Source organism: Nocardia sp. NPDC049737 (genome assembly GCF_040674755.1).
Lineage (GTDB): Bacteria > Actinomycetota > Actinomycetes > Mycobacteriales > Mycobacteriaceae > Nocardia.
Genome location: NZ_JBFANH010000035.1, coordinates 1 through 91,122, shown reverse-complemented (window position 1 = coordinate 91,122; position 91,122 = coordinate 1). Strand labels below are relative to the sequence as shown.

General features: G+C 64.7%; 84 protein-coding genes and 3 pseudogenes. 48 read left to right on the top strand and 39 right to left on the bottom strand.

The window, feature by feature from the left end:
- The first annotated feature begins 448 nt into the window (after positions 1-448).
- Complete coding sequence (locus AB0J47_RS35650; RefSeq protein ID WP_364356659.1) at positions 449-808, top strand: SDR family NAD(P)-dependent oxidoreductase; 360 nt, start codon at positions 449-451, stop codon at positions 806-808.
- 283 nt (positions 809-1,091) lie between these two features.
- Here the strand turns inward: AB0J47_RS35650 and AB0J47_RS35645 are convergent, their stop codons facing one another.
- Positions 1,092-1,787 (bottom strand): SDR family NAD(P)-dependent oxidoreductase, encoded by a 696-nt coding sequence (locus AB0J47_RS35645; RefSeq protein WP_364356656.1) that lies wholly within the window; start codon positions 1,785-1,787, stop codon positions 1,092-1,094.
- Positions 1,788-1,892: 105 nt separating this feature from the next.
- Here AB0J47_RS35645 and AB0J47_RS35640 point away from each other — a divergent pair, with 105 nt between their 5' ends.
- Positions 1,893-2,489 (top strand): TetR/AcrR family transcriptional regulator, encoded by a 597-nt coding sequence (locus AB0J47_RS35640; RefSeq protein WP_364356653.1) that lies wholly within the window; start codon positions 1,893-1,895, stop codon positions 2,487-2,489.
- 161 nt (positions 2,490-2,650) lie between these two features.
- On the top strand, positions 2,651-3,292 hold the full coding sequence (locus tag AB0J47_RS35635) for a hypothetical protein (protein WP_364356650.1): 642 nt from the start codon (positions 2,651-2,653) through the stop codon (positions 3,290-3,292).
- 80 nt (positions 3,293-3,372) lie between these two features.
- Here AB0J47_RS35635 and AB0J47_RS35630 read toward each other — a convergent pair whose 3' ends face one another.
- The 4 genes from AB0J47_RS35630 to AB0J47_RS35615 all read right to left on the bottom strand — a co-directional run bounded on the left by AB0J47_RS35630 (position 3,373) and on the right by AB0J47_RS35615 (position 6,198).
- Positions 3,373-4,236, bottom strand: a complete 864-nt coding sequence (locus AB0J47_RS35630; RefSeq protein WP_364356647.1) for a class I SAM-dependent methyltransferase — start codon at positions 4,234-4,236, stop codon at positions 3,373-3,375.
- A 154-nt stretch (positions 4,237-4,390) separates the two neighbouring features.
- The gene (locus AB0J47_RS35625; RefSeq protein WP_364356644.1) at positions 4,391-4,549 is read right to left on the bottom strand and encodes a hypothetical protein; all 159 of its coding nucleotides are present in this window, start codon (positions 4,547-4,549) and stop codon (positions 4,391-4,393) included.
- Between the two features lie 94 nt (positions 4,550-4,643).
- Positions 4,644-5,705 (bottom strand): fused (3R)-hydroxyacyl-ACP dehydratase subunits HadA/HadB, encoded by a 1,062-nt coding sequence (locus AB0J47_RS35620; RefSeq protein ID WP_364356641.1) that lies wholly within the window; start codon positions 5,703-5,705, stop codon positions 4,644-4,646.
- Between the two features lie 145 nt (positions 5,706-5,850).
- Complete coding sequence (locus AB0J47_RS35615; protein WP_364356638.1) at positions 5,851-6,198, bottom strand: DUF3024 domain-containing protein; 348 nt, start codon at positions 6,196-6,198, stop codon at positions 5,851-5,853.
- 323 nt (positions 6,199-6,521) lie between these two features.
- On the opposite strand from AB0J47_RS35615, the gene AB0J47_RS35610 reads away from it, so the two are divergent.
- From AB0J47_RS35610 to AB0J47_RS35600, 3 genes and pseudogenes are all read left to right on the top strand, one after another.
- Positions 6,522-6,857 (top strand): carbohydrate-binding module family 14 protein, encoded by a 336-nt coding sequence (locus AB0J47_RS35610; protein ID WP_364356635.1) that lies wholly within the window; start codon positions 6,522-6,524, stop codon positions 6,855-6,857.
- 40 nt (positions 6,858-6,897) lie between these two features.
- Positions 6,898-7,005 (top strand): annotated as a pseudogene (locus AB0J47_RS35605) (ATP-dependent DNA ligase); the annotation flags it as partial.
- A gap of 1,027 nt (positions 7,006-8,032) precedes the next feature.
- Positions 8,033-9,901, top strand: a complete 1,869-nt coding sequence (locus AB0J47_RS35600) for an IPT/TIG domain-containing protein (protein WP_364356632.1) — start codon at positions 8,033-8,035, stop codon at positions 9,899-9,901.
- Positions 9,902-9,988: 87 nt separating this feature from the next.
- Here the strand turns inward: AB0J47_RS35600 and AB0J47_RS35595 are convergent.
- Together AB0J47_RS35595 and AB0J47_RS35590 are read right to left on the bottom strand one after the other, a co-directional pair.
- Positions 9,989-10,460 (bottom strand): annotated as a pseudogene (locus AB0J47_RS35595) (IS5 family transposase); the annotation flags it as partial.
- 137 nt (positions 10,461-10,597) lie between these two features.
- On the bottom strand, positions 10,598-11,008 hold the full coding sequence (locus AB0J47_RS35590; RefSeq protein ID WP_355185183.1) for a nuclear transport factor 2 family protein: 411 nt from the start codon (positions 11,006-11,008) through the stop codon (positions 10,598-10,600).
- A gap of 94 nt (positions 11,009-11,102) precedes the next feature.
- Between AB0J47_RS35590 and AB0J47_RS35585 the strand changes: the two genes are divergently transcribed.
- Both AB0J47_RS35585 and AB0J47_RS35580 read left to right on the top strand, forming a co-directional pair.
- The gene (locus tag AB0J47_RS35585; protein WP_364356628.1) at positions 11,103-11,693 is read left to right on the top strand and encodes a TetR family transcriptional regulator; all 591 of its coding nucleotides are present in this window, start codon (positions 11,103-11,105) and stop codon (positions 11,691-11,693) included.
- A gap of 575 nt (positions 11,694-12,268) precedes the next feature.
- Positions 12,269-12,781 (top strand): hypothetical protein, encoded by a 513-nt coding sequence (locus AB0J47_RS35580; RefSeq protein WP_364356625.1) that lies wholly within the window; start codon positions 12,269-12,271, stop codon positions 12,779-12,781.
- A gap of 103 nt (positions 12,782-12,884) precedes the next feature.
- On the opposite strand, the gene AB0J47_RS35575 is transcribed toward AB0J47_RS35580, so the two are convergent.
- Positions 12,885-13,256, bottom strand: coding sequence for a hypothetical protein (locus tag AB0J47_RS35575; RefSeq protein ID WP_364356622.1), 372 nt, complete (start codon positions 13,254-13,256; stop codon positions 12,885-12,887).
- Positions 13,253-13,639, bottom strand: coding sequence for a nuclear transport factor 2 family protein (locus AB0J47_RS35570; protein ID WP_364356619.1), 387 nt, complete (start codon positions 13,637-13,639; stop codon positions 13,253-13,255). Before AB0J47_RS35570 ends, AB0J47_RS35575 begins: the two co-directional genes overlap by 4 nt.
- 91 nt (positions 13,640-13,730) lie before the next feature.
- On the opposite strand from AB0J47_RS35570, the gene AB0J47_RS35565 reads away from it, so the two are divergent.
- From AB0J47_RS35565 to AB0J47_RS35500, 14 genes are all read left to right on the top strand, one after another.
- Positions 13,731-14,867 (top strand): acyl-CoA dehydrogenase family protein, encoded by a 1,137-nt coding sequence (locus AB0J47_RS35565; RefSeq protein WP_364356616.1) that lies wholly within the window; start codon positions 13,731-13,733, stop codon positions 14,865-14,867.
- Between the two features lie 94 nt (positions 14,868-14,961).
- Positions 14,962-15,750 (top strand): enoyl-CoA hydratase/isomerase family protein, encoded by a 789-nt coding sequence (locus AB0J47_RS35560; protein ID WP_364356613.1) that lies wholly within the window; start codon positions 14,962-14,964, stop codon positions 15,748-15,750.
- A 38-nt stretch (positions 15,751-15,788) separates the two neighbouring features.
- The gene (locus tag AB0J47_RS35555; protein ID WP_364356610.1) at positions 15,789-16,160 is read left to right on the top strand and encodes an OB-fold domain-containing protein; all 372 of its coding nucleotides are present in this window, start codon (positions 15,789-15,791) and stop codon (positions 16,158-16,160) included.
- On the top strand, positions 16,157-17,308 hold the full coding sequence (locus tag AB0J47_RS35550; protein WP_364356608.1) for a thiolase family protein: 1,152 nt from the start codon (positions 16,157-16,159) through the stop codon (positions 17,306-17,308). The genes AB0J47_RS35555 and AB0J47_RS35550 overlap by 4 nt, the downstream gene beginning before the upstream one ends.
- A 27-nt stretch (positions 17,309-17,335) precedes the next feature.
- On the top strand, positions 17,336-18,544 hold the full coding sequence (locus AB0J47_RS35545; protein WP_364356605.1) for an acyl-CoA dehydrogenase family protein: 1,209 nt from the start codon (positions 17,336-17,338) through the stop codon (positions 18,542-18,544).
- Complete coding sequence (locus AB0J47_RS35540) at positions 18,541-19,539, top strand: phosphotransferase family protein (protein ID WP_364356602.1); 999 nt, start codon at positions 18,541-18,543, stop codon at positions 19,537-19,539. The genes AB0J47_RS35545 and AB0J47_RS35540 overlap by 4 nt, the downstream gene beginning before the upstream one ends.
- Positions 19,540-19,569: 30 nt before the next feature.
- Complete coding sequence (locus tag AB0J47_RS35535; RefSeq protein ID WP_364356599.1) at positions 19,570-20,772, top strand: acyl-CoA dehydrogenase family protein; 1,203 nt, start codon at positions 19,570-19,572, stop codon at positions 20,770-20,772.
- The gene (locus AB0J47_RS35530) at positions 20,769-21,530 is read left to right on the top strand and encodes a glucose 1-dehydrogenase (protein WP_364356596.1); all 762 of its coding nucleotides are present in this window, start codon (positions 20,769-20,771) and stop codon (positions 21,528-21,530) included. The genes AB0J47_RS35535 and AB0J47_RS35530 overlap by 4 nt, the downstream gene beginning before the upstream one ends.
- A gap of 13 nt (positions 21,531-21,543) precedes the next feature.
- The gene (locus AB0J47_RS35525; RefSeq protein WP_364356593.1) at positions 21,544-22,320 is read left to right on the top strand and encodes an SDR family oxidoreductase; all 777 of its coding nucleotides are present in this window, start codon (positions 21,544-21,546) and stop codon (positions 22,318-22,320) included.
- The gene (locus AB0J47_RS35520; protein WP_364356590.1) at positions 22,320-23,435 is read left to right on the top strand and encodes an NAD(P)-dependent alcohol dehydrogenase; all 1,116 of its coding nucleotides are present in this window, start codon (positions 22,320-22,322) and stop codon (positions 23,433-23,435) included. Before AB0J47_RS35525 ends, AB0J47_RS35520 begins: the two co-directional genes overlap by 1 nt.
- Complete coding sequence (locus AB0J47_RS35515) at positions 23,432-24,949, top strand: class I adenylate-forming enzyme family protein (protein WP_364356587.1); 1,518 nt, start codon at positions 23,432-23,434, stop codon at positions 24,947-24,949. The genes AB0J47_RS35520 and AB0J47_RS35515 overlap by 4 nt, the downstream gene beginning before the upstream one ends.
- A 45-nt stretch (positions 24,950-24,994) precedes the next feature.
- Positions 24,995-25,618 (top strand): TetR/AcrR family transcriptional regulator, encoded by a 624-nt coding sequence (locus AB0J47_RS35510; RefSeq protein WP_364356584.1) that lies wholly within the window; start codon positions 24,995-24,997, stop codon positions 25,616-25,618.
- A gap of 68 nt (positions 25,619-25,686) precedes the next feature.
- Positions 25,687-26,022, top strand: a complete 336-nt coding sequence (locus tag AB0J47_RS35505) for an EthD family reductase (protein WP_364356581.1) — start codon at positions 25,687-25,689, stop codon at positions 26,020-26,022.
- Positions 26,019-27,038, top strand: coding sequence for an MBL fold metallo-hydrolase (locus AB0J47_RS35500; protein WP_364356578.1), 1,020 nt, complete (start codon positions 26,019-26,021; stop codon positions 27,036-27,038). The genes AB0J47_RS35505 and AB0J47_RS35500 overlap by 4 nt, the downstream gene beginning before the upstream one ends.
- A gap of 145 nt (positions 27,039-27,183) precedes the next feature.
- Here AB0J47_RS35500 and AB0J47_RS35495 read toward each other — a convergent pair whose 3' ends face one another.
- From AB0J47_RS35495 to AB0J47_RS35470, 6 genes are read right to left on the bottom strand one after another with little or no spacing between them, the layout of a single operon-like run.
- Entirely contained in the window at positions 27,184-27,948 is a 765-nt protein-coding gene (locus AB0J47_RS35495; RefSeq protein ID WP_364356575.1) for an SDR family oxidoreductase, read from the bottom strand.
- 41 nt (positions 27,949-27,989) lie between these two features.
- Complete coding sequence (locus tag AB0J47_RS35490) at positions 27,990-29,687, bottom strand: ABC transporter permease subunit (RefSeq protein ID WP_364356671.1); 1,698 nt, start codon at positions 29,685-29,687, stop codon at positions 27,990-27,992.
- Positions 29,687-30,850 carry an ABC transporter ATP-binding protein gene (locus tag AB0J47_RS35485; RefSeq protein ID WP_364356572.1) on the bottom strand — a complete coding sequence of 388 codons (1,164 nt, stop codon included), beginning with the start codon at positions 30,848-30,850 and terminating at the stop codon, positions 29,687-29,689. Before AB0J47_RS35485 ends, AB0J47_RS35490 begins: the two co-directional genes overlap by 1 nt.
- A 10-nt stretch (positions 30,851-30,860) precedes the next feature.
- Positions 30,861-31,613, bottom strand: a complete 753-nt coding sequence (locus tag AB0J47_RS35480) for an SDR family NAD(P)-dependent oxidoreductase (protein ID WP_364356569.1) — start codon at positions 31,611-31,613, stop codon at positions 30,861-30,863.
- A gap of 23 nt (positions 31,614-31,636) precedes the next feature.
- Positions 31,637-32,674, bottom strand: a complete 1,038-nt coding sequence (locus AB0J47_RS35475) for a substrate-binding domain-containing protein (protein WP_364356566.1) — start codon at positions 32,672-32,674, stop codon at positions 31,637-31,639.
- Between the two features lie 8 nt (positions 32,675-32,682).
- Positions 32,683-33,372 carry an alpha/beta hydrolase gene (locus AB0J47_RS35470; RefSeq protein WP_364356563.1) on the bottom strand — a complete coding sequence of 230 codons (690 nt, stop codon included), beginning with the start codon at positions 33,370-33,372 and terminating at the stop codon, positions 32,683-32,685.
- 86 nt (positions 33,373-33,458) lie between these two features.
- On the opposite strand from AB0J47_RS35470, the gene AB0J47_RS35465 reads away from it, so the two are divergent.
- Positions 33,459-35,417 (top strand): FAD-dependent oxidoreductase, encoded by a 1,959-nt coding sequence (locus tag AB0J47_RS35465; RefSeq protein WP_364356560.1) that lies wholly within the window; start codon positions 33,459-33,461, stop codon positions 35,415-35,417.
- Positions 35,418-35,749: 332 nt separating this feature from the next.
- On the top strand, positions 35,750-36,169 hold the full coding sequence (locus tag AB0J47_RS35460; RefSeq protein ID WP_364356557.1) for a hypothetical protein: 420 nt from the start codon (positions 35,750-35,752) through the stop codon (positions 36,167-36,169).
- 257 nt (positions 36,170-36,426) lie between these two features.
- On the opposite strand, the gene AB0J47_RS35455 is transcribed toward AB0J47_RS35460, so the two are convergent.
- Both AB0J47_RS35455 and AB0J47_RS35450 read right to left on the bottom strand, forming a co-directional pair.
- Positions 36,427-37,128: a hypothetical protein gene (locus AB0J47_RS35455; RefSeq protein ID WP_364356554.1), complete on the bottom strand. Its 702-nt coding sequence runs from the start codon at positions 37,126-37,128 to the stop codon at positions 36,427-36,429.
- A 63-nt stretch (positions 37,129-37,191) separates the two neighbouring features.
- Entirely contained in the window at positions 37,192-38,751 is a 1,560-nt protein-coding gene (locus AB0J47_RS35450; RefSeq protein ID WP_364356551.1) for an aldehyde dehydrogenase family protein, read from the bottom strand.
- Between the two features lie 196 nt (positions 38,752-38,947).
- Between AB0J47_RS35450 and AB0J47_RS35445 the strand changes: the two genes are divergently transcribed.
- Entirely contained in the window at positions 38,948-40,282 is a 1,335-nt protein-coding gene (locus AB0J47_RS35445) for an FAD-dependent oxidoreductase (protein WP_364356548.1), read from the top strand.
- 10 nt (positions 40,283-40,292) lie between these two features.
- On the opposite strand, the gene AB0J47_RS35440 is transcribed toward AB0J47_RS35445, so the two are convergent.
- The 5 genes from AB0J47_RS35440 to AB0J47_RS35420 are packed head-to-tail and all read right to left on the bottom strand — an operon-like array spanning position 40,293 to position 45,575.
- Complete coding sequence (locus tag AB0J47_RS35440; protein ID WP_364356545.1) at positions 40,293-41,309, bottom strand: phosphotransferase family protein; 1,017 nt, start codon at positions 41,307-41,309, stop codon at positions 40,293-40,295.
- Positions 41,306-42,517, bottom strand: coding sequence for an acyl-CoA dehydrogenase family protein (locus AB0J47_RS35435; protein ID WP_364356542.1), 1,212 nt, complete (start codon positions 42,515-42,517; stop codon positions 41,306-41,308). The genes AB0J47_RS35440 and AB0J47_RS35435 overlap by 4 nt, the downstream gene beginning before the upstream one ends.
- Positions 42,518-42,560: 43 nt before the next feature.
- Positions 42,561-44,090: a GMC family oxidoreductase N-terminal domain-containing protein gene (locus AB0J47_RS35430; RefSeq protein ID WP_364356539.1), complete on the bottom strand. Its 1,530-nt coding sequence runs from the start codon at positions 44,088-44,090 to the stop codon at positions 42,561-42,563.
- Between the two features lie 49 nt (positions 44,091-44,139).
- Entirely contained in the window at positions 44,140-44,331 is a 192-nt protein-coding gene (locus AB0J47_RS35425) for a ferredoxin (protein ID WP_364356536.1), read from the bottom strand.
- 2 nt (positions 44,332-44,333) lie between these two features.
- A complete protein-coding gene (locus AB0J47_RS35420) occupies positions 44,334-45,575 on the bottom strand; it encodes a cytochrome P450 (RefSeq protein WP_364356533.1) in 1,242 nt (413 codons plus the stop codon).
- A gap of 312 nt (positions 45,576-45,887) precedes the next feature.
- Here AB0J47_RS35420 and AB0J47_RS35415 point away from each other — a divergent pair, with 312 nt between their 5' ends.
- Positions 45,888-46,796, top strand: a complete 909-nt coding sequence (locus AB0J47_RS35415) for a zinc-binding dehydrogenase (RefSeq protein ID WP_364356530.1) — start codon at positions 45,888-45,890, stop codon at positions 46,794-46,796.
- A 272-nt stretch (positions 46,797-47,068) separates the two neighbouring features.
- Here AB0J47_RS35415 and AB0J47_RS35410 read toward each other — a convergent pair whose 3' ends face one another.
- Positions 47,069-47,404 carry a helix-turn-helix domain-containing protein gene (locus AB0J47_RS35410; protein ID WP_364356527.1) on the bottom strand — a complete coding sequence of 112 codons (336 nt, stop codon included), beginning with the start codon at positions 47,402-47,404 and terminating at the stop codon, positions 47,069-47,071.
- Between the two features lie 94 nt (positions 47,405-47,498).
- On the opposite strand from AB0J47_RS35410, the gene dinB reads away from it, so the two are divergent.
- On the top strand, positions 47,499-48,749 hold the full coding sequence (gene dinB, locus AB0J47_RS35405) for a DNA polymerase IV (protein WP_364356524.1): 1,251 nt from the start codon (positions 47,499-47,501) through the stop codon (positions 48,747-48,749).
- 119 nt (positions 48,750-48,868) lie between these two features.
- Positions 48,869-49,246 (top strand): PLD nuclease N-terminal domain-containing protein, encoded by a 378-nt coding sequence (locus tag AB0J47_RS35400; RefSeq protein WP_364356521.1) that lies wholly within the window; start codon positions 48,869-48,871, stop codon positions 49,244-49,246.
- Positions 49,247-49,895: 649 nt separating this feature from the next.
- Here AB0J47_RS35400 and AB0J47_RS35395 read toward each other — a convergent pair.
- From AB0J47_RS35395 to AB0J47_RS35375, 5 genes are read right to left on the bottom strand one after another with little or no spacing between them, the layout of a single operon-like run.
- The gene (locus AB0J47_RS35395; RefSeq protein WP_364356518.1) at positions 49,896-50,774 is read right to left on the bottom strand and encodes a phosphoribulokinase; all 879 of its coding nucleotides are present in this window, start codon (positions 50,772-50,774) and stop codon (positions 49,896-49,898) included.
- A 30-nt stretch (positions 50,775-50,804) separates the two neighbouring features.
- On the bottom strand, positions 50,805-51,869 hold the full coding sequence (locus tag AB0J47_RS35390; protein WP_364356515.1) for a class 1 fructose-bisphosphatase: 1,065 nt from the start codon (positions 51,867-51,869) through the stop codon (positions 50,805-50,807).
- A 15-nt stretch (positions 51,870-51,884) separates the two neighbouring features.
- Positions 51,885-52,982, bottom strand: a complete 1,098-nt coding sequence (locus tag AB0J47_RS35385) for an AAA family ATPase (RefSeq protein ID WP_364356512.1) — start codon at positions 52,980-52,982, stop codon at positions 51,885-51,887.
- Positions 52,972-53,394, bottom strand: a complete 423-nt coding sequence (locus AB0J47_RS35380) for a ribulose bisphosphate carboxylase small subunit (protein WP_364356509.1) — start codon at positions 53,392-53,394, stop codon at positions 52,972-52,974. The genes AB0J47_RS35385 and AB0J47_RS35380 overlap by 11 nt, the downstream gene beginning before the upstream one ends.
- A 17-nt stretch (positions 53,395-53,411) precedes the next feature.
- On the bottom strand, positions 53,412-54,854 hold the full coding sequence (locus AB0J47_RS35375; RefSeq protein ID WP_364356506.1) for a form I ribulose bisphosphate carboxylase large subunit: 1,443 nt from the start codon (positions 54,852-54,854) through the stop codon (positions 53,412-53,414).
- Positions 54,855-55,088: 234 nt separating this feature from the next.
- Between AB0J47_RS35375 and AB0J47_RS35370 the strand changes: the two genes are divergently transcribed.
- Positions 55,089-55,955 carry a LysR family transcriptional regulator gene (locus tag AB0J47_RS35370; protein ID WP_364356668.1) on the top strand — a complete coding sequence of 289 codons (867 nt, stop codon included), beginning with the start codon at positions 55,089-55,091 and terminating at the stop codon, positions 55,953-55,955.
- 419 nt (positions 55,956-56,374) lie between these two features.
- Entirely contained in the window at positions 56,375-57,232 is an 858-nt protein-coding gene (locus AB0J47_RS35365) for a class I SAM-dependent methyltransferase (RefSeq protein WP_364356503.1), read from the top strand.
- Positions 57,233-57,377: 145 nt separating this feature from the next.
- Here AB0J47_RS35365 and AB0J47_RS35360 read toward each other — a convergent pair whose 3' ends face one another.
- From AB0J47_RS35360 to AB0J47_RS35345, 4 genes are all read right to left on the bottom strand, one after another.
- Positions 57,378-58,904, bottom strand: a complete 1,527-nt coding sequence (locus AB0J47_RS35360) for a sulfatase (protein ID WP_364356500.1) — start codon at positions 58,902-58,904, stop codon at positions 57,378-57,380.
- Positions 58,905-59,025: 121 nt separating this feature from the next.
- Positions 59,026-60,438 carry an FHA domain-containing protein gene (locus AB0J47_RS35355; RefSeq protein ID WP_364356498.1) on the bottom strand — a complete coding sequence of 471 codons (1,413 nt, stop codon included), beginning with the start codon at positions 60,436-60,438 and terminating at the stop codon, positions 59,026-59,028.
- A complete protein-coding gene (locus AB0J47_RS35350) occupies positions 60,435-60,878 on the bottom strand; it encodes a hypothetical protein (RefSeq protein WP_364356495.1) in 444 nt (147 codons plus the stop codon). The genes AB0J47_RS35355 and AB0J47_RS35350 overlap by 4 nt, the downstream gene beginning before the upstream one ends.
- A 3-nt stretch (positions 60,879-60,881) precedes the next feature.
- Entirely contained in the window at positions 60,882-62,423 is a 1,542-nt protein-coding gene (locus tag AB0J47_RS35345; RefSeq protein WP_364356492.1) for a hypothetical protein, read from the bottom strand.
- A 260-nt stretch (positions 62,424-62,683) separates the two neighbouring features.
- Between AB0J47_RS35345 and AB0J47_RS35340 the strand changes: the two genes are divergently transcribed.
- From AB0J47_RS35340 to nuoN, 15 genes and pseudogenes are all read left to right on the top strand, one after another.
- A complete protein-coding gene (locus tag AB0J47_RS35340) occupies positions 62,684-63,019 on the top strand; it encodes a hypothetical protein (RefSeq protein ID WP_364356665.1) in 336 nt (111 codons plus the stop codon).
- A 423-nt stretch (positions 63,020-63,442) separates the two neighbouring features.
- Positions 63,443-63,823, top strand: a complete 381-nt coding sequence (locus AB0J47_RS35335) for an NADH-quinone oxidoreductase subunit A (RefSeq protein ID WP_327099351.1) — start codon at positions 63,443-63,445, stop codon at positions 63,821-63,823.
- Between the two features lie 78 nt (positions 63,824-63,901).
- Positions 63,902-64,456: an NADH-quinone oxidoreductase subunit B family protein gene (locus AB0J47_RS35330; protein WP_364356488.1), complete on the top strand. Its 555-nt coding sequence runs from the start codon at positions 63,902-63,904 to the stop codon at positions 64,454-64,456.
- Positions 64,453-65,223: an NADH-quinone oxidoreductase subunit C gene (locus AB0J47_RS35325; RefSeq protein WP_364356485.1), complete on the top strand. Its 771-nt coding sequence runs from the start codon at positions 64,453-64,455 to the stop codon at positions 65,221-65,223. The genes AB0J47_RS35330 and AB0J47_RS35325 overlap by 4 nt, the downstream gene beginning before the upstream one ends.
- Positions 65,223-66,557: an NADH-quinone oxidoreductase subunit D gene (locus AB0J47_RS35320; protein ID WP_364356482.1), complete on the top strand. Its 1,335-nt coding sequence runs from the start codon at positions 65,223-65,225 to the stop codon at positions 66,555-66,557. The genes AB0J47_RS35325 and AB0J47_RS35320 overlap by 1 nt, the downstream gene beginning before the upstream one ends.
- Complete coding sequence (nuoE, locus tag AB0J47_RS35315; protein ID WP_364356479.1) at positions 66,554-67,261, top strand: NADH-quinone oxidoreductase subunit NuoE; 708 nt, start codon at positions 66,554-66,556, stop codon at positions 67,259-67,261. The genes AB0J47_RS35320 and nuoE overlap by 4 nt, the downstream gene beginning before the upstream one ends.
- 2 nt (positions 67,262-67,263) lie before the next feature.
- Positions 67,264-68,577: an NADH-quinone oxidoreductase subunit NuoF gene (gene nuoF / locus AB0J47_RS35310; RefSeq protein ID WP_364356476.1), complete on the top strand. Its 1,314-nt coding sequence runs from the start codon at positions 67,264-67,266 to the stop codon at positions 68,575-68,577.
- Positions 68,574-71,096 carry an NADH-quinone oxidoreductase subunit G gene (locus AB0J47_RS35305; RefSeq protein WP_364356473.1) on the top strand — a complete coding sequence of 841 codons (2,523 nt, stop codon included), beginning with the start codon at positions 68,574-68,576 and terminating at the stop codon, positions 71,094-71,096. Before nuoF ends, AB0J47_RS35305 begins: the two co-directional genes overlap by 4 nt.
- A pseudogene (nuoH, locus tag AB0J47_RS35300) lies at positions 71,089-72,315 on the top strand (NADH-quinone oxidoreductase subunit NuoH); the annotation flags it as partial. The gene AB0J47_RS35305 and the pseudogene nuoH, both read left to right, overlap by 8 nt.
- A 24-nt stretch (positions 72,316-72,339) precedes the next feature.
- The gene (gene nuoI / locus AB0J47_RS35295; protein ID WP_364356662.1) at positions 72,340-72,939 is read left to right on the top strand and encodes an NADH-quinone oxidoreductase subunit NuoI; all 600 of its coding nucleotides are present in this window, start codon (positions 72,340-72,342) and stop codon (positions 72,937-72,939) included.
- Positions 72,936-73,820: an NADH-quinone oxidoreductase subunit J gene (locus tag AB0J47_RS35290; RefSeq protein WP_364356470.1), complete on the top strand. Its 885-nt coding sequence runs from the start codon at positions 72,936-72,938 to the stop codon at positions 73,818-73,820. The genes nuoI and AB0J47_RS35290 overlap by 4 nt, the downstream gene beginning before the upstream one ends.
- Positions 73,817-74,116 (top strand): NADH-quinone oxidoreductase subunit NuoK, encoded by a 300-nt coding sequence (gene nuoK / locus AB0J47_RS35285; RefSeq protein ID WP_062982135.1) that lies wholly within the window; start codon positions 73,817-73,819, stop codon positions 74,114-74,116. The genes AB0J47_RS35290 and nuoK overlap by 4 nt, the downstream gene beginning before the upstream one ends.
- 1 nt (position 74,117) lies before the next feature.
- The gene (gene nuoL, locus AB0J47_RS35280) at positions 74,118-76,004 is read left to right on the top strand and encodes an NADH-quinone oxidoreductase subunit L (RefSeq protein ID WP_364356466.1); all 1,887 of its coding nucleotides are present in this window, start codon (positions 74,118-74,120) and stop codon (positions 76,002-76,004) included.
- On the top strand, positions 76,001-77,620 hold the full coding sequence (locus AB0J47_RS35275) for an NADH-quinone oxidoreductase subunit M (RefSeq protein ID WP_364356463.1): 1,620 nt from the start codon (positions 76,001-76,003) through the stop codon (positions 77,618-77,620). The genes nuoL and AB0J47_RS35275 overlap by 4 nt, the downstream gene beginning before the upstream one ends.
- The gene (gene nuoN / locus AB0J47_RS35270; protein WP_364356460.1) at positions 77,617-79,227 is read left to right on the top strand and encodes an NADH-quinone oxidoreductase subunit NuoN; all 1,611 of its coding nucleotides are present in this window, start codon (positions 77,617-77,619) and stop codon (positions 79,225-79,227) included. Before AB0J47_RS35275 ends, nuoN begins: the two co-directional genes overlap by 4 nt.
- Positions 79,228-79,386: 159 nt before the next feature.
- On the opposite strand, the gene AB0J47_RS35265 is transcribed toward nuoN, so the two are convergent.
- Complete coding sequence (locus AB0J47_RS35265; protein WP_364356457.1) at positions 79,387-80,760, bottom strand: FAD-dependent monooxygenase; 1,374 nt, start codon at positions 80,758-80,760, stop codon at positions 79,387-79,389.
- A gap of 185 nt (positions 80,761-80,945) precedes the next feature.
- Here AB0J47_RS35265 and AB0J47_RS35260 point away from each other — a divergent pair, with 185 nt between their 5' ends.
- Positions 80,946-81,512, top strand: a complete 567-nt coding sequence (locus tag AB0J47_RS35260; RefSeq protein ID WP_364356454.1) for a TetR/AcrR family transcriptional regulator C-terminal domain-containing protein — start codon at positions 80,946-80,948, stop codon at positions 81,510-81,512.
- Between the two features lie 225 nt (positions 81,513-81,737).
- On the opposite strand, the gene AB0J47_RS35255 is transcribed toward AB0J47_RS35260, so the two are convergent.
- The gene (locus AB0J47_RS35255; RefSeq protein ID WP_364356451.1) at positions 81,738-82,568 is read right to left on the bottom strand and encodes an alpha/beta hydrolase; all 831 of its coding nucleotides are present in this window, start codon (positions 82,566-82,568) and stop codon (positions 81,738-81,740) included.
- 523 nt (positions 82,569-83,091) lie between these two features.
- Here AB0J47_RS35255 and AB0J47_RS35250 point away from each other — a divergent pair.
- Together AB0J47_RS35250 and AB0J47_RS35245 are read left to right on the top strand one after the other, a co-directional pair.
- A complete protein-coding gene (locus AB0J47_RS35250) occupies positions 83,092-83,682 on the top strand; it encodes a WHG domain-containing protein (protein WP_364356448.1) in 591 nt (196 codons plus the stop codon).
- A complete protein-coding gene (locus AB0J47_RS35245) occupies positions 83,679-84,518 on the top strand; it encodes an alpha/beta hydrolase (protein ID WP_364356445.1) in 840 nt (279 codons plus the stop codon). The genes AB0J47_RS35250 and AB0J47_RS35245 overlap by 4 nt, the downstream gene beginning before the upstream one ends.
- A 129-nt stretch (positions 84,519-84,647) precedes the next feature.
- On the opposite strand, the gene AB0J47_RS35240 is transcribed toward AB0J47_RS35245, so the two are convergent.
- The 5 genes from AB0J47_RS35240 to AB0J47_RS35220 form a co-directional block, all read right to left on the bottom strand.
- Positions 84,648-85,862 (bottom strand): DUF418 domain-containing protein, encoded by a 1,215-nt coding sequence (locus AB0J47_RS35240; protein WP_364356442.1) that lies wholly within the window; start codon positions 85,860-85,862, stop codon positions 84,648-84,650.
- Between the two features lie 102 nt (positions 85,863-85,964).
- The gene (locus tag AB0J47_RS35235; protein WP_364356439.1) at positions 85,965-86,732 is read right to left on the bottom strand and encodes a hypothetical protein; all 768 of its coding nucleotides are present in this window, start codon (positions 86,730-86,732) and stop codon (positions 85,965-85,967) included.
- A gap of 280 nt (positions 86,733-87,012) precedes the next feature.
- Positions 87,013-88,401, bottom strand: a complete 1,389-nt coding sequence (locus AB0J47_RS35230) for a three-helix bundle dimerization domain-containing protein (RefSeq protein WP_364356436.1) — start codon at positions 88,399-88,401, stop codon at positions 87,013-87,015.
- A gap of 463 nt (positions 88,402-88,864) precedes the next feature.
- Positions 88,865-90,283: a S8 family serine peptidase gene (locus AB0J47_RS35225; protein ID WP_364356433.1), complete on the bottom strand. Its 1,419-nt coding sequence runs from the start codon at positions 90,281-90,283 to the stop codon at positions 88,865-88,867.
- 69 nt (positions 90,284-90,352) lie between these two features.
- Positions 90,353-90,949: a DUF308 domain-containing protein gene (locus tag AB0J47_RS35220; protein WP_364356430.1), complete on the bottom strand. Its 597-nt coding sequence runs from the start codon at positions 90,947-90,949 to the stop codon at positions 90,353-90,355.
- Between the last annotated feature and the right edge of the window lie 173 nt (positions 90,950-91,122).

The window sequence follows — 91,122 nt, the reverse complement described above, 5'->3', positions numbered from 1 at the left end:
GCGAGCCGTGGACGTCCCGCACGCGGGGCACTGGCTCGTCGAGGAGAATCCCCAATTCGTCACCGCGGAACTCGAGCACTTCCTCGACTGACGACGCCCGGGCCGGTCCGGATGGCAACTACATCATGGTCGGAGTCGCCGCCGGGCCCGAAGGAATTCGACTGCGGAGGGCGGGTTTCCGCGCCTGCCTCGACCCCGCCGTCCAAGGCGACAACCCGCCGGTGACCGCCTGCGCGGCCCGGCGGGCGCCCGTGCGCCCCGGGACCATATCCATTGATCGCGTTTCAGCCTTTTGGGTCGAGGTCGTCGTTAACGGCATACCGATGCCGGCCACTGGCGAACCGCGCGTCGTGCACACGCCTCTCGGCACGCACGTCGCGCTCGACCTGACCGCCACTTCGGTCAGCATCCGGAACGAGGACGGGAAATGAGACTGCAAGGAAAGATTATGAGCGACAACGATATCGATCGCATGGTCGATCGCACTGTGCTGATGACGGGCGCGACGGACGGACTCGGCCGCGAACTCGCGGTGCGGCTCGGCGCAGCGGGTGCCCGGCTGATCCTGCACGGCCGCAACCCCGATCGGGCCGCAGCGGCCGAGGTGACAGCCGCGAGCGGACACGCACCGCAGATCGTCCTGGCCGACCTGTCGCGACTCGCGGAGGTGGACCGGCTGGCCGACGAGATCATCGCCCGCACTTCGCGATTGGATGTGCTCGTGAACAATGCCGGCACCGGCGGTCAGCCGGACGGGAAACGCGAACTCAGCGCCGACGGCAACGAATTAGATCCTCATGAGTACTGATCTTCGACCGGATCCAGACCGCGCCCATCTGATCCCGACGTCGGTCGCGGGCCGGCGCACCAGGGCAGGCAAGGTGTCGGCCAGGCCTGGCCCGCGCATCCGCGGTCCGGGGGCAGCAGCCCACCACCGCCGAATCCCAGATTGTGTTCGTCGCCGAATGCCCCCTATTGCCGCATGGCGCGCGTCTGAGTGGCGGCTCCTGATCGCCTGTCCGACAACGTATCTCGCATCACGGCCGGTGCTCGGCGGGTGGCTCGACAGCTCGATCAGCGCAGGTGTGGCTCTACCACGGGACGCTCTGGCCGTGCCGATCCAGGAACTGCAGGCCGGGCGCACCGGACTGCGTCTCGAGGACGTCGGCGACGGCCGGGATGCTCTCTTGCGGGGCGAGAGGCGCGTCGGGTCCGCCGAGCCGGGTCCGGTTGTGGCCGGGGTCGATGAGCAGTTTGGTGTGTCCGTCACCGGCATGGCGGGTGGCGTAACTGCGCATCAGCTGGTTGAGCGCGGCCTTGCTGGCTTTGTAGAGCTCATAGCCGCCCTCGGTGTTTCGGGAGATGCTGCCCTGGTCGGAGGACATGACCGCCACGGTTCCGCCAGGCACGACGAGCCCACGCAGGGCCTCGAGGACGCGCAACGGGCTCAGTGCGTTGGTGATCATCACCTCGGTAAACATGTCGGTGGAGACCTCGTCGATCGGCAGATTGCCGCGGTCGATGGCGGCGTTGACGAACAGTAGGTCGAGTCGGTCCCTGTCCAGGCGCTCGCGCAGCGCGGCCAACTGTTCCGAGCTGGTCATCTCCAGCGTTTCGATGTGCAGCCGCCCATTGGAGGCATCGGAATTCACTTGTAGCTCGTCGCCGTCGCGGCGCGTGGTGGCGATGACTCGCCAGCCGCGTCGAACGAGCTCACCGGCCAGGGCAAGACCCAAGCCTCTGGAGGCCCCGATGACGAGTGCTTGACGGTTGGACGTGGCGGACATTATCTGCTCCTACCTGACGAAATATTCTATAGACGCAACGTTGCGTCTAGACAATACATTACGTCGCCGTCCGGTCACGGCATCACCGACCGGTAAGGTGACCCCATGCCCGCCCCGGACTCTCCGCCCAGGACGCGCTCGGGCAACCGTCGCGACGAGGCTGCGCGGCTGGCCGTGCTGCATGCCGCGGACGATCTGCTCGTCGAGCACGGCTTCGGCGCTTTGACCATCGAGGCGATTGCGCGTCGTGCCGGCGTCGCCAAGCAAACGATCTACCGCTGGTGGCCCTCGAAGGTCGAGATCCTCCTCGACACGCTTATCGAAGACAGCGACAAGCGCCTCCCCGTCCCAACGGACAAGCCCACAGCAGAAAACATCCGCGCGTACATCCGCGGCTTCGCCCGATTCCTCACCCGCGAGCCTGCCGGCAAGGTCCTGCTCGCACTCATCGCCGAGGCGCAGCACAATCCCGGCACAGCCGAGAGCTTCCACACGCGCTATCTCGATCCACGCCGCGCTCGAGAACGCGACATGCTCGCGCACGCAATCGACGCCGCTGAGATCTCGCCCGAACTCGGCCTCGACGCCACGCTCGATGCCCTACTCGGTCCGCTCGTTTATTGCGCTCTGACCGGGGCGAGCATCCCTCGCGCTCTCACCAGCAGCCTGGTCGAGGATCTGCTGAAACCTCGCTCGAGATAAGTATCCAATCCGGACCGGACATCCGCTCATGGCTCCCCTTTTCGGCTCTTCGGCGGATTTGAACTCCCGCTGCCATCACTGCTGGTCAAGCCATTGTCGTTGTTTTTCGCGCGATTACTACTTTCGCCGCCAATTGCATCGGATTGCGAACTCGCGACGGTGTGCACATCGACCGGTTCGAGGGCGGCAATTGCGGCTTCTGCCAGAGGATTTCAGCTGCCGAGGCACTGGCGATGGTAGCCGTCTGCGGTCTGTTCATGACCGAGTGTGGCCCAACTGCCTGCGGATTCGTCCATGACTCGCATCAGATGCGAACGGTGGAGGGTGGGTGGTTCGGTGGGTTTCTCCGGTTCGGTGCCAGGTGCGGCACGGCTGCATCTGCTCGACGGGGTGTCGCTGCTGCGGCCGGAAGAACAGGTCTTTCGGGCCATGCTGGCCGGGTTCGCCAATCAGCAGCTCGCGCGGAACCTGGCCGCACGACGGTGGAAGGCCGTGAGAGCACGGGCAAGGCGTTCACCGCGTATGTGAATGTCTATCTGTGGCAATGGACTCCGGCGATGATCGACGAATGGCTCGGTGACCTGCACGTTCAACAGAACGAGTCCGATCCGAAGAAACGGGTGTTCACGAAAGCGGAGCTGCACGCCTTCTTTGCTCACTGCGACAACGAAGTCGCCCGGATCCGAGCCTTCGGCCGCAAGGGCTGGTTGCCCGCGTTTCGGGACGCCACCTTGTTCAAGACCGCCTATGCATTCGGGCTGTTCTCCGGGGCTCCGCTCACGTGCGTTCCCGCATTTCTCTGAGTTTGTGCAGTTCAGAGGCTGATGCCGGAGATGCTAGCCGTCGCGACAGATGTGGTGCGAGTCGACGTGGCGGGCAATCCTCAGCGGCTCGCGCGCAGTATGCGGATCGCGCGCAGTGCGCGGGGCGGTTCGCCTCCGAATCTTGGGGATCCGTCGAGGTAGCGAGTGACGAGGTCGGGGGCGGAGTGGTCTTCGAGGTCGGTGAAGCCGAGGGCGCGCAGCTGTGCGGCGATGTCGTCGGGCGTGAAGTAGCTGAACACGGGTTCGCCGACGCCGGCCAGCCGATCGGCACGTGCCTGCTGGTGCGCACGGTCCTCGTCGCTGTTCGCGGGCTGCAGGTAGTCGAAGACCACCTCGACCGGCTGGGCCTGACCAGCGATGTATTCGAGAGTGGCGTGGGCGGCGTTCGGAGTCAGATAGAAAACGACGCCGAGCCACACGAATACGGCCGGGTCCGTCCGTTTGAACCCGGTGGATTCCAATCCCGCTGCCAGCGTCTGGGTTTCGAAATCGACCGGCACGAAGGTCAACGTCTCAGGGCGGTCGATTCCGGCGGTAGTAAGGCGTTCGCGTTTCCACGCTTGGGTGGCGGGGTGGTCGACCTCGAAGATACGCAAGTCCGGGCGCGGATTGCGATAGGCGAAGGTGTCCAGACCGGCGCCGAGGATCACGACCTGCCGCACACCAGCGGTGATGGCGGCGGCCACGGCGTCCTCGGCAAAGCGCGCGCGTGCGGCGAAGAAGAGTCGGCGGGGCCGATCGCTGGCCCCGTCACCGAGGTGATTGGTTGTGGGCGTGCCCAATTCGGCCAGTTCCTCTGCGGTGACGCCGAGCAGACGTGCCGCCAGGGGGTCGGTGAAGATCTGTGGTCGGTCAGCGATCTGGTGATAGGCGCGGGCGTACGCGGTGATGAGCGCTGTACGGCTGGGTCCGTCGTTATCCATATTCAAGAACCTACTTGCGAATGTGGCGTGTGCTCTATGAACTCACTCACGCTCACTCCGCAAAAGAGCACGCGAACACGATCGGTAACACTGATTACGGTCGGCCCTCCTTCGGGGCGGTTGCCACGAGTCGACAGGGGCGGGCTCGAACCTGTTATCGGGGCTGGGTTGATGTGTTGAGCCGGGTCATGAGTTCGCGGTTGGTGGCACGAGCGGCGGCAAGATCGTCGTCGCGTTCGTCGAGTTGTTGCTGCAGGTCGATGTTTCGCTGTTCGAGCTGGTTGGTCTTCTTCGGCGCCATCGAAGTCGACATCGACGCCGATCTCGCCCAGCTGTGCCCCACCGGCTACCGGCCTCTACGAGTCCGCGACACCCTGTTCTGAGCACCGGACCTATTGCGGCGGAGGTTATGTGAGGCGAACATCCGCAGTGGCGAGGCCGAAAACCTTGCGTCCGGCGGACTTCGCGACTATGACGACAACAGCGGTCCTGGTTTCGGAGTCGACCGACTTGATGCGCCCAGTGAACTCAACGCTTCCAGCGGAGGCGGCTTCGATGACCGTGTAGTTCGACAGCCGGACCCCGTATCTGATCACCGCGCCCGGGTCGCCGAGCCAATCGGTGACGAATCCCGCGCCTAGGCCCATGGTGAGCATGCCGTGGGCGATCACGTCCGGAAGGTCCGCGAGTGCCGCGACCTCGTCGTGCCAGTGGATAGGGTTCGCATCCCCGGAGACCCCGGCATAATTCACCAGATCCCCGCGTGTCAGGTGCACGGTGCGAGCAGGAAGCTCGTCACCGACGGTGACGTCCTCGAATCGGAGTGCGGTGCGCGGGACACGTGTGCGCGAGACCGGGGAGGTACGTACAGCGGTCGTCGCATCCGGATCCGAGCCCAGCAGCCCATCCGCGTCCGCGGGCGCGGGCGCGACTGCGGTTCGGGCGGTCGTGTCGAGTCCGCTCATGATCACGCGTTCGATCGTGTCGCTGATGCCGGCGTCGACGTCCTCACCGGTGATGCCGACGACGGTGGTGTGCATCACCTGCACGACGTCACCGTTCTGGCCGGTGAAGGTGTTGGTGATGGTGAGCAGATCCTTGCCCGCGATGCGGCGCACCGAGGAGAGCTCGACATCGCTGACCAACCGGTCGCCGGTGAGCACCGGCTTGTACATTTCGAAGACCTGATCGGTCTGCACGAACATGTCGTAGCCGGTCATGACGGTTTCCAAGAGCCTGCGGTTGGCGAGCATCGCGGCGGTCGAGATGAACGTAGTGGGCGCGACCAACCCGGCGTACCCGAGCTCACCGGCAGCAGCTTCGCTCCAGTGCACCGGGTGGAAATCTTGTACTGCTCGCGCGTACTCGCGTATCTTCTCTCGCCCTACCTCGTAGTAGTCGGCCACGCGATAGCGATGCCCCACCAGCCCAGCCACATCGAACGCTGCTTCCACCAAGCCCTCTTCCATCCGGATTCCTTCGGCACGCGTAACCGTTATCGGCAGAACCCAATTCACGAGTGAAACCCCACCTTCTCACACGACAGAGTGACAGAGCCGAGGAAACCAAACGATCTTGGACTCAACAGGTCAACGCGTCACCGACGATAACTGATCAACCCCAGAAGATCGGGTCGCCACTGTTGTCGATGTGATCGAGCAGGTCCTGAACGTGAGGGCTCGGCTCCAAGAACCGGTAGCGGTGAAATTTGAGGTGTCGGTCCCGCCAATACAACGTCCACAACCCGGTTTTCTTCGTGTAGTGCAGGCGGGCGATCGGGAATCGTGTCCATTCCGGGCCGAAGTCCTCGTGCCATGGTGGTCGGCATTCGCAGAGCGTGACATGGCGCGGCGAGACGTCGCATTCGACCCGAATCTCGTGGCGATATTGTTCGGGAACTCTACTGGCGCAGTACTTCACGATCCGGGCGACATCGAGTTCGGGAAGTCCTGTGGTAGCCATGCCGGCCATCATGCCAACCACCCCTGATGGCCTGGTTCCGGATACCAGGTCGCCTTCCAGATGCCCGGGCTCGCTACGATCGTCCGCCGCAGGAGGTCGGCGATCGATGGAGACCATGTTCCGTATCGTTGGATTTCGGGATTACTACCGGAACCCCCACTACCCCAAGAAGACTCGTCGAAACGGCCAGAAAACTTACCGGCGTCAAGGACACTCATGGGAGGTGGTGCGGCAATCTCGATTCCGATGATGCCGGCGTGTAACGAGGTCAGTGCGCCCACTGGTACGGCCCGCTCGACCCACATCACCCGAAGGAGACGACCGTGCGATTCGCCTGTGTTCTTGCTTTGCCAGCAGCCGGGCTGCTGCTCGGTTCCACCCTCACGCTCGTTGCCGCGTCGTCTGCTCTCGCGGAGGACACCGTACTCGACATCGCCGCCTTCAACTGTCCCGAGCCCGACGGGCTCTTCCCCTATCCCGGAGACGTGACGAAGTACGTCGAATGCTCGAACAACGTTGCGACCGTGCACACGTGTCCGACCGGCCTGAACTGGAACCAGAATGGGAAGTACTGCGATTGGCCGGCCGACGCTGGCGCGGTGGCGGGCCGGTACCAATCCAGAGATTCCGCTGACCCCGGCCCGGTGAGATCGCAGTAGGCCAGACTCCGACGTAGACGGGACGATGGCGCCGACGTTCGGGTCCCTGGTCCTGGCCGCGCACGACAACGACGGTCGGCTCACCTATATCGGCAACGTCGGCACAGGCTTCAGCATGGCCGCTCGCCGTAGCCTGCGGGCCCGGCTGGTCGATTCTGGAAACTATCCGCGGTACCGGCTCCACGCCGAGGCTGCCCAATAGCAAAGGTCAGGTCGGTTCGCGCTACCGCCTGATTCCGCGCTGCTGCTCCTCGACCCCCTTGCCGTCGTGTTCGATGATCGCCCGATCGGTCGGCTCATTCTTGTCAAGCCCCCCTCATCACGCGACAAACCACACCCGCCACCACCGGTTACCAGGCAGTTGTGCTTCATGTGCCAGATGACACGGTTCTTACGGCAGCTGGTTCTTGATCGCGAATCTGGGCAGCAGTCGGTCGTGAATCTCGACATCACTTCGGGATTTTTGTGATCGCGAATTTCGACACCGTTGTGGTGGCAGGTCCTCGCTCAGACCTCGCGCCGACCACCAAGCAGGGACAGGACGCTGGACCACACATCGCCCACCCTGTGCTCGGCAGAGTCTTGCGCCTTCACCATGGCCGAGATCGCCCTCGTCATTACAGGACTGCGGCTCTGTCCGGCCGCGGACGCCGCCATCACCGACTCCTACATACTCGCCCACGCCTGAGTAACCCACCGCCGACCCCGCACAGCACGACACGCCAATCCGACATATCAACTCAGGCGATGGTCAATTTTCGCGACCGGGATCGGGAATCACCCAGCCCAACCGATGCCTAAATACGCGAACAACCAGCAACGCGATTCGCGAACAATGACACCAGAATTCGCGAACAACCAGCAACGGAAGCCGCGAACAATGACACCAGAATTCGCGAACAACCAGCAACGGAATTCGTGAACAAAGCCCAGGCATCCGAAATGGACGGTGACACCTATCGAAGCCTGGCCACAAGTTCACCCCTGGCGTCCAGTTTCCCAATGGCTACCGGCAGAACACGAGAAACGGACAACGACTGGACGAAGGTGGACCGGGGATTTATTGCCAAAGTGTCGCAACTGGAGGGTTACTGAGTATAGGCGGCGAAACAAACGGCCAGGCCCGTGCTGCTGTGGGAGAACCCTTTTCACGTTCACTGATAGAAAGCAAAAAAATGGCACCTGTCATCACCTCGCTGACACCCTCTTTCGGCCCTCCAGCGGGTTTCAACTCTGTTGTCATCACCGGCTCCGGATTCAGCAATGTCGGTCCCGTGGGTGTCCGGTTCGGCACGACGGCAACGACATTCACCATCGACTCCGATACCCAGCTCACGGCCATCGCGCCGCCTGGAACCGGCACGGTGAACGTCACCGTACAGGTACTGCTGGACGGCACGAGCAACCCACTGCCCTACACCTATGGCGTGCCTGCTCCTACCTTGACCAGCATCAGTCCGGCTTCGGGGTCGGCGGCCGGCGGAACGACGGTCGTGCTCACCGGGACGAACTTGACCGGAGCCACCGCAGTGAGTTTCGGTGGGACACCGGCAACCTCGTTCACGGTCAACTCCTCGACGCAGATCACGGCGATGACCCCAGCCCATTCAGCTGGGACAGTGGCGGTTACCGTCACCACCCCCGGCGGGACCAGCAACGGTGTCGCGTTCACCTATATCGCGGTGCCCACCCTCACCAGCATCGCTCCGACCTCAGGTCCGCCAAGCGGTGGGACAGTGGCAGTGCTGACCGGGACGGGCTTGACCGGTGCGACCGCAGTGAGTTTCGGTGGGACACCGGCGCCCCTGTTCACCGTCAACTCCGACACTCAGATCACCGTGCTCACCCCGCCCCATGTGGCTGGGACGGTGCAGGTTACCGTCACCACCCCCGGCGGGACCAGCAACGGTGTCGCGTTCACCTATATCGCGGTGCCCACCCTCACCAGCATCGCTCCGACCTCAGGTCCGCCAAGCGGTGGGACAGTGGCAGTGCTGACCGGGACGGGCTTGACCGGTGCGACCGCGGTGAGTTTCGGTGGGACACCGGCGATCCTGTTCGCGGTCAACTCCGACACTCAGATCACCGTGCTCACCCCGCCCCATGTGGCTGGGACGGTGCAGGTTACCGTCACCACCCCCGGCGGGACCAGCAACGGTGTCGCGTTCACCTATATCGCGGTGCCCACCCTCATCGCCATCGTCCCGAACACGGGTCCGCCAAGCGGTGGGACAGTGGCAGTGCTGACCGGGACGGGCTTGACCGGTGCGACCGCAGTGAGTTTCGGTGGGACACCGGCGATCCTGTTCGCGGTCAACTCCGACACCCAGATCACCGTGCTGACCCCGCCCCATGTGGCTGGGACGGTGCAGGTTACCGTCACCACCCCCGGTGGAACCAGCAACGGTGTCGCCTACACCTATGTTTCGGGTCTGTTGCCGGTCAATTTGGGCACAGCCTCGACGTTCGCGGTACTGGGCGCCACGACAGTCACCAACACCGGAGCCACGGCCATCACCGGTAACCTGGGTGTCAGCCCTGGCACCGCAGTGACCGGATTCCCGCCGGGAACGGTGACCAGCGGAGCGATCCATGCCGGGGACCTGGTCGCGGCGCAGGCACACACCGATTTACAGATCGCCTACACCGACGCGGCGGGCCGGACGCCCACCGCTCTAGTGACCACCGATCTCGCGGGACAAACCCTGACCTCCGGGGTGTACCACGCAGTTGCCGGGATCGGCCTCAACGGCACCGTCACCCTCGACGGGCAAGGCAATCCGAACGCGGTGTTCATCTTCCAGGCCGGCTCGACACTGATCACCGGGGCGGGCAGCGTCGTGAACCTCATCAACGGCGCCACCCCGAACAACGTGTTCTGGCAAGTCGGTAGCTCGGCCACACTGGGCACCAACACCAACTTCGCCGGAAACATCCTGGCCTTCACCTCGGTCACGGTGACAGGCGGCACCACCGCAAACGGGGACATCCTTGCCCTCAACGGCGCGATCACCCTGGACACCAACACCATCACTCGAAGCTGAGCCCCGATCCACTGAAAGGATTTCGACCCTGTCCGCGCGCCTTCGGCGCGCGGACAGGGTCGTATCCGGGAGCCGGAAACATCGCTCCGCGTCGTTGGTGTTGGCGGCCGAAATACCTACGGCCAGAGGGATTCCGGCACTGTCGGACACCACGTGCAGCTTCGAGCCGGCCTTGCCGCGATCGACTGGGCTCGGCCCGGTCATGTCGCCCCTTTTTTGGCTCGTACCGACGCCGCGTCGATTACCGCCCGCGACCAGTCGATCAAGCCTTGGCTGCGCAGCTCGTCCAACATTGCCCGATGCAACCGCCGCCACACCCCCGCCCGATCCAGATGGTGAACCGGCGATGGGCCGTGGGCACACTCACCCCGAACTGATCCGGCAGCATCCGCCACGCACAACCGCTGGTCAGCACGTACACCACTGCCGTGAAGACCGCCCGCTGCCCGACCGGGGCTGTACCGCCACCTTGGCGGCGAGCGGTGAACTCCGGCAACAACGACTCCACGATCTCCCACAACTCGTCCGGCACCAGCCGGACCGACAACACATCAGCCACGCTCAAACATCAACCAGTGCAACCCATCTCGTTACACAACGCGAGGCACGATCATAGGCCCGAACAGTTCGACCAGGATGCGCTCGAGGCGGCGGGATGTGCCCAGAGCGCTACCCGAAGTCCGCTTGGATTGAGGCTCAGCTTAGGTCCGGTAGGAACGCGTGGCCGACATAGTCACGAAACAACACGATTTTCCCGTCGCGGATCCGGAAGACCTGAATACAGGGCACCTTGAACGGCTGGTCGGTCGACGTGACGCGTCCGACGGAGGTCAGTTCGACGATCACGACCTCCGGATCGGCGGTCTGGTGGGTCTGGTGTACACGCAGTTCGTCGAGACGGAACCCACCGCGGTCGGCGTCGATCGCGTATGCCCGAATTGCCTCCTTGCCTGCCAGCTGGGCAGGCAATTCGCCTGCAGTGAACGGCATCTCGATCACGCCGTCCTCCGCGAACAAGTCCACGAACGCGTGCATGTCGTTGGCGAGGATCGCCTTGTTTCGCTGTTCCAAGACCTGTAGCGGGCTCTCAACACCTGGCCGGCTCATGTCAGCCACCTTTCATTCAACGTACGTTGTATCAATGATTCAACGAGCGTAGAACGAATAGGCCGCTTTGGTCAACGCCCGTAGAATGACCCGCGTGAGCAACCCCCCAGCGCCCACTTCGCGGGCCGAGCAGCGACGCAATACCGAGGCGCGGATCCTCGCCCACGCCCGCACGTTGTTCGCCGAATCCGGCTACGACCGCACCACCATCCGCGCGGTCGCCACCGCCGCGGGCGTGGATCCCGGACTCGTCATCCATTATTTCGGCAGCAAACAGCGGCTGTTCCTGAGCGCTATCGGGTCCGGAACGGCACTGCTCGCCGGGGGCAGCGCTGCGGATGTCGCCGAGCAGTTGCTCGACAGACTGCACGACTCACTGATCGAGGAACCGGTTACCTCGCTGGCCATGCTGCGGTCGATGCTCACCCACCCCGAGGCCGCCGAGGAGATCCGCACCTCCTCGCGTATCTATAAGGATCAGATCAGCGACGCCATACCTGGTGAGGAAGCCGATCTGCGCGCAGAGGTGGTCAGCGCCGCGCTGATCGGCATCGTCCTGTGCCGCCATCTCGTCAAGCTCGATCACCTCGCCGAGGCCGACCCGGACCGGGTAGTCGAGATTCTGCGCCCCGTCGTCCGCTCGATCACCAAGGCCGACATCGAAGACGCCGCCCCCGCGGACTGAACGCGCTCCAATATGCAGCGTGCCTGCACGGCATTCCTCGAGCCAGCCGATCTGGCCTGCGACATCGACGTTCCAGGTGTAACCACGTAAGACACGGTCTAAGCGCCGGATTTCTCAAACATGTTCCTCGGACCCCTTTTTGATTTCTCGATGAGCTCTGAAGTACCGAAGATCTCCCCGCATTCCACAGTCGGCCAAACAGCCGACAGCAGGAACCAGGCGTCCATTTGGGGTACCGGCGAACTACGGACACACCTCGTCCGCACACCCCCCAGCCCGGACCCGAAACTAGACTTCGGCGTGGGCGCGTCCAGGGGAAAAGCAGCTACGGACGCGTCACCCTTCTTACCGGTACCCCAAATAACGGCGGTGGGGGCGACATGGGGGCATTTCCACGCTCGGCTCAACGGGCACCGCGGCCCGAAGAATGATTGCGATGAAATCGCTATCAAGCGGTGTATCGGCCAAGTATTTGCTCTGACTTGCGATAATGTCCGATGCGAGAAGGTAGCGGGACCGATCCTATTCAGCGTCGTTCGCCTGGGAACATCCGAAAATGAACGAATGGAAGTGTGGTGAAGATAAAGAAGCTCCTGGCGACTGCGATCCTGGCCATCGCGGCCACCGGCACAACCACCGTCATGGCCAACGGTCAGGCCCGGATGGCCTCGGACGTCACCGTCGGCGTGAATGCCGGCCCCGTCGCCTACACCACCACCCTCGCCGCCGATCACACCAGCGCGCTGGTCCGGCTGGTCGCCGGCAGATTCACGCTCGGCCCCGACGCGGTCACCGTGACTGCGGCCAACGGCACCGTCGTCGGCACCATTCCGACGACGTTGCAGGCCCAGACCGGCCAGACGTTCAACCTCACGCCGACGCTGGACAACACCGGCACGGAATTGACGCTCACCCCGGCGTCGGCCCCCGCACCCGGGCTGCACCAAGCACAGGGATCCTTCGCCGTCGTCGAGCTCGGCGAGGTGATCGGTTGCGTCATCGGCATTCTCATCGGGATCTGGTTCTTCCTGGTGGGTGCCATTATCGGCTGTGCGGTCGGTGCGATCATCGGCCAGTTCATCGGCTAGGGCTTCCCCTCTGTCGGCTGGGGCTTCGCCTCCGCCAACTGAGCTGCCCGGCAGCCGGCGTCTCCTGTAGAGAACTTCCTCTCGTAGGCGTTCCGGAACGAACTCAGTGCGCAAAGGACAGTTCGGGGGTTCGAGCGATGAGAAGGCGTCGCACCTTGCCGTCGGCATCGAGCTGTGCGGTGGCGTTGAAGGAAGCTTCGAAAGCCCCGTCGCGGGTTGTCCGGCCGAGTACCAACTCGTAATCACCCACGACCGCACCGGTGTCGATGTGATGGACCAGCGTGCTCTTCTCGCGCTGCGCCAAGTAGCCGACCAATCCCTCGCGGTCTCCCACGAATTCGGCGGACTGCCCGGTACCTTTGGAGAACTGCACCGACATCGCGAAGTCGCCCGAGATCATGCCCAGCACGCGATCGGGTTCGTTCGAATCCATGTATTCGAACCACCTGGCCAGCACTGGTGGCGTTTCAATCATCGTCCGAACTCGCTATCGACATCGAAATCTGTTGGTATCAGTGCGAATTCGGTGCTGAACGCTACCTGGTAACGATCGATCAGCCCATCGGCATCGATATGCATCGCGCCGACGAAGTAACCGGTCGTCGTCACGTCGTTCTCGGTGACCGCGCCGTGCGCGAACTCCACACCATTGTCGGCGGCCACCCGCAACAGCCGGTGCTTCCGGTTCACCTTCGGCCGGTCCTCGAGGTACTCGAGCATGGCCGCGCGACCGTGTCCGAGGTTCACTCCAGCGGGCAGCAGCAACGCGAACTGGACGTCTTCGGCGAGTAGCGCCACCGCGTCGTCCAGCCGCCCGGTGTCCAAGGTGGCGTAGTAGCCCTCAATGGCCAAATTCATAAAATGAACTTAGTTCAGTATCTCCCTTCTTGTCCAGGCTGCGGCGCGATACGCTCGACCTATCAAACTGAACTCAATTTAGGTAGGTTAGATGTTCGAATCCGCGCTAGAACTGCCATGGCCCCGCACGGATCCACCTGCGTTGACACCCGGACCGGAGCAGTCGGAGCTGCGCGCGGCCATCCGTGGCCTACTCGCCAAACACAGCGGAATCGAGCAGGTGCGAACGGTTGCTTCCACCGAACTCGGCTATTCACCGCAGCTGTGGAAAACACTGGTCGACGAAATGTCGGTGACCACGCTGGCAGTCCCCGAAGGCCGCGGCGGTCTCGGCTACGGGATGGTCGAGATGGGGATCGTGCTCGAGGAATGTGGGCGCGCGCTCGCATGCGAGCCGGTGTACACCTCGGCAGTCCTCGGCGTCCACGCATTGCTCTCGGCGGACACCATCCAGGACGCGGACCTGCTCGCCGGAGTTCTCGACGGAAGCCTGCTGGCGACGGTCAGCGCCTTGTCCGCCACCACCGATCACGTACATGCGGAGTCGACGCCGACCGGGTGGCTATTGCACGGCACGGCTACCCACCTGATGAGCGGCGGAAGCGCCGATGTGGCCGTTGTTTCGGCGCAATGCCCGGACGGACGCCGCCTGTTCGCTACCCAACCGGGCGCATCGCTCGTCCGAACCGAGCGTCGCGTACTCGACCCCACGCGCCGTCGAGCCGATCTCACCTTCGATCGATGTCCAGCGATCGCGCTCACCGACGTCGATGCCGCCGAGGCGACCGGCGCGCGGCTGGGCGAGTTGGCAACGCTGGCGCTGGCATGTGAGAACACCGGCATTGTCGACCGCCTGCTCGAAATGACCGTGGAGTACGTGCAGACCCGACACCAGTTCGGACGTCCCATCGGCTCGTTCCAGGCCGTCAAGCATCGGCTTGCCGATCTGCTGGTCACTCTCGAACGCGCTCGATCGGCCTCCCGGTATGCGGCGGCTATTTATGCGCAGGACCCGGGATCGGCCTCGTTGGCCGTGGCGGTCGCCGGCGCCGTATGCACCGATGCGGCGGTGCACGCGGCGGCAGAAGCGATCCAGTTGCACGGTGGCGTCGGTTTCACCTGGGAACACTCCACCCACTCCTACTTCCGCAGGGCAATGGGAAACGAAGCGCTACAGGGTGATTCACGTACGCACAGAGCGCGAATCGCCACCCTGATCGGAATCTGAATCAGCCGACGGCGCCAGCGTTGCTGTTGACGCGGAGCGGTTGGCTAGGTAAAACTGAATTGAATCCAGTTCAAGTTCAAGGAAGAGGTTCGAGATGGTGGACACCGACCACATCGTGTTGGAGAAGGACGGTGACGTCGCACGCGTGTGGCTCAACCGCCCGCACAAGAAGAACGCCGTCACAGTCGAACTTCTGCACCGACTCGACGAAATCATCGTCGAGGTCGATAAGGACCCGGAGCTCAAGATCCTCGTGCTACGCGGCCGCGGCAATACGTTCTGTTCGGGCTTCGACCTGGACGAACTGCTCGCCAACTATGTCGGCAGCACCAACGCGATGGATGTCGCGGTGCTCTCGGCCAAGGTGTGCGACCGCCTGTACTCGATGAACACGCCATCCCTGGCGGTCCTGGAGGGTCACGTGACCGCCGGCGGATTCGAGCTGATGATCTCCTGCGACTTCGCTGTCGCATCCGAGGACGCGCTGATCGGCGACTTCCACATTCGTCGTGCGCTTTTCGGTGGCGCGGGTCCGATCTACCGGTTGCCCCGCATGATCGGTATCCGCAAGACCAAGGAACTGATGTTGACCGGAAAGCTGTTGTCCGGCAAGCAAGCCGTCGACTTCGATCTGATCAACGCTTCCGCGCCCGCGGCCGAACTCGACGACTTGGTCGCCGAGTTCATCGCACCGATCGTCGACAAGAGCCCGTTCACCATGAAGCTCACGAAGATGACCATCGACCGCGGTCTGGATGCGGACATCCAATCGCTCATGGTGATGGAGCATCTCGCGGTGGGCAATGCCCTGCAGTCCGAGGACGCACGCGAGGGCGTGAACGCATTCCTCGAGAAGCGCGAACCGAAATGGGTCGGTCGCTGAACGACGCCGCTGGCGTACGACTCGAAGAGGAGATCGACATGGGCGAGCACGCAACGTCGGTGCTGGAAGGCAGCCGGTGCACGGTCTGTGACACGGTCGCATATCCGGCAACGACCATGTGCGCACGATGCGTCCAGCCGACGGCCATCGCAATGGAGTTGAGCACGCGGGGCGTGGTGTGGGCCTACACCGTGCAACGGTTCCCGCCGAAGTCACCACCGTATATCCCTCCTGCCGACGGCTTTTCCCCATTCGCGGTGGGCTATGTCGAACTTCCGGAAGGTATTCGCATTCAAGCAATCCTGGAATGCGAGGACTTCACCGAGTTGGACCGGGCACCGGTGCACCTCGTCGGTACCGCACCGGTGCCCCGGTTCGCGGTCGTTGCACAGCAAAGAGAAGCGCAGTGACACAAACAGTTTCGATCATCGGAGCCGGGCTGTCGAAGTTCGGCAGGCAGCCCGGCATCACCGGCCGTCAGATGGCGATCAGCGCGATCGCCGCCGCGCTCGACGATGCCGGGGTGACCTGGCCCGATATCGAGGTCGCCTTCGGCGGTAGCGACGGTTCGGGACTCGCCGACACCCTCGTCGCCGAACTCGGTTTCACCGGAATACCTTTCAGCAACGTGAAGAATGGCTGCGCCACCGGTGGCAGCGCACTGTTCTCGGCGGTCAATGCGGTCCGTTCCGGAACCGCCGAAATCGCGCTGGCGGTCGGATTCGATAAACACCCGCGCGGAGCCTTCGATCCGACACCCGCCGAATGGGGACTGCCCGAGGGATACGGTTCGGCCGGGCTCATGGTCACCACGCAGTTCTTCGGCGCCAAGATCGGCCGATATATGCGCGAATACGGGATTTCCGGCACGACCTTGGCGAAGATTGCCGAAAAGGCGTATCGAAACGGCAGCCTGAACCCGAATGCCTGGCGACGTGAAGCGATCTCGGCCGACGAGATCGCCGCCGCCGATATGGTGAACGACCCGTTGACGCGATACATGTTCTGCTCTCCGGGCGAGGGCGGGGCCGCCGTCATCGTCGCCACCGAGGCCGCCATCCGGCGACTCGGCGGTCGCCCGGTCCGGTTGCGCGCGATCAGCCACCGCACCCGCCGATTCGGCTCTTTCGAAGTATTCAGCCCGGCCGTCCAAGGCGGGGGTGAACCGACCAGTGTGAGCGCCGACGCGGCCGCGGCCGCCTTCGAACAGGCCGGCATCTCCCCCGCCGATGTCGACATCGCGCAATTGCAGGACACCGAGAGCGGCGCCGAGATCATGCATATGGCCGAATGCGGCTTCTGCGAGCACGGCGAACAGGAGTCGATGATCGCGGCAGGCGACACCGAGATCGGCGGGCGGCTGCCGGTCAATACCGACGGTGGCTGCATCGCCAACGGCGAACCCATCGGCGCATCCGGTCTGCGCCAGGTGCACGAGATAGTCACCCAATTGCGTGGCGAAGCCGGGGATCGGCAGGTACCCGGAGCGCCGCAGGTCGGCTTCACGCACGTGTACGGGGCGCCCGGAATCAGCGCCTGCACCGTGCTTTCGGTGTGACATGACAACACTTTTCGAGGTGAATCAGTGACCACACAGACACTTCCCGACCTCGTCCGCTTCACCGATGAGGCCCTCGCCTGGTTGGGCGGTGTGGCAGCTCCCCGGGCGGAATCGGTCTGGGGTTCGGGTTCGGATTCGGTAGCCGTTTTCGAGAGTTGGAACGCCGAGGAGGAACGCGCGCATACCGACCGGATCCGCGAGTACGAGCGCGCCAAATTCGACGCGGGCTGGGGCGCACTGAACTGGCCCGAGACCTATGGCGGCCGCGGTCTGCCGCTGTCGTACGTCCTTGCTTTCCGGCGCGCCGAAGCGGATTTCGATGTGCCACGACGCACCGAGATGTTCTCGGTGACACAACAACTGGTCGCTCCCACTATCGAGCAGTGGGGCACCGACGAACAGCGGTCACGCTATGTCCGGGCCATGCTGCGCACGGATATCATTGCCTGCCAATTGTTCTCGGAGACCGAGGCCGGTTCCGATCTGGCCGCGGTACGGACGCGCGCCGTCCGATCCACCGATGGCACGTGGACGCTCGACGGCCACAAGGTCTGGACCTCGGGCGCGCGGGTGTCCGATATCGGCGTCGCCGTGTGCCGAACCGATACCGCGGCAGCGAAACACGCCGGGCTCACCGTCTTCCTGGTGCCGATGACCACACCCGGGTTGACCGTTCGCCCGATCCGGCAGATGACCGGTGGCAGCTCGTTCAACGAGGTCTTCCTCGATGGTGTCCGACTCGACGACAGCTACCGGCTCGGACCGGTGGGCCAGGGCTGGCCGGTAGCGCTCACCGTATTGGCCGCCGAACGCCTCGACGGCGGCAACCTCGGTCTGGCGAACGCGGATCAGGCGGTGGCGCTGGCCCAGCATCTCGGACGGGAGCTGACCGAGATCGAACGCGATAAGGTCGCCGACCTCGTGATACGCAGCTATCTACAGCGAATCGGCAATATGCGGGTGGCGGGCGCCGTCGTCGCGGGCAAGGATCCGGGACCTGAGGCCTCGATCGGGAAACTACTGGCCACCGACACAATGGCTCGCACGTCCGAGGTGGTGCGCCTGCTACTCGGGCAAGACCTCACCGTGGACTCCGGTCGCTGGGGAACCTTCGCGTGGGCCGAGCACATTCTCGGCGCGCCCGGCTATCGGATCGCCGGGGGAACCGACGAGATTCAGCACAACATCATCGCCGAGCGAGTTCTCGGACTACCGAGGGAGCCACGCCCATGAGTTCAGGTAGCGATTCCGCGGGGGGTCGGGCGACGGGTGGGCACGGCACCCTCGAACAACGCGTCCGTACCTGGTTGCAGGCGGACCTCGACGTCCTGGTCACCGCGTTCGAGCCGCTGCTCGGTGGACATTCCGGCTTGACGTACCGGGTCCGAACGACCGGCGGCGACTTCGTGGTCAAGGCAGTTCCCGAAGGACAGCAGGCCATCGGCCGACACGACATGCTGCGGCAGGCCCGGATCATGCAGGCCTTGGCGCACACGCCTGTTCCCGTACCAGTAGTCGTTGCGATCGACGACGTCGAACCCGCCTGGTTCGCCATGGAATTCGTAGCCGGGCAAGCATTGGAACCGGTACTGGACGATCCGGCCGTCGAACCCGGCTTGGCCGCGGCCCGCATGCGGCGCGCCGCGGAAATTCTGCCGCGCCTGCACGCGATAGATCCGGACACCGTGCCCGGTGTGCAAGCACCACTCACGCCAGGCGACGAGCTCGCCCGCTGGGCACGCACCCTCGGCGCGGTCCCGCCCGACCTCGTCGCCGGTGGCGACCGACTGCTCGAACTGCTCGGCCGGACTACCCCCGAACCGACCGCACCGACACTGGTACATGGTGATTACCGCCTCGGAAACATCATCTCCGACGGCGTCGAACCGGTCGCGTTGATCGATTGGGAGATCTGGAGCGCCGGTGACCCTCGGGTCGAATTGGGCTGGTTCCTCGTCTTCGCCGACGGAAGCAACTTTCCCGGCGTCGGCCGGGACGTGCCCGGGCTGCCTTCGGCGCGAGAGTTGATCGACCTCTACGTCGGCGACGGGCCCGCGCTCACCGATATGACGTGGTTCAACGCGCTGGGGCGCCTGAAGATGGCGGCGATCATGGGCCACAACCTGCGCCGCCATCGCGAAGGTCGGCACTACGACCCCGACCAGGAAAAGCTGCCGGCCACCATCAACCGCCTGATCGAGACCGGAACCGCGCTACTCGCCGGTTGATATCGACCGCACCAGTTCAGGAGCCGCACCGTGGATTTCTCCTATTCCCCCCGCACGCAGGATCTGCTCGGCAAACTCGAATCCTTCATGGACGAGTACATCTATCCGGCGGAGCAGGTGTTCGACGCCCAGATAGCGGCGAACGAGAACCCCCATGAGCAGCCGCAGGTCATGCGAGATATGCAGGTCAAGGCCCGCGAATCAGGTCTGTGGAATCTGTTCATGACCCACGACGGGCTCGGCGCCGGACTCACCAATCTGGAGTACGCGCCATTGGCCGAGGTAGTCGGTCGATCCATCATCGGCAACGAAGCCATCAACTGCTCGGCTCCCGACACCGGCAATATGGAAATTCTGGCCATGTACGGGACCGAGAAACAGCGCCAGCTTTGGCTGAAACCATTGTTGGACTGCACTATTCGCTCCGCATTCGCGATGACCGAACCCGCGGTGGCCAGCTCCGACGCCACCAACATCACCTCTACCATCGTCCGTGACGGCGACGAGTACGTCCTCAACGGCCGCAAGTGGTACACCTCCGGCATTCTCGACCCGGACTGCAAACTCATCATCTTCATGGGCAAATCGGATCCGCAGGCACCCACATATCGCCAGCAGAGCATGATTCTGGTCCCCCGTGACACCCCCGGAATCGAAGTGCTGCGCGATCTTCCGATGTTCGGCTTCCATGACCGGCTCGGCCACGGCGAAGTCCAGTTCACCGATGTCCGCGTCCCGGCCGAGAATATGCTCGGCGCCGAAGGTGACGGATTCGCCATCGCCCAGGGCCGGTTGGGACCGGGCCGGATGCACTACGCGATGCGCGCCATCGGCATGGCCGAGCGGGCGCTCGACATGATGTGCCAACGCTCCCTGGAGCGCATCGCATTCGGCGGTCCACTGGCCGATCGCGGGGTCGTACGCGAGTGGATTGCCCGCAGCCGCATCGAGATCGACCAGATCCGCCTGCTCGTCCTGAAGTCGGCCTGGCTCATCGACAACTACGGCAACGCCGCCGCTCGATCGGAAGTCGCCGCCATCAAGGTTTCGGCGATGGAGGTGGCGCACACCGTCGTCGACCGCGCGGTGCAGACCTACGGTGCGGCCGGCGTCAGTGACGACACCGTCCTGGCCCGCCTGTACGCCATCACCCGGGCGCTGCAGATCGCCGACGGTCCCAACGAAGTACACCTGCGCACCATCGCCCGCCTCGAATTGAAGAAGCACAAATGAGCACAACGGAATTGACCGGAAAGGTCGCCTTGGTCACCGGCGCCAGCCGCGGCCTCGGACTGGCGATCGCGCGCGGACTACGGGACGCGGGCTGCACGGTTATCGTGTCCAGCCGCAAACGCGACGCCTGCGAGCAGGCCGTTGCCGCACTCGGCGACGGCGAAGGGCCGGGCAGCGCGCACCCATTCGAATTGCATGTGGGCAAATGGGATTCGATCGAACCGGCCGTGGATCGGATCATCGCCGATTTCGGCGGTCTCGATATCGTCGTGAACAATGCGGGTATCGCACCGCTGGCCGACAATCTGCTGTCGGTCTCGGAAGGGTTGTGGGACAAGACCATCGAGGTCAACCTGAAGGGCCCGTTTCGCCTGATGGCGGTTGCCGGTGCCCGGATGGCCGCCGCCGGTGGCGGGTCGATCATCAATATCTCGAGTATCGGGGCCGTCCGGCCGAGTCCGCCCGAGGCGATGTACGCGGCGGCCAAGAACGGGCTCAACGCATTGACCATGGCGTTCGCTCAGGAATACGCGCCCACTGTGCGCGTCAATTGCGTGATGCCGGGCGGATTCGCGACAGATATGGCCGAGAACTGGGATGAGGAATTCGTCGGGAAGATCATCGATCGCCTGCCCGCGGGCCGGCTGGGGCGGCCGGAGGAAATCGCCGGTCTGGTCACCCATTTGGCGAGTGCCGCCGCTGGTTACACCACCGGTGCGATCATCCCGGTCGATGGCGGCCGGACCGCGGTGTACTGACATGCGAAACGACATGAGTACCACCGGAACGACACTGGACGATCTGTTCGGGTTGTCCGGCCGGGTCGCCATCGTCACCGGCGCTTCGTCCGGCCTCGGAATGGGCTTCGCGAACGCTCTCGCCGGTGCCGGGGCCACCGTGTACGCGGCGGCCCGCAGGCTCGACCGGTTGGCCGCGCTGGCCGCGGATAACCCACGGGTCGTTCCGGTTCGTTGTGATGTGACATCCGAGGAGGACCGCCGGATGTTGGTCGACCGCTGCTATGAGCAGTCCGGACGGCTCGATGTGCTGGTCAACAACGCGGGCAAGCCCGGTCCCCCGCATGCCGAAGACGAAACGGTAGCCGGGTTCGCATCGATCCTCGAGGTCAACCTGGTCGCAGGATTTCACCTCGCCAGCTATGCCGCGACGCGACTGCCCGAGGGCGCACGCGCGTCGTATATCAATATTTCTTCGGTGATCGGGCTGGTTTCGACCGCACCGATCGGCGGCGCGAGCTACGCCGCATCCAAGGCCGGGATACTCGGACTCACCAGGGAACTCGCCGGGCAGTGGGGGCGCAAAGGGATCCGGGTGAACGCGGTAGTGCCGGGCTGGTTCGACACCGAGATGACCGATGGCCTGTTCGACAACGAGAAGTCGGCCGGGTGGGTGCGCCGCAACACCATGCTCGGCCGTAGTGGCAATGCCGGTGAAGTCGACGGCGCGGTCCTGTTTCTCGCCTCCGACGCGTCGTCCTATATGACCGGGCAGACGCTCATTGTCGACGGCGGCTGGACGGCTCGCTGATGCTGGCCGTCCAACTGACCGAATGGGGTACCGAACCACAGTTGCGTGAAGTTGCGGTTCCGGAGCCGCATGGAGAAGAAATCCTGTTACAGGTCACCGCGGCGGGGCTGTGTCGCTCCGATCTGCACGTCATGGATGCCGCCGAATCGAGCTTCGACTATCCGCTGCCGCTCACTCTCGGCCATGAAGTCGCGGGCACGGTGATCGATGCCGGTCCCGGTGCGGACCGGTCCTGGCTCGGTGAAGCCGTTGTGGTCCATGGCATCTGGGGCTGTGGCCGCTGCCGCAATTGTGCGCGTGGACGGGAGAACTACTGTCTGACGCTGCGGCCTCGTCCGGACGGCAGACTGGCTGCGATCGGCAATGGCCTCGGCTATCACGGCGGTCTGGCACAGGCCATGGTTGTGCCCGCGGCCCGATTCCTTGTTCGCACAGGCGATCTCGAACCCGCCATCGCCGCTCCACTCGCGGATGCTGGGACGACCGCCTACCACGCCGTGCACCAGCACGCCGATGTCATCGACGAATCCGCGATCTGCATCGTGATCGGTGTCGGCGGGCTCGGTCACCTGGCGATTCAGATCCTTCGCCACTTCGGTGCCGGACGTGTCCTCGCCATCGACAACCGGCCGGAAACACTCCCCGCCGCATTGCGGCTGGGCAGCGATGCGGCATTTGCCGATCTCGCCGCGGCGCTTCCGGCACTCGACGGCGGCGCCGACCTGATCCTCGATTTCGTCGGCGCCTCCGGCACGATGGAGTCGGCCGCGCGAGCACTCGCGCCAGGGGGCCGACTCGCGGTCGTCGGCAGTGCGGGCGGCCGCCTGGCCGTGGGCAAACGCATCGGCCTCGCCGCCGGGTGGCAGGTGGACGCACCGTTCTGGGGTGCCCGATCGGATCTGGAGGCGGTTGTCGATATGGCTATCGGCGGGACACTCCACGTCGAGTCCACGACGTATCCCCTCACCGATGCGGTCGACATCTACCGGCGCCTTCGGGCCGGAACCGTCACCGGACGCGCGGTACTCGTGCCGCCTCTATTGACGAGCCGAGCACCGAAGCGAGTCGAAGCGAGTAGACAGATATCGAGCGTCGCGAGAGAAGTAGGGCGATGAAGACACTTGCGCACGAATTGATCGAGCGGGCACAGCGCACGCCGGAGCAGACGGCAGTTGTGGACGAATTCGGTCGCCACACCCTCGGAAAGATCGTGGCAGCGGCCCGAGCGCTGGCCGAGCGGATCGAGTCCATCGATCCGGCCCCGCCCACCGTCCTCATCCAGGCCGATAACACCTGGCACACTGTGGCGGCGGCCGTGGCGGTCGGTCTGCGTGGTGGTGTCGTCGCGGTATTCGGCGCGCATGCCACCGAATCCGAGTTCGCACTGGCTGTCGAGGATATCGCCCCGGATCTGGTGGTCGCGGCACCTGACTCGCTGCTGCGCTGGGGTGTGCGGGACGATCGCTTCCCGATTCGGGATACCGCCTTCGATGCGCGCGTATTGCGCTCGCGAACGGGCCCGTTCGATTCGGTGGACAGATGGCACGGGGGCACCGCCATCGCGATGACCTCCGGCTCGACCGGGCGTCCCAAATGTGTTGTGCAATCCGAAGAAGCCATCCGCTATGCCTGTCAGTGCACCATCGATACCGTTCGACTGGAGCCGGATGAGGCGGTGGGAGCCTTCGTGCCACTGTCTTCGGTAGCCGCCTTCTGTTTCGGCATGTACCTGCCTGCCTATCTCGGCGGCACGATGGTGTCGATCGGCAAATGGGAACCCGCCGCCGCCCTGGCGGCCATGGCGGAACACCGCGTCGCATGGACGATGCTGGTTCCGACCATGGCCTTGCAGTTGTCGGTGGCCGAGGGCTCCGAAGGCGTGTTGGCCGCCCTGCGGGCGATGACCGTCGGCGGTGGTCCGATGAACGAACGCGCACTGCGTGCGGCCGAGGAAAAACTCGGTACCACGTTCCTGCGGGTTTTCGGTATGTCCGAATGTCTCGGACACACCACACCACAACTCGACGACCCGCCCGCCATCAGGCTCGGCCGGGACGGGCGACCGTTCCGCGGTACCGTCGTACGGGCGGTCGACACCACGGGGAATGTCGTGGCCGCCGGCGAGATCGGCGATGCGCAGGTACAGGGCCCGTCCCTGTTCGTCGGTTACGCCCGAGGCGGCGTCGCGATTCCGCCGACGCTCACCGCGGACGGTTTCCTCCCGACCGGCGATCTGGTCGAGGTCGCAATCGATGGCTCGATCCGGGTGACCGGGCGCCAGAAGCAGATCATTATCCGAGGCGGCCGCAATATCGATATCAACGAACTCGAATCCGCCATCGCGAACGTGCCGGGCATCGTGCAGGTGTGCGTAGTCCCGGTACCCGATGCCATGCTCGGCGAACGAGCGGCAGCACTGGTGGTCACCGACGGCGAATCGCTGACATTGGCCACTGTCACCGATCTGCTTGCGGCGGCGGACTTTCCCAAGTCGAAGTGGCCCGAGTACCTGTTCACGGTGCAAGACCTGCCGCAGAACACCGTCGGCAAGTTGTCCCGGCCCGACGCGGCGCGGTTAGCGACACAGCTGGCCACCGCAGTTGACCCGAGTTCACCTCAGTTTTGGTAGAGTCATGTCGAATCCACACCATCGAACGCGGGGGTATAAGAGCTGATGACCGTCGACTCGGAGGTCCGCCGCGAAAGCGCACGCTCGAAGCGAAGCGGAATCCTCACCGCCGCCATCAAGCAATTCGGGAAAGTCGGTTACGAGCACACCAAATGGGCGTCGATCGCCGACGAGGTGGGTATAGGTCAGACCGCGCTGTACCACTATTTCGAGTCGAAGGCCCACTGCCTGCTGACGATCATGCGACTCGAACTGGCCGACTCGGCCGAAAGGTTCAACGCCGCGGTCGCTGATCAGGCCGACCCCGAGCAAGCATTGCGCGCCGCCATCGCCGCGGCGCTGACCGCCTCGCCGACCGATGCCCTTCAGCGCCGCATCCTGCAGAACCATATGGACTTGCTCGCCGCCCCGCGTCAGTCGGCCAAGGAAGAGGCCGAACGCCTGCGGTCGCGTGAACTCGTGCGACAGATCGAGCAGAATTGGACAGGGCTGATCTCGGACGGAATCGAGGCCGGCGTCTTCACGCCGGGCGATCCACGCATGCTCGGCCGAATGGTCCTCGGCCTGGTGATCAGCGTCTGGCGCTGGTACCGGCCGAAAGGCGACGTCACCCTCGCGCAGATCACCGAGTCGGTCACCGAAGCAGCAGTACGGATCGTGCGTAACTGAGATCCCAATTCCCACACAGTGGGATCTCTACGCTCACTGAAACTGAACAGAATTCAGTTAGGAGTCGCATGTACAACCTGATCGTCCTCGCATCGCGTCCCAGCGATTGGACCCATGAGCAGTTCATCGAATGGTGGCGGGGTGAACACGCGGAGGTGACCTACCCGCTGCCAGGCCTGCTGCGCTGGCAGCACACCGAACTCCTGGAATCCTTCGACGAGAAGTCGTCCGGTTGGGACGGTCTGTCGATTCTGAGTTTCGAATCCCGAGGGGCGCTCGACGCCGCATTGGCGAGCCCGGAATGGAAGGCCGCTGTCGAGAACGTGGGCACCATGCGGGGGCGTCGCATGATCTGGTACGGCGAGGAGAAGACAATGGTGCCGCTCGCCCCGGCGGTCGAATGAGCGCCGAATGGGCCGAACCCGGGTGTTATCCGATTGCCGAAGGGATCCACCGCATCCCGCTGCAGATGCCGCAGGACGGCCTGCGTGCGGTCAACGTGTACGTCCTGGAAACCGACGACGGCCTCGTACTCATCGACGGCGGATGGCATCGGCCCGACACCTACCAGGAGCTCTCCGACGCGCTGGCCCGAATCGGCCGGTCGGCAGCCGAAATCGACGATGTCTTCGTCACCCATATCCACCGCGATCACTACACTTTCGCCATCGAACTGCGCCGTCGGCACGGCTGTCGAGTTCATCTCGGCGCCGATGAAGCCGGCGGGCTCAACGCCATCCACCAGCTGAATAGCAATGTCCCCGACAGTTCGCTGCGGGAACTGCGACGGGCCGGCGCGGACGATATCGCACAACGAGCTCATGCGGCAGGCATCGCCGAACCGTTCGTACGCGACGATTGGGAACAGCCCGATCACTGGCTGCGCCCCGGCGCACTGCCCATCCCTGGGCTCGATCTCCGTGCGGTAGCGACTCCCGGACATACCAAGGGCCACATGATCTTTCAGGATTGCGAGAAAGGGCTGGTCTTCACCGGAGACCACGTGCTGCCCACGATCACCCCATCGATCGGATTCGAATTGGGCCCGTGGGAACTGCCATTGGATAACTTCCTCCGGTCATTGGTGCTGCTACGCGACGATGACGGGCAGAAGATGCTGCCCGCACACGGGCCCACCGGAGGCAGCGTCGGGCAACGCGCTCGTGAACTTCTCGCCCACCACGACCACCGGTTCGAGCAAATCGTCACCGTCGTCGGCGATCTTGGCCCGTGCACCGGCGTGGCAGTGGCCCGAGCATTGACATGGACGCGGCGCGACCGCGCGTTCAGCACCCTCGACGACTTCAATCAAATGGTCGCGACGTGCGAGACGATGGCGCATCTGGATGTCCTGGTCGCCCGAAATATGTTGTCCGCGAAGGATGTGGACGGCGTTATGGCCTTCCGGGTGGCCAAATGATGCGCCTGAGAGTCCGCTGGGCGGGGACGCAGGGCACGTGACGAGCCGATCCCACACAGAAAGCCCGTACCTCTGATGTGATCGAGGTACGGGCTTTCTGCGGCGCAGGGATCGCATCACTAATCGACGCCGACAGCTTCGCCGGTCAGGCGCAGGTCCAGCCGCCGTCGACATAGAGTTCGGTGCCGGTGATGAAGGTCGCGTCGTCGCCCGCCAGGAATGCGGCGGCGGCGGCGACCTCTTCGGCGCGACCGAGTCTGCCCATCGGTGTGTTCGCGACCATCGCCCGGTGTCGCTCGGTGCCCTCGTATCGTTCGAGGAGTTGTGGGGTTTCGATGAAGCCCGGGTGGATCGAGTTGACTCGCACTCCCTTTGTCGCCCAATGCAATGCGGCGTTCTTCGTCATGCTGCGCACGGCCCCCTTCGCCGCCGCGTAGGCCACGCTGTTGCCAAGGCCGCCGACGGTGCCGAGGATCGAGCAGATATTGACGATCGATCCGCCGCCGGTCCGCTCGATCAGTGCGCCCGCATGCTTCATCCCGAGCCAGGTGCCGGTCTGACTCACCTCGATCACCCGGTTGTACCGATTCAGATCTTCGTCCACCACCGATGCCAGGCTGCCGATGGCACCGTTGTTGACGACGGCATCCAAACTCGAGAAGCGTTCGGACACCGCGGACATCGCCTGCTGCCACTGCGACTCCTGGGTGATGTCCAATCCGAGAACCTGATGCCGCGCACCGTGTTCCAGGCCGCCACTCAGCTTCTCGCACGCGTCGACGTCGACGTCGGTCACCACAACCGAGGCCCCCTCCTCGGCCAGGCGGCGCACGATTTCGACGCCGATCCCCCCTGTCGCACCGGTCACCAACACAACCTTGCCATCGAGCCTCGAAACACCGAGAGTCATTGCTGTGCAGTCCTTTCGCAGTCGGAGCTGGGCTCCGACTGTCAGAGCTTGCTGAGTACGTTGCGGCCGCCGACCAGCATGGCGAGTGCGACACCGATCGTGGTCACCGCGGTCATGAGCAATGCCATCGCCGCGACCAGCGGGTAGGAACCGTTCTGCCACATATCGAACAGCAGGGTCCCCATCACCTGAGTGGTCGACGCGCGCACCAGCAGCGAGGCCGCGAATTCGTGGGTGAGCAGGATGAACATCAAGGCGACCGCGCTGAGGATGGTGGGACGCATCAACGGCAGCATGATCCGCGCGTTCGTCACGAATGGTGATGCTCCGCTGGTTGCGGACGCCTCGGTATAGGTGTTGCCGAGGGAAAGCATCGCAGTCATCTGCATTCGCGTCGCGAAGGGCAACATCAGTACGACGTAGACGAGGATGATCACTGTTCGTGTCCCGTACAGGATCAGTGGCGGCTCGGTATAGGTGAGCAAGAAACCGACGCCGAAGATCACCGCCGGGATGCCGAGCGGCAATGCCGTGATGAAATCACCGATGAGCGCCAGTATTTTGTGGCGTCGGCCGCGTACCAACAGGTTGGCCATCACATAGCCGATGGGTACACAGATCGCCACCGCGCCCAGCGATGTCAGCACACTGGTGATCACCGATTCGACAATCGCTTCCGTACCGGCCAACTCTCGGAAATTATTGAGCGTGAACAGGTTCCACGACAGCGACCCCGACCAGTACCGCGTCGAGGACACGATGATCAACCCGATCAAAGGGATGACGAGGGCGAACAACGCGTAGCCGGTGATCGTCACTACGGCCCAGGTGGCGCGGCCGGTGGATGGCGCGAATGCCTTGCCGCCGTGCGTGACGAAGCGAGTCTGGTTGCCCAGCAAAGCCTTCTGGATCAGTACCAATACCAGCCCGAAGATCACCAGTGGCGAACCGGCCGCAGCGGCCGCGGCGAAGTCCGACGGTGATTCGGAGACTCGCCGATACATTTCGGTGGTGAGCACCTTGACGCCACTGTTCTGGCCTAGCAGCAGTGGACCGGTGAACTGGCCGAGGCCGAGTAGCAACGCGATTCCGCCGCCGTAGATCAACGACGGGCGCAGCAAAGGCAGCACCACCCGGAAGAACACTCCGAGCGTGGACGACCCGCTCACCTGTGCGGCCTCGAGATGTTCCGAGCTGATGTTCTGCATGCCCGCGCTGACGAAAAGGTAGACGAACGACGTCAGCCCGAAGGCGGTGAGAATGATGATCCACGGAACGGTGTAGACATCGATCGGTCCGGTATCCGATCCGCTCCACCACGGCAACTTCCTCAGCACCAGATTCAAATAGCCGGGCCCCGGCGACAGCAGAAAGGCCCAGCCGACGACGTTGGCGACCGCGGGCATGACGATCGGCAGGATCGGGATGATCCGCAGGAAGCCGAGTCGGTCCGGCAGTCGGCTCGCCGCGAACGCCAGCACCGTGCCGAGCACCATCGCGATAACGAGCGAGCCGAGCGCCAGCGCGATGGTGGTCCCGATCGTTTCCGCGATATCGAAGCGCCCGTACTGGTTTCGATAACCTTGCGCGCCGTTTTCGAACGCCAGCGATTGCAGCCGGATCATCGGCAATACGACCAGATAGGCGAGAACTGTCAGCAAGGCCAGATATCCGAGTCTGGCTCGCACTTGCGCGGGTATCGCAAGGGACCGGGTGGCCGCAGCGGTAATCGTGGCCATCACGACTGCCCTCCCGCCCCCGCCGCGGCCAGCACCGGCACATCGGCGCCTGCGACGTCGGGCTGCGCGAATACACGCAAACTCGCCGGCGAGAAACTGACGATCATGGGATCTGCTGGGCGGCTTCGGCGCAACATGGCGCCATGGGTGGCCGCATCGACTCGTACCGCGAGCTGTTCGCCACCCGTTCGGACGGTCACGTCGAAGTGGCGGCCGCCGTATTCGTATGTCACCAACTCGGCGTGCAATGCCACATCGCCCTGCGGCACTTCGTCGATCGACGAATGCACCACGACATCGTCGGGACGTAGCCGTGCGACCGCGGACGTACCTTCGTCGGCTCGTCCGCGCACCACCGCACGCGTCAGGTCGATATCGTCGCCGGCCGAGGTGACCCAGCCACCGGGACCGCGGCGCAGTTCCAGCCGGTTTGCCATACCGATGAACGCGGCCACGTACTCCGATACCGGATGCTCGAAAACCCGCTCGGGGGAATCGTACTGTTCGATCTTGCCCGCCTTCATAATGGCGACACGGTCGCCGAGGGCGAATGCCTCGGCCTGGTCGTGAGTGACGAAAACCGCTGTGAATCCGAGGCTTCGATGCAGCTGATGGATTTGCGAGCGAACCTGATCCCGCAATCTGGCATCAAGGTTGCTCAATGGTTCGTCGAAGAGCACCAGATCGGGCCGGGCAACCAGGCCACGGGCCACCGCGACGCGCTGTTGCTGTCCACCGCTGAGCTGCGCCGGGTACCGGTCGAGCAGCTCCGTGCAATCGACCATGGCGGCGGCACTTTCGATGGCTCCGCCGGAGATCTCCTTCCGCAATTTGCGGACCTGCAGCGGATATCGGATGTTCTTGCGCACGGTCATGTGTGGCCACAGTGCGTACGACTGGAACACCATTCCGATATTCCGTTTGTGGACAGGCACATTCAGCTTCGCCTCGGCGTCGAAGACGCGCCGGTCCTTGAAGGTGATCGAACCATCCTGGGGTGTCTCCAATCCGGCGAGACAGCGCAGGGTGGTTGTCTTGCCGCAGCCACTCGGGCCGAGCAGTACGAGGAGTTCGCCTTCCTCGATCGCGAGGTCGAGCTGGTCGACGACGACATTCGATCCATAGGTCTTGGTGAGACCGGAAACTGTGAACTGCGAGCTCATCTCATGCCTTCTAGGTCTGCTTCTTGGGTGTGCGGACGCCGGCGGCGGTGCCGCCATCGACCAGCAAGTCGATCCCGGTGACATAGCTGCTGTCGTCACCGGCAAGGAACAAGATCGCCTTCGCGACCTCCATCGGGCTGCCACGTCGCTTCATGGGGATGCTCTGCACATATGCTTCGACATCGTCTGCGGCAAAGTCGGGAACCGCGGTGATCTCGGTGTCGATGCTGCCCGGGCACACCGTGTTGACACGGATACCACGATCGGCCAGTTCGAGTGCCGCGACCTTGCTCAGGGCGCGAACACCGAATTTCGACGCGCCGTAGGCCCCGAGTTCGGCGGTCGCGAGCACACCCCGCAGCGACGAGATGTTGATGATCGAGCCACCTGCGACCATCGCCGCGGCGGCCGCCCGCAGTCCGAGGAATGTGCCGACCAGATTGAGGTCGATCATCCTGCGGAACTGCTGCAGCGTGGTTTGCGTCAGTGGCGCTTTCATCGCCGCTCCGGCGCTGTTCACCAGCACCTGGAGCGGGTGTCCCGCGCGATCCATATCGGAAGTGACTGCCCGCCAATCGGATTCGGCAGTCACATCGAGTCGACGGTAGTGCGCAGTCGGACCCAGTTCGTGTGCACGGCGCTCTCCCGCCGTGTCGTCGAGGTCGGTGAGGTACACCGTCGCGCCCTTGCTCGCGAACAGTTCGGCGGTCGCTCCGCCGATTCCGCCGGACGCTCCGGTGACCAATACGTTGACTCCGCGCATCAATGCAGTACTCCCGTCCACTGTCAGCTCTGGAAAAGTTGTGACCACTCTTGGGAGTACTTCTCGATCTTCTCGGGGGTCAGATCACTGGTGTCCGGTGCAGCGATGTCCTGCGCTCGGGCTACCGCGCCGGGGGTATCGGCCAACGCCGCCGCGTATCCCCCGTTGAGCGCTGTCTGCCCTTCGCGGGTGACCATGAAATCCGCCAGTACCTGAGCGGCATTGGGATGCGGCGCCACACTCGTCACCTGGCTGTACCAGGGGGTGCCCCACGGCGACGATGGCAGAGCCCAATTGACCGGGGCCCCTGCGGCCACTTCGGTCACCAAGGGCTGAACCGAAGGCGTCACGACAATTTCACCGGAGGTCAGTGCCTGGGCGACCCCCAGAGCGCTCGGGTAGATCCGTGGCTTCAGGGCGGCGAGTTGCTTCCAGTAGTCCTCGCCATAGGTGCGCGCGTAGTACCGGTACAGATCGACGTAGGAGGCGATGCCGGACGGATTGACGATTCCGATCTTGCCCCGATAGGCGGGATTCACTATGTCCTGGGGAGATTTCAGGCCGTTCGGGACCGCACCGGTGTTCCAGCCCAGCGCGAAAACCGCCGCGCTCGTCAGGAAGAACCGGTTGCTGAGCACACTCTTGTCCGGCTGATACTCAGGAGCCTTCAGATCCGGCCCGACCAACTCGGTGGAGTACGAGCCCGATTTCGCGGCATTGGTAATCCACGCCGCATCGGTCAGCATGTGCACATCGGCGGTGCCCTTCCCGGTCTTCTTCTCGGTCTCCACCCGCGGGTTGATGTCGGCGTCGGTACCGCGCACGAAGTCCAGTTTGATCCGCGGATACTTTGCCTGGAACGCGGTCTTGAGGGCTTCGAGGTTGGCTGGCTTCTGGCTCGAGTAGAGCATCACGGCGCCCTCCCCGTTGGCCGCGGCGACCACGTCCTCCCAGTTGCCTGCGACGGGCTTCGAGGCGGACGAATTCCCGCCGCAGGCGGTCAGGCCGAATGTCGAGGCGACAATCGCGAGAGCTGCGACCGCCTTGGTCAGAGATTTCATGAGGGAATCTATTTCCTTACCTGATCGAGAAGAGCGGCCAGATCGTTCGGGATCGAGACCATCGGCATATGGCCCGATTCGAGAAATCGGGTGCTTCCACCGACGAGGTCGGCGGACCGCGATTGCAGATCCGGCGAGTAGCACGCATCTTTGGTGAGGCGAATGTAGGTTCGCGGAAGGTCGGCCGACAGGCCCGAGAGGTCTACCGTTTCCTCGAGCAATGCCGCCGAATCATCGATGATCTGATCGGCAGTCCATTCCGTCTGCTCGGGTGACATGTCGTTGCACAACATGGCAATCGCGGCAGCGCGGTCCTGGTGATAAACCCCGGCGACGATCGACTGCCGCACGGCGGCCTGGACGGCCGGATCGATCTGGTCGAGCACGCGTGTCCCGTGCGGCGGCACGACGGCGGACAGGAACACGACGTGCTGGATGCGATCGGCCAACTCCGGTAGCACCCGCGGAACCGACACTCCGGCGAACGAATGCGCGACCATCACGATGTCGGTGAGATCGGCCGCGTCCTCGACGATCGCCGCGGCACAGTCGTCCAGGGTTACTCCGCGGATGTCACGGTCGGACCGCTTTCCGCGGCCGGGCAGGTCGACGGCGACCGTCGGCCCGGTGAGCAACGGCAGCAAGCGATCCCAGCACGAGGCGGCCATACCCGCTCCGTGCACGAGTAGAAACGACATCGAACCTCCGAAACTGAACTGATCTCAGTTTGAGAATCTATCCGCAGCCACTTGTGGTGTCAATCACATGGAGACAAACTTATGAAGTGAATCCAGTTCAAGTAGATCTTGTATCCGCTGGCCAGGCATCCCGGCCGCTGCGGATCGGCGCAGTACAGCTGCGGAATCGTCTGGTCGCCACCGCGCACGGATCCGGGGTGGTCGGTGGCGGCCTGGCACAGCCCGGCGACTCGGACTACTGGCAGCGCTGCGCCGCCGGGGGTGCGGCGATGGTGATCGCGGGCGGCACAGTGGTGAGTCCGGAATCGGCGAATCGAATCGGCAATATCACCGAGGCATGGCGGCCCGAAGCGATCAGCGGGCTGCGGGCGCGCGCGACCGCGATCAGTAGCGAAGGTGCCGTTCCGGTATGCCAGCTCGTGCACCTCGGACGCGAAACACTCGGCGCCGAGATCTGGGAGCATCCGATCGCGCCGTCGAGCATCAGATCGCCGCGAGAGCCGGTGCGCGCCAGGACAATGACCGACGCCGACGTCGATCGAATGATCGCGAGTTTTGTCGCCAGTTCCCGCCATGCTGTCGAAGCGGGGTTCCCCGCGATCGAACTGCATGCGGCCCATGGCTATTTGCTGGCTCAGTTCCTTTCGCCCTCTTCCAACGTCCGGGCTGAGTCCGGCACGGTCGCGGGGCGGGTGCAGGTTCTGTACCGGCTGTACGCCGAGATCAAGGCGTCTTGTCCGGAAGTGGTGCTCGGGGTTCGCGTTTCGATCGATGGCGCGCAGGAGGCTGGTCTGGACCTGGACGGACTGTGCGAGCTGATGCCGTTGCTCGACAGGTTCGACTATGTGAATGTGACCGCAGGGGTGCGGACGACATATGTGCGCGATATGGCGACCTCCGAGCCGCCGCTGCTCACGCACGTGCGGAGGCTGCGCGCGGCATCGGCGCGGCCGTTGCTGGTGTCGCAGGCGTTTCGCTCCAGGGCGGACATCGAATCCGCGTTGGCGGCCGGAGCCGATATGATCGGGCTGGCCCGGCCGCTCATCGCCGACCCGCAACTGCCGCTGAAGTTATTGCGGGGCAATGACTCTCAGATCCGGCCGTGCGTATCCTGTAATGAGGACTGCCGCTCATTCACTCCGGTACTGCTGTGCTCGGTGAATCCGACCCTGGCCCCGCCTGGCCACGATGCCCGGCCGGCATCGCCGCTCCGGTTCGGACCGCCACCGGCAGCGTCGGGGCGAGTCGCGGTGGTGGGCGCCGGACCGGCAGGCCTGGAGGCCACGCTTCAACTCACCGCGACGCACGACGTGACGCTGTTCGAAGCGCGCGAGTGGATCGGTGGGCAGCTGGCCGTGGCGGCGCAGGCGCCGAACCGGGCGGGCTGGTCGAAGCTACTGCGGTTCTACACAGACAATCTCGGCAATGCCGATGTGCGACTCGGACGCCGCGTAACACCCCATGAACTGGGCGATTTCGATGAGATCATCATCGCGACCGGCGCCACCGAGCTACCAACGCCCGGTGCGCTGTCCTCGACAGGTCTCATCGCCGATCGGCACGCGATAACACCGGGAGATCGGGTGATCATCGCCGATGACGGCTTCGGCTCATGGCTTACCGTCGGCGCGCTGGAAGCCGCGCTGGCAGCAGGAGCCGCACAGGTGACGGTAGTGGTCCCGGGACCCGCATTCGCGGCCACCATCCCACCGGAAAGCCGGGTCCAACTGATGAAACGCCTTGCCGGGAGCCCGGTGGAGTTCACCGTCGGCGCGACCGTGACAGACATACGAACGAACAGCGCAGGCACCGTAGCGTACTGCCGACATCTCCTGTCGGGCAGGACATTCGAACTTGGGTGCGAACACGCTGTTGCCGTCGGAGAAAGAATCGCCTCAGACTGGCAGGACATAAAGCAGGCCCTTCCGCTGGCACGAGTGCAGGTAATCGGGGACGCAGTAGTGCCACGGCGCGTCTCGCACGCGGTTGCGGAGGGATACGCTGCGGCGCAGGCGATCACGGACACGGCTGTCCGATCGGGTTAGCCGTATACCTAGTTCCGCGAAGCGCACGCAGTGCAGGTCATAGACCCTCGTACCTTATCCCCCAGTACCGGGTCCTTCCTGGACGACGTTGGCGCTGACCCGACCGCCGGAACTGGTCGCTCCCATCGATGGGGTAGACAGCTGCCAGTCCTGGGAATGTATCTCGTGGGCGGTCGAGCGTCGCGATGTACCGTCTTCGTCGCCATGTCGGATGCCCTTGCTGTGCGGCGGAATCAGTCGCGTGTCGTTCACCTCTGCGCAATCGGTAGCAGCCGACGACCGTAGCGCAGCAACAATACAACTTTGGTCACATTGCCGTTGAAGCGAGGGAAATGATTGCGGTAAAAATACTTGCGTGGGGCTTGGTTGCGGGAGTTATCCACACGCTGGTGATGATGGTTGTGTACGGAAATCCGCGGGTGGCACGGATACATGCTGCTCAAGCCGTATCGAGCGTTGGCGATGGGACTCGACGACGGAGGCCGCACTATTTCACGCTCAATTTTTTGGGTACTCAAATCGAGGCGTATGTCATGACAATCGGATATGTCTGGCTACATCCTCTACTGCCATTGAACGGAATGGTCGGGGCGATGTTGCTGGCCGTGCTCTTTGCGGCCTTGCGGGTCTGCGCTCCGGTCTGGGCGCAATGGATGGAGGGTACCTACTCCAACAGCTACCTTATTGTAGAGATTTTCGCCGGGGTGCTCGGTAGCATCGTCATTGCGTTCGTGCTCTATCTCCTCACGTGAGGACTACCGCGGATCGATCTATGCCCCCGGCGGGTCGGCCGGGAATCCGCCCAATCGAGCATGCGAGCCGTTTGGTGCGATCACCGGCTAGGATTGGGCCGTCGCCGCAAGTCTGCGAGACCGCTGCGGCGACTATTCGACCCATCCGAACAGTGCCCGGCGTTGCCAGAACCGCTGTTCGACGGATTCGGCATACGCCACATGACTACCGAAACCGCCGATCGGACCGCCTGATTCGCCAGTTCCCGCAGGTCAGATCAATGACCCTGGAATGGTGAATTGATCGTGGTGAAGTACTGGATCGCCGCACCGATCGCGACCGGCGCGGTCACAAAGATCTGACCGGCCAGGGTGCCCAGCGCACCGACAGCGACGATACCGCCCAGGCAGCCGATGGCGGCCGCCGGAATGAAGGGACCGAACAAGCCGACGATGGTAGCCGCGGCGACCGTCGCACCGGCGATGCCACCGAGTACGCAGCCTGCCGCACCGCCGGCCAGGCCACCGACCAGCGTGCCGATCGTGGCACCCGCGCTGATGGTACTGGTCAGGCGGTTCCAGGCGGCCTGCTCACGGTCATACGGAGTCTTCCACGGCGCCTGATCCTCATACGGCAACGCGACCGGCTTGTAGGTCGCGTGTGCCATATCGAGCTGCGGGACCAGGGTCGCGGTGCGGTCGTTGATCTCCGCGGCGATCGGGAATTCGAAGTCATCGACACGGAACCGCAATTCGGTGCCGGCCAGGGTGGCCCCATCGGCCGCCTTGATCTTGAATACACCATCCTCGACAACCATCGCTCCCGCGCTGGTCGTGATGATCGTGGACCGGTCGGTCGCCGAAGCGGTGAAATCGACGTCACCATGCCCGGAGGTGGGCGCGGCATGGACGGTCCCAGCGCTGATGCCGAGTCCGGTGGTCACCAGCGCAGCCGTTACCGCGAACTTCTTGAATTCCATTGCTTGAATCCTCATCGGTTCTTCATGTGTCGAAACAAGTTGGCACTACTCCTGATTCTGGAATCAGGCGGTAATGCCCGGACCGCGTCCGACTGGTACGCCGGACACGACTTCTTGGGGGAGGTCGAGGCTGGGATCGATGGAGATCGTCTTCTGCAGCAGGTATTCCTGCACCGCACCGACGCCGTGCTCGCGCCCGAGTCCGGACTCTTTGTAGCCACCGAAAGGAGAGCCGAGATCCGCGGCGAATGTGTTCACTGAGAAGGTTCCCGTTCGAATTCTCCGTGCGACCTCGAAACCGTGTGCGGAGTCGGCCGTGAAGACCGATCCGGCAAGACCGTAGCGACTCTGATTGGCGATCCGGACGGCATCTTCTTCACCGTTGTGCGCGATCAAAACTGCTACCGGACCGAATATCTCGTTCTGCGCGATATCCATATCGTTCGTGACGCCGGTGACCAACGTCGGTTCGATGTACCAGCCTTCCGACAGATGCGCCGGTCGTCGCCCACCGGTGCGTATCGTCGCTCCTTGCTCGACGGCCCGGGCCAGGTGCGCTTCGATGCGCTCGAGATGCGACTTGGTGATCACCGGTCCCACCACCGTGTCGGCGTCGCGCGGATCGCCCACCTTCAGCGCCTCGAACGCGCGCGTGAACGCATCGGCGTAGAACTCGTACTGTTGCGTAGGTACCAGGAATCGGGTCTGCGCGACGCAGCTCTGGCCGGAATTGGTGGCGACACTCGCGCCGACGAGAGTAGGGACGACGATCTCGGGATCGGCATCCGACAGGACGATCGCCGCCGATTTTCCGCCGAGTTCCAGGACCACCGGCCGAATCAGTTCGCCGCACGCCGCACCGATCTTCTTGCCGACCTCGGTGGATCCGGTGAAGCTCACCATATCGACACCGGGATGTCCGACGAGATACTCGGACCCACCTGCTCGCGCCGCCACGATGTTGATTACTCCGGCAGGGAAACCGATCTCCTGCAACAGATTCCCGAGCGTGAAGATCGCCAGCGGGTTCGGCTCCGTCGCCTTCACAACGACGGTGCACCCGGCGATCAGCGCGGGACCGATCTTTTGTGCCACGGCGGGAAGAGCGAAGTTATAAGCGGGGAATACCGCGACAACGCCCACCGGCTCCTTGACGACCAGGCTCTTGCCCGCCATCGGGATGACGCCGACCGCATCCCCTGATCCCGCGAACGGGGTCAGATCGCTGACGCGCAGCTCGCTGGTCTGCAGTGACTTCGCGACTTCGGCAACGTAATTCAGGCTCATCACCGGCGCTACGGCTTGATACACCTGGGAGAGCAGATGGGCACAGCCCAATTCGTCGGTGATGAGCTCGGCGAGTTCCTCCCCGTGTGCGGCGATCGCCGCGGCAAGGCGGACGAGGTACTCACCGCGCTGCGCGGGAGTGAGTTTCGGCCAGTCGGACCCGTCGAAAGCCTCTCGGGCGGCGGCAACGGCCGCGTCGATATCTGCTTCGGTGGCCGCGGGCACCGAACCGATCGGCTTGCCGCTGGCCGGCGAAATCACCTCGAATCGGTCATCGGAGGACGTCTTTCGCCAAGATCCCCCAATAAAGAATCCAGTGAATTCGCGATCGATCACGCGAAGCTCCTCTCGAAGACAAGGTTGCTATCGTCGGCGCGCTGTCGCCGACAGAACTGAGTTGAACTCGGTTCGGGTTTCACCGTACATGCACCGTGATCCACTTCACAAGCGAATCGGCACTTGAACTGACTTCAGTTTTAGAGTTAGGGTGACCAGCACGCTGGGCAGCACCGCGACGCGTGAGGAGCATCGAATGTCAGAGGTCCACACCGACGTACTTGTCATCGGCGGCGGGATGGCCGGACTCACCGCGGCAGCCCGAGCACTGCGTCTTGGCAATTCGGTGATCGTCGTCGAAAAGGCGACCGCAGTAGGCGGATCCGCGCAATTCGCGGGATATGCCTGGACCGCTCCTTCCCACGCGATCATGGACGAGGTCAATCCTCGCGGCGATATCGAGCTGCGCCGCGCACTTGTCGACGGGTTCGGCCCTGGTATCGCTTGGCTCCGGTCGCTCGGCGTCGAATGCGCGGATGCGGTGACCGTCCTGCGCTACGGTTCCGGCCATCAATTCGACACCAACCGGTACATCGACGAATGCCGCCGCCGGATCCGCGCCGAGGGTGAGTTGCTCACCGAGACCGACACTCGAGCCCTGCTCACCGAGGACGGTTGCGTCGTCGGCGCTCATGTGCGACTTCCGAATGGCATGGAACGCGAGATTCGCTCTGGCGCAACGATACTCGCGACCGGAGGGTTCCAGGCGAATCCGGAGCTGGTCGACAAGTACATCCAGCCCGTTGCGAGCGCGATGCAGTTGCGGTCCAACCCGACCAGCGTCGGCGACGGACTTCGGCTTGCCGAGTGCGTCGGGGCCGCGACGGGCACGGAACGCTCCGGTTTCTACGGTCACCTCATTCCCGCCGGGGTAGAGTTCCGCGATCCGTCCGACTTCGTCGCGCTGTCGTTGTACTACAGCGAGCATGCCCTGCTGTTCAACCTCGACAACCGCCGGTTTACCGATGAAACCGTCGGCGATCACCTGACCACCATGGAACTGCTGGACCAACCCGAGTCCCGAGGATTGCTCGTCGCCGACGAGCGGGTCTACCGAGACTGGATCACCGGAAGTTACGTCAAGGGCGCGCAGGCGCTCGACAAGTTCGATCTGGCGCAACGCCGCGGCGGCCGTTGTGGCATCGCCGAAAGCCTCGACGACTTCGTATATCTGCCCGCCGAATGGGGCTACGACGGCGTCGACATCGCCGCGCAGATCCGGGCTGTCAACGCGGCGGGCGCATCCGCGCAGCCCCCGCGCACCTACGACGCGCGAGCGCTCGACCACGGCCCGTATTACGTCATCGAGGTGTGTCCGGCCCTGACATTTCCATTTCACGGCATTCGCATCGACCGGTACGGCCGGGTCCTTGCCACCAGCGGGGGAACCATCGATGGACTCTTCGCGGCGGGCGCCGATATCGGCGGTCTCTACGACCGCGCGTATACCGGCGGAATCGCCGCCGCTCTTGTATTCGGACTTGCCGCGGCCGACCGGGCGGCAGCCGACCGTGCCGTCCCGGCCGGCTGACCGCCGTGGTTCACCTCCGACGTAGTGCCCGTAAGCCCGCGGCCATGAACTCCGGTGTCGCCTCGGCCGCAGCGGCCGCGCCGTTCCCGGCGTCGGCACCTTGCCGAGCCCGGTGGGTGATTCCCTCACCGATGACCGCGAGCTTGAAGTTGGCGAGGGCGAGATAGAAGTTCCACTCGCCCAAGTCTCTCCCGGATGCATCGGCGTACCGCTGTGCTAGTGCATCCGCAGGAGGAAACCGCGGGCTCGTCCACGCGGCTTCGGCTCCGAGGACATGATCGAATGCCGGAGACCGGTAAACACACATGAGCGCGACATCGGTGAGTGGATCGCCGATCGTCGAGAGCTCCCAGTCCACCACGGCGCGGACGATATCCGGTCCAGCCAGGTCGAGAATGGTGTTGTCGATCCTGAAGTCGCCGTGCACAATTGCGGCACTCGACGCCTTCGGGACACGCTCTGCGAGGGCCTGAAACAGAGTCATCGCGTCACCGAGTTCGCGCGTCTTCACCCGTTCCCATTGACTTGCCCACAACGTCACTTGACGGGTGAGGAATCCGTCGGGCCGACCGAACGATTCGAGTCCGACGGCGCGATAGTCGACAGCGTGGAGTTCGACCAGCGCCGCCACCAGCGCCGAGGTGCTCATCTCCACCTGTGCGTCGGTCAGGCCGGCGAGATCGTACCGATCCCGCACCACCTGGCCCGCAACGAATTCCACGACGGTCATGGGTACGCCGAGCGCGGTGCCCGCCGCATCGAACGCCACGGTTGCGGCGATCGGCACCCGGGTGCCTTGCAAAGCGTGCGCGACGGTGTACTCGCGGGCCATATCGTGTGCGGATGGTGTCAGCCCGCTGACCGGCGGGCGACGGACCACCCACGTCGACTCGTCGTCGCAAACCTTGTAAGTCAGGTTCGAGCGGCCGCCGCTGATCGGTTCGATCACCAGCTCGCCACGTACCTCGACCCCGCTGTCCAGCAAGAACCGGTGCAGCGCTTCGGCATCCATACCCGGCAGCGTCATGCGGAATCCACACGGATCGCGCGTTTGGCCGCACCGACGCTCCGTTTGGCGATAGCCCAGCGATGGACCTCGGAGGGACCGTCGTACACCCGAAACGGTCGCACCTCACGTACCAGCCGCGCCAGCGGCAGATCCTCGGCCACGCCGAGGCCACCGCACATCTGCGCCGAGCGGTCGACGATTCGGAATATCGCCTCTGCGGCAAAGGTTTTCGCGATCGATGTTGCATTGGACGCGGCACCGCCGCGGTCGAGTTCCCAGCACGCCCGGACGAGCAGCGACCGGGTTGCCGCGATATCTATCTCGTTGTCGGCAACCATTTTCTGAATCATGCCGAGATCACCGAGTTTCGCACCGAATGCCTCGCGCCGCGCCACATGGTGTACGGCGATATCGTGGCCGCGGCGCGCGGCTCCGAGCCATCGCATGACGTGCGTCATCCGGGCCGGTCCGAGCCGAACTTGCGCATACTCGAAGCCTCTATCAACTGCACCGAGCACCGCGGAATCGGGCACCACCAGATCCTCGAAGGTGACCTCACAGTGACCACCGAGCATCGAGCGGTCCGCTGTCGGGATGTGCCGCCCGACGTGCAGCCCTGGTGTATCGGCCGCCGCCAGGAACATCGTTGCGCCGCCACGCTCCCCCGACTGACCCGACGTACGCGCCATGATGATGAAGAACCCGGCGCCGTCGGCCCCGGTGATGAACCATTTGCGTCCGTTGATGCGCCACCCGGCCGCTGTCCGCTCGGCCCGGGTCGTCAGCGCCGATGGATCCGAGCCCGCGCCCGGAGCGGGCTCGGTCATCGCGAACGCCGACCTGATCTCCCCACTCGCCAAGGGCGCAAGGTATTGCGACTTCTGCTCTGGGCTCGCGACATGCGCGAGCAGGTGGACATTTCCTTCGTCGGGCGCCGCGACGTTCAATGCCATGGGACCGAAGAGTGAATACCCGGCCTCCTCGAAGACCGGCGCCCGATCCGACATCGACAATCCCAGCCCGCCGTACTCGACCGGCGCATGCGGGGCGAACAAGCCTGCGAGCTTGGCGGCCGCCTGTAGATCCTTGCGCACGATATCGCCACCGGCGGCGGTGATATCGCCACCATGCCGGTCCTCGATCGGAACGACGACCTCGCGGGTGAACGCTCGGGTCCGTTCGACCAATGCCGCGATCTCAGCCGAGTACGCCAAGTCGATCGCCATATACCTACCTATCGCCTGATCAGTACGACACGAATTGCCTTGTCTACCTGGATATTTCTTTGATGAAGTCCGCGCACCTTTCGGCGATCATCATCGTGGTGGTGTTGGTCGGCACACCGACGATGGTCGGCATCACCGACGCGTCGGCGATGTACAGCGCATCGAGACCGTGCACCTTGCAGTCCTGTCCGACCACCGCCCACGGACTGCCCGCTTCGCCCATAGCCGCGGTGCCCACCGCATGCGCATAGGTGTTCTTGGCTTCCAGGACCGCTTGGGTGAGTTGACCGGTCGTCACCGCCGACGGGCCGGGCCACAACTCTTCGCCGACGTATTTCGCGAGCGGTCCGGACTTCATCACCTGCCGCGTGAGTTCGATGCCGCGCACCAGGCGGCGCAGATCGTCGGGGTGATGCAGGAGATTCAGCAGGATGCGCGGGTCGGTGCCGGGATCAGCGGATCTGATCTCGGTCGAACCGATCGAGTACGGCCGAACAAGACCGACCGCGACCAGAACCGAACCGGGCTCGAGGGTGAACGGGATCATGTGCAGGTCGATCTCCGCAGAACCGTCCGGCCCGGCCGCGCTGGTCGTCAGCACGACCTGCAGCGGTGGCAGGAGTTCGCCGATGGCCTCCGCATCGCCGGTATAGGTCATGTACACCAGGGGATGATCGCGGAGATTGCGCCCAACGCCTTCCAGTGGCACTTCAACCGGGATGTCCAACTGCTCGAGCACGTCCGCGGGTCCGATTCCGGATCGCATCAGGATCGACGGCGTACCGATCGATCCCGCGCACAGCACTACCAGGTCCGCGTCGATGCGTTCGCCGTCGGCGAGCACGACCGCACGTGGTCGGCCGTCCACGATCTCGAGCCGGTCGACATCGGCGCCGCCACGCACCGTGAGGTTCTTGCGACCACGGGCGGCCGCGAGATAGGTCACCGCGGTGCTCTGTCTGATTCCGTCCTGCTGGTTCATCGGGACCGGGCCGACGCCGAGCTGGCTTTCCCCATTGAGATCGTGGACGACCTGGTAGCCCAGGCTGGCGGCCGATTCGACGAAGGCCGCCATGAACGGCCGCAGACCGTCGCCTTCACTCCATCGTCTTATCGGGACAGGTCCTTCGGTGCCGTGCAGTGGACCGCCGACCGGATCGCGCTCGAGTCGCTTCAGATATGGCAGGACCTCGTCCCAGGACCATTTGTCCAAGCCGAGGCCTACCCACTGTTCGAAATCGCGCGGGGTCGGGCGCAGCGCGTTCGTGGCGTTGACCGAGGACGAGCCACCCATCACTTTGCCGCGCAGCACCGGAAGTACGCCCTGCTCGACAATGGCGAATGTCGGCGCATTGACGGAACCAGGGATGTGGTCCTCCGAGACATAGCCCCAGTCGTGTGAGGTGAACCCGAAGGTGAAGGCATCTTTCACATGCTCATGCAGGTCGTCGAGCGTCGGATAGTCCGGCCCAGCCTCGACGAGCACAACGTCATTGTCTTCGTCCTCGGACAGTCGGGCGGCCATGACACAACCGCCGGAGCCTCCGCCGACCACCACTATGCGTCTTGCCATTTTTAGGTCTCCTCGATGAGCGTGTGGGCATTCGGGTAGCGACAAGTCACTACGCGCCCAAGGTGATGGCCCCTTCGGGGCAGGTCCCGGCCGCGTCGGCCGCAGCCCCAGCCTGATCGTCGGGCACCTCGATCGGCTGATCCCGCATTGCGACAAAACCTTCGTCATCGCAGGTGAGCAAGTCCGGCGCCATCGAATAGCAGCGGCCGTGCCCGGTGCAGCTCGCGCCGTCGATCGTCATTCTCACGACTGCACCGCCCACGCCAGTGGAAGTCGGGTCAGCGTCATCATCGCGCCGCCACCGCGCTCGGTCAGCTGTTCCTCGCCCGCGATATGGAAGTCCGGGATAACCCGCAGCCACTCCTCGACCGCGATACGCAGCTCGCGCCGCGCGAGATGGGACCCGAGGCACCGGTGCGGGCCGTTCGCGAAGCCCATGTGCTGATTGCGCTGGCGATCGATGACGAACTCGTCGGCCTGGTCGTACGCCCGCGGATCTCGGTTCGCGCCGGAGACGAGCGCATAGACCATATCGCCCTGCTTCAGCTGAACACCGTGAAACTCGATGTCGCGAGTCACCTTTCGCCCGTCGCCGAAAACGATCGTGTACAAACGCAGCACCTCCTCCACCGCGGACGGGATCAGCTCCGGCTGTTCGATCAGCTGCCTGCGATGCTCGGGGTGCGTAGCGAGGTGGCGGAACAGGTAGCCGAGGGTGCCGCGGGTCGTGTCGAGCCCGGCCAGCACCAGCACCGTGAGCATGTCGAGCATCTCGGCGTCGGTGAGCGGACGATCGTCGAAGGTCGAATGCAGCAGGTGCGTGGCGAGATCGCCTTGACGAGGCACCGGATCGGCCCGTCGCTGCGCGAGGGCGGCCACCCAGTACTCGCGGATACCCTCGAGCGCCTTGCCCATCGGCTCCAAACCGGCGGGGTCGCCGCCGAACCCGCCGAAGAAGTCCTCGACCCACGGCACGAACAGGTCCGCGTCGGAAGGATCGATCCCGATCACGCTCAGGAACGCCTCGGTGGGAAAGCGCAGGGCGAACTCACCGACAAAGTTGGACCTACCCGTGGGGGCCACCTCCTCGACGAGTTTGCGGCACCGATCGCGCATCGTCTGTTCCGCCTCGTCGATCGCGTGCGGCGAGAACCACGCGTTGACGATCTTGCGGTACTTGATGTGGTCGGGCGCGTCGATCTGCGTCGGGACGAAGCGGTAGATCGGATCCGGCTCCCAAGGTGTGATCGACTCGCTCGAGAACACCTCCGGCAATTTGTAGATGTCGCGTACCGCGTCATGCCGGGTGAACACCCAGTAGCCCTGGGCGAAGGTATTGAAGAAGACCGGGCTCGTCTCGCGCAGTTCGTCCGCCAGCTCCCAATGTCGGCCGGCCGCCTGCGGGGATGCGAAGTCGCGATGCATGACTGGGCAGCCGCCCAGGTCTCGATCGGGCGCCTCGGAATGGTTTGTGGTCTGCGTCATGGCGACGTCTCCTCGGTCGGTTTCGACGCCAGCATACTGAACTGATTTCAATTTGACTAGCATACTGAAATGCCTGGATAGAGCCCTGTAGACGCGATCTTGTTGTCAACCCAGTCTCATCGAAGCGTCAGCCGACAATGCCTAGAGGCTATTAATTGACGGCTCTCTAGTGGCCAATTGGGCAGCACGGCGACACAGACGGATAGTTCCATGATGAACCCCGCCAACGGCGCGATCCTGCTCGCACGAGAAGTGTTCCGCGCGTTGCGATCCGACTATTGAGCGACGGCGGCTTGACATCCATAGACGTCCTTGGCGAACTCGTTCAACGCCGCCTACTCCAGCTCCACCTCCGCGATCGGCGTCGGTGGTCTCGACGCCCTGATCCGAAGCGGCGCGCTGGCCACGTACGGCGCCATACCCGGTCGCGTCCTCGGCAGCGAGGTCGCGGGGACCGTGACCGAGGTCGGCGAGGGCGTCGACACCGCATGGGTCGGCCGACGCGTGTGGGCGCTCACCGGTGAGAGCGGCGGCTATGCCGAACAGGCCGTCGCATCGGCCGAGACGCTCGTCCCTCTCCCGGCGGACCTGTCGGCCATCGACGCAGTGACGCTCGGCGGCTCGGCAACGGTGGCCCACTTCGGCCTGCGCCATGCCCACTTCGCTCGCGGTGAGTCGGTGCTGGTGCGCGGTGCGGCCGGTGGTATCGGGGTCATGGCGGTCCAGCTCGCGGCTCGTGGCGGCGCCGGCGCGGTGGCGGTCACGACCTCGTCGGCCGAGCGTGGCGCTCGCCTGCGCAAGCTGGGCGCAACCCACGTGCTCGACCGCGCCGGCCGGGGTGCACAGGACGCTCCCGCGGGCTACGACCTCATCCTCGACATCGTCGCCGGTGCGGATCTGCCTTCATTCTTCGCCAGGCTCGCGCCGAACGGTCGCATGGTGGCCGTCGGCGCGATGGCAGGCATGCCACCGGCGGACTTCGGCGCTGCGATGGTCGCGGCGTTCCGGAAGTCGATGTCATTCGCGACCTTCAGTGCCGACACCGTGCCCGCACCCGAGCGATGGGCCGCGACCACCGAACTGTTCGCTGCCGCAGCTCGTGGCGAGCTGGAAGCAGTTGTGCACGAGGCGCTTTCCCTGGATCAGGCTGTTGTGGCCCACCAGAAAATGGAAGCTGGCGAGGTGTTCGGCAGAATCGTGCTCATACCATCGGCGCGATAGACGACACCGCCAGCCCACGGTCTGTATGCAAATCGTCGAGGTCGAGAACCCGTTCGGCTTCGGTGACCGCGAGCCGCGGACAGGCCACGGCATCGGCACCGCGGGCGGTCTGGGTCAGATCGGCTCGAACCGTTCCACCTTCGGCGATGGCCACGGACCACGCTGCGGATACCCGTCGCCGAGCCGAGCCAGCCGCCGCCGATAGGTGCGTTCGGGAATGCCGGCCAGCCGAGCGAACCTCGAAACCGGCAGTCCCTCTGCCGCTCTCAGGGCTACGAGGTCAGCGAAGGAACCTGATCCACCAAGGTGGCGCCGTGCTGCCACACCCGCAATTGCACCGTCGCTTCCGCCAGTGCCAGCTTCAGTTGCTCGTTCTCCATCCGCAATCGCCGCTGCTCCGGCGTCCCCTGCGCCCGGGCCGGGCCGCTGGGCAACTCGTCCAGCGCCTTGATGCCGACCTCCAGGAACGCCTGCTCCCACTTGCCCACCGATGCCGTGCTCACCCCACGCCGAGCAGCCTCCGCGGCGCTCATCTCACCGGCCAGCACCGACAACACCACCCGCACCGTGTCCTCGACCGGAATCTTCAACCGCTGTGACCGCGCCACAGACCGGCGCCTTCCTGGCTCGATGTGCCCGGAGGGTGAACCGAGCAACCCTGCCAGAAAGTTTGACGCGCGAGAGGGTCGTCTATGCGAACATATGTTCGTGTCCGAGTCTGCCCGCCTGAATTCGCCGCGTCCCCGAAGGCCGCGGATCGAGGCGCGGGCCGAGGCGTCGATTTTGCATGCGGATCTCGACTCGTTCTATGCCTCGGTGGAACAGCGCGATAATCCGCGGCTGCGGGGGCGCCCGGTGATCGTCGGTGGTGGGGTTGTGCTGGCAGCCAGTTATGAGGCGAAGGCGTTCGGGGTGCGCACACCGATGAATGGTGGTGCGGCGCTGCGGCTTTGCCCGCATGCGATGGTGGTGCCGCCGCGCATGTCGGCCTATGCCGAGGCGAGTAGGGCCGTCTTCGAGATCTTCCACAACACGACCCCGGTGGTCGAGGGCATTTCGATCGATGAGGCGTTTCTCGATGTGGGTGGGCTGCGGCGGATCGCAGGCGAACCCGTCGAGATCGGACGACGGTTGCGAGATGCGGTGCGCGAGCAGGTCGGGTTGCCGATTTCGGTCGGTATCGCGCGCACGAAATTCCTGGCCAAGGTGGCAAGCGCGGTCGCCAAACCTGACGGCTTGCGCCTGGTGCCGCCGGAACTCGAACTCGCTTTCCTGCACCCGCTGCCGGTCGAACGACTGTGGGGCGTCGGTGAGGTCACCTCCCGCACCCTGCACGAACACGGCATCACCCGCATCGGACAACTCGCCGACCTCGGCGAAGCACCGTTGCGTGCCATCCTCGGACCCGCCGCTGCCCGGCACCTGTACGCACTGTCGTGGGCACGCGATCCGCGTCGCGTCGAAACCGAGGTCCGCCGCCGCTCCATCGGCGCGCAACGCGCACTCGGTCGTCGGCACCGACCGCCCGACGAGATCGAGGCCTACCTGCACGGCCTCACCGACCGACTCGGCCGTCGGCTACGCGCTGCCAGCCGGGTGACCCGAACCGTGGTGCTGCGCATGCGTTTCGACGATTTCACCCGCGCCACCCGCTCGCACACCCTGAACGAGGCGACCGATCACACCGAAACCATCCTCTACGCCGCACGCACCTTGCTCAGCACCGCGATGCCCATGATCCAGGAGCGGGGGCTCACCCTGATCGGCCTGGCATTGACCAATCTCGAGAATGCCGACGCCGTCCAGCTCACGCTGCCGTTGGAACCCCGCGCCACCAACACCCTCGATGCCACCCTCGACGACCTGCGCCGCCGCTTCGGCTCATTGGCCGTCACCCGCGCCGCCCTGATCGGCCGCGGCGAAGGCGTCTCGGTCCCACTGCTGCCGGACTGATCGCTCGAATGCGGCGTGTACCCTCCATGCAGGCCGGTTCGGCGGGGGGTGACCATCGAGCTTTCGGAAACCACGGATGAGCAGGCCATTGCTATTGCCGTGCGCCCGAGGAGATTTCGATGCCATACGCAGTATTCGGTCTGATCACGTTGGCCCTGTGGGTCTACTGCCTGGTCGACATCGTCACCTGCCCCGACGCGGGCATCCGGAACCTGCCGAAGCTCGCGTGGCTCATCGTCGTCATCCTGGTGCCGACCGTGGGCGCGCTGCTGTGGCTGTTCGCGGGCCGCCCCCTGCACGAAGGTGCCCCGCGTTCCACCACCCGCTACGCCGAATACGACCGCCCCGGCCGCTACGTCCCGCAGAACCCGGACGATGACGAAGCCTTCCTGCGCGGTCTGCGCGAACGCGCCGAATCGCAGCGCCGCGAGGCCCGCCGCCAAGAGGAACAACGTCAACGCGACATGGATCGCCGCCGCGAACAGGGCGAGTTGTAAGTCTCAGCGCTTCCGCGCGATGTGGTCAAGGGTGGCTCGTATATCTGTTCGCGGCCGTGATCCCGCGACCGCTTTTCGGTTACTTGTGTTAATGAATCGACTTCGAGAGAAAACGAGGCATAACGGAATATCGGACAGTGCATGTTTTCGAGTAAACCGTATGCTGACCGGGAAACTCTTCGGTAGCTAGAATCCTCCGACGCCGAGGTTCGGGTCGAAGGCCCCTTGTTGATGGACGCGAATGCGCGGACGATGGTCGCATAGCACGAAATGTCCGAGGCGCTCGTTCTCGCGCTACTTGTCCCGCGCCTTTTCTGGCGCAGAAGTCCACACGAGAAGAGACGATCAGATGGTTACCAGAATTGCCGGTTCCGTCGGCGCAACCGCAATCGTACTGGCCCTCGGCGTCATCGGGGCATCCACCGCATCCGCCAGTGAGACTTCCGCATCGCCGGTCGACGGCTCGATCGGGCTGTGCTTCACCATTCCTATGCCAGGATCAGCGAACTTGGTCTGGTGCCTCTGAATTACTGGCGACCCGTTCGCTCCTATTTTCGCCAGAATCCGAAGCGACCACCGCAATCGCGGTGGTCGCTTCGAGTGTCTGTCGACCTGCGACGGTCGGTGAACCACCCCCGCAGAGCGCCGATCAACGAGAACGCTTGGGGCGCTTATCCATCAGCCGCAGAATCAGCGGGGTGAAGATGAGTTGCATGGCCAGTTCCATTTTGCCGCCCGGTACCACGATGCAGTTGGGGCGGGACATGAACGAGTCGTGCAGCATGGATAGCAGATAGGGGAAGTCGATGACCTTGGGGTCGGCGAAGCGGATGACGACGAAACTTTCGTCGGCGGTGGGAATGGTTCGGGCGATGAAGGGATTCGAGGTATCGACAGTGGGGACGCGTTGAAAGTTGACGTAGGTGTGGGAGAACTGGGGGCAGATGTATTTCACATAATCGGGCATGCGGCGCAGGATCGTATCGATCACGGCCTCACTGGAATAGCCGCGTTCGGTCTTATCCCGGATCACCTTCTGGGTCCATTCGAGGTTGACGATCGGCACCACGCCGACCAGCAGATCCGCGTATTGCGCGACATTCACCGAATCGGTGACGGCGGCGCCGTGTAATCCCTCGTAAAACAGCAGATCGCTGCCCGGTGTCAGATCCTCCCACGGTGTGAAGGTGCCTGCGGGTTGACCATAGGGTTTGGCCTCCAACTCGTCGTGCAGATATTTGCGCACCGAACCGACGCCGGTCTCACCGTAATCCCGGAACAGCGTCTCGAGCTCTTTCAGCAGATTCGCCTCCTCGCCGAAATGCGAGAAGGTGCGATTGTGGCTCTGCTCCGCCTCGGCCATCGCGAGCTTCATCTCGTTACGGTCGTAGCGATGGAAGGAATCCCCCTCTACGACCACCGCATTGATGCCTTCGCGGCGGAATATCTCCTGAAAGGTCCGCGTGACACTGGTCGTGCCCGCACCGGAGGATCCGGTAATGGCGACGACGGGATGTTTGACCGACATGACACCTCCTCGATTGCCGTACAACAGAACTCAGCGCCCGGCCGGACGGAACAACGATCGCGACCCGAACAGTGAACTGTCGAAGCTGGGCCCTTCCTCGGGCTCGCTGTGATAGCGCTCGATCCGCGCGACCTCATTGCGCGAACCGAAGATCAGCGGTACTTGCTGATGCACCTGTCCCGGCACTACCTCCAGCACCCGATCACCGCCCGTCGTCGCCCAGCCGCCAGCCTGTTCGACGATGTAGGCGATCGGATTCGCGCCGTACAGCAACGACACTCGCCCCGACCGCCGAGTGTCGTATGGATACAGGTAGACCCCGCCGCGGGTCAGGATGTGGAAGGTATCCGCGACCAACGACGCGACCCAGCGCATATTGAAATCCCGCCCCCGCGGCCCGTCCACACCGTCGAGACATTCGTGGACATACCGCCGCACCGGCCGTTCCCAGAACCGCTCATTGGCGGCATTGATCGCGAATCCGGAAGTATCTTCTGGGATTCGCATCCGCGGATGGGTCAACACGAATGCCCCGATCTCCCGGTCCAGGGTGAATCCGTCGACGCCACTACCGGTGGTGAGCACCAGCATCGTCGCCGGTCCGTACAGCGTGAATCCAGCGCAGACCTGCCGCACGCCCGGCTGCAGGAAGTCAGCGGTACGCGGCGCAGTGTCATCCGCTGCCCGCAGCACACTGAAAATCGTTCCGACCGGCAGGTTTACATCGATATTCGAGGATCCGTCCAATGGATCGAAGGCCAGCAGATATTTGCCGCGCCGGTGTACATCGGGCACCGGATGGATATCGGTCATCTGTTCCGATAACAGCGCCGACAGATGCCCCGTCCATTGGGTCTCGGCCACCATGATGTCATTGGCGATGGCGTCGAGTTTGCGGTGCACAGTCGGCGGCAGGTTATCGGGTTCGGAGGCGCCCAGTGAGCCGACAATGGCGCCTCTGGTCACCTGGTTGGCGATGATTTTCGTCGCGGTCGCGACGACATTCACCAGAGCGGAGAATTCGCCGGACGATCCGGGATGCCGGTGCTCCTCCTCGATCGTGTATCGGGTGAGGGTCTTCAATCCTTCTGGCATGAGTTCTCGATCTCGTCACGCGGGGGCCCTTGCGGTCGGCCCATCCGGCTGCTGTCCTGCTGTGTCCGATTGGCGGTGCTCCCGGGGCCCTGCGTGGTCACGCAAGCCGCCGCCTCCGGGCCCGTCGCTCATGCCGCGGAATACACTGCTGCCGTACACATCTCGGTCGAGCAGTGTGATCAGGTCGGTCTTGGTGAGCGGTCGCCGCAGCTCGACCAGCCGTTTGGCCTGCCGTAACCGGCAGCGGTCCAGGGCATTGCGGACGCTGCGCGCATTGGAGAATCGGGGTCGGGACATCCGCAGTGTGAGATACTCACCGAAGGCGGCGTATCCGGGATCGTCGAAGCGGAAATTGTCCCGTGCCACCATGAGTTCGGCGATGCGCACCAACTCGTCGTGGGTGTAGTCGCTGAATTCCAGATGATGAGCTACCCGCGAGGACAATCCCGGATTGGCGGAGAAGAATTTCTCCATCCGGTCCGGATAGCCCGCGAAGATCACCACCAGGCTGGTGCGCTCGCTCTCCATCTCCTGCAGCAGGATTTCGATGACTTCCTGTCCGTAATCGCGTTCGTTCTCCGGCCGGAACAAGTAGTAGGCCTCATCGATGAACAGCACTCCCCCGGCTGCCTTGGCCAGCGCCTCCTTGGTTTTGGGTGCGGTGTGACCGATGAACTGGCCGACCAGATCGTCACGAGTTACCGTGTGCACCTTCGGTTTACGGACATAGCCGAGCGCGTGCAACATCTCGGCCATCCGCAAGGCGACGGTCGTCTTGCCGGTGCCGGGGCCGCCGGTGAAGCTCATATGCATGGTCGGCCGGGATGCCTGCAGGCCGAAGCGCTGCCTGGCCCGATCGATCAGGAGCAGCGCCGCGATCTCGCGCACCCGCCGCTTCACATTCGCCAGACCGACGAGTTCGGCGTCGAGCCTGGTCAATACGTCCGCGACGTCATTGCCGGCGATATCGGCGGACAGATCCAGCACCGCGTCCTCGGCCAGCAATTCTTCCGGCGGTGCGTCCGCGGGCACCGCCCGCACCGGCCTGCCGTCGTCCGCACCGGGCCGGTGCAATCGGAAACCACTTGCCGCGCTCGATCTTTCAGCCGCCATATCGGCTACCGGGCCGTTCGTCGGTGGCATACGAGTGCAGACCGTAGGTCTGGCGCCGGTCCGGTCCCTCCGTGCGGGTCAGCACGAATCCGGGCTCGCCGACGGGACGCTGCACCAGGAAGCTCAGTGCGGTGGTCTGCCTGCCGTAGCGGGCATCGTAGGCGAGGACCCGAATGTAGTGTCGCGGAAAGGTATTGCGGCATGCGTCGATCTCGGCGAGCACGCCGTCGGGCTCGTCGAGATCGAACAGCGGCAGCCCCCACATCTCCCAGTAGGCGTTGCGAGGGTGCGGATCATCGGTGTATTCGATGGACACCGGCCAGTTGTTGAGCAAGGCGTAACGCACTTGGGCCGCGATTTCGACGTCGGTGAGTTCGGGCAGATACGAGAAGGTTCCGTGGCGCAGATACATGTGCGGGGTCCTGTCGTTCAGCGGCTGGCCGTCGGCACGGCATCCGGCGCGTCGGTGGAGGTGTAGTCGAAGGTGACATCGCCCCAGGTCGAGAGCGCGACATCGAGCGGGCGGCACATCTCGGCGGCCTTGCGCAGTACATCCGGACCTTCTTTGAGCAGATCGCGACCCTCGTTGCGGGCCTTGACGACCACCTCCAGAGCCACCCGATTCGCCTCCGCCCCCGCGGCGATGCCGAGCGGATGGCCAATGGTGCCGCCGCCGAACTGCAAGACCACGTCATCGCCGAAAAGATCGAGCAACTGGTGCATCTGGCCCGCATGAATGCCGCCGGAGGCCACCGGCATGACACCGCCGAGGCTGGCCCAATGCTGGTCGAAGAAGATGCCGTTGCCCGGATTGGTGGGAATATGGTTCTCCCGCAACGTGTCGTAGAAGCCCCTGGTGGTCGCCGGATCGCCCTCGAGTTTGCCGACGACGGTGCCCGCGTGCAGATGATCGACGCCGATCAGCCGACACCACTTGGCCAGTACCCGGAAGCTCACGCCGTGGGTCTTCTGCCGCGTGTAGGTGGAGTGCCCGGCCCGATGCAGGTGCAGCAGAACGCCATTGCGCCGCGCCCAATGCGACATCGACTGCATGGCAGTGAATCCCACCGTCAGATCCATCATGATCACGACGCTGCCCAACTGCTTGGCGAACTCGGCGCGCTCGTACATCTCCTCCATGGTCGCCGCTGTGACATTGAGGTAATGCCCCTTGATCTCACCGGTTTCGGCCACAGCGCGGTTGACACCTTCCATGGCGAACAGATACCGGTCGCGCCAACGCATGAACGGCTGGGAGTTGATGTTCTCGTCGTCTTTGGTGAAATCCAGGCCACCCTTGCATGCCTCGTAGATCACCCGACCGTAATTCCGCGCGGACAGACCGAGTTTCGGCTTCACCGTCGCACCGAGCAGCGGCCGACCGTATTTGTTCAGGTACTCGCGCTCCATGACGGTGCCGTGCGGCGGGCCCTGGAAGGTTTTGACGTAGGCCACCGGAATCCGCATATCCTCCAGGCGCAGTGCCAGTAGCGGTTTGAAGCCGAAGACATTGCCGATGATCGAGGAGGTGAGGTTGGTGATCGAACCCTCTTCGAAGAGATCGAGATCGTAGGAGATATAGGCGAAGTACTCGCCGGGGCGGCCGGGAACCTCATCGATGTGGTAGCACTTGGCCTGGTAGCGGTCGTGTGCGGTGAGACGGTCGGTCCATACGACAGTCCATGTGGCGGTGGATGATTCCCCCGCGACGGCGGCCGCGGCCTCGATCGGATCCACGCCCTTCTGCGGGGTTACACGGAAGACGGCGAGTACATCGGTATCTTTGGGGACATAGTCCGGGGCGTAGTAGCCCATCGAAGCGTAGGAGTGGACACCCGGATCCCAGCGATTGGGTTCGGTTTCGTCGGTCATCATTGCTCCGCTCGTTTTGCGGTCATCCGCGCTCGGGACGTGTTGCGCGAGGCACCCGCGCCCGGATATCGAGCAGGACACCTCGGTTCGGGTGTTGTGCGGGATGCTGCGCCTGAGACGTGGGGTGAACGCCTACTGAGTTCAAGGATGACGGCGTTGTCGACGACAAACAATTTGATTGTTCCTCGGAATACTCAACGGATTCATTGAGTTTGATACCGTCGAATTGTGGGTATGGTGAGTGCGGCAAGGATGGAAACATTCCTGGCCGTGGCTCGGCAGGGCAGCATTCGCCGCGCCGCCACCCAGCTGCACATCACCGAGGCCGCCGTGTCAGCGGCCGTCGCGCACATCGAAAAGCAGCTCGGGGCAAAGCTCATCGCGAAGGCCGGGCGCGGTATCGCGCTCACCGAGGCCGGACGCATCTACTCCGAATACTGCCGCACCATCCTCGGCCTCATGAAAGAGGCCAATGCCGCGGTGCGCCGGGCCGAGACCGGCAAGCTGCGGATCGGTGTAGTCGCAACGGCGGGTGAGTATGTGCTGCTCGGGCCGCTGGCGTCATTCCGGAATCGCTATCCGGATATCGAACTGAGCCTGTCGGTGCACCCACGCGATGTGCTGTTCCTCGAATTGCACCACCACGAAACCGATCTCGTCATCGCGGGCCGCCCGCCACGTGACACCGGGCTGGTCATCCGCGCCCGACGGGCCAGTCAGCTCGTCGTCGTCGGCGCGCCCGGCTGCCCCGATCCACTGCACAGCACCTGGCTGCTGCGCGGTCGCGGTTCCGGCACCCGCGACGCCACTCTCAGCCTCATCGATCGCCTGGAGATCTCCCCGCCCACCCTCACCCTCGGCAGCCACGGCGCTGTCCTGGCCGCCGCTCGTGAAGGCTTGGGCGTGACCCTCATTCACAGCGACGCATTGGCCCAAGACCTGGAGACCGGTCTGCTGCAAGTACTTCCGGTCGACGGCACCCCCATGGACCGGCCATGGCATGCCGTAACGACACGCACCCCCACCCCGACTGCCCGCCTCTTTCTCGCCCATATCCTCGACCCAGCCGAAGTGGGCGCGCACGCCTTCCACCCCGGCTAGAGTGCCGCGTCCAGATGGCTTGTGCCGTTCGAACCTTGGTTCCGAGATTCCGTCGAACGCAGTCGAATGGTGGTCGCCCACGCCGCATCGACCGCCATATGCCTGCGCTCGGCGAGCCGCTGGCGCGGGCGGCGCGGCAAGCTATCTGGACGCGCTACCAACCCCCCGGGCGGTGGAGTCCGGGGGCACGGCACCCGGACTCCACCCGACTGGCGATCGAAATGATCGCGCAGGTTCTCGGCGGTGAATTCGCCATTGAGATGATTGTGAACCGAATACCGGCTCAGCAGCATGTTTCGCTGTTACGAGCCGGTGAATATCATGTTCCGCGCGGTCCGATTTCCCGGCCGAAATTCTATCGGATGGCCAGCGGGGACCCTGGCTCGGTGGAGGGGCGCCGCTGTGCCAGACTGGCGCGCATGGCTGGTGGGGAAACGTTGATTTCGAATGTGTCCGATACCGCGCGTTGGGTGGCCGCCTATCGCGCGCTGGAGACCGCCCGCGAGGATGCGCTGTTCCACGATCCGCTCGCCGAAGGCCTGGCCGGTGAGCGCGGATACGCCATGGTGGCGGCCGCGTCGCGGATGATGCGCAACGGCTGGCCGGTGGTCACCCGAACCAAACTCATCGACGACCTGATCGCGACCGCCGTCGCCGAGGGCTGCGACCGCGTGCTCAATCTCGCCGCCGGGCTCGACACCCGCCCCTACCGCCTGGACCTGTCCGCCGATTTCGTCTGGGTGGAGGCCGATCTGCCCGCGCTCACCGCGGAAAAGGAAGCCGCCCTCGCGGATGAGCAGCCGCACTGTGCGCTGATCCGCCGTGGTGTCGACCTGGCCGATCCGGTCGCGCTGGCGACGTTCCTGGACTGGGCACTCGGTCCGCTCGGCCCCGAAAATTTGCCCGCCACAAAAGCTTTGGTGCTGACCGAAGGTCTGCTGATGTATCTGGAGGAGGAGACGGTCCGCACCATCGCCGCCGCGCTGTCGCGGCCGGAGATCCGCTGGTGGGTCATGGACGTCACCGTGGGAATGCACCGCATGCGCTCGAATTCGATGTTCGAGAACGCACCTCTCGATTTCGAACCCGGCAACGGCATCGCCTACTTCGAAGATCTCGGCTGGCTCCCCCGCGAAATCGAACATCTCCTCGTGCACGCCCGCAAACTCCACCGTGCACCCTGGTACCTGCGCCCGTTCACCTATCTCCCCCAGCCCAACCCGCGTAAACCGGGCCGCAACCCCTGGTCCGGCATTGTCCGCTTCGAACGCGCCTAGAGTTTCCGTCACGATCAGTCCGAGACGGACTCGTCGGCGGGAGTTGTCTGGTCGGTTTCCGACCGTGCCGCGTCCCGACGGAACCGCGATCGTGAAAAAGTCCTCCCCGCTGACTGCGCGGGCGTTCTGGCGAGCCACCGCGAACCTAGCGGCAGGCGCGTCCGGCACAGGTCGTCAATTCAGTGAGACGATGGTCGAGTTCGGTGATGGTGGCGGCGTGCTCGGCTCGGCCGGTCGGAGTTTTGATCAGGTTGGTCAGTTGGTACGGATCTGCGGCGAGGTCATATAGCTCGTATTCGCGGTCAGCGAGCGGGCGTTCACGGTCGTACCAGCGCACATACAGATACCGCTCGGTGCGCACCGCGACCCAGGACGGCATGTCGAAGGCATACATCGCCGGTGTCTCGGTGCCCGGGATCTGTTCCTGGACAATGCCGTTGCGGCCGTCCACGCCCGGGCCGCCGTATTCGGCGGCGAAGTCGGTGCGCCAGCCGCTGGTGTCACCGTGCAGCACCGGCGCGAGCGAACGACCGTCCATCCGGTCGGGGATGGCGAGAGCAGCCCAATCGAGGATGGTGGGTGCGAGGTCGATCGACAGACCCATCGCATCGGTGGCGCCGTGGCTGATACCGGGACCGGCGACAGCGAGGGGTACTCGCATGGATTCCTCGTAGGGCGCCATCTTCTGCGTGAGCCGGTGCGCGCCGAGGCTGTAGCCGTTGTCAGAGGTGAAGATCAGATAGGTGTTGTCGAGCTGGCCGGTGCGCTCGAGGGTATCGACGATCGCGGCGACCATCTCGTCCAACGATTTCAGTGCGCCGAGCCGGTTGGTGTAGTCGATGTCGTTGGTCGCCGCGATCGTCGCCGCGCGGACGTCCGCGGTGTCGATAAGCCAACTGGGTTTGTCGGAAACATCGGGCTCCTGGAAGTTCGCCGACTGTGGTGCCGCGGTCGGCGTGGTCTCGGCCAGATGCCGTGGCGCGGGCGGGATCGGGAAGTGCGGCGCTGTGGAGGCGGCATACCAGAAGAACGGCTGCCCGGTGGCGGCGGCGTCGGTGATGAACCGAACGGATTTTTCGCCGATGACGTCGGTTTCGTAATCCTTCGGCACGACACCGTATTTCACGTGAGTGCCGTTCTCGTTGAGAGTGTAGTTGTAACCGGCGTAGAGAAAGTTGTCGATGCCCGCGTTCCAGTCATCCCAGCCGGGCGGAATGTGGTCGGGGTCGTGTTCGAGGCCGTTGAGATATTTACCGGCCATCCCGGTGCGATAACCGGCGTCATGCAGATATGTCGCGATGGTATGGGATTCGTTGCCGTTGGCGCGGAAGGCTTCGAAGCCGCCGACTTCACCACCGTTGGTGAGAACGCCGGTGTTGTGCCCGTATGCTCCGGTCAAAATCGACGACCGGGCAGCGCAGCAGATCGGCATCGGCGCGAAACCGTTGGTGAAATCGACACCGCGGTCACGAATCAGCGTGGCGGTGCGCGGCATCGCCTGCCAAACCGGCGTTGTCATCGCATCGAGGTCATCGGCGAGGATCATCACGATGTTGGGGCGACGAGCATCGCCGTGAACGGGGGTCGCCGCCGCTACCGACAAGCACGTCGCGACCGACAGCACCGACACGGCAGCCATGGTCAACCAACGCAACGAACCACGCGAATCCATCGAGAACTCCCTACCTGGAATATCGAACTCGGACACACCACATATCGACGCGACGCGCGGTATCGACAGTATTTCGACGCACGTGGCAGCGTTCGGCGACGCGCCTCACCATTTCACGAATTCAGAACTGGCTGTGTTGGGAGTCGAAGCTGAGGATGCGGCCGCCGAGCAGGATCTGGGCACCGGCTGCCAAGGTGGTCAGCTGATTCGGCATGGCGCGCAGCCACTCATGGTGGCCGGGCATGCGGATGTAGGTGCCGTTGGCCGAGCCCTGGTCGATCACGGCGACATCCCATTCGACCAGCCGAACCTCCACATGTGCCCGCGACATCGCGCCGGAGCTGTCCGGCAACCGGATCGGTCGCGCGCCACGTCGCACCGCCTCGGCGTGTTCGGGTTCTCGCCCGAGGACGATGTCGTTATCGAGTACGAACGATGTCCCGTCATCGAGCATCAGCAACCCCAGCGGCGGTCGCACCCCCTCGGTCAACACACAGGTCAGCTGATCCATCCGAATCCCACACACCGCGCAGAACGACACGCGGGGATCGTTCAAATGCTGCCGCGAGCACATGAACCCCCGAACAACCGCCCTACCGCTCCCGGCGACCCCATTCGGCGACGCCTCCGGTACCCCGATCTCGGACTGCGCACCCTTCTGCAGCCCGACTCGCCGCCGCTCCCCGACGCTCGATACCGCATTCCTCGGCGGCAGGTTTCCCATGCCCATCGCGGACGCGCGCTCCCACGGTGCCGCCTTTCCCGCCGAGCCACCCCCGATCGGCGGCCGCACCGCACCGCCTTCCGGCTGTGGCTCGACCTCGCCTCCCGATCTCATCGCCACCGGACCGATCACTTCGACAACTTGCCTCGGAAGCTCGCGCCGGTCCGCTTCCACGACCTGCGGCACCGCTTCCAAGCCTTCCGCCGATGCCACGGCCTGAAGCACTCCATCTCGCACCGACTCGACCTCAGGAGACCTCCGCACCGCCGGTGCACGACCCGACACAGGCACCCCGAACCACATCACCGCACCGGCACCGGGCACCGTTCCATCACCGAGTCCGGCGATGCCGCGGCCCGGTAGCGTCGACTCGGTCATTCCGTCCTCGTCCACGAACAGCCCGATCCCGATCTCTGGTGCCGGGATCACCACGCGGTCGACCGTGAAGCCGGCGTCCCTGCCGCGCAATATTTCGGTGCGATCCGAGCTCTCCAGCACCGCGGTCACCCCGCCGTGCAGGAATAACGCAACGCCGGTCGCGCTCGGGGTGATCACGCCGAATTCCACGTGGTCCTCGTCGTCCAGGCTCATCAACCAGGTGGTGGCGAGCCGTGCAAACATGCGTCCGCTGCGCGGTATCTCCGAGGCACCGGCCTCGCGCACCAGCTCGAGCAATGCCGTCATCGTCTGCGCCGTGCGCGATTCGGCATCGGCCGCAATTTCCGAACGGTGCGCGACGACCAGCACAACGCCACCACTGTTCGCGATCAGGTGCGCAGCTCCTGGCAGCACCTCGAGCTGCGGACTCACCGAAATCGCCCACCCTGGAACCGCCACCGATGGAACACCACCCGCATCGGCCCGTTCACGATGAGCCAGAACACGATCCACGTCACGATGAACTGGATGAGGAATGCCGTCAGCGACGGGTGCAACGCACGCGGCAGCACAATGGTTGTGTGGTGCACGAGGACCCACATCAGCGCCGCCTCGTTGGTCACCGTCCAGAAGCCGAACAGCGTGGGCCAGTCCTTCTCCCACCGGAATTGCTGCAGAAAATGGTAAAGCAATTCCCACAGTACGCCGACGAGCACGGTCGCCAGCAACACCGACAGCGTCACCCGATAGGCATTGCCCAGTGACAGCGATCCGGTCGGCAGAACCGGTGTAATGATCACCGCGACCAGCAATCCGATAATGCCGAGCGCGAGTATGCGGGTCTGGATCCGCCCGTTCAAGGTAAGCAGCATCGATCAGATCTTCTTGTTGGTCGCCCACAACCACCATTGCCGAGTCGACCGCAGCGGTCCCATCCGCTCGCAGAAACCCAGTGCCGCAAGGTCGTCCGCGATCTCCTGCGCCGCGATCTGCAACCCGAGGAAGGTATCCACTCCCGGAAACGGTCCACCCAGCGTCGCACTACCTGATGCGTAGATGCGTCCGCTGCCACTTCGGGTACCGATCAACTCGAAGGTGGTCGCCACATCCATGCGCCCCACTGGGTTACGCCCGGCCCCGGCGTGATCCAGCAGATCCGCCAACAACCGATGTTCGCGCACATCGGCCTCCAAACCGGTGCAGTCGATTATGTAATCGGCCGAAATGTCGAACGGCCGGGTCGGCGGCGGAAACGGCAGTGCGGCCGTGGGATCCGGCACGATCGTGGTGATCACCCCGCCCTGCCCTCGCCCGGGCCGCAGCTCGCGCGCACTGCCCGCCATCACCTGATACCACCCCTCCTTACGTCCGCGCCGCAGTTGCTCCTGCCAATTCGAGCGCACCGGGGTGTTCGTCCCGCCCATCTCGTGGTAGGCCTGCGCGCGCTGCTCTCCTTGCAGCGTGCGCATTTTCGCTTTGAGCTGCCCGCCCCATACCGACTTCGGATAGTTGAATCCCTGATAGGACCACCCGTCGCCGCCCTTGCGTCGACTGAAAATACTCGGTCCGTGCGCGGCCGCCACGTAGTGCCGAAAAAGATGCAGGATCTCGGTATTCAGCCGCAGTTTGTCCCGGTCATCGATGAGCCGCTGCAACACCCGACTGGCCACGATCCCGCTACCGCGGATCATCACCTTCCCCGGCCTGCGCTGCAATGCCTGATACACGTGCTCATGCGGTTCATACGCATTCACTACCCGCGTCGGATCCCGGTACTTCTCCCGATACTCCTGCAGATCCGGCAACAACTTCAGCCCCGGATAACCCACGCCCACATGTACATACGCACTGCGAAACGCGATCCGCTTGGTCGGCGCCGCACCCGCCGGCGGGGTGAGGATGCTGAAATACCCGCCGTCATAGCGCTTGCGCACCATGCGCACATGCCCTTTGTGCAACGAACCCGCGTATCCGATCCGGCGGAACTCTCGTTCCATCGCGACGAACGCCTGCCCCGCCCGCGGCGTGTAGTAATCACTGAGGATCGGCTCGGTGCACACATTCCACAGCGGCCGGATCGTTTTCTCCGCGAACGCCTCGCGCACCGCATATGACGGAAAACCCCAGATATTGTCCGGCGTCGAGGCCGAGTCGCTGCGCAATCGCTCGCCGCGCGGAATCTGCGATACCCGCGTCAGATACTCATACGACGACCACGGCACCTCCTGCGGCCCGAGTACTGCCATCGCTGCCGCCGGAACACCGTAGATCCGCAAGGTGTCATAGGTGACGAAGGATCCGATCCCGCTGCCGATGGTCACGAACGGCACATCCACCACCGGGATGCCCGCCCGGCCCACCATCTCGTCGGTCCACACGTCGGTTTCGACGAGTTCGCGCGTGATATCTCCCCGCATTTTCGGGATGCTACCGGCCGAAACTGAGCTCACCCACCCCGTTGGCTGCCATACCCAGGCAACCGCTTTCGATTACCTTGCCCGCGCGCGCATTCCACGCCGCCACCCGACGACAGTGCGACGCGTCCCGAGCAATCTGTGCCAACCTGCCACGCCGCACCCCCACCCCGACGTACCATCCCTGCGTGGCCGATGCGATTCGTTCCACCCCACTGCGGGTCTTGGTCTACAGCAACGACGCCGACACCCGGCGCCAAGTAATGCTGGCACTGGGCAGACACCCGCATCCCGAGCTGCCCGCCTTCGAATACCTCGAGGTGGCGACCGCACCCGTGGTCATCGAGCAGATGGATGCGGGCGGTATCGACCTGGCCATCCTGGACGGGGAATCCGCCCCGGTGGGCGGGCTCGGCATCGCCAAGCAACTCAAGGACGAGATCGCCCAGTGCCCACCGGTTCTGGTGCTCACCGGCCGGCCCGACGATGCCTGGCTCGCGAACTGGTCGCGCGCCGAGGCCGCCGTATCCCATCCGATCGATCCGATCCGGCTCACCGAGGCCGTCGTCGCGGTATTGCACAACCGCTCGGCAGCCTGAACCGATCGCCGCACCCGTGCCCGCGTCCTGGGACGCGGGCATTTTGACGTCACGTGACGGCGCTATCACTTAGCGGATCCAACGGGGCGGATTACCCCTGATTCAGTCATAAATAGCAGTCCCGTTTTCGATCAAAGACCCCAATCGAATAAACGGTCGAACCCGCGCGACAGTTGTAGGCTGTGCCGTAGCTCACATGAGCGCGGGCCTCGATATGACAGACCCGCGCGGTGCGAGCAGGCCATGAGGCGAGTCTGACCGAGGCGGACAACGAAGTCAGCCCGCCTCGGAAGCTGCCCGTAGCGACTGCTTGCCGGTCGCTCGAAAGGGTCAGCCATGATTCCGACGTCGGCCATCTCGGCGCCGTCGGGGGACATGACGCCCAACCGCCAGCTACAGCTCGCAAGGAGGGGAAGTGCAGTCGTGAATATCGAGATGCCCACCCTGGTCCTCGGCGCGGTCGCCGCCGCGTTCGCGGTGTTCTCCGTCATCCTCTCGGCCCTCATCGGCCCCAAGCGCTACAACCGGGCCAAACAGGAGGCCTACGAGTGCGGCATCGAACCGACACCGCACGCTGTCGCGGGTGGGCCGGGAAGCGTTACCGGACAACGCTTTCCGGTGAAGTACTACCTCACCGCCATGCTTTTCATCATCTTCGATATCGAGATCGTGTTCCTCTACCCGTGGGCTGTCCACTTCGATGCGCTCGGTCTCTTCGGTCTCGCCGCGATGGCGCTGTTCATCTTCAATGTCTCGGTGGCCTACGCCTACGAATGGCGCCGCGGCGGTCTCAGCTGGGACTGATTTGCCCATACGCACTGGCCCACAAGGCATTACGCCGCGTCGGACGGTACGCACAGTGGAAGTGAGAGTTAGTCGAACATGGGTCTCGAGGAAAAACTGCCCAGTGGCTTTCTGCTGAGCACGGTCGAAGATTTCGCCGGGTATCTGCGCAAGGGTTCGCTGTGGCCGGCCACTTTCGGACTGGCCTGCTGCGCCATCGAGATGATGGCCACCGGCGCAGGACGTTTCGATATCGCCCGCTTCGGAATGGAGGCGTTTCGCGCCTCACCGCGGCAGGCCGATCTGATGATCGTCGCGGGCCGGGTCAGCCAGAAGATGGCGCCGGTGCTGCGTCAGGTCTATGACCAGATGACCGAACCGAAATGGGTGCTGGCCATGGGCGTTTGCGCGTCCTCGGGCGGCATGTTCAACAACTACGCCATCGTGCAGGGCGTGGACCATGTGGTGCCGGTCGATATCTATCTGCCCGGCTGCCCGCCGCGGCCGGAGATGCTGTTGAACGCGATCTTGGCACTGCACGCGAAGATCCAGCAGATGCCACTCGGCGTCAACCGCGAGGAGGCCATCCGTGCCGCCGAAGCGGCGGCGCTGGCGTCCACACCGACCATCCGGATGGAGGGTCTGCTGCGATGACCTTCGACTCCCCCGACAATACCGAAACCAGGACACCACAGGAGTTCGTCGACGCCGCGGCCACCGCGGGCCCGGAAGGCACACCGCCGGAGGCGGATTCGCCAGCGGCGGAAGTGATCGGCGTGCGCCGCGGCATGTTCGGTGTCACCGGCACCGGCGACACCTCCGGTTACGGCCGCCTGGTCCGTCCGGTGACGCTGCCCGGCAGCACCCCGGCACCCTACGGCGGCTACTTCGACGAGCTCGTCACCGAATTGCATGCCGCGCTCGGTGCGGTCGGCACCAGCTGGGAGACCGTCATCGAGAAGGTGATCGTCTTCCGCGGCGAACTCACCCTGCACGTGCGGCGCGAACATCTGGTGACGGTGGCCAAGGCGTTACGCGACTATGCCGCACTGCGTTTCGAGCTCTGCCTCGGCGTGAACGGCGTGCACTACCCGGACGACGCGGGCCGCGAATTGCACGCGGTCTATCACCTCATGTCGATCACCCACAATCGGCGCCTGCGCGTCGAGGTCTCCACACCGGACGCCGACCCGCATATTCCGTCGCTGTTCAGCGTGTATCCGACCACCGACTGGCATGAGCGGGAAACCTACGACTTCTTCGGCATCCTCTTCGACGGCCACCCCTCGCTGACGCGCATCACCATGCCCGACGACTGGCGTGGCCACCCCCAGCGCAAGGACTACCCGCTCGGCGGGATCCCGGTCGAGTACAAGGGCGCGCGCATTCCGCCGCCCGACGAGCGGAGGGCGTACAAGTAATGAACGACATCGACACCCGGCCCGGCGTCCACAACGACACCGGGCCCGAACCCGCTGTGGTCACGGTGGCGGGCCAAGACTGGGGCGCGGTCACCGAGACCCTCGACGGCGCGGGTGAGGAACGCATCGTCGTCAATATGGGTCCGCAGCATCCGTCCACACACGGCGTACTGCGGCTCATCCTGGAAATCGAGGGCGAGACGGTCACCGAGGCCCGCTGCGGCATCGGCTATCTACACACCGGCATCGAGAAGAATCTGGAATTCCGGAACTGGGCGCAGGGCACCACCTTCGTGACCCGGATGGATTATCTGTCCCCGTTCTTCAACGAAACGGCGTACTGCCTCGGCGTCGAGCGTCTGCTCGATATCGAGGACCAGATTCCCGAGCGCGCCACCATCGTTCGCGTCATGCTCATGGAGCTGAACAGGATCTCCTCGCATCTGGTCGCGCTGGCGACCGGTGGTATGGAGTTGGGCGCGCTCACCCCGATGCTGTTCGGTTTCCGGGAACGCGAACTGATCCTGGATGTCTTCGAGAACATCACCGGCCTTCGCATGAATCACGCCTACATCCGGCCCGGCGGTCTCGCCCAGGATCTGCCCGACGATGGCGTCACCAAGGTCCGTGAGCTGCTGAAGCTCTTACCGAAGCGGCTGCGCGATATGGATCATCTGCTCACCCAGAATCCGATCTGGAAGGCACGCACCCAGAACATCGGCTACCTGGACCTCACCGGCTGCATGGCACTCGGCATCACCGGTCCGGTATTGCGCTCGACCGGTCTGCCACACGATCTGCGCAAGGCCGCACCGTATTGCGGTTACGAGAACTACGAATTCGAGGTGCCCACCACCACAGGCTGTGACTGCTACGGCCGCTATTGGATTCGGGTTGCGGAGATGAAGGAGTCACTCAAGATCGTCGAACAGTGCCTGGACAAACTGCGCCCAGGTCCGGTGATGGTGGACGACAAGAAAATCGCCTGGCCCGCGGACCTGCAGCTGGGCCCGGACGGCCTCGGCAACTCCCCCAAGCACATCAGCCGCATCATGGGCACGTCCATGGAGGGACTCATCCACCACTTCAAACTGGTCACCGAGGGAATCCGGGTCCCGGCGGGACAGGTGTATGTGGCGGTGGAGTCGCCGCGCGGCGAACTCGGGGTGCATATGGTCAGCGATGGCGGCACCCGCCCGTATCGGGTGCACTATCGCGACCCCTCGTTCACGAATCTGCAAGCGGTGGCGGCGATGTGCGAGGGCGGGATGGTCGCCGACGTCATCGCCTCGGTCGCCAGCATCGACCCGGTGATGGGTGGAGTTGACCGATGACCGAGATCCTGTTGAAGCTGTCCACCCGGCCGCAGCCGTTCGCGGCTTTCGTGCGCGAGCGATTGGAGGTTGATGCCAAGGAGATCATCGCCCGCTATCCGGAGCCGCGCTCGGCGCTGCTGCCGCTGCTGCATCTGGTGCAGGCCGAGGAGGGCTGCGTCACCGGCACCGGTATCGAGTTCTGCGCCGAACAGCTGGGCTTGACCGGTGCGGAGGTCACCGCGGTGGCGACCTTCTATTCGATGTACCGTCGCACGCCCACCGGCGACTATCACGTCGGAGTCTGCACCAACACGCTGTGCGCGGTGATGGGTGGGGATGCCATTCTCGAGACCCTGCAGCGTCGACTGGGCATCAGGCACGGCGAGACCACGGCGGACGGGTCGATCACCCTCGAGCACATCGAATGCAATGCGGCCTGCGATTTCGCGCCGGTCGTGATGGTCAATTGGGAGTTCTTCGATAACCAGACCCCGGAATCGACTGCCGCACTGGTGGATTCGCTGCGCCGCGGCGAACAAGTGACACCGACGCGCGGTGCGCCGCTGTGCACGTTCAAGCAGACCTCTCGCATTCTCGCGGGTTTCCCGGACGAGCGCCCGGGCGTGCTCGACGGTGCGGCGGGCGAGGCGACGCTGGCCGGACTGCGGGTCGCGCAGGAACAGAATATGCAAGCGCCAGAACCGAAGCCGGGCGAGGAATGATGATGGCACTGACCCCCGTACTCACCCGATATTGGGACGACCCGCAGTCGTGGACCATCGAGCACTACCGCAGCCACGACGGCTATCAGGCGTTGCGCAAGGCCTTGCGGATGGAGCCTGATCAGGTCATCCAGACCATCAAGGACGCCGGTCTGCGCGGCCGTGGCGGCGCGGGCTTCCCGACCGGTATGAAATGGAGCTTCATCCCGCAGGGGACGGGACCGGACGGTGTCACGAAGCCCCACTATCTCGTGGTCAATGCCGACGAGTCGGAACCCGGCACCTGCAAGGACATCCCGCTCATGCTGGCCACCCCGCACACCCTCATCGAGGGGGTCATCATCGCGGCGTATGCGATTCGGGCGGCGCACGCGTTCATCTATGTGCGCGGTGAGGTCGTGCCGGTGCTGCGGCGGCTGCAGGCCGCGGTCGCGCAGGCGTATGCGGCCGGATTCCTCGGGAAGAACATTCTGGGCTCGGGCTACGACCTGGAACTCATCGTGCACGCCGGTGCCGGTGCATACATCTGCGGCGAGGAAACCGCGCTGCTGGATTCGCTGGAGGGGCGGCGCGGCCAGCCGCGATTGCGGCCGCCGTTCCCGGCTGTGGCGGGTCTGTATGCCTGCCCGACGGTGGTCAACAATGTGGAATCCATTGCGAGCGTGCCGCCGATCATCCTGAACGGCACCGCCTGGTTCCGGTCCATGGGCAGTGAAAAGTCCCCGGGCTTCACGCTGTACTCGCTGTCGGGACATGTCGCCCGGCCGGGGCAATACGAAGCGCCACTGGGCATTACATTGCGCGAACTGCTCGGCTACGCCGGTGGCGTGCGCGCCGGACATCAGGTGAAGTTCTGGACGCCCGGCGGTTCGTCGACACCGCTGTTCACCGATCAACACCTCGACGTGCCGCTCGACTACGAGGGTGTCGCCGGAGCAGGATCCATGTTGGGCACCAAGGCATTACAGATCTTCGACGACACCACCTGTGTCGTGCGCGCGGTGCTGCGCTGGACCGAGTTCTATGCCCACGAATCCTGCGGTAAGTGCACGCCCTGCCGCGAAGGCACCTACTGGCTCGTCCAGTTGCTCGAGCGGATCGAAGCCGGCCGGGGTACCGAATCGGATCTGGACAAGCTCCTCGATATCAGCGACACCATCAACGGCAAATCGTTCTGCGCACTCGGCGACGGTGCGGCCAGCCCGATCATCTCCTCGCTGAAGTACTTCCGCGAGGAATACGTCGACCATCTGCGGCTCGACGGCTGCCCGTTCGATCCCGCGCGATCCACCGCCTGGGCCGAAGGAGTGAAATGAGCACAGCATCGCGCAGCGATTCGATCGGGGGTGGCGGCCGGGTTACGGGTGGGCCTGCCACCGTGAATTCCAATGCAAGCGGACTCGTGCCCGCCGACCTGGTCACCGTCACCATCGATGACAACGAGGTCAGTGTTCCGGCGGGCACCCTGCTGATCCGGGCCGCCGAACTCATCGGCATCCAGATCCCGCGCTTCTGTGACCACCCGCTGCTGGACCCGGTCGGCGCATGCCGCCAGTGTCTGGTCGAAGTGGAGGGGCAGCGCAAGCCGGTCGCCTCCTGCACCATGACCGTCACCGAGGGCATGATCGTGCGCACTCAGCTGACTTCACCGCCGACCGCCAAGGCCCAGGAGGGGGTGATGGAGCTGCTGCTCATCAACCACCCCCTCGACTGTCCGGTCTGCGATAAGGGCGGTGAATGCCCGCTGCAGAACCAGGCAATGTCCAGCGGACGGCCCGAAACCCGATTCGACGGCGTCAAACGCACCTACCCCAAGCCGATCCCGCTGTCCACGGCGGTGCTGCTGGACCGGGAACGCTGCGTGCTGTGCGCCCGCTGCACCCGCTTCTCCCAACAGGTCGCCGGGGATCCATTCATCGAACTCATGGATCGCGGTGCGCTCGAACAGGTCGGCACCGCACAGGCCGAACCGTTCGACTCCTACTTCTCCGGCAATACCGTCCAGATCTGCCCTGTGGGCGCACTCACCGGAACCAGTTACCGGTTCCGTGCCCGCCCGTTCGACCTGGTCTCCAGCCCGAGCGTCTGCGAGCACTGCGCATCGGGCTGCGCACAGCGCACCGACCATCGGCGCGGGAAAGTGTTGCGCCGCTTGGCAGGTGACGATCCGCAAGTCAATGAGGAGTGGAACTGCGATAAGGGCCGGTGGGCGTTCACCTACGCGACCGAACGCGACCGGCTCACCACACCCCTGGTGCGCGGCTGGGACGGCAATCTCGCCCCCGCGTCCTGGTCCGAGGCCCTGGCCGCCGCCGCCGAGGGTCTGGCATCTGCCTTCGGCAGCGCGGGTGTGCTGGTCGGTGGTCGCGTCACCGAGGAAGACGCCTACGCCTACGCCAAATTCGCCCGAGTTGCCCTGGGCACCAATGACATCGACTTCCGGGCCCGGGTGCATTCGGCCGAAGAGGCGGACTTCCTCGCCGCCCGTATCGCCGGACAGGGTGTGACCGTCGACTACGACGCCCTGGAGAACGCGCCAGTCGTGCTGCTCGCCGGACTGGAGCCGGAAGAGGAGTCGCCGATCATCTACCTGCGGCTGCGCAAGGCGGCACGTAAGCGCGGTATGCCGATCTTCTCACTCGCCGCCTACTCTTCGCGCGGGCTGGATCGGATGTCGGGCACGCTGTTGCAAGCCGTGCCCGGGGCCGAACCCCATCTGCTCGATGCACTGCGCACCGGCGAGACGGACTCCGCCGCTGCGGCGACAGCCGCACAGCTGTTGCGGCAGCCGGGTGCGGTGGTGCTGGTCGGTGAACGGATGGCCGGAATTCCGGGCGCACTGTCCGCAGCCGTCCGGCTCGCCGATGAAACCGGTGCCGCCTTGGCCTGGGTGCCGCGGCGTGCGGGTGAGCGCGGTGCAGTCGAGGCTGGAGCATTGCCCGGCCTGCTGCCCGGTGGTCGACCGGTGGTGGATCCCCGTGCGCGCCAACAGGTTCGCACGATTTGGAATGTCGCGGAACTGCCGGTCACCGCCGGTCGGGATACCGCATCCATCCTGGAGGCCGCGCCGAGCTTGGGCGCGCTGGTCATCGGCGGTGTCGATGTCGCCGACCTGCCGGACCCCAAGGCGGCACTGGAGGCCATCGACGCCGCCCGCTTCGTGGTCAGCCTGGAGCTGCGGCACAGCGCGGTCACCGAACGTGCCGATGTCGTCTTCCCGGTGGCCTCGGCAATGCAGAAATCCGGCACCTTCCGCACCTGGGAGGGCCGACCGCGGCAATTCGATACGGCACTCGGCGATTCGATGGTGCGCCGCGAACCCGCACCGCTGTCGGATCAGCGGGTGCTGCAGGCCATCGCGGGCGAGATGCAGGTCGCACTCGGGCTCCCCGATACCGAATCCGCGCGCGCCGAACTCGCAGAACTCGGCGCCTGGGACGGTCCGGCGGTGCCCGCGCCCGCGCATCGCCCGCATCCGGTGACCCAGCCCAATCCCGGCGCGGCCATCCTGTCCAGCTGGCGGATGCTGCTGGACCAGGGCCGGATGCAAGACGGAGAGCCGAATCTGGCGGGTGTCGCGCGGCCGCCGGTGGTGCGGCTGTCTCCCGCCACCGCTTTGGAAATCGGTGCCGCCGATGACGATCCGATCATCGTCGCCACCGATCGCGGCGCCGTCACGCTGCCGCTGCTGATCACCGATCTGCCCGATCGAGTGGTGTGGCTGCCGCTGAACTCGCCGGGCTGCTCGGTCAACGAACAGCTCGCCACCCAGCCGGGCGGTGTGGTGCAGCTGCATCGCGCCGACGAGAGGATGAAGGAACACCGCCATGAGTGATCTCTCTCTTTTCGGCCACGACCCGCTGTGGCTCGTCATCGGGAAATCGCTGGCGATCTTCGCCTTCCTGCTGCTCACGCCGATGATGGCGGTGTATCTGGAGCGCAAGATCGTGGCCTGGATGCAGATGCGCATCGGACCGAACCGCGTCGGCCCCAAGGGCACGCTGCAGGCCGTAGCCGACGGCGTGAAGATGGCGCTGAAGGAAGATATCGTCCCGGCCATCGTCGACAAGCCGATTTTCATTATGGCGCCGGTCATCTCGGTGGTGCCCGCATTCATGGCGTTCGCGGTCATCCCGATCGGGCCGGAGGTGTCGATCCTCGGCCACCGGACCGCGCTACAGCTCACCGATCTGCCGGTGGCGGTGCTCTACATCCTGGCCATCACCTCGATCGGCGTGTACGGCATCGTGCTGGCAGGCTGGTCATCGGGTTCGACGTATCCGCTGCTGGGCGGGCTGCGCTCGACCGCACAGGTGATCTCCTACGAGATCGCCATGGCACTGTGCTTCGCGACGGTGTTCCTACTCGGCGGCACCATGGCCACCTCCGGGATCGTGAAGGCACAGGAGGGCACCTGGTATGTCTTCCTGCTGCTGCCGTCTTTCCTGATCTACTGCGTGTCGATGGTCGGCGAGACCAACCGTGCGCCGTTCGATCTGCCCGAGGCCGAGGGCGAGCTGGTCGGCGGTTTCCACACCGAATACTCCTCGCTCAAATTCGCCATGTTCATGATGGCCGAATACATCAATATGGCAACGGTTTCCGCGCTCGCCACCACCCTGTTCCTCGGTGGCTGGCACGCACCGTTCCCGATCAACCTGTGGGACGGTGCGAATTCCGGCTGGTGGCCCGCGCTGTGGTTCATCGCCAAGATGTGGACGTTCCTGTTCGTATTCATCTGGTTGCGCGGCACGCTGCCGCGCCTGCGCTACGACCAGTTCATGAATCTCGGCTGGAAGCTGCTGATTCCGACCTCGCTGCTGTGGGTAATGCTGGTCGCGACCGCCCGCGTGCTGCAGAACGAGGGCTACGAGATCCAGACGCCGCTGCTGGTGATCAGCGGAATCATCATCTCCGGACTGATCGTGCTGATGTTCCTGCGGGCCGGTCGCAAACAAGGTGCGCCGCCGGTCGAGGAACCCGCCCCCGGGGAATCGGGCACCGCGGAATCGAGCCCCTGGGAATCGGGCACCGGGGAATCGGGCACCGCGGTCTTCCTCGGCTTCCCGACGCCACCGCTGCCGGATCCATCGACGCGGCGTCCGGAACCCAAGCCCGGACTGCTGGAACCATTGACCGGCTTCGCGGTCACCTTCCTGACCATGTTCAAAAAGCCCAATACCGAGTCCTATCCGGAACAGAAGGTGCCGACCGCGCCCCGCTATCACGGCCGCCATCAGCTCAATCGGTATTCGGATGGTCTGGAGAAATGCATCGGCTGCGAGCTGTGCGCGTGGGCCTGCCCTGCGGATGCGATCTATGTCGAGGGCGCGGATAACACCGAGACCGAACGCTTTTCGCCCGGCGAGCGCTACGGGCAGGTCTATCAGATCAACTATCTGCGCTGTATCGGCTGCGGATTGTGCATCGAGGCGTGCCCGACCAGGGCGCTGACCATGACCAACGAGTACGAGATGGTCGATGACAACCGCGCCGATCTGATCTACGAGAAGGACCGGCTACTGGCCCCGCTGCAGCAAGGTATGACCGCACCACCGCACGCCATGTATCCCGGTGCGACGGAAGGCGATTACTACCGCGGCAATGTTCCCGGCGGTGACAGCGGTTCCGATCCCAGGGAGCCCGCCGCGGCGGGCGCGGAAGGAGGCGCGCGGTGAGTCAATTCATCCTGGCCGCCCAAACATTAGCCGGAGAGCCACTGACCCACACCTCCACCGGCGAGACCGTCCAATTCTGGATCCTCGGCCCGCTCGCCGTCATCGCCGCGTTCGGCATGGTATTCGCGCGTAAGGCCGTACATTCGGCGATCTGCCTGGCCGCCACCATGATCGTGCTCGCCACCTTCTACATGGCCCAGGATGCACTGTTCCTCGGCGTCGTGCAGATCGTCGTCTACACCGGCGCGGTCATGATGCTGTTCCTGTTCGTGCTCATGCTGGTCGGCGTCGACTCCCCCGAATCGCTCGGGGAAACCCTACGCGGGCAGCGGCTCTCGGCTGCCGCGGTCGGACTCGGCTTCGGGCTGCTGCTGATCAGCGGTATCGCCAACGGCATCCGCAACTCCGGAATCACCTATCCGGCAAAGGGCTTCGCCTATAAAGACGCGATCGGCCAACTCGCCGAACTGATCTTCGTCCGATATGTGTGGGCCTTCGAACTCACCGGCGCACTGCTCATCACAGCCACGATCGGCGCGATGATCCTGGCGCACCGGGAGAGTTTCGGGCCGCGCCTGGATCAGCGGGAACTCTCGCGTCGCCGCTTCCGCAGCGCCTACGATCCGGCCCGTCCCTCCGAGCGCGCCACCCCGCTGCCGACACCCGGTGTGTACGCCAGGCACAACGCCGTCGATATTCCGGCACGGCTGCCGGATGGATCCTTCGAGGAGCTGTCGGTCAGCACCATCCTGCGGCACCGCCGCACCAGGGCGCTCACCGAAGCGGCGGTCATCTCGGTCGGTACGACCCCGACCTTCGCCGCCGAGGCCAACGAGCCCGAAACCCCCGCCCGCGAGGCAGACGAGGAAGGCAAGCGGTGAATCCTGAGAACTACCTGTTCCTGTCCGCCCTGCTGTTCACCATCGGCGCGGCCGGTGTGCTGCTGCGGCGCAACGCCATTGTGGTGTTCATGTGCATCGAGCTGATGCTCAATGCGGTGAATCTCGCCTTCGTCACCTTCGCCAGGCTGCATTCGAATCTGGACGGTCAGGTGTTCGCATTCTTCACCATGGTGGTCGCCGCGGCCGAAGTCGTCGTCGGACTCGCCATCATCATGACCATCTTCCGCACCCGCCGTTCGACCTCGGTCGACGACGCCAACCTGCTGAAGTTCTGACGTGGATACCGCAACGCTCTGGGTGCTGCCCGCACTGCCGCTGGCCGGTGCTGTCGTCTTGCTGCTGGTCGGACGCTTCAGCGACAGGTGGGGGCATCTGCTCGGCTGTGCCACCGCGCTGGCCTCGTTCGGCTTCGCCGTCGTCGCCTTCTTCCACATGCTCGACCGTGATGATGCCGCCCGCGCAGTCCACAAGGACTTTTTCAGCTGGGTGCCGGTCGACGGGTTGCAGGTGGACTTCAGCCTCCAATTGGACCAGCTGTCGGTGTGTTTCGCGCTGCTGATCACCGGCGTGGGATCGCTGATCCACATCTATTCCGTCGGCTATATGAACCACGATCCAGGACGGCGACGGTTCTTCGCCTACCTGAATCTGTTCCTGGCGGCCATGCTGCTGCTGGTGCTGGCGGACAACTACCTGGTGCTGTATCTCGGCTGGGAGGGTGTGGGTCTGGCCTCCTATCTGCTGATCGGGTTCTGGTACCACAAGCCGACCGCGGCGACGGCGGCCAAGAAGGCATTCGTGGTCAACCGGGTCGGCGATATGGGGCTGGCGATCGCGATGTTCACCATGTTCGCGACCTTCGGTTCGATCGACTTCGGCTCGGTTTTCGCGACCGCGCCGCAGGCTGGGGAGGGCACGCTCACCGCAATCGGGTTGTTGTTGCTGCTGGCCGCGTGCGGTAAGTCCGCGCAGGTGCCGCTGCAGTCCTGGCTCGGGGACGCGATGGAGGGTCCGACACCGGTCTCCGCGCTCATCCACGCGGCCACCATGGTGACGGCGGGTGTGTATCTGATCGCGCGCTCCGGACCGATTTTCGATCTCGCGCCCAATGCGCGACTCGGGGTTGTACTGGTAGGGGCGGTGACGCTGCTGTTCGGTGCGATCGTCGGCTGCGCGAAGGACGACATCAAGAAGGCGCTGGCGGCATCCACCATGAGCCAGATCGGGTACATGGTGTTGGCCGCAGGCCTCGGCCCGGCCGGATACGCGATCGCCATCATGCATCTGCTCACCCACGGCTTCTTCAAGGCCGGGCTGTTCCTCGGTGCCGGTTCGGTCATGCACGCGATGGACGACGAGACCGATATGCGCCGCTACGGCGGACTACGCAAACTGCTGCCGGTCACTTACATCACCTTCGGGCTCGGCTATTTGGCGATCATCGGCGTGCCGCCGTTCGCCGGATTCTTCTCCAAGGATCGGATCATCGAGGCGGCGTTCAACCAAGGCGGCGCAAGCGGTTTGGCATTGGGCGCGGTGACGCTGCTGGGTGCCGGGCTGACCGCGTTCTACATGACGCGCGTGATGATGATGACGTTCTTCGGCGAGCGTCGCTGGAAACCAGATACCCATCCGCACGAGGCACCAGCGGTGATGACCGGGCCGATGATTCTGCTCGCGATCGGTTCGGTGGCCGCGGGTGGGCTGTTCGTTCTCGGGTCGTCGCTGCAGAACTGGCTCGAACCCGTTGTCGGGGCGCATCACGGCGAGGAGGTCGTGCCCGCGGGCGTGGTGACCGTCCTGGCGCTGCTCGTGGTCGCCGTCGGAATCGGCTTCGCCTACAACCAGTTCGCGCAGCGTGAGATTCCCGAGACCGCGCCGGAGGCGGCATCCGCGTTGACGGTCGCGGCCCGCAAGGACCTCTACGGAGATGCGTTCAACGAGGGCGTATTCATGCGTCCCGGTGCGTATCTGACTCGGTCGCTGGTCTTCCTCGACAATCGCGGCATCGACGGCATCGTCAACGGGACCGCCGCACTGATCGGCGGACTGTCCGGGCGCATCCGGAAGGTGCAGTCCGGGTTCGTGCGGTCCTATGCCCTGTCCATGTTCACCGGCGCGGCACTGGTGGCCGCCGCCCTGCTGGCAGTGAGGCTCTGGTGAGTGACTATCCCTGGTTGACCACGCTGTGGTTATTGCCCGTCGCCGGCGCGGTGGTGGTGCTGCTGTTGCCCGCGTCGCGGCGCACCCTGGCGCGCGGGCTGGCATTCGGTGTCGCATTGGCGGTGCTGGTGCTCGGCATCGTTTTGGCCGTGCGCTTCGAACCCGGTGGGGCGCAGTATCAGTTCGTCGAATCGCACGAGTGGATTCCGGCCTTCGGCGCGGGTTACACACTCGGGTTGGACGGGATCGCGCTGGTGTTGGTGCTGCTCACCGCGGCGCTGGTGCCGCTGCTGATCCTGGCCGGGTGGAACGATGAGCGTGAGGTCGGCAGCGGGCGGCGGGTGTCGCACACCTATGTCGCGTTGACGCTGCTCGTCGAGGCGATGGTGCTGATTTCCTTTGTCTCGCTCGACATTCTGCTGTTCTACGTGTTCTTCGAGGCGATGCTCGTCCCGATGTACTTCCTCATCGGCGGATTCGGGCCGCGCAGTGCCGATCTCGCGCATCGCCAGCAGCGCTCACGGGCGGCGGTGAAATTCCTGTTGTACAACCTGTTCGGCGGTCTGATCATGTTGGCCGCGGTGATCGGGCTGTATGTGCTCACCGCGCGGCAGGGACTCGGATCCGGATCGTCGGGCACCTTCGATTTCCGCACCGTGGTGATTGCGGCCAATGCCGGACAGCTCGGCGCCGGCCCGGCCGTGTTGAATGCCCTCTTCCTCGGGTTCATGTTCGCCTTCGCGGTGAAGGCACCGCTGTGGCCGTTGCACACCTGGCTGCCGGATGCGGCGGTGGCGGCGACGCCGTCGAGTGCGGTGCTGATGATGGCGGTGGTCGACAAGGTCGGCACCTTCGGCATGTTGCGCTACTGCCTGCTGCTGTTCCCGGATGCCGCGGGAACCTATGCGCCCCTGGTGATTACGCTCGCGGTGGTCGGCATCATCTACGGCGCGCTGCTGGCCATTGGACAGACCGATGTGATGCGGCTGATCGCCTATACCTCGATCTCGCACTTCGGATTCATCATTCTCGGCATCTTCGCGATGACCAGTCAGGGGCAGACCGGGGCCACCCTCTACATGGTCAATCACGGCATCTCGACAGCGGCACTGTTCCTGATCGCGGGATTCCTGGTGTCGCGCAGGGGTACTCGGGCCATCGCCGCCTACGGCGGGGTGCAGAAGGTGGCGCCGGTGCTGGCGGGCACCTTCTTGATCGCCGGTCTCGCCACCCTGTCGCTGCCGGGACTTGCGCCGTTCATCAGCGAATTCCTGGTGCTACTCGGCACATTCACGCGCTACGGATTCGCCGCGGTGATCGCGACCGGGGCGTTGGTGTTGGCGGCGCTTTATGTGCTGTGGATGTACCAGCGGATGATGACCGGTCCGGTCAAGGAGGGCAACGAGCGGCTCTATGATCTGGTGCCGCGCGAGGTGGCGGTGGTGGTGCCGTTGATCGCGGCACTGCTGTTCCTCGGTATCTATCCGAAACCGGTGCTGGAGTTCATCAATCCCGCAGTGGGTCAGACGCTCACCACCATCGGCGTCCACGATCCCGCGCCGAAGACGCCCGCGATCCCCGCAGCGGGGGCCGATCACGGAGGTGGCCACAAATGAGCAGTCTGCTCGCGGCAAGTATGCCCGCGCCGAGTATCGAATACGCAAAGTTGTCGCCGATGCTGATCGTGTTCGGGGTGGCGGTGGTCGGGGTGCTCGTCGAGGCGTTCGCGCCGCGCCACCACCGGTATGCCATCCAGGTGCCGCTCGGGCTGGCCGGGTTGGTCGCGGCACTGGTGGCGGTGCTGCGGTTGTCCGGGACCAAGGCGACCGTGATGGTGGGTGCGGTGGCGATCGACGGTGTGACACTGTTTCTTCAGGGCACGATTCTGGTGGTGTCGATTCTGGCGCTGCTGTTCATGGCCGAGCGCGGTGCGCAGCCGCGGCCGCAGGTACGTTCCGGTCCTGGGACGTGGAGTGTGGCCGCGGCCGCCGTCGGCGGTGCGGTGGACGCGTTCACCCCGCAGGCCTCCGCGGTGCCCGGTAGTGCGGGGGAAATCGCCGCGGTCCGTGCGGGTATCGCGACCACCGAGGTGTTCCCGCTGGCCATGCTCGCAATCGGTGGACTGATGCTGTTTCCCGCGTCCAATGATCTGCTGACCATGTTCGTGGCGTTGGAAGTTTTGTCGCTGCCGCTGTATCTGCTGTGCGGGCTGGCGCGGCGCAAGCGACTGCTCTCGCAGGAAGCGTCGCTGAAATACTTTCTGCTCGGGGCGTTTTCGTCCGCGTTCTTCCTCTACGGCGTTGCGCTGCTTTACGGGCAGGCGGGGACGGTCAAGCTCGGTGGGATCGCCGATGCGATAACCCAGCATCCGCAGAACAGCACCTTGGCATTGCTCGGGGTGGGGCTGCTGGCCGTGGGGTTGCTGTTCAAGATCGGTGCGGTGCCGTTCCAGTCCTGGGTGCCGGATGTGTATCAGGGCGCGCCGAGTTCGGTGACCGGCTTCATGGCCGCGGCGACGAAGATCGCGGCAGTCGGTGCGCTGTTGCGGGTGCTGCAGATCGCGGTGCCCGGTCTGCGTGACGACTGGCGTCCGGTGCTCGCCGCCATTGCCATCGCGACCATGGTGATCGGCGCGATCATGGCGATTACCCAGACCGACGTCAAGCGCATGCTCGCCTACTCCTCCGTCGCGCATGCCGGATTCATCCTGACCGGTCTCGCCGCGGCGAATGCGGCCGGTACCTCGGCCATCCTGTTCTATTTGTTGGCCTACGGCCTCGGCACGCTCGGCGCGTTCGCGGTCGTCAGCCTGGTCCGGGATGCCGAAGGTGACGAAGCTACCGCCATGTCCCAGTGGGCGGGCCTCGGCCGCCGCTCCCCCTGGCTGGCAACAATTTTCGCCCTCTTCCTGCTCTCGTTCGCGGGCCTGCCCCTCACCGGTGGCTTCGTCGCGAAGTTCGCGGTCTTCCAGGCCGCCGCTTCCGGCGATGCTGCCTATCTGGTCATCGTCGGTGTCATCTCCAGCGCCATCGCCGCCTTCTTCTACATCCGCGTCATCGTCTTGATGTTCTTCACCGACCCACCCGCCGACGCCCCGACCGTCGCCTCCCCGTTCCTCACCACCACGGTCGTCGCATTCACCGCGGGCGCGACCGTCCTGCTCGGTATCGTCCCGCAAATGCTGCTCGACTTGTCCGACCGCGCATCAACTTTCGTTCGCTGACCTCCGACTACACGGGTAAGGGCAGTGCATTGCTGCGCCGCCCTCCACTCAGGTCACGACGGGATGGCTTCGTGTTGGACACCGCCGCAGGAGAAGGACACCGCCGCAGGAGAAGAAGGGCCTCCGCGACATGCTCGCCACCTGCCTGAAGGCGGCGCGCTAGCCGTACGAGCGGCTCACGAAACCGTCAGGTCGAACCAGCACCGTCCCGTACGGCCAGCCGTCCACCAGGTGCACCGGAATGTCGGCCTCCACGTCGGGATCGGCCGTGAGTACGCACCACTGCGATCCGACGAGATCCAGCGTGGACACCCCGTCGGTCACCCACATGTGCGGCAGGCGGGATCCCGGGGACCCGTCGAGGTCGAGGGCGACGTCCTCGGTGGAGGGGAGCTCCGCACCGCCATACCGGTAGCCCATGTGCACCACCGGCGCGTTTATCGCCCCCGCTGCCTTGCGCGCCTGTGCCATGCCCTTTCCCCAGTGCAGGGACGGATCGTTGAACCGCAGGCGCGCCTGCTCCATCGTCATGAGGGCCACTGGATGGCGTTCGGCGTGATAAGTCTCCAGCAGCTCGGGTCCGGCCTCGCCGCGCAGCACGTGCGCGAGCTTCCACGCCAGGTTGTGCGCGTCGGCGACGCCGGCGTTCAGCCCGAACGCGCCCAGTGGGGGGATGGCGTGCGCCGCGTCGCCCACCAGGAAGACCCGCCCGACGGAGAGCCGGTCGGCCACCTGGCCGCGCCCCCGGAACCTCAGCACACTGCGGATCTCCACCTCGATCGACGGGTCGCCGACCGCGGTGCGGATGAGGTCGGGAGTCGGCTCGGTGTCGAGGCGGGTGAGGAACACCCACTCGCGTTCGCCGTCGACGGTCACCAGCAGGCCGGTCGCGTCCGGATGCTCGATATTGCACATTGCGAACGGCTTGCGCGGCCGCAGATCAGCGCGGAACAGGACGCTCGTCGTCTCCTGACCGATCGCACCGGGACCGGTGAGGCCGATGCCGAGGATCTGCCGGACCCGGCTCCGCACCCCGTCGGCCGCCACCAGATAGCGCGCCCGCACGACACGCCCGTCGGACAGGGTCGCCGTGACGCCGTCGGAGTCCTGCTCGAAGGAGTCGAGCGCCAGCCCGAACTTCACGTCGCCAGCCTTGGTGATCAGCACGCGGTCGAGCCGGTTCTGTGCGCAGGTGCCGCGGATCCGAGCTGGTGTGTAGATGAGCTCGGCCGCGATTTTCGTCTTCCACTCCGCGCCTTCGGTGAAGTCGGCCTCTGCGAGCGTGCGCCCTCTGATCTTCCCCGCCCGCAAGTCGACCGCGGCCTCGTTGACCGCGTGCTCCAGGCCGACCTCGCGCAGGATCTCCAACGTCCGCGACCCGATGCCGGTGGCCCTGGGGTGGGGCGAGAGCTCCGGCTTCTCCTCGACGACGAGGGGCTTGACGCCGTGGTGGCGCAGCAGCACCGCGAGCATCAGCCCGACGGATCCGCCGCCCGCGATCAAAACATCCGTGGATGCAGTCTGCCCATTCATGAGTCGCCCTTCGATACAGTGAATTATCAAATACACTGTATCGAACTGTCCGATGTATCGTCAGCGGCATGTTGGTGTGGGAGAGGCCGGAGCCACCGAATCGACCAGTGCCGGCCCCGCTGAGCCGGGAGCGAATCATACGAGCGGCGATCCAGCTGGCCGACGCGGACGGAGGACTACCGGCGGTGTCGCTACGTAAGGTTGCCGCCGCACTGGACGTCGGGCCGATGCGGCTGTACGGCTACATCGCCACCAAGGAGGAATTGCTCGACCTGATGGTCGATTCGGTCTACGCCGAGATCCGGCCGGCCGGCGACGGTTGGCGAGAGGTGTTGCGCTCCCTCGCCGAAACCACCCGACAGGCCGCTCATCAACACGAATGGTTCGCCGACCTGATCGGTGGGCGACCCCAGCTCGGGCCGCACGCGCTAGCCAGAGGAGAGGCTGTGGTGGCCGCGATGGACGGCATCGACGTGGACATCGTCATGCCGGTGGTCGACGCGGTCAATGCGTACGTGGTCGGGGCGGTGCGTCGGGAGATCGCCGAGCGGCGCGCCGAGCGGGCCACCGGGATGAACGAGAAGCAGTGGCAGGCCGGCTTCGGGCCTTATCTCGAGCGAACCTTCGCCACCGGCCGATTCCCCGCGCTGTCCACGGTCATACGCGACGCCGCCCACCTGGACGCCGACCAAACCTTCCGCACCGGCCTCGACTTCCTCCTCGACGGCATCCAAGCCCACATCGCGAGCTGACACGCAGCCGAGGGACCAGACGCGCGCCGACCGTGGCACCAACACGGCGTTGACGCGCAGAGACGACGCGACCTCCAACTCCCGAAGCCATGGGCAAGCCATTGTCGTTGTTTTCCGCGCGGTTACTACCGGGACCTCTGCAACTCTGGTCTGCCGCCGCTGCGCATTCTCGGCCCCGCCCGGGTGATCGACACAAAGGCGATGCTGCGCTACCGGCTCGCCGGTCTAAGCAGCACCTGCGAGTACCGCACGCAACCGGACCGCGAATCCGGCTGGGTCCTCGACGAATCCGGTGTGTCCGCCGGGGAATACGGTCGGAGTCACTCCGATGGCCTGACTGAGCGCCCGCGATGTGCGGTCGCAGTGTTGGCCGGTCGATTCGGAGCCGATGCCGATTAGGATGCGGGCCGGAGTCGATTGCAGCACAGCGATATTCGGCTCCCACGTGGTGGTGCCGCGCAGTTCGTGATCGAACCAGTAGCGCTCGCTGGCCAGCTGGCGCGGGTCGCGCTCGCCGCCGAACACCTGCTGTAGCACCGGTTCCGGCATCACCATGTTGGCGTTGACCATGAACTTGCGCCATGCACCGAGCACATCGCCGCTGTGGTAGGTGGCGATGACGTCCTCGGTTCCGGCGCGCACCTGGTCGCGGTCCTCGAGCAGTTCACCCAGCGGCGGTTCGTGGGCGATCACGGTGGTGACCAGGTCCGGCTGGGATTGGGCCAGGGCCAATGCGCTCACAGCGCCGCCGCTGGAGCCGAATACCACCGCAGGGCCGATGCCGAGGTGAGTGATGAGGCAGGCCAGGTCGTCGGCGCGCAGCTGCGGTGTCGAGTCCTGTTCCGCGTCATGGAGCACGCTGCCCTGATGGCCGCGCGGGTCGGTGGTGAGCACGGTGCGGTCGGTGGCGAGCAGTTCCGCCAGCGGCGCGAAGGCCGCCGCATCCATCGGGGCGCCGACCAACACGACCAGCGGCCCGCTACCGCGCACCTCGTAGTGCAGTCGAGCCCCGGGCACGTCGAGGGTGTGCGTGGTGGCGGTCGAAGTCGGGGTCATCAAGATCTCCTCGGACAAAGTAGTCATGGTCTGCCGAGAATGTTGACCGGCATGGGCACGCGAATTAATCGGTCGGGCCAAATGTCGTCGAGTTCTCGGAGCGTCTCGGCCGCCGGCCCGCTCGGAACATGGCTGAGGCCGGCGATCCTGACCGGCCTACGTGAACGCGACGCGCTGTTCGGACTCAGCAACTCGATCTACGACTGGCACGACCGTTCGACAAGCTGTTCCTGCCAACCCTCGCCATGGTCGCCGAATTCGAAGCGAACCTGAATCATCTGCGCATCCACCGCATCATCAGCGGAACCGCACCATGGGCATAGCCCTCGCGCGATTGCCGTTCAGGCAACTTCTTCTTCCGGCGAGTCCACGAATCACCTTCTACCAGGCGACATCTCGAACTTCCTCGGATTTTCGGCGATTACTACCGGGACCCCCAGATGCGGTGTGCGTCTGCGCGTGAAACTTGCGAAACCTAGGGCTATTAGGTTATAAACTAGGCACCATAGTTTCAGGAGATGTGATGTCACCACGCGCCGGATTGACCACCGAGCGGATCACGCTGGCGGCGGCGGAGCTCGCCGATGAAGTCGGTTTCGACAACATCACCATCGCCGCGCTGGCCAGGAAGTTCGGAGTCAAGGACGCGAGCCTGTACTCGCACATCAAGAACCTCGAAGATCTGCGTAACCGGGTGGCCATGCTGGCAAGCGACGAGAAGACCGACCGCATTGCCGCGGCGGTGGCCGGGCGCGCCGGACGGGCTGCGCTCGCGGCATTTGCCGACGAGTGGCGCCGCTATGCCCTGGAACATCCCGGCCGCTATGCCGCCACCCAAATGCCGATGGACCCCGCCGTCGCCGCGGATTGGACCGGCGGATTGCGTGCCATCGACCTGACCTATGGGATGCTGCGCGCCTACGGGCTCGACGAACCCGATATCACCGATGCGGTTCGCCTGTTGCGCAGCACTTTTCACGGTTATGCCAACCTGGAGGCGAGCGGCGGCTTCGGCCACGCCCGCTCCACCGCCACATCCTGGCACCGCGTGATCGACGCCCTGCACATCACCCTCACCCATTGGCCGACCGACGAGAAAGCGAAATCGCAGTGAGATCCGAAACCCTCGAAGTTCCCGGCGCCACCTTGTATTTCGAGGTGCGCGGCCACGGCCCGGTGCTGCTCCTCCTGCCGGGCAGTGGCGGCGACGCCGGCATCTTCGACCCGATCGCCGATGCGCTCGCCGAGCACTTCACGGTCGTCGCCGCCGATCCGCGTGGCTACTCGCGCAGCGTGCTGGACGCTCCCGAACCCGTGGACCAGCGGATGGAAGTTTTCAGCGACGACGCATACCGTCTGCTCGAACACCTTACGCCCGCAGGTGAATTCGCATATGTCGCCGGTGTCAGCGGTGGCGCGGTCGTCGCGCTCGACCTGCTCGCCCGTCATCCGGAACGGCTGCGCCTGGTCGTCGCCCACGAGCCGCCGTGCTTCGCGGTCCTGCCCGATGCGCCCGCGCACCGGGCCATGGTCGAGGAGGTGGTCGAACTCGCCCGTGACCAGGGACCCGCCGTCGCGGGCGGGCGTTTCATGCAGGCGGTGGGCGTCACCTCGAAGCCGCTGCCCAATGCCGCCGAGGTCCCGGCGCGCACCGCCGAAATGCTCGGGCGGCTCATGGGTAACGCGCCGGTGATGTTCGCTCATGAACTGCGCGCGGTCACCGATTACCGGCCCGATACGGCCGCACTCGCCGCCGTCGTGGACCGCCTTGTGCTCGCCGCAGGTCGGGAAACCCGTGGCCAACTCCCCTATCGGACCGCCGAAACCCTTGCGACCGAGTTGGACCGACCGCTGGTCGAGTTCCCAGGTGGGCACAGCGGTGTGCGGGAAACCCCAACCGAATTCGCTCGTGCTCTCCTGGAAGCGCTGACGGTCCCCGCTGATCGCTGACCCACGCGGCTCCCGGTTTCCCTCAGGGGAAGCCGGACCGTGCGGGGCGGAAACGATGCTGAGCGTGCACGTTTCGTCGAGATGGGCAGATGTCGCCAGTTCCGACGGACCAGTGCGCGCTCAGCATCGTCAAGCCAATCGATCCCTCTGCACTGGAACGTATTCCGGCCGCCGCCATGCCGGAACCAAACCATATGTCGCAGCGCGCAGCACCCACTCCACCGGCCCATACGCGTGGCCGCGCAACCACCAGTGACTGAAGGCGAGCTGCGCGCCATAGGTCACCAACGCGATCCCGATGACGCCCGCCGGTGGCACATCATCTGCTAGGGCGAATCCGTAGCCGGTGTAGATCACCATCAACACCACCGACTGCATGATGTAGTTGGAGGCCGCCATCCGACCGGCCGGGGCGAGCAGCGCCATATACTGTGCGGTGCGGGCTGCTCGAGTCAGCATGATGATCCCCGCGATGTATGCGAATGTCATGAGTGGGTTGATCATTTCTTGGATCCCGTTCCAGTACGACGGCGGTTCCAGCCAACCCATCCCGTAGGAGAATGTCACCGCCGAGACCGGCAGTCCGACCGCGAGCCCGCCGATGAACACCCGAGGTGCCCAGCGGCGCAATGTCTCCTGTTCCGTGAACAGCTCGCGCCTACCGGCAGCCATCCCGATCAGGAACATCCCGAGCGCCGGAACTCCCTGGGTGATCCAGATCAGGATGATCCACAGCGGCGCCTCCGACAGCTGCATCGTGAAGGTATCACCGAAGCTGCCGGTGTAGCCCTCGTGCAATGCCAACACATCGAGCAGCTCCGCTACCTCGGTAATTCCACCGGCACCCGGCAGGAACGCCCATATCGACCACGCGAGATACAACACCGTCCCGCCGATGACCGCGACCCGCGGCTCCAACCACCGCAGCAGGATCAGAAACAGGCTCAGAAACGCGTACAGCGTCAGGATGTCGCCGATCCACAGCAGGAAAACATGTGCCAACCCGATCGCCATCAGCGCGACACAGCGTCGCAGCAGCCGCGGATTCGCCGACATCCCGGCCCGCTGTGCCGCCGCGATCTGCAGCGTGAACGAATAGCCGAACAGAAATGCGAACAACAGATAGAACCGGCCGCTGAACAGCGCCTCTAACACCGCGTTCACGAAATGGTCGAACGGGCCGTCGAAGCCGAGGCTCGGATCGTCGATGGTGCCGCCGAATGACCACAGCAGCGTGGCGACCACGACATTCACGATGAGGATCCCGAAGAGTGCGAATCCGCGGAGTATGTCGACTTCGGCTATCCGCCGCGATTCGGTTGCGTGCAGGACCGATTCGGACATGATCCGAAGGTAATGGCGCCCCCCGCGAGCTGTCGTCCTCCCCCTGACCGATTCGCGCCCTGACCGGATCCGCCACGAACAGCTACCTCCGGCGTATTGACATCACACCAGGTCGGCGACCTCCAGGTAGAGCTGCCGCTCGATGGCAATGTCGACGAGGAAGCCCTGCTGCCCGCCGACGGTATCGGTCGTATGGAAGGCCGCCACCGCGATCTCGCCGACCCGTAACCGCTGGCCCGCGAAATCTCGCTGTCCCAGGATGATCGGCTGCGCCTGATCGAATACCAACTCTGTGACATCGACCGACAGCGGGGCGCCGAGCAGGTCGGTGACGGTGCCGGGGATGAGCCGGGCCGAAACGATTTGATCGAAGCTGGGCCGCCGCCCGATCCGGTGCGCCACATACATCTTGCCGGCCCGGCCGAAGCACAGGTGAGTCAACAATTCCGCGGTGCGCAGGGGATGCGGATCGAGCTGTGTGAAGGATACGACGTGGCGCACGGTGGCTACGACGTCGCGTGCGATCACGATGCCGCGCCGGTCCAGATGGCCGCGAATCAGGTTGCCCCAGAATGTGGTTCGCGGATGATCCGCGCGCGGATCGAGGTCGACGAGCGCGAGGTCCGCTGGATCGAAGGCGTGTCCGCCGCGGAATCCGGTGCGCCGGTCGGCGCCGAGTGCCCGACTGCCGCGCTCGTCCAATTCGATGTCGAGCAGCACCTGGAAGTCGAACGGTGAGAAGAACATCGGCCGATGCGATAGGTAACAGTCGGTGCCGGTCCCGAAGACCACCATCCCGTGTGTGCCGACCGTCGGGGCCGACCGATATGGAGCCGCATATCTGGCCGTCCTGGTGAACATCCCGCTCATGGGACGCTCCTTTCTTCATCCCCGCCCATAGCCTGGCCCGAATACACCCCCTTGCCACGAGTGTCCCGCTACTCGAATCCCCCGACCCCCGCTACTCGACCTCCCGATCCGATATGTCCCGTTCAGGCTCTACGATCCTCCGATCGCGCCGCCTCAGCAATCGGTCATGACCTGGACATATGGGTCGCCGGTACATGCCCCTGGCAAAAGGCAGCGCACGGCTCGGCACCGAGATGCGCCGGCTTGGTGGGCGCAGTGGCCTGCTGACTCGGATGCGACCTCAGTTGTAAGACTTGGTGACGCTGTCGATGAGGTGTTCGAGGGTGTCGATGGTGGGCGTGTCGATCACATCGATCACGTCGCCCGGTACCGAGACGTGGTTGTCGGCGGTGACCTTGGCGAATTGGCTGGGGTCACTGGTGCGGAAACCGTGTGCGGCGGCCAGACGCTGCAGGTCCGGATCGGCGGCCAGCAGTCGTCCGATGCGATCACCGGACGCGGTGAGTGGCACCAGAGTGTGCTGGGAGACCACGGTCGGGGACGGGTAGGTCAGCACCATGCCGGGTTTGATCTGGCCGCGCACGGCCGCCTCGACGAACTGGGCCTCGTAGATCCAGACCATCGGTGTCGGGCCCACACCCGCCGCGAGGTACTCGCGGAACGGGCCGTCGGTGGAGTTCTCGGTGTAGCCCTGGCGCACGAACAGCCGCGACACCGTGGGCAGCACGGCCTGCTCGGCGGCCGGACCCTGCACGATGGTGTTGTCATTAGCGACGTGGCTGGCGATGGCCAGGTACATAGCGGCGGAGTTGGAGGTCCGCGGGTCGGTCGTGGAGACCAGGATGTTCTTGTGCACCGGGTAGACGGTGTTGTCGCGAAGTTTGTCCCATTCCACATCGTTGCGCACGAGTTCGAGGTACCGAGCCATGTCGAAGGTCGGGACCGGCCCCGGACGCACCACGCCTACCGCGGTCAGCAGGTCGGCGATGGGCTGGAAGGTCGCGATCGCCATGGGTGAAGAGAACGGCGTGTACTTGGTGCTGATATTGCGCGCCCGCTGAATCCGTTCCGCCGCAGGCGCACTCGACGGAAAGGCGAAGTCGTACTTCCCGAGATCAATGGAGGTCGCGATCTGTCGCGATCCGGCCGGATCGACCTGCGCCTTGACGCCCTTGCGGGCCAAGGCATCCACGACGCGCGGGTCTTCGAAGAAGGCCATCTTCTCCGAGCCGACCACGCCGTGCACGGTGGTCAGCGCTGCTGTCGCGCTGGCCGGAGCGGGCTGGTCGGGCTGGCGCGCCGCGACGGCGATGACCAACGCGAGAACAACGACCAGAGCCGCCGCCGCGAGTCCCATGAGCCGCTTGTCCGCGGCGAATTCGCGGCCAGCCGTGCGGATTCGGCCGATCCCCCGCGCCGGGTCGGGCTGTTGGATCGGATCCGGTTGCGCTGCAACCTTTTCCGCCTCGGCCTGTTTTGTCGAGACCTCGAGTTCCCTGCGCGCGATTCGCTCGATCAGAATCGGAACGAATTCCCGCACCGGATGGCCCGCGAACCGCTGCCGCGCTGTACCCACTACGCTTTCGACCTGATCGGCCGGGTAGTCGTCGACCAGGCGGTCGGTCAACCGCTGAATTGCCTGCTCTTCGCGGACAGTAACGACACCCACCACAGTCTCCTCGGCGTCACATCGATCTTCGGTCGCGACGGCACCCACCCCGTCCGCGCCGCCGAACCCTACCGAAATTTTCGACCGGGATGACACTGGCGAAACCCCCATCCTTGGCGGGTGAATCCCACTTCGACTGTGGCCGTAGACTTCCGCCACTCACCGCTACATGCCGCCCCTGCCCAGGTCAGGGCGGAAATCGCAGCCCGGCTGCCGGGTCGTCGATGGTCGGCCTCACCCCGAAACGTCGCCGAATTCGCGCCGAAAGTTCAACGGGCCATTCACCTTTCGACACTAAACGTTGTCCACAAGTTTCCAGCTTCGCCCGCGCGTCGCGCCCGACACAAGCCGTTCCTCTTTCCGCCCATGCCTGGGCATGCCAGGCATCGATATAGGACGGTAGGTGGCGAGCGTGAGGTTTTGGGCTGCAAGCCATTCCAGGAATGCCGTCGCCTCCGCTGATTTACGGTGCGATCATCGCCTGGATGTCGGGCAGGTTGCCGATCCGCTGGGTCGTCGGTCGGCCGGGGGCGTCGAGTTGGGGTGAACCGGTCGCGCGCAGTCGCGCCCGTACCTCGGATGGTGTTTTGCGCCCGGCGGCTGCGGCGGCCAAGCCTTGGTAGCTGGCGATGGAGCCGACGATGATCGGGGATGCGCTGGAGGTTCCGCTGAAAGTGTCGGTGTACCAGTAGTCTTCGTCGGCGCCGCCCTGCAGATCGCCGTATCCGGTGGTGGTGACTTCGAGGCCCCAGCCTTGTGCGTCGACACGGGATCCGTAGTTGGAGAAGGCAAGTCGCGAACGTGCGGGTCCATGGTCGCGGCCGTGGAATCCGGGTGGTGGTGCGCCGGCGCCGACCAGGATGGCGCCGGAGTCGGCGGCGCCGCCACGGAACGGGTTGCGCCACGAGGTCGGAAAGTCGGTGGGGCGGGTGTCGTACAAGGCGCTGTCGAGGTCTTCCGAACCGTTGCCTGCCGCGCCCACCACGATGACGCCGCGTCCGATCGCGTAGCGGATGGCCGCCCAGTCGTCGGGCCACCATTCGATCGCGATGTATCCAGCCTGGTCCTCGCGGTTCTGGAAGTTGTGGCGCGGTCCGGGCCGGTGCAGTTCGAGCAGGATGATGTCGCCTGCGCTCAGTGCGTCGGCAGCAGTGCGGATGGCTGCCGCGGACCCCGCGTCGAATACCGAGACCGCGCGGATGGCGGCATCGGCGGCGATCCCGGTGATACCGAAGGTGTTCAGATCACCGCTGATCTCCCCGGCCACCGCTGTGCCGTGATTGCGCCAGCCCGCATCCGTCGACGGCGCACCGCCGATCACTCCCCCCTGATTCGCCAGCAGGTCTTCGTGGGTGAATCGCCACGCGCCCTCCACGTCCACGATGCGCACGCCCGCGCCGCGACCACCGGGTTGGGTCCAGGCCCAGCGCGCGTTCACACCTTGCGGCGCGGCATCCAGATAACCTTGCCGGGCTTCGAAATTCGGCGTCACGGGCGGCGCGTCCGCCAGGCGACGGGCCGCGATATCGGCCAGTACGACCGGTGGCGCGATCGGCGGTTCCGCGGGCGGTTTGATATAGGCCGCCTCGACCGCGTCATCGGCACGCAGTCGGTCCGCGAGCGCCTCGAGTTCATCCCTGACTCCGCGCACGGCGAAGTAGCGCAGATATTCCGCGCCCACTTCCTCCTGAGCGGTACCCGCGATCCGCCGCGGCAATCGATTGGGCGGCCCGAAGATGCGTACCGGCGCACCGCCTTCCGGCAGTAGTTCGACCAGCCGCGATTGCGCCGCGAGACTCTCGCGCACCGCATTCGGATCGATACCCGCCCGGGCACCGTGGGTGACGACGATCAGTTCCGAACCACTATCGGTACGCACCATGACGACAGTTAACCCGTCCCATGACCATCGCGCCAGCGCGATCGAACGCCAACTCGGGTGTGCGCCAGTTCAGTTCGGCGCCGCCGGAATGTGCGCGGACCGCGTAACCGGGTGGACCTCGCCGCGTCCGCGCGCGACCGTGAGAATTTCCAGCATGCCGATCACGATCGCGCAGCCACCCGCAGCCATGCCGAGTACGTCCAGCGAATCGAACGGCAGGGCGATCATGATGAATCCCACCATCATGGTCAGCAGCCCGAACATCTCTTGCCAGCCACCCTCAGGCAACCCCTCGGCCCAGACCGCCACCGTTGCCTGCACGATCCCGCGCACGGCCCAGCCGAGACCGATCCACACCGCGAGCAGCAGGATCGAATTCGCACTGTGGAACGCCATCACGGCCAATGCGATCGAGACGGCGCCGCTGAATAATACGAACGTCCGCAGCGCCGCGCCGAACCGGGCGTCTATCGCGATGATCAGCTGTATCGCACTACTCAATAGTAGATAGAGCCCGAACAACAACTCCGCCATCGGCTCGGTCTTGTCCGGCCACACGGCGATCAGCACTCCGAGAACCACCGAGCCGATACCCGCGACAAATACAGCCAGCCGCACTCCGTCGGCAAGCGAACCCCCACGACCCGCACTCTCGTTTTCGGGCATAGCTCCATAGTATGGCCAGAGGATGCGGATAACCGAATGTTTGCTTTCGGGTCGCGATATTTCTACGCCGGCTGAGCGTGTCGCGGTGCATTGCGCATGTGCACGAGTGTCCCGACACCGCAGGCGATGACCGTCCCGACCACAAGCGTCAGCGGCATGTGTCGGGCAAGCAG

Excerpts from the sequence above, each read along its gene's own strand:
- AB0J47_RS35435 (WP_364356542.1), bottom strand. The coding sequence starts at position 42,517 with ATGGCGATCGACTTGGCGTACTCGGCTGAGATCGCGGCATTGGTCGAA.
- AB0J47_RS35575 (WP_364356622.1), bottom strand. The coding sequence starts at position 13,256 with ATGATTGAAACGCCACCAGTGCTGGCCAGGTGGTTCGAATACATGGAT.
- AB0J47_RS35425 (WP_364356536.1), bottom strand. The coding sequence starts at position 44,331 with ATGACGATCGACGGCGCGAGCTGCACCGGGCACGGCCGCTGCTATTCG.
- AB0J47_RS35485 (WP_364356572.1), bottom strand. The coding sequence starts at position 30,850 with ATGAGCTCGCAGTTCACAGTTTCCGGTCTCACCAAGACCTATGGATCG.
- AB0J47_RS35475 (WP_364356566.1), bottom strand. The coding sequence starts at position 32,674 with ATGAAATCTCTGACCAAGGCGGTCGCAGCTCTCGCGATTGTCGCCTCG.
- AB0J47_RS35380 (WP_364356509.1), bottom strand. The coding sequence starts at position 53,394 with ATGTATCTGCGCCACGGAACCTTCTCGTATCTGCCCGAACTCACCGAC.
- AB0J47_RS35645 (WP_364356656.1), bottom strand. The coding sequence starts at position 1,787 with ATGTCCGCCACGTCCAACCGTCAAGCACTCGTCATCGGGGCCTCCAGA.
- AB0J47_RS35430 (WP_364356539.1), bottom strand. The coding sequence starts at position 44,090 with ATGGCAAGACGCATAGTGGTGGTCGGCGGAGGCTCCGGCGGTTGTGTC.
- AB0J47_RS35240 (WP_364356442.1), bottom strand. The coding sequence starts at position 85,862 with ATGTCCGAATCGGTCCTGCACGCAACCGAATCGCGGCGGATAGCCGAA.
- AB0J47_RS35525 (WP_364356593.1), top strand. The coding sequence starts at position 21,544 with ATGAGTACCACCGGAACGACACTGGACGATCTGTTCGGGTTGTCCGGC.
- AB0J47_RS35625 (WP_364356644.1), bottom strand. The coding sequence starts at position 4,549 with ATGTCGACTTCGATGGCGCCGAAGAAGACCAACCAGCTCGAACAGCGA.
- AB0J47_RS35600 (WP_364356632.1), top strand. The coding sequence starts at position 8,033 with ATGGCACCTGTCATCACCTCGCTGACACCCTCTTTCGGCCCTCCAGCG.
- AB0J47_RS35560 (WP_364356613.1), top strand. The coding sequence starts at position 14,962 with ATGGTGGACACCGACCACATCGTGTTGGAGAAGGACGGTGACGTCGCA.
- AB0J47_RS35520 (WP_364356590.1), top strand. The coding sequence starts at position 22,320 with ATGCTGGCCGTCCAACTGACCGAATGGGGTACCGAACCACAGTTGCGT.
- AB0J47_RS35375 (WP_364356506.1), bottom strand. The coding sequence starts at position 54,854 with ATGACCGACGAAACCGAACCCAATCGCTGGGATCCGGGTGTCCACTCC.
- nuoN (WP_364356460.1), top strand. The coding sequence starts at position 77,617 with ATGAGCAGTCTGCTCGCGGCAAGTATGCCCGCGCCGAGTATCGAATAC.
- AB0J47_RS35500 (WP_364356578.1), top strand. The coding sequence starts at position 26,019 with ATGAGCGCCGAATGGGCCGAACCCGGGTGTTATCCGATTGCCGAAGGG.
- AB0J47_RS35390 (WP_364356515.1), bottom strand. The coding sequence starts at position 51,869 with ATGCCAGAAGGATTGAAGACCCTCACCCGATACACGATCGAGGAGGAG.
- AB0J47_RS35235 (WP_364356439.1), bottom strand. The coding sequence starts at position 86,732 with ATGAGCGGGATGTTCACCAGGACGGCCAGATATGCGGCTCCATATCGG.
- AB0J47_RS35340 (WP_364356665.1), top strand. The coding sequence starts at position 62,684 with ATGCTGGCACTGGGCAGACACCCGCATCCCGAGCTGCCCGCCTTCGAA.
- AB0J47_RS35590 (WP_355185183.1), bottom strand. The coding sequence starts at position 11,008 with ATGAGCCGGCCAGGTGTTGAGAGCCCGCTACAGGTCTTGGAACAGCGA.
- nuoF (WP_364356476.1), top strand. The coding sequence starts at position 67,264 with ATGGCACTGACCCCCGTACTCACCCGATATTGGGACGACCCGCAGTCG.
- AB0J47_RS35445 (WP_364356548.1), top strand. The coding sequence starts at position 38,948 with ATGTCAGAGGTCCACACCGACGTACTTGTCATCGGCGGCGGGATGGCC.
- AB0J47_RS35365 (WP_364356503.1), top strand. The coding sequence starts at position 56,375 with ATGGCTGGTGGGGAAACGTTGATTTCGAATGTGTCCGATACCGCGCGT.
- AB0J47_RS35320 (WP_364356482.1), top strand. The coding sequence starts at position 65,223 with ATGAACGACATCGACACCCGGCCCGGCGTCCACAACGACACCGGGCCC.
- AB0J47_RS35330 (WP_364356488.1), top strand. The coding sequence starts at position 63,902 with ATGGGTCTCGAGGAAAAACTGCCCAGTGGCTTTCTGCTGAGCACGGTC.
- AB0J47_RS35265 (WP_364356457.1), bottom strand. The coding sequence starts at position 80,760 with ATGAATGGGCAGACTGCATCCACGGATGTTTTGATCGCGGGCGGCGGA.
- AB0J47_RS35420 (WP_364356533.1), bottom strand. The coding sequence starts at position 45,575 with ATGACGCAGACCACAAACCATTCCGAGGCGCCCGATCGAGACCTGGGC.
- AB0J47_RS35570 (WP_364356619.1), bottom strand. The coding sequence starts at position 13,639 with ATGAATTTGGCCATTGAGGGCTACTACGCCACCTTGGACACCGGGCGG.
- AB0J47_RS35250 (WP_364356448.1), top strand. The coding sequence starts at position 83,092 with ATGTCACCACGCGCCGGATTGACCACCGAGCGGATCACGCTGGCGGCG.
- AB0J47_RS35555 (WP_364356610.1), top strand. The coding sequence starts at position 15,789 with ATGGGCGAGCACGCAACGTCGGTGCTGGAAGGCAGCCGGTGCACGGTC.
- AB0J47_RS35470 (WP_364356563.1), bottom strand. The coding sequence starts at position 33,372 with ATGTCGTTTCTACTCGTGCACGGAGCGGGTATGGCCGCCTCGTGCTGG.
- AB0J47_RS35460 (WP_364356557.1), top strand. The coding sequence starts at position 35,750 with ATGATTGCGGTAAAAATACTTGCGTGGGGCTTGGTTGCGGGAGTTATC.
- AB0J47_RS35565 (WP_364356616.1), top strand. The coding sequence starts at position 13,731 with ATGTTCGAATCCGCGCTAGAACTGCCATGGCCCCGCACGGATCCACCT.
- AB0J47_RS35360 (WP_364356500.1), bottom strand. The coding sequence starts at position 58,904 with ATGGATTCGCGTGGTTCGTTGCGTTGGTTGACCATGGCTGCCGTGTCG.
- AB0J47_RS35455 (WP_364356554.1), bottom strand. The coding sequence starts at position 37,128 with ATGGAATTCAAGAAGTTCGCGGTAACGGCTGCGCTGGTGACCACCGGA.
- AB0J47_RS35305 (WP_364356473.1), top strand. The coding sequence starts at position 68,574 with ATGAGCACAGCATCGCGCAGCGATTCGATCGGGGGTGGCGGCCGGGTT.
- AB0J47_RS35620 (WP_364356641.1), bottom strand. The coding sequence starts at position 5,705 with ATGGAAGAGGGCTTGGTGGAAGCAGCGTTCGATGTGGCTGGGCTGGTG.
- AB0J47_RS35495 (WP_364356575.1), bottom strand. The coding sequence starts at position 27,948 with ATGACTCTCGGTGTTTCGAGGCTCGATGGCAAGGTTGTGTTGGTGACC.
- AB0J47_RS35225 (WP_364356433.1), bottom strand. The coding sequence starts at position 90,283 with ATGGTGCGTACCGATAGTGGTTCGGAACTGATCGTCGTCACCCACGGT.
- AB0J47_RS35490 (WP_364356671.1), bottom strand. The coding sequence starts at position 29,687 with ATGGCCACGATTACCGCTGCGGCCACCCGGTCCCTTGCGATACCCGCG.
- AB0J47_RS35370 (WP_364356668.1), top strand. The coding sequence starts at position 55,089 with ATGGTGAGTGCGGCAAGGATGGAAACATTCCTGGCCGTGGCTCGGCAG.
- nuoE (WP_364356479.1), top strand. The coding sequence starts at position 66,554 with ATGACCGAGATCCTGTTGAAGCTGTCCACCCGGCCGCAGCCGTTCGCG.
- AB0J47_RS35530 (WP_364356596.1), top strand. The coding sequence starts at position 20,769 with ATGAGCACAACGGAATTGACCGGAAAGGTCGCCTTGGTCACCGGCGCC.
- AB0J47_RS35615 (WP_364356638.1), bottom strand. The coding sequence starts at position 6,198 with ATGGCTACCACAGGACTTCCCGAACTCGATGTCGCCCGGATCGTGAAG.
- AB0J47_RS35400 (WP_364356521.1), top strand. The coding sequence starts at position 48,869 with ATGCCATACGCAGTATTCGGTCTGATCACGTTGGCCCTGTGGGTCTAC.
- AB0J47_RS35510 (WP_364356584.1), top strand. The coding sequence starts at position 24,995 with ATGACCGTCGACTCGGAGGTCCGCCGCGAAAGCGCACGCTCGAAGCGA.
- AB0J47_RS35220 (WP_364356430.1), bottom strand. The coding sequence starts at position 90,949 with ATGCCCGAAAACGAGAGTGCGGGTCGTGGGGGTTCGCTTGCCGACGGA.
- AB0J47_RS35325 (WP_364356485.1), top strand. The coding sequence starts at position 64,453 with ATGACCTTCGACTCCCCCGACAATACCGAAACCAGGACACCACAGGAG.
- dinB (WP_364356524.1), top strand. The coding sequence starts at position 47,499 with ATGTTCGTGTCCGAGTCTGCCCGCCTGAATTCGCCGCGTCCCCGAAGG.
- AB0J47_RS35440 (WP_364356545.1), bottom strand. The coding sequence starts at position 41,309 with ATGACGCTGCCGGGTATGGATGCCGAAGCGCTGCACCGGTTCTTGCTG.
- AB0J47_RS35630 (WP_364356647.1), bottom strand. The coding sequence starts at position 4,236 with ATGGATAACGACGGACCCAGCCGTACAGCGCTCATCACCGCGTACGCC.
- AB0J47_RS35345 (WP_364356492.1), bottom strand. The coding sequence starts at position 62,423 with ATGCGGGGAGATATCACGCGCGAACTCGTCGAAACCGACGTGTGGACC.
- AB0J47_RS35650 (WP_364356659.1), top strand. The coding sequence starts at position 449 with ATGAGCGACAACGATATCGATCGCATGGTCGATCGCACTGTGCTGATG.
- AB0J47_RS35350 (WP_364356495.1), bottom strand. The coding sequence starts at position 60,878 with ATGCTGCTTACCTTGAACGGGCGGATCCAGACCCGCATACTCGCGCTC.
- AB0J47_RS35505 (WP_364356581.1), top strand. The coding sequence starts at position 25,687 with ATGTACAACCTGATCGTCCTCGCATCGCGTCCCAGCGATTGGACCCAT.
- AB0J47_RS35515 (WP_364356587.1), top strand. The coding sequence starts at position 23,432 with ATGAAGACACTTGCGCACGAATTGATCGAGCGGGCACAGCGCACGCCG.
- AB0J47_RS35480 (WP_364356569.1), bottom strand. The coding sequence starts at position 31,613 with ATGCGCGGAGTCAACGTATTGGTCACCGGAGCGTCCGGCGGAATCGGC.
- AB0J47_RS35640 (WP_364356653.1), top strand. The coding sequence starts at position 1,893 with ATGCCCGCCCCGGACTCTCCGCCCAGGACGCGCTCGGGCAACCGTCGC.
- AB0J47_RS35540 (WP_364356602.1), top strand. The coding sequence starts at position 18,541 with ATGAGTTCAGGTAGCGATTCCGCGGGGGGTCGGGCGACGGGTGGGCAC.
- AB0J47_RS35385 (WP_364356512.1), bottom strand. The coding sequence starts at position 52,982 with ATGGCGGCTGAAAGATCGAGCGCGGCAAGTGGTTTCCGATTGCACCGG.
- AB0J47_RS35255 (WP_364356451.1), bottom strand. The coding sequence starts at position 82,568 with ATGACCCCGACTTCGACCGCCACCACGCACACCCTCGACGTGCCCGGG.
- AB0J47_RS35395 (WP_364356518.1), bottom strand. The coding sequence starts at position 50,774 with ATGTCGGTCAAACATCCCGTCGTCGCCATTACCGGATCCTCCGGTGCG.